This window comes from Ramlibacter humi (assembly GCF_004681975.1).
GTDB lineage: Bacteria > Pseudomonadota > Gammaproteobacteria > Burkholderiales > Burkholderiaceae_C > Ramlibacter > Ramlibacter humi.
On record NZ_SMLK01000002.1, the window covers coordinates 168,131 to 277,925 of the forward strand.

The 109,795-nt window shown below is 69.0% G+C and carries 105 protein-coding genes and 5 tRNA genes (1 of these 110 only partly in view); 62 read left to right on the forward strand and 48 right to left on the reverse strand.

Features of this window, described 5'->3' with window-relative positions; genetic code table 11:
- Positions 1-410: the 3' portion of a hydroxyphenylacetyl-CoA thioesterase PaaI gene (gene paaI / locus EZ216_RS08190; RefSeq protein WP_135249260.1), read on the forward strand. The gene continues 25 nt to the left of window position 1, outside the view; the window shows 410 of its 435 coding nt (coding positions 26-435); the start codon falls outside the window, past its left edge; the stop codon is at positions 408-410.
- Between the two features lies 1 nt (position 411).
- Positions 412-1,710, forward strand: coding sequence for a phenylacetate--CoA ligase PaaK (paaK, locus tag EZ216_RS08195; protein ID WP_135249261.1), 1,299 nt, complete (start codon positions 412-414; stop codon positions 1,708-1,710).
- A gap of 60 nt (positions 1,711-1,770) precedes the next feature.
- On the opposite strand, the gene EZ216_RS08200 is transcribed toward paaK, so the two are convergent.
- Genes EZ216_RS08200 through EZ216_RS08215 form a run of 4 tightly spaced genes read right to left on the reverse strand, consistent with a single transcriptional unit; the run spans position 1,771 to position 6,471 of the window.
- Positions 1,771-2,886, reverse strand: coding sequence for a DUF3108 domain-containing protein (locus EZ216_RS08200; RefSeq protein WP_135249262.1), 1,116 nt, complete (start codon positions 2,884-2,886; stop codon positions 1,771-1,773).
- Positions 2,865-4,628 (reverse strand): M61 family metallopeptidase, encoded by a 1,764-nt coding sequence (locus EZ216_RS08205; RefSeq protein ID WP_135249263.1) that lies wholly within the window; start codon positions 4,626-4,628, stop codon positions 2,865-2,867. Before EZ216_RS08205 ends, EZ216_RS08200 begins: the two co-directional genes overlap by 22 nt.
- Complete coding sequence (locus EZ216_RS08210) at positions 4,625-5,347, reverse strand: DsbC family protein (protein ID WP_135249264.1); 723 nt, start codon at positions 5,345-5,347, stop codon at positions 4,625-4,627. The genes EZ216_RS08205 and EZ216_RS08210 overlap by 4 nt, the downstream gene beginning before the upstream one ends.
- A 29-nt stretch (positions 5,348-5,376) precedes the next feature.
- The gene (locus EZ216_RS08215; RefSeq protein WP_135249265.1) at positions 5,377-6,471 is read right to left on the reverse strand and encodes an FAD-dependent monooxygenase; all 1,095 of its coding nucleotides are present in this window, start codon (positions 6,469-6,471) and stop codon (positions 5,377-5,379) included.
- A gap of 67 nt (positions 6,472-6,538) precedes the next feature.
- On the opposite strand from EZ216_RS08215, the gene EZ216_RS08220 reads away from it, so the two are divergent.
- A complete protein-coding gene (locus tag EZ216_RS08220) occupies positions 6,539-7,396 on the forward strand; it encodes an MOSC domain-containing protein (protein ID WP_135249266.1) in 858 nt (285 codons plus the stop codon).
- Here EZ216_RS08220 and EZ216_RS08225 read toward each other — a convergent pair.
- Positions 7,371-9,209, reverse strand: a complete 1,839-nt coding sequence (locus tag EZ216_RS08225; protein WP_135249267.1) for a sensor domain-containing diguanylate cyclase — start codon at positions 9,207-9,209, stop codon at positions 7,371-7,373. The genes EZ216_RS08220 and EZ216_RS08225 overlap by 26 nt on opposite strands.
- Before the next feature lie 31 nt (positions 9,210-9,240).
- Here EZ216_RS08225 and ychF point away from each other — a divergent pair, with 31 nt between their 5' ends.
- On the forward strand, positions 9,241-10,335 hold the full coding sequence (ychF, locus tag EZ216_RS08230) for a redox-regulated ATPase YchF (RefSeq protein WP_135249268.1): 1,095 nt from the start codon (positions 9,241-9,243) through the stop codon (positions 10,333-10,335).
- 21 nt (positions 10,336-10,356) lie between these two features.
- Here ychF and EZ216_RS08235 read toward each other — a convergent pair whose 3' ends face one another.
- Positions 10,357-10,848 carry a YqaA family protein gene (locus tag EZ216_RS08235; RefSeq protein ID WP_135249269.1) on the reverse strand — a complete coding sequence of 164 codons (492 nt, stop codon included), beginning with the start codon at positions 10,846-10,848 and terminating at the stop codon, positions 10,357-10,359.
- A gap of 132 nt (positions 10,849-10,980) precedes the next feature.
- Between EZ216_RS08235 and dusB the strand changes: the two genes are divergently transcribed.
- From dusB to purH, 3 genes are all read left to right on the forward strand, one after another.
- Entirely contained in the window at positions 10,981-12,024 is a 1,044-nt protein-coding gene (dusB, locus tag EZ216_RS08240; RefSeq protein ID WP_135249270.1) for a tRNA dihydrouridine synthase DusB, read from the forward strand.
- Positions 12,021-12,260, forward strand: coding sequence for a Fis family transcriptional regulator (locus tag EZ216_RS08245; protein ID WP_135249271.1), 240 nt, complete (start codon positions 12,021-12,023; stop codon positions 12,258-12,260). The genes dusB and EZ216_RS08245 overlap by 4 nt, the downstream gene beginning before the upstream one ends.
- 68 nt (positions 12,261-12,328) lie before the next feature.
- Positions 12,329-13,921, forward strand: coding sequence for a bifunctional phosphoribosylaminoimidazolecarboxamide formyltransferase/IMP cyclohydrolase (purH, locus tag EZ216_RS08250; protein ID WP_135249272.1), 1,593 nt, complete (start codon positions 12,329-12,331; stop codon positions 13,919-13,921).
- A 117-nt stretch (positions 13,922-14,038) separates the two neighbouring features.
- On the opposite strand, the gene hemL is transcribed toward purH, so the two are convergent.
- Entirely contained in the window at positions 14,039-15,334 is a 1,296-nt protein-coding gene (gene hemL / locus EZ216_RS08255) for a glutamate-1-semialdehyde 2,1-aminomutase (RefSeq protein ID WP_135249273.1), read from the reverse strand.
- Between the two features lies 1 nt (position 15,335).
- Positions 15,336-16,271 (reverse strand): bifunctional hydroxymethylpyrimidine kinase/phosphomethylpyrimidine kinase, encoded by a 936-nt coding sequence (thiD, locus tag EZ216_RS08260; RefSeq protein ID WP_135249274.1) that lies wholly within the window; start codon positions 16,269-16,271, stop codon positions 15,336-15,338.
- Between the two features lie 113 nt (positions 16,272-16,384).
- On the opposite strand from thiD, the gene EZ216_RS08265 reads away from it, so the two are divergent.
- From EZ216_RS08265 to EZ216_RS08290, 6 genes are all read left to right on the forward strand, one after another.
- Positions 16,385-16,537 (forward strand): rubredoxin, encoded by a 153-nt coding sequence (locus tag EZ216_RS08265; RefSeq protein WP_135249777.1) that lies wholly within the window; start codon positions 16,385-16,387, stop codon positions 16,535-16,537.
- A 72-nt stretch (positions 16,538-16,609) separates the two neighbouring features.
- Positions 16,610-17,008, forward strand: coding sequence for a response regulator (locus tag EZ216_RS08270; RefSeq protein ID WP_135249275.1), 399 nt, complete (start codon positions 16,610-16,612; stop codon positions 17,006-17,008).
- A 24-nt stretch (positions 17,009-17,032) separates the two neighbouring features.
- The gene (locus EZ216_RS08275; RefSeq protein WP_135249276.1) at positions 17,033-17,398 is read left to right on the forward strand and encodes a response regulator transcription factor; all 366 of its coding nucleotides are present in this window, start codon (positions 17,033-17,035) and stop codon (positions 17,396-17,398) included.
- A 25-nt stretch (positions 17,399-17,423) separates the two neighbouring features.
- Positions 17,424-17,954, forward strand: a complete 531-nt coding sequence (locus EZ216_RS08280) for a chemotaxis protein CheW (RefSeq protein ID WP_135249277.1) — start codon at positions 17,424-17,426, stop codon at positions 17,952-17,954.
- Between the two features lie 22 nt (positions 17,955-17,976).
- On the forward strand, positions 17,977-20,259 hold the full coding sequence (locus EZ216_RS08285; protein ID WP_135249278.1) for a methyl-accepting chemotaxis protein: 2,283 nt from the start codon (positions 17,977-17,979) through the stop codon (positions 20,257-20,259).
- Between the two features lie 46 nt (positions 20,260-20,305).
- Entirely contained in the window at positions 20,306-26,314 is a 6,009-nt protein-coding gene (locus EZ216_RS08290) for a hybrid sensor histidine kinase/response regulator (RefSeq protein WP_135249279.1), read from the forward strand.
- A gap of 16 nt (positions 26,315-26,330) precedes the next feature.
- Here the strand turns inward: EZ216_RS08290 and EZ216_RS08295 are convergent, their stop codons facing one another.
- Positions 26,331-27,830: a cryptochrome/photolyase family protein gene (locus EZ216_RS08295; RefSeq protein WP_135249280.1), complete on the reverse strand. Its 1,500-nt coding sequence runs from the start codon at positions 27,828-27,830 to the stop codon at positions 26,331-26,333.
- A 21-nt stretch (positions 27,831-27,851) separates the two neighbouring features.
- Here EZ216_RS08295 and EZ216_RS08300 point away from each other — a divergent pair, with 21 nt between their 5' ends.
- The 6 genes from EZ216_RS08300 to EZ216_RS08325 are packed head-to-tail and all read left to right on the forward strand — an operon-like array spanning position 27,852 to position 32,431.
- Positions 27,852-28,454: a YqgE/AlgH family protein gene (locus EZ216_RS08300; RefSeq protein ID WP_135249281.1), complete on the forward strand. Its 603-nt coding sequence runs from the start codon at positions 27,852-27,854 to the stop codon at positions 28,452-28,454.
- Positions 28,451-28,867, forward strand: coding sequence for a Holliday junction resolvase RuvX (ruvX, locus tag EZ216_RS08305; protein ID WP_135249282.1), 417 nt, complete (start codon positions 28,451-28,453; stop codon positions 28,865-28,867). The genes EZ216_RS08300 and ruvX overlap by 4 nt, the downstream gene beginning before the upstream one ends.
- Complete coding sequence (gene pyrR, locus EZ216_RS08310; RefSeq protein WP_135249283.1) at positions 28,864-29,358, forward strand: bifunctional pyr operon transcriptional regulator/uracil phosphoribosyltransferase PyrR; 495 nt, start codon at positions 28,864-28,866, stop codon at positions 29,356-29,358. Before ruvX ends, pyrR begins: the two co-directional genes overlap by 4 nt.
- A gap of 4 nt (positions 29,359-29,362) precedes the next feature.
- The gene (locus EZ216_RS08315) at positions 29,363-30,361 is read left to right on the forward strand and encodes an aspartate carbamoyltransferase catalytic subunit (RefSeq protein ID WP_135249284.1); all 999 of its coding nucleotides are present in this window, start codon (positions 29,363-29,365) and stop codon (positions 30,359-30,361) included.
- Positions 30,358-31,662 (forward strand): dihydroorotase, encoded by a 1,305-nt coding sequence (locus EZ216_RS08320; protein ID WP_135249285.1) that lies wholly within the window; start codon positions 30,358-30,360, stop codon positions 31,660-31,662. Before EZ216_RS08315 ends, EZ216_RS08320 begins: the two co-directional genes overlap by 4 nt.
- A 1-nt stretch (position 31,663) precedes the next feature.
- Positions 31,664-32,431 (forward strand): lysophospholipid acyltransferase family protein, encoded by a 768-nt coding sequence (locus EZ216_RS08325; RefSeq protein ID WP_135249286.1) that lies wholly within the window; start codon positions 31,664-31,666, stop codon positions 32,429-32,431.
- A gap of 39 nt (positions 32,432-32,470) precedes the next feature.
- Here EZ216_RS08325 and EZ216_RS08330 read toward each other — a convergent pair whose 3' ends face one another.
- Positions 32,471-32,701 (reverse strand): hypothetical protein, encoded by a 231-nt coding sequence (locus EZ216_RS08330; RefSeq protein WP_135249287.1) that lies wholly within the window; start codon positions 32,699-32,701, stop codon positions 32,471-32,473.
- A gap of 258 nt (positions 32,702-32,959) precedes the next feature.
- Here EZ216_RS08330 and EZ216_RS08335 point away from each other — a divergent pair.
- Positions 32,960-33,034: transfer RNA gene (locus EZ216_RS08335), tRNA-Arg, on the forward strand.
- Positions 33,035-33,130: 96 nt separating this feature from the next.
- Here the strand turns inward: EZ216_RS08335 and EZ216_RS08340 are convergent.
- On the reverse strand, positions 33,131-36,679 hold the full coding sequence (locus EZ216_RS08340) for an Eco57I restriction-modification methylase domain-containing protein (protein ID WP_205959643.1): 3,549 nt from the start codon (positions 36,677-36,679) through the stop codon (positions 33,131-33,133).
- A gap of 317 nt (positions 36,680-36,996) precedes the next feature.
- Here EZ216_RS08340 and EZ216_RS21300 point away from each other — a divergent pair.
- From EZ216_RS21300 to EZ216_RS08350, 3 genes are all read left to right on the forward strand, one after another.
- Positions 36,997-37,109: transfer RNA gene (locus EZ216_RS21300), tRNA-Arg, on the forward strand.
- 125 nt (positions 37,110-37,234) lie between these two features.
- The gene (locus EZ216_RS08345) at positions 37,235-38,554 is read left to right on the forward strand and encodes a lipopolysaccharide biosynthesis protein (RefSeq protein WP_135249288.1); all 1,320 of its coding nucleotides are present in this window, start codon (positions 37,235-37,237) and stop codon (positions 38,552-38,554) included.
- On the forward strand, positions 38,551-39,378 hold the full coding sequence (locus EZ216_RS08350; RefSeq protein ID WP_135249289.1) for a glycosyltransferase: 828 nt from the start codon (positions 38,551-38,553) through the stop codon (positions 39,376-39,378). Before EZ216_RS08345 ends, EZ216_RS08350 begins: the two co-directional genes overlap by 4 nt.
- 22 nt (positions 39,379-39,400) lie before the next feature.
- On the opposite strand, the gene EZ216_RS08355 is transcribed toward EZ216_RS08350, so the two are convergent.
- Genes EZ216_RS08355 through EZ216_RS08365 form a run of 3 tightly spaced genes read right to left on the reverse strand, consistent with a single transcriptional unit; the run spans position 39,401 to position 42,072 of the window.
- Positions 39,401-40,591, reverse strand: a complete 1,191-nt coding sequence (locus EZ216_RS08355) for a vWA domain-containing protein (protein WP_135249290.1) — start codon at positions 40,589-40,591, stop codon at positions 39,401-39,403.
- A 25-nt stretch (positions 40,592-40,616) separates the two neighbouring features.
- Complete coding sequence (locus tag EZ216_RS08360; RefSeq protein ID WP_135249291.1) at positions 40,617-41,210, reverse strand: GNAT family N-acetyltransferase; 594 nt, start codon at positions 41,208-41,210, stop codon at positions 40,617-40,619.
- 7 nt (positions 41,211-41,217) lie between these two features.
- Positions 41,218-42,072 (reverse strand): AAA family ATPase, encoded by an 855-nt coding sequence (locus EZ216_RS08365; RefSeq protein ID WP_135249292.1) that lies wholly within the window; start codon positions 42,070-42,072, stop codon positions 41,218-41,220.
- Between the two features lie 93 nt (positions 42,073-42,165).
- On the opposite strand from EZ216_RS08365, the gene EZ216_RS08370 reads away from it, so the two are divergent.
- Positions 42,166-42,921 (forward strand): c-type cytochrome, encoded by a 756-nt coding sequence (locus EZ216_RS08370; RefSeq protein ID WP_135249293.1) that lies wholly within the window; start codon positions 42,166-42,168, stop codon positions 42,919-42,921.
- A 48-nt stretch (positions 42,922-42,969) separates the two neighbouring features.
- Here the strand turns inward: EZ216_RS08370 and EZ216_RS08375 are convergent, their stop codons facing one another.
- The gene (locus EZ216_RS08375; RefSeq protein WP_135249294.1) at positions 42,970-43,404 is read right to left on the reverse strand and encodes a DUF1841 family protein; all 435 of its coding nucleotides are present in this window, start codon (positions 43,402-43,404) and stop codon (positions 42,970-42,972) included.
- 101 nt (positions 43,405-43,505) lie between these two features.
- On the opposite strand from EZ216_RS08375, the gene EZ216_RS08380 reads away from it, so the two are divergent.
- From EZ216_RS08380 to pcaF, 3 genes are read left to right on the forward strand one after another with little or no spacing between them, the layout of a single operon-like run.
- Entirely contained in the window at positions 43,506-44,207 is a 702-nt protein-coding gene (locus EZ216_RS08380) for a 3-oxoacid CoA-transferase subunit A (RefSeq protein WP_135249295.1), read from the forward strand.
- 2 nt (positions 44,208-44,209) lie between these two features.
- Complete coding sequence (locus EZ216_RS08385; RefSeq protein ID WP_135249296.1) at positions 44,210-44,854, forward strand: 3-oxoacid CoA-transferase subunit B; 645 nt, start codon at positions 44,210-44,212, stop codon at positions 44,852-44,854.
- Between the two features lie 17 nt (positions 44,855-44,871).
- Entirely contained in the window at positions 44,872-46,077 is a 1,206-nt protein-coding gene (gene pcaF / locus EZ216_RS08390) for a 3-oxoadipyl-CoA thiolase (RefSeq protein ID WP_135249297.1), read from the forward strand.
- A 39-nt stretch (positions 46,078-46,116) separates the two neighbouring features.
- Here the strand turns inward: pcaF and EZ216_RS08395 are convergent, their stop codons facing one another.
- Positions 46,117-46,545, reverse strand: a complete 429-nt coding sequence (locus EZ216_RS08395; RefSeq protein WP_135249298.1) for a DUF7673 family protein — start codon at positions 46,543-46,545, stop codon at positions 46,117-46,119.
- Between the two features lie 142 nt (positions 46,546-46,687).
- On the opposite strand from EZ216_RS08395, the gene EZ216_RS08400 reads away from it, so the two are divergent.
- Together EZ216_RS08400 and EZ216_RS08405 are read left to right on the forward strand one after the other, a co-directional pair.
- A complete protein-coding gene (locus EZ216_RS08400) occupies positions 46,688-47,959 on the forward strand; it encodes a serine hydrolase domain-containing protein (protein WP_135249299.1) in 1,272 nt (423 codons plus the stop codon).
- Positions 47,960-47,999: 40 nt separating this feature from the next.
- Positions 48,000-48,758 (forward strand): sulfite exporter TauE/SafE family protein, encoded by a 759-nt coding sequence (locus EZ216_RS08405; protein ID WP_135249300.1) that lies wholly within the window; start codon positions 48,000-48,002, stop codon positions 48,756-48,758.
- Positions 48,759-48,764: 6 nt separating this feature from the next.
- Here the strand turns inward: EZ216_RS08405 and kefC are convergent, their stop codons facing one another.
- Both kefC and kefF read right to left on the reverse strand, forming a co-directional pair.
- Positions 48,765-50,618: a glutathione-regulated potassium-efflux system protein KefC gene (gene kefC / locus EZ216_RS08410; protein ID WP_135249301.1), complete on the reverse strand. Its 1,854-nt coding sequence runs from the start codon at positions 50,616-50,618 to the stop codon at positions 48,765-48,767.
- Positions 50,615-51,253, reverse strand: coding sequence for a glutathione-regulated potassium-efflux system oxidoreductase KefF (gene kefF / locus EZ216_RS08415; RefSeq protein WP_135249302.1), 639 nt, complete (start codon positions 51,251-51,253; stop codon positions 50,615-50,617). The genes kefC and kefF overlap by 4 nt, the downstream gene beginning before the upstream one ends.
- Before the next feature lie 59 nt (positions 51,254-51,312).
- On the opposite strand from kefF, the gene EZ216_RS08420 reads away from it, so the two are divergent.
- Both EZ216_RS08420 and EZ216_RS08425 read left to right on the forward strand, forming a co-directional pair.
- Positions 51,313-51,930 (forward strand): nucleotide-binding protein, encoded by a 618-nt coding sequence (locus EZ216_RS08420; protein WP_135249303.1) that lies wholly within the window; start codon positions 51,313-51,315, stop codon positions 51,928-51,930.
- Between the two features lie 29 nt (positions 51,931-51,959).
- On the forward strand, positions 51,960-52,415 hold the full coding sequence (locus EZ216_RS08425; protein WP_135249304.1) for a MaoC family dehydratase: 456 nt from the start codon (positions 51,960-51,962) through the stop codon (positions 52,413-52,415).
- A 160-nt stretch (positions 52,416-52,575) separates the two neighbouring features.
- Here the strand turns inward: EZ216_RS08425 and trmL are convergent, their stop codons facing one another.
- Both trmL and EZ216_RS08435 read right to left on the reverse strand, forming a co-directional pair.
- Positions 52,576-53,037: a tRNA (uridine(34)/cytosine(34)/5-carboxymethylaminomethyluridine(34)-2'-O)-methyltransferase TrmL gene (trmL, locus tag EZ216_RS08430; RefSeq protein WP_135249305.1), complete on the reverse strand. Its 462-nt coding sequence runs from the start codon at positions 53,035-53,037 to the stop codon at positions 52,576-52,578.
- A gap of 5 nt (positions 53,038-53,042) precedes the next feature.
- On the reverse strand, positions 53,043-53,744 hold the full coding sequence (locus tag EZ216_RS08435) for a ComF family protein (protein ID WP_135249306.1): 702 nt from the start codon (positions 53,742-53,744) through the stop codon (positions 53,043-53,045).
- 19 nt (positions 53,745-53,763) lie between these two features.
- On the opposite strand from EZ216_RS08435, the gene EZ216_RS08440 reads away from it, so the two are divergent.
- The 8 genes from EZ216_RS08440 to EZ216_RS08470 all read left to right on the forward strand — a co-directional run bounded on the left by EZ216_RS08440 (position 53,764) and on the right by EZ216_RS08470 (position 59,942).
- Positions 53,764-54,660: a methyltransferase domain-containing protein gene (locus tag EZ216_RS08440; protein WP_135249307.1), complete on the forward strand. Its 897-nt coding sequence runs from the start codon at positions 53,764-53,766 to the stop codon at positions 54,658-54,660.
- 67 nt (positions 54,661-54,727) lie between these two features.
- Positions 54,728-55,204, forward strand: a complete 477-nt coding sequence (locus tag EZ216_RS08445; protein ID WP_135249308.1) for a DUF2244 domain-containing protein — start codon at positions 54,728-54,730, stop codon at positions 55,202-55,204.
- A 40-nt stretch (positions 55,205-55,244) separates the two neighbouring features.
- A complete protein-coding gene (coxB, locus tag EZ216_RS08450; protein WP_135249309.1) occupies positions 55,245-56,408 on the forward strand; it encodes a cytochrome c oxidase subunit II in 1,164 nt (387 codons plus the stop codon).
- A 22-nt stretch (positions 56,409-56,430) separates the two neighbouring features.
- Positions 56,431-58,116 carry a cytochrome c oxidase subunit I gene (gene ctaD, locus EZ216_RS08455; RefSeq protein WP_135249310.1) on the forward strand — a complete coding sequence of 562 codons (1,686 nt, stop codon included), beginning with the start codon at positions 56,431-56,433 and terminating at the stop codon, positions 58,114-58,116.
- 21 nt (positions 58,117-58,137) lie between these two features.
- Positions 58,138-58,251, forward strand: coding sequence for a cytochrome oxidase small assembly protein (locus EZ216_RS21765; protein ID WP_239024316.1), 114 nt, complete (start codon positions 58,138-58,140; stop codon positions 58,249-58,251).
- A 4-nt stretch (positions 58,252-58,255) separates the two neighbouring features.
- Positions 58,256-58,846, forward strand: a complete 591-nt coding sequence (locus tag EZ216_RS08460) for a cytochrome c oxidase assembly protein (protein ID WP_135249311.1) — start codon at positions 58,256-58,258, stop codon at positions 58,844-58,846.
- Positions 58,843-59,019 carry a DUF2970 domain-containing protein gene (locus tag EZ216_RS08465; protein ID WP_135249312.1) on the forward strand — a complete coding sequence of 59 codons (177 nt, stop codon included), beginning with the start codon at positions 58,843-58,845 and terminating at the stop codon, positions 59,017-59,019. Before EZ216_RS08460 ends, EZ216_RS08465 begins: the two co-directional genes overlap by 4 nt.
- A gap of 41 nt (positions 59,020-59,060) precedes the next feature.
- Complete coding sequence (locus EZ216_RS08470; RefSeq protein ID WP_135249313.1) at positions 59,061-59,942, forward strand: cytochrome c oxidase subunit 3; 882 nt, start codon at positions 59,061-59,063, stop codon at positions 59,940-59,942.
- A gap of 67 nt (positions 59,943-60,009) precedes the next feature.
- Here the strand turns inward: EZ216_RS08470 and EZ216_RS08475 are convergent, their stop codons facing one another.
- Positions 60,010-60,231, reverse strand: coding sequence for a twin transmembrane helix small protein (locus tag EZ216_RS08475; RefSeq protein ID WP_135249314.1), 222 nt, complete (start codon positions 60,229-60,231; stop codon positions 60,010-60,012).
- 24 nt (positions 60,232-60,255) lie between these two features.
- On the opposite strand from EZ216_RS08475, the gene EZ216_RS08480 reads away from it, so the two are divergent.
- From EZ216_RS08480 to EZ216_RS08505, 6 genes are read left to right on the forward strand one after another with little or no spacing between them, the layout of a single operon-like run.
- Positions 60,256-60,978, forward strand: coding sequence for an SURF1 family protein (locus EZ216_RS08480; protein WP_135249315.1), 723 nt, complete (start codon positions 60,256-60,258; stop codon positions 60,976-60,978).
- A complete protein-coding gene (locus EZ216_RS08485; RefSeq protein ID WP_135249316.1) occupies positions 60,932-61,651 on the forward strand; it encodes a redox-active disulfide-containing membrane protein in 720 nt (239 codons plus the stop codon). The genes EZ216_RS08480 and EZ216_RS08485 overlap by 47 nt, the downstream gene beginning before the upstream one ends.
- A gap of 32 nt (positions 61,652-61,683) precedes the next feature.
- Entirely contained in the window at positions 61,684-62,793 is a 1,110-nt protein-coding gene (locus tag EZ216_RS08490; RefSeq protein ID WP_135249779.1) for a COX15/CtaA family protein, read from the forward strand.
- Positions 62,790-63,662 (forward strand): heme o synthase, encoded by an 873-nt coding sequence (gene cyoE / locus EZ216_RS08495; RefSeq protein WP_135249317.1) that lies wholly within the window; start codon positions 62,790-62,792, stop codon positions 63,660-63,662. Before EZ216_RS08490 ends, cyoE begins: the two co-directional genes overlap by 4 nt.
- Before the next feature lie 4 nt (positions 63,663-63,666).
- Positions 63,667-64,257: an SCO family protein gene (locus EZ216_RS08500; protein WP_439126721.1), complete on the forward strand. Its 591-nt coding sequence runs from the start codon at positions 63,667-63,669 to the stop codon at positions 64,255-64,257.
- A 7-nt stretch (positions 64,258-64,264) separates the two neighbouring features.
- Positions 64,265-65,086, forward strand: coding sequence for a DNA alkylation repair protein (locus tag EZ216_RS08505; protein WP_135249319.1), 822 nt, complete (start codon positions 64,265-64,267; stop codon positions 65,084-65,086).
- A gap of 12 nt (positions 65,087-65,098) precedes the next feature.
- Here the strand turns inward: EZ216_RS08505 and EZ216_RS08510 are convergent, their stop codons facing one another.
- The 4 genes from EZ216_RS08510 to EZ216_RS08525 all read right to left on the reverse strand — a co-directional run bounded on the left by EZ216_RS08510 (position 65,099) and on the right by EZ216_RS08525 (position 69,540).
- Positions 65,099-66,109, reverse strand: a complete 1,011-nt coding sequence (locus tag EZ216_RS08510; RefSeq protein ID WP_135249320.1) for a Bug family tripartite tricarboxylate transporter substrate binding protein — start codon at positions 66,107-66,109, stop codon at positions 65,099-65,101.
- 40 nt (positions 66,110-66,149) lie between these two features.
- Positions 66,150-67,862 carry a sensor domain-containing diguanylate cyclase gene (locus EZ216_RS08515; RefSeq protein WP_135249321.1) on the reverse strand — a complete coding sequence of 571 codons (1,713 nt, stop codon included), beginning with the start codon at positions 67,860-67,862 and terminating at the stop codon, positions 66,150-66,152.
- A 101-nt stretch (positions 67,863-67,963) separates the two neighbouring features.
- Complete coding sequence (gene rpoH, locus EZ216_RS08520) at positions 67,964-68,899, reverse strand: RNA polymerase sigma factor RpoH (protein WP_239024317.1); 936 nt, start codon at positions 68,897-68,899, stop codon at positions 67,964-67,966.
- Positions 68,900-69,078: 179 nt separating this feature from the next.
- Entirely contained in the window at positions 69,079-69,540 is a 462-nt protein-coding gene (locus tag EZ216_RS08525) for an Mpo1 family 2-hydroxy fatty acid dioxygenase (protein ID WP_135249322.1), read from the reverse strand.
- A 34-nt stretch (positions 69,541-69,574) separates the two neighbouring features.
- On the opposite strand from EZ216_RS08525, the gene cutA reads away from it, so the two are divergent.
- Both cutA and EZ216_RS08535 read left to right on the forward strand, forming a co-directional pair.
- Positions 69,575-69,889: a divalent-cation tolerance protein CutA gene (gene cutA / locus EZ216_RS08530; protein ID WP_135249323.1), complete on the forward strand. Its 315-nt coding sequence runs from the start codon at positions 69,575-69,577 to the stop codon at positions 69,887-69,889.
- A 122-nt stretch (positions 69,890-70,011) separates the two neighbouring features.
- Positions 70,012-71,340, forward strand: coding sequence for a glycosyl hydrolase family 18 protein (locus tag EZ216_RS08535; protein WP_167772856.1), 1,329 nt, complete (start codon positions 70,012-70,014; stop codon positions 71,338-71,340).
- Between the two features lie 6 nt (positions 71,341-71,346).
- On the opposite strand, the gene selD is transcribed toward EZ216_RS08535, so the two are convergent.
- On the reverse strand, positions 71,347-72,420 hold the full coding sequence (gene selD / locus EZ216_RS08540) for a selenide, water dikinase SelD (protein ID WP_135249325.1): 1,074 nt from the start codon (positions 72,418-72,420) through the stop codon (positions 71,347-71,349).
- A complete protein-coding gene (gene senB, locus EZ216_RS08545) occupies positions 72,417-73,403 on the reverse strand; it encodes a selenoneine biosynthesis selenosugar synthase SenB (RefSeq protein WP_167772857.1) in 987 nt (328 codons plus the stop codon). Before senB ends, selD begins: the two co-directional genes overlap by 4 nt.
- On the opposite strand from senB, the gene senA reads away from it, so the two are divergent.
- Positions 73,391-74,563 (forward strand): selenoneine synthase SenA, encoded by a 1,173-nt coding sequence (gene senA / locus EZ216_RS08550; protein ID WP_167772858.1) that lies wholly within the window; start codon positions 73,391-73,393, stop codon positions 74,561-74,563. The two genes, senB and senA, sit on opposite strands and share 13 nt — an antisense overlap.
- Here senA and ftsY read toward each other — a convergent pair.
- Positions 74,560-75,690, reverse strand: coding sequence for a signal recognition particle-docking protein FtsY (gene ftsY, locus EZ216_RS08555; protein ID WP_135249328.1), 1,131 nt, complete (start codon positions 75,688-75,690; stop codon positions 74,560-74,562). The two genes, senA and ftsY, sit on opposite strands and share 4 nt — an antisense overlap.
- A 30-nt stretch (positions 75,691-75,720) precedes the next feature.
- On the opposite strand from ftsY, the gene EZ216_RS08560 reads away from it, so the two are divergent.
- From EZ216_RS08560 to coaD, 4 genes are all read left to right on the forward strand, one after another.
- Complete coding sequence (locus EZ216_RS08560) at positions 75,721-77,157, forward strand: M16 family metallopeptidase (protein WP_135249329.1); 1,437 nt, start codon at positions 75,721-75,723, stop codon at positions 77,155-77,157.
- 10 nt (positions 77,158-77,167) lie between these two features.
- Positions 77,168-78,499 (forward strand): M16 family metallopeptidase, encoded by a 1,332-nt coding sequence (locus tag EZ216_RS08565; protein ID WP_135249330.1) that lies wholly within the window; start codon positions 77,168-77,170, stop codon positions 78,497-78,499.
- 212 nt (positions 78,500-78,711) lie between these two features.
- Positions 78,712-79,299, forward strand: a complete 588-nt coding sequence (rsmD, locus tag EZ216_RS08570; RefSeq protein ID WP_135249331.1) for a 16S rRNA (guanine(966)-N(2))-methyltransferase RsmD — start codon at positions 78,712-78,714, stop codon at positions 79,297-79,299.
- 25 nt (positions 79,300-79,324) lie between these two features.
- Entirely contained in the window at positions 79,325-79,828 is a 504-nt protein-coding gene (gene coaD / locus EZ216_RS08575) for a pantetheine-phosphate adenylyltransferase (RefSeq protein ID WP_135249332.1), read from the forward strand.
- On the opposite strand, the gene EZ216_RS08580 is transcribed toward coaD, so the two are convergent.
- Genes EZ216_RS08580 through EZ216_RS08610 form a run of 8 tightly spaced genes read right to left on the reverse strand, consistent with a single transcriptional unit; the run spans position 79,825 to position 88,436 of the window.
- The gene (locus tag EZ216_RS08580) at positions 79,825-80,520 is read right to left on the reverse strand and encodes an alpha/beta fold hydrolase (RefSeq protein WP_439126722.1); all 696 of its coding nucleotides are present in this window, start codon (positions 80,518-80,520) and stop codon (positions 79,825-79,827) included. The genes coaD and EZ216_RS08580 overlap by 4 nt on opposite strands.
- Positions 80,517-81,854: a tetratricopeptide repeat protein gene (locus tag EZ216_RS21305; RefSeq protein ID WP_167772859.1), complete on the reverse strand. Its 1,338-nt coding sequence runs from the start codon at positions 81,852-81,854 to the stop codon at positions 80,517-80,519. Before EZ216_RS21305 ends, EZ216_RS08580 begins: the two co-directional genes overlap by 4 nt.
- Positions 81,844-83,283: an amidase gene (locus tag EZ216_RS08585; RefSeq protein ID WP_135249333.1), complete on the reverse strand. Its 1,440-nt coding sequence runs from the start codon at positions 83,281-83,283 to the stop codon at positions 81,844-81,846. Before EZ216_RS08585 ends, EZ216_RS21305 begins: the two co-directional genes overlap by 11 nt.
- Before the next feature lie 11 nt (positions 83,284-83,294).
- Positions 83,295-84,785: an ABC transporter substrate-binding protein gene (locus tag EZ216_RS08590; RefSeq protein WP_135249334.1), complete on the reverse strand. Its 1,491-nt coding sequence runs from the start codon at positions 84,783-84,785 to the stop codon at positions 83,295-83,297.
- 22 nt (positions 84,786-84,807) lie between these two features.
- Positions 84,808-85,617, reverse strand: a complete 810-nt coding sequence (locus tag EZ216_RS08595) for an ABC transporter ATP-binding protein (RefSeq protein WP_135249335.1) — start codon at positions 85,615-85,617, stop codon at positions 84,808-84,810.
- Positions 85,614-86,603, reverse strand: a complete 990-nt coding sequence (locus EZ216_RS08600; protein WP_135249336.1) for an ABC transporter ATP-binding protein — start codon at positions 86,601-86,603, stop codon at positions 85,614-85,616. The genes EZ216_RS08595 and EZ216_RS08600 overlap by 4 nt, the downstream gene beginning before the upstream one ends.
- A gap of 4 nt (positions 86,604-86,607) precedes the next feature.
- Positions 86,608-87,483 (reverse strand): ABC transporter permease, encoded by an 876-nt coding sequence (locus tag EZ216_RS08605; RefSeq protein ID WP_135249337.1) that lies wholly within the window; start codon positions 87,481-87,483, stop codon positions 86,608-86,610.
- The gene (locus tag EZ216_RS08610) at positions 87,480-88,436 is read right to left on the reverse strand and encodes an ABC transporter permease (RefSeq protein ID WP_135249338.1); all 957 of its coding nucleotides are present in this window, start codon (positions 88,434-88,436) and stop codon (positions 87,480-87,482) included. Before EZ216_RS08610 ends, EZ216_RS08605 begins: the two co-directional genes overlap by 4 nt.
- A gap of 58 nt (positions 88,437-88,494) precedes the next feature.
- Between EZ216_RS08610 and EZ216_RS08615 the strand changes: the two genes are divergently transcribed.
- On the forward strand, positions 88,495-88,758 hold the full coding sequence (locus EZ216_RS08615; RefSeq protein ID WP_135249339.1) for a YfhL family 4Fe-4S dicluster ferredoxin: 264 nt from the start codon (positions 88,495-88,497) through the stop codon (positions 88,756-88,758).
- Here the strand turns inward: EZ216_RS08615 and EZ216_RS08620 are convergent.
- The 8 genes from EZ216_RS08620 to EZ216_RS08655 form a co-directional block, all read right to left on the reverse strand.
- The gene (locus EZ216_RS08620) at positions 88,745-89,215 is read right to left on the reverse strand and encodes a hypothetical protein (protein WP_135249340.1); all 471 of its coding nucleotides are present in this window, start codon (positions 89,213-89,215) and stop codon (positions 88,745-88,747) included. The genes EZ216_RS08615 and EZ216_RS08620 overlap by 14 nt on opposite strands.
- A 56-nt stretch (positions 89,216-89,271) precedes the next feature.
- On the reverse strand, positions 89,272-89,883 hold the full coding sequence (gene pth, locus EZ216_RS08625) for an aminoacyl-tRNA hydrolase (protein ID WP_135249341.1): 612 nt from the start codon (positions 89,881-89,883) through the stop codon (positions 89,272-89,274).
- 83 nt (positions 89,884-89,966) lie between these two features.
- A complete protein-coding gene (locus EZ216_RS08630) occupies positions 89,967-90,656 on the reverse strand; it encodes a 50S ribosomal protein L25/general stress protein Ctc (RefSeq protein ID WP_135249342.1) in 690 nt (229 codons plus the stop codon).
- Between the two features lie 101 nt (positions 90,657-90,757).
- Positions 90,758-91,735, reverse strand: a complete 978-nt coding sequence (locus EZ216_RS08635; RefSeq protein ID WP_135249343.1) for a ribose-phosphate pyrophosphokinase — start codon at positions 91,733-91,735, stop codon at positions 90,758-90,760.
- 72 nt (positions 91,736-91,807) lie between these two features.
- Positions 91,808-91,884: transfer RNA gene (locus tag EZ216_RS08640), tRNA-Gln, on the reverse strand.
- 27 nt (positions 91,885-91,911) lie between these two features.
- Entirely contained in the window at positions 91,912-92,787 is an 876-nt protein-coding gene (ispE, locus tag EZ216_RS08645; RefSeq protein ID WP_135249344.1) for a 4-(cytidine 5'-diphospho)-2-C-methyl-D-erythritol kinase, read from the reverse strand.
- Positions 92,787-93,299: a lipoprotein insertase outer membrane protein LolB gene (locus EZ216_RS08650; RefSeq protein WP_135249345.1), complete on the reverse strand. Its 513-nt coding sequence runs from the start codon at positions 93,297-93,299 to the stop codon at positions 92,787-92,789. Before EZ216_RS08650 ends, ispE begins: the two co-directional genes overlap by 1 nt.
- The gene (locus EZ216_RS08655; RefSeq protein WP_135249346.1) at positions 93,296-95,038 is read right to left on the reverse strand and encodes a tetratricopeptide repeat protein; all 1,743 of its coding nucleotides are present in this window, start codon (positions 95,036-95,038) and stop codon (positions 93,296-93,298) included. Before EZ216_RS08655 ends, EZ216_RS08650 begins: the two co-directional genes overlap by 4 nt.
- Before the next feature lie 39 nt (positions 95,039-95,077).
- On the opposite strand from EZ216_RS08655, the gene mutM reads away from it, so the two are divergent.
- From mutM to mutY, 3 genes are read left to right on the forward strand one after another with little or no spacing between them, the layout of a single operon-like run.
- Positions 95,078-95,893 (forward strand): bifunctional DNA-formamidopyrimidine glycosylase/DNA-(apurinic or apyrimidinic site) lyase, encoded by an 816-nt coding sequence (gene mutM / locus EZ216_RS08660; RefSeq protein WP_135249347.1) that lies wholly within the window; start codon positions 95,078-95,080, stop codon positions 95,891-95,893.
- Positions 95,894-95,948: 55 nt separating this feature from the next.
- Positions 95,949-97,916: a dynamin family protein gene (locus tag EZ216_RS08665; RefSeq protein WP_239024318.1), complete on the forward strand. Its 1,968-nt coding sequence runs from the start codon at positions 95,949-95,951 to the stop codon at positions 97,914-97,916.
- The gene (gene mutY / locus EZ216_RS08670) at positions 97,913-98,953 is read left to right on the forward strand and encodes an A/G-specific adenine glycosylase (RefSeq protein WP_135249349.1); all 1,041 of its coding nucleotides are present in this window, start codon (positions 97,913-97,915) and stop codon (positions 98,951-98,953) included. The genes EZ216_RS08665 and mutY overlap by 4 nt, the downstream gene beginning before the upstream one ends.
- Here mutY and rapZ read toward each other — a convergent pair.
- Genes rapZ through EZ216_RS08685 form a run of 3 tightly spaced genes read right to left on the reverse strand, consistent with a single transcriptional unit; the run spans position 98,950 to position 102,376 of the window.
- Complete coding sequence (rapZ, locus tag EZ216_RS08675; RefSeq protein WP_135249350.1) at positions 98,950-99,837, reverse strand: RNase adapter RapZ; 888 nt, start codon at positions 99,835-99,837, stop codon at positions 98,950-98,952. The two genes, mutY and rapZ, sit on opposite strands and share 4 nt — an antisense overlap.
- Positions 99,834-101,486, reverse strand: coding sequence for a DNA repair protein RecN (recN, locus tag EZ216_RS08680; protein WP_135249351.1), 1,653 nt, complete (start codon positions 101,484-101,486; stop codon positions 99,834-99,836). The genes rapZ and recN overlap by 4 nt, the downstream gene beginning before the upstream one ends.
- Positions 101,483-102,376, reverse strand: a complete 894-nt coding sequence (locus EZ216_RS08685) for an NAD kinase (protein ID WP_135249352.1) — start codon at positions 102,374-102,376, stop codon at positions 101,483-101,485. Before EZ216_RS08685 ends, recN begins: the two co-directional genes overlap by 4 nt.
- Before the next feature lie 44 nt (positions 102,377-102,420).
- On the opposite strand from EZ216_RS08685, the gene hrcA reads away from it, so the two are divergent.
- The 6 genes from hrcA (at position 102,421) to EZ216_RS08715 (ending at position 108,942) form a co-directional block, all read left to right on the forward strand.
- Positions 102,421-103,428: a heat-inducible transcriptional repressor HrcA gene (gene hrcA / locus EZ216_RS08690; protein WP_135249353.1), complete on the forward strand. Its 1,008-nt coding sequence runs from the start codon at positions 102,421-102,423 to the stop codon at positions 103,426-103,428.
- 27 nt (positions 103,429-103,455) lie between these two features.
- Positions 103,456-103,532 (forward strand) — tRNA-Ile (locus tag EZ216_RS08695).
- A 232-nt stretch (positions 103,533-103,764) separates the two neighbouring features.
- Positions 103,765-104,118 (forward strand): hypothetical protein, encoded by a 354-nt coding sequence (locus tag EZ216_RS08700; RefSeq protein WP_135249354.1) that lies wholly within the window; start codon positions 103,765-103,767, stop codon positions 104,116-104,118.
- 33 nt (positions 104,119-104,151) lie between these two features.
- Positions 104,152-104,228 (forward strand) — tRNA-Arg (locus EZ216_RS08705).
- 342 nt (positions 104,229-104,570) lie between these two features.
- Positions 104,571-106,445 (forward strand): putative bifunctional diguanylate cyclase/phosphodiesterase, encoded by a 1,875-nt coding sequence (locus tag EZ216_RS08710; RefSeq protein WP_135249355.1) that lies wholly within the window; start codon positions 104,571-104,573, stop codon positions 106,443-106,445.
- A 67-nt stretch (positions 106,446-106,512) separates the two neighbouring features.
- Positions 106,513-108,942, forward strand: coding sequence for a bifunctional diguanylate cyclase/phosphodiesterase (locus tag EZ216_RS08715; protein ID WP_135249356.1), 2,430 nt, complete (start codon positions 106,513-106,515; stop codon positions 108,940-108,942).
- Positions 108,943-108,962: 20 nt separating this feature from the next.
- Here EZ216_RS08715 and EZ216_RS08720 read toward each other — a convergent pair whose 3' ends face one another.
- Positions 108,963-109,697, reverse strand: coding sequence for a hypothetical protein (locus EZ216_RS08720; RefSeq protein WP_135249357.1), 735 nt, complete (start codon positions 109,695-109,697; stop codon positions 108,963-108,965).
- Positions 109,698-109,795 lie beyond the last annotated feature (98 nt).

Below are 109,795 nucleotides of genomic sequence, written 5' to 3' on the forward strand. Positions count from 1 at the left end.
GCGTGGGCGAGGTGATGTTCGCGGGCGACCGCGCTTCGCGCGACACCATGGGCATGGAACTCGTCAGCTGCGGCCCCGGCCGCGCGGTGATGCGCATGGCGGTGGACGAGCGCCACCTGAACGGCCACCGCATCTGCCACGGCGGTTTCATCTTCACGCTGGCCGACTCTACGTTCGCTTTCGCCTGCAACAGCCACAACCGCAACGCGGTGGCCGCGGGCTGCAGCATCGAATTCCTCAAGCCGGGCCAGCTGGGCGACGTGCTCACCTGCGAAGGCATGGAGCAGGTGCTGCAGGGACGCCACGGCGTGTACGACATGAAGGTGACCAACCAGCGCGGCGAGGTGGTCGCGGTGTTCCGCGGCAAGAGCGCCGTGATCCAGGGCGCCGTGTTTCCCGAGGAGACCTGAGATGAACAGCTTTCCGCTCGAACCGATCGAGAAGGCCAGCGTCGGCGAACTGCGCGCGCTGCAGCTGAAGCGCCTGCAGGCCACGCTGGACCACGCGTACCGCAACTCGCCGGTGTACCGGCGCAAGTTCGACGAAGCCGGCGTGCACCCGTCCGACTGCCGCAGCCTGGCCGACCTGGCGAAGTTCCCGTTCACCGGCAAGCACGACCTGCGCGACAACTACCCGTTCGGCATGTTCGCGGTACCGCGCGAGAAGTGCGTGCGCATCCACGCGTCCAGCGGCACTACCGGCAAGCCGACGGTGGTGGGCTACACCCAGAACGACATCAACACCTGGGCGCACGTGATGGCGCGCAGCATTCGCGCCAGCGGCGCGCGGCCGGGCGACATGGTGCACGTGAGCTACGGCTACGGCCTGTTCACCGGCGGGCTGGGCGCGCACTACGGCGCCGAGAGGCTGGGGCTCACGGTGGTGCCTTTCGGCGGCGGCCAGACCGAGCGGCAGGTGCAGCTGATCACCGACTTCCGCCCCGACATCATCATGGTGACGCCCAGCTACATGCTGGCCATCGCCGACGAGTTCGAGCGGCAGGGCATCGATCCGCGCGAATCCAGCCTGCGCATCGGCATCTTCGGCGCCGAACCCTGGACCAACGACATGCGCCGTGCCATCGAGCAGCGCATGGGCATCGACGCGGTGGACATCTACGGCCTGTCGGAAGTGATGGGCCCGGGCGTCGCCAACGAGTGCGTGGAAACCAAGGACGGCCCCACCATTTGGGAAGACCACTTCTATCCCGAGATCATCGACCCCGAGACGGGCGAACCGGTGGCGGACGGCGAACTGGGCGAGCTGGTGTTCACCAGCCTCACCAAGGAGGCGCTGCCCATCATCCGCTACCGCACGCGCGACCTCACGCGCCTTTTGCCCGGCACGGCGCGCACCATGCGCCGCATGGAAAAGATCACCGGCCGCAGCGACGACATGATGATCGTGCGCGGCGTGAACGTGTTCCCGACCCAGATCGAGGAGCTGATCTGCAAGCGGCCGGAACTCGCGCCGCACTACCTGTGCATCCTCACCCGCGAAGGCCCGCTGGACTGCCTGACGGTCGCCGTGGAAGCGCGCCAAGGCCTGCCGCATGACAGCGCGGAAGCGCGTGCCGCCGCCGACATGCTGGCGCACGAGATCAAGACCTACATCGGCTCCAGCGCGGTGATCGAACTGCGCGCGGAAGGCGGCGTGGAGCGCAGCGTCGGCAAGGCCAAGCGCGTGCTGGACAAGCGCAGGCTGACGTGAGCAGGCCGGCGCTCGCCGGTCCTTCGCGTCATCCCCGCGCAGGCGGGGATCCAGTCATTCTCAACGCTGGTCGATCGCCTCGACCAGCAGGTCGATCGCCGCTTCTTCCCCCATGCGCACCAGGATGCGCACGGGCAGGTACTGCAGCGCGGGGGCGAACCACATCTCGGCGGTGATGTTGCCGCGCGGGTTGGCGATGGGGCGCGGCCGCAGGTGGAGGGCTTCGATGTCGCCCAGGTCGGTGCGCAGCACCTCGCTGTCGACCACGTCGTAGGTCCACAGGTCGATCGCGCCCGGCCGGGCCATCCACAGGCTCACCGCGCGGCCCACCTCCAGCTTCTCGCGGCCGCTGGCGAAGCGGTGGCTCAGTTCGACGAACTGGCTGGCCGTGTCCTGCACGCCGGCGGGTCGCTGCACCACGGTGCCGTTGGCGAGCACGACTTCGCTCTCGCCCATGCGAAGGCCGCGCGGCTTGCCGTTGCGAAGCTCCTCGTACACCTGGGGCATGAGCGTGGCGCCGACCTCGCCCTGGCTGGTCATGACCAGCGTGGCCATGAAGGTGACGTTCACTTCGACGCGCACCTGGTAACGCGCTTCCTCGCGCTGCCACAGCACGCGTGCGTCGCCGTACAGCTGGCCGCTGCGGAACCGGCCGCCCAGCTTGTAGCGCAGCCGGGTGTCGCTGGGCCAGCTGTCGACGACGGCCGTCGTGGTGCTGGCCGTGGTGGTGCTCGCGGCCACGCTGGGGGAAGGCGTGATGGCGGGCTCGGACGCAGGCGCGGCTGGTGAGGATGCGGCGGCGACGGGCGGTTCCGCCGGCGGCGAAGGTTCGGCGGCCGCGACGGGTGGCGGTTCGGGCGGTGATTCGGGCGCCGGTGGCTCCGGCGCGGCGACCGTGCGCGTGGTGTGTTTCGGCACGCTGGAGACGGCGTGCAGGCGCCCCGTGGGTGGCGCGGGCTGTGCGGCTGGAGCCGCGGAAGATTCTGGCGGTGGCGGCGGCGCGGTGGGCTGCAGCAGCCGCGTGTACATCGGCGCCACCATGGGCTTGAGCAGGCTCAGGTCGGTCTGCCAGCGCGAAAAGAAGTGCAGCGCCACGACGTGCGCCACCAGCACCGCCGCCACCAGCACCAGCAGCCGCCGGCGCGATGACGAGGTCAAGATTGCGGCGACAGCCATGGCTGGGCCAGGGCCGGCTCGCGCAGCACCAGGCGCCAAGTGGTGGCCGCCGCGGGCAACTGCAGTTCCAGGCGCAGCAGGCGCCGGTCGCGCGCGACCAGTGCGATCACCCGGCGGTGGCTGCCGGCGTAGAGCGTCAGGTCATCCAGCTTGGCCAGGCGCCAGCCGGTGCCGCCGACTTCCACGCCCAGCCACTCGTCGCCCGCGGCCATGCCGGCCTGTTCGGCCGCGCCGCCGCGCAGCACGGTCTTGAGCTTCACCGTGCCGCCGTTCTCTTCGCTGCGCACGCCCAGCCGCTGCTGCAGCTGCGCGGGTTCGTCCAGCGCGAAGATGCCCTGCTTCTGCAGCAGGTCGGCCAGCGGCAGTTCCTTGGTGCCGTGCACCCAGGCGGCGATCTCGCGCGCGAAGCTGCGGCCGCCCAGTTCCTTCAGCACGGCGACGAAGTCGGCTTCGGTCATCGGGCCGCCCTTGCAGCGCTGCCACAGCGTGCGCATCACTTCGTCCAGCGTCGTGCGGCCCTCGGCGCGCAGCGTGAGGTCGAAGCACAGCGCCACCAGCGAGCCCTTGGTGTAGTAGCTGACGGTGGCGTTGGGCGTGTTCTCGTCCTGCCGGTAGTACTTCACCCAGGCGTCGAAGCTGGCCTGCGCCACCGACTGCACTTCGCGGCCCGGCGTCTGCAGCACCTGGTTGATGGTCTTGTTCAGCAGGCGCACGTACGTCGCCTCGTCGATCAGCCCGCCGCGGCGCAGCAGCAGGTCGTCGTAGTAGCTGGTGAAGCCTTCGAAGAACCACAGCAGCTGCGTGTAGTTCTCGCCCGCGTAGTCGTAGCGCGCGAACTCGGCCGGCCGCAGCTGCTTGACGTTCCAGGTGTGGAAGTACTCGTGGCTGACCAGCCCCAGCAGCGTGATGTAGCCGTCGGTCATGCGCGCGTCGCCCACGCGGGGCAGGTCGCGGCGCGAGGCGATCAGCGCGGTGGAATTGCGGTGCTCCAGGCCGCCGTAGCCGTCGTCCACCACGTTCAGCATGAAGACGTAGTGCCTGTGCGGCGGCTTCTTGCGGTCGTGCCAGAAGCGGATCTCGGCGTCGCAGATCTTCTGCACGTCGGCGGCGAAGCGCTCGCTGTCGAACGACTCCGGCGCGCCGGCCACCACCAGGCGGTGAGGCACGCCCGCGGCCTTGAATTCGGTGCTCCAGAAGGCGCCCATCTCCACCGGGCAGTCGACCAGCTCGTCGTAGTTGTCCGCCAGGTAGGTGCCGAAGCCGCGCTTGCCGGTCTTCAGCGGCGTGAGGCCGGTGGCCGCTTCCCAGCCCGGGCGCGGCGACAGCAGTTCCAGCGCGTGCGGGTGCGGCTCCTGGCCGTGCACCCGCAGGCACAGGCTGGTGCCGTTGAAGAAACCACGTTCGCCGTCGAGCCACGCGGTGCGCACGGAGTTGTCGAACGCGTACACCTCGTACGTCAGCACCACCGGGCTGCTGGGCACGCAGTCGACCTGCCAGCTGCACTTGTCGACCTGGTGCACGGGCACCGCGCGGCCGTCCTGGCGCGCGGCCAGCTTCTGCAGGTTCTTGGAGAACTCGCGCACCAGGTAGCTGCCCGGGATCCACACGGGCAGCGACACGCGCTGGCCGGCGGACGGCTGCTCGATGGTGAGCGTGACGTGGAACAGGTGGGCGTGGAGGTCGGCCGCCTCGACGCGGTAATGCGCGCGCCAGGCGGGCCCCGAATGGGCGCGCGGGCTCACTGGGCCGCCGCGAGCCGCTGTTCGACCTGCGCGGCCGGAATGGCGCCGGGCGCGCGCGAACCGTCGGTGAACACCAGCGTCGGCGTGCCGGTGATCTGGTGCTTGCGGCCCAGCTCGCGGTTGCGCTCCAGCGCCGTGGTGTCGCAGCCGGGCGCGGGCGCCGGGGGGATGGCCTGTCCGCGCACCATCCAGTCCTGCCAGGCCTTGGCCTTGTCCTTGGCGCACCAGATGTTGCGCGACTTCGCCATCGAATCCGGTCCCAGCACGGGGTAGAGGAACAGGTGGATGGTGACGTTGTCGACCTTCTGCAGGTCGGCCTCGAACTGCTTGCAGTAGCCGCAGTTGGGGTCCTCGAACACCACCAGCTTGCGCTTGCCGTTGCCGCGCACGATGGTGAACGCGTCCTTGAACGGCAGCTCGTCGAACGTCACCGCGGTCAGCTTGTTCATGCGCTCTTCGGTGAGGTTGCGCTTGCCCTTGACGTCGATCAGCTCGCCGTCGATGACGAACCCGCCCTCGGCGTCGGTGTAGAAGATCTTGGTGCCGATGCGCACCTCGTACAGGCCGTTCATCGGCGTCTTGCTCACCTCGTCGATCTTGTCCAGGCGCGGCATGCGCTCGGCCAGGTTCTTGCGGATCGCGGCTTCCTGCGCCGCCGCGGGCGTTGCGAAGGAAGCGGCCAGCAGGAGCGCGGCCAGGGCGGAGAGAAGAGCTTTCATGTCGATCCAGTACTGCCAGGTTGAAGGCATCACAGCCGGCCCGCGGCCTGCCGCACCACCCATTGCTTGATCGGGCCGCTGGCGTCGAAGCCGCGCATGCCCGCGTTGCGGAACATCGCCCAGGCCGGGTGCGCCTGGGCGAACAACTGCTGGAGGCCGTCGGTGGTGGCGCCCATCGCCAGCACGTCGCCCTTGCGGGCCCTTTCGTACCGGCGCAGCAGCCGCGCGTCCCCGGCGGTGCGCCAGTATTCCCGTTCGTGCAAGACCTGCGCCAGCGCCCGGGCATCGGCCAGGCCCAGGTTCAGGCCCTGGCCGGCCAGCGGGTGCACCGCGTGCGCCGCGTCGCCCGCCAGCGCCCAGCCGGGGCCGGACCAGCGGTCGGCGCGCGCCAGCTGCAGCGGCCAGGACGCACGGTCGCTGCGGAGCGTCAGCGCGCCCAAGGCGCCGCCGGTCAGCGTCTTCAGCTGCTGCTGGAACTCTGCGGCCGGCGCCTGGCGCAGGTACGCCGCCCGCGATTCTCCGGCCGACCAGACCAGCGCCACTTCCTGTGCGCCGGCTTCGCCGCCCAAAGGCAGCAGGGCGAGGATTTCGCCGCCCTGGAACCACTGCCGTGCCACGTGCCCATGCGGTTTCTCACAGCCCAGCCGCGCGGCCACCGCGTGCTGCCCGTACGGCTGCACGTCGTACACCACGCCGAACTCGTCGCGGGTGGCGCTCATGCGGCCTTCGCACACCACGGTGAGCGGCGCGCGCGCCGGCTCTTCCAGCGGCGTGACGAGCGCCTGGTAGCGCAGGGCTTCGTTAAGCCGGTCTTCGAGCGCGGGCACGTCCACGATCCAGGCCAGCGCGGCCTGCGCGCCGGCCTCGAAGTTCACCAGGCCGCCCTCGTCCCCGCGCACTTCCATTCCGCGCACGGGCGTGGCGTGCGCGGCGTCGGGCCACGCGCGCACGGATTCGAGCAACTGGCGGGACGCGGCGTTGAGCGCGTAGGCGCGCACGTCGCGCGCCGGCGGGGGAGGGCCCTGCACCAGGCCCACGCGCAGCCGCTCGCGCGCGAGCAGCAGAGCGAGCGTGCGGCCGACGATGCCCGCGCCGCGGATGCAGACGTCAAGGACAGGCGCCATGCGGCGATTGTAGGAGGCGGCACAATCGCGCGCCGACCTCATCGACCCGACCTCCACCCCAGACGCCATGTCCGACGCCCAGCTCTCCGCCCGCATCGCCCGCCTGTTCGTGTACCCGGTGAAGTCCTGCGCCGGCGTGGAGCTCACGGAGGCGGTGCTCACGGACACCGGCCTGGACCTGGACCGCGCCTGGATGGTGGTGGACGCCGAAGGCGCCTTCGTCACCCAGCGCGAGCTGCCCCGCATGGCGCTGGTGAAGGTGCAGCTCAAGCACCATGAGGTGGTGCTGCGGGCGCCCGGCATGCTGGCGCTGCACCTGGCCGTCGACGCGGTGGAAGCGCCCGCCCGCGTCCGCGTCTGGAAGGACGAGGTGCCCGCGTACGACATGGGCGACGTCGCCGCGCAGTGGTTCACCGACTTCCTCGGCCGCCGGCTGCGCCTGGTGCGCTTCGACCCCGACCACAGGCGCCTGTCCAATCTGCAGTGGACCGGCGGCATCGAGGCGCCCAACCAGTTCTCCGACGGCTACCCGGTGCTGGTGACGAGCGAAGCTTCGCTGGCCGGCCTGAATGAACGCCTGGTGCGCGCCGGACATGCCGCGGTGGGCATCGAACGCTTCCGCCCGAACATCGTGCTGGCCGGCGTCGAGGCCCACGACGAGGATCGCGTGGACACGCTGCGCATCGCGTCGGAAGTCCCGGTGGTGCTGAAGCTGGTGAAGCCGTGTGCGCGCTGCCCCATCCCCGACGTGGACCCGCAGACCGCCGAAACCGGCCACGCGGTGCGCGATGCGCTGCAGGGCTACCGGAAGGATCCGCGGCTGGACGGCGCCATCACCTTCGCGATGAACGCCATCGTGCTGGAAGGCGAGGACGCGGTGCTGCGCGCCGGCCTGGCCGTCACAGGGGAGTGGGCGTTCGGCTGAGCGCTGCGGGTACGGGAGCCGGCGCCGCGTCCAGTTCGCTGTCGGCTCCGGGGCCGCCGGCCGATTCCGATTCCAGCGGGGCGGGCATCGTTTCTTCGGGCTTGAGGAAACGGATGGGCCGGCGCGTGCGCGGCGACATCGACGCGAGCAGCGCGCCCAGTTCCAGCGGCAGCTCGTCGGCTTCGACGGCGCGGTCACGCAGCAGCACGGCGCCGATGTGGAATTGCAGCGTCACCTCGGGCTTCAGCCCCTGCAGCGGCATCAGGCCCGCCGCGATGAGGCGCGCGGCGCGGTCGGTGACGACGGCGCGCGAGCCTATGCCTTCCATGATCAGGCCGAAGCGCGACTCGCCCACGCGGGCGACGGTGTCGACGTCGCGCACCAGGCGGCGCAGCTTGATGACGCTGCGCAACAGGCTCTGCTCCGCCACCGTCGGGCCCAGGTGCTGCTTGATGCGGGCGTAGTTCACCAGGTCGATGAACGCGATGGCCGCGTCTTCGCGCTCGCGCTTGTGGCGCGACACGACCTGGCGCAGGCGGTCGTGGAAAAGGTGGGGGGCCAGCAGGCCGGTCAGCGCATCCTGGCTGGACAGCGCCTGCTCGCGGATCTGCGCGCCGTGCCGGTCGCGCGTGCGGATGGACAGCGCGATCAGCAGCATCGGGACTTCGACCACGATGGCCGCGACGATGCCGTAGAGCGTCAGCGTGGACACCGGCAGCCAGCCCAGCAGGCGCAGCATCGCCGCAGTGAGGCCGATGGCCAGCGGCACGTACGCCAGCAGCACCCAGCCGCCCACCACGTCCTGGCGGCGCCACGCGAGCCACGCGGACAGCACGTTGAGCGCCGTCACCAGCGTGAAGTAGACGGCCAGCGCGTCCAGCGCCTGTTGCCGCTCGACGAACAGGTACGCCGGCGCGAGCGCCAGCCCGGCCCAGCCTGCGACCAGCGAGACGCGCGACAGGCGCGGGTGGCGGGTGGGCACGCCCGTGAGGTGGCGCACGAAGAGGATGGCCGCGCCGGCGGCGAGGAAGGCGGTGACGCCGGGCGCCTGGTCGGCCCAGGCGTTGGCCTGCGGCCACAGGAAGTGCGCGGCGACGCCGGTGTACGCCATCACGGACAGCGTGCTGAGCGCGGCATACACCGCGTACCAGGTGTAGCCGCGGTCGCGGTAGGCCCAGCTTTGCGCCGCGCAGGTGGCGATCAGCAGCAGCAGCGCGCCGAACGCGCCGCCCAGGACCATGTATTCGAGCTGTTGCTGCTGGCCGTGCGCGGCGTCGGTGGCCAGGCGCATCGGCACGCTGGTAGCCAGGGCGCTGCGCACCTGCACGTACACGTCGCGCGCCTGGCCCCCGGGCAGTTCCAGGCGGAAGCTGGGGTAGCGGCCGGCTTCGGGCCAGCGCTCCACGGCGATGGTGTCGCCCGCGGTTTGGCGGCGCCAGCCGCCGTTGCCGTCGCTTTGCCAGACGTCGACGCGGTCCACCAGCGGGTTGGCGACCACCAGCAGCCACTGCTGGTGATCGCCTTCGGACCGCAGCAGGCGCAGGCGCAGCCACAGCGCGTTGCCGGGCTTGAGGCGGTGCACGACGTCGGCCTGGACGGGCGCCAGCTTGTCGGGCGAGCGGATCACGTCGTCCAGCGTCGCCGTGCCGGACTCGTCGAGCCAGCCCAGCGCCAGCGGATCGGCGGCGATGGTGGGCGCGCCGTCGGCCAGCACCACGGGCGCGGGGCGGGACGGCGATGCCGCCGCGGCGGCGAACGCGAACAGCAGCCCCAGCAGCCATGCGGCGGCGCGGACGGCCAGGGGCCATCGCATACACTTTCCCGCTTGTGTTTCTGGAACTGCCATGAGCTTGAAGTGCGGCATCGTGGGCCTGCCCAATGTGGGCAAGTCGACCCTGTTCAATGCCCTCACCAAGGCGGGAATCGCCGCCGAGAATTACCCTTTCTGCACGATCGAGCCGAACGTCGGCATCGTCGAACTGCCTGACGCGCGCCTCGCGCAGCTGGCGGCGATCGTCCAGCCGGAGCGCATCGTACCGGCCATTGTCGAGTTCGTCGACATCGCCGGCCTGGTCGCGGGCGCCAGCCAGGGCGAGGGCCTGGGCAACCAGTTCCTCGCGCACATCCGCGAGACCGACGCGGTGGTGAACGTCGTGCGCTGCTTCGAGGACGCCAACGTCATCCACGTGGCCGGCAAGGTGGACCCGATCGCCGACATCGAGGTGATCCAGACCGAGCTGTGCCTGGCCGACCTGGGCACGGTGGACAAGACGCTGGCGCGCTCGGTGAAGGCCGCGAAGTCCGGCAACGACAAGGAAGCCGCCAAGCTCGTCGCGCTGCTCACCAAGGTGCAGGCCACGCTGAACGAAGGCAAGCCGGTGCGCACGATGCAGCTGACCGACGAGGAGCGCGCGCTGGTGAAGCCGCTGTTCCTGATCACGGCCAAGCCCGCGATGTTCGTCGGCAACGTCGACGAGAACGGCTTCAAGGACAACCCGCTGCTCGATCGGCTGCAGGCCTACGCCGATGCGCAGGGCGCGCCCGTGGTCGCCATCTGCGCCAAGATGGAAGCCGAGATGGCCGACATGAGCGACGAGGACAAGCAGATGTTCCTGGCCGAGATCGGCCAGGAGGAGCCCGGCCTCAACCGCCTGATCCGCGCGGCGTTCCGCCTGCTGGGGCTGCAGACGTACTTCACCGCCGGCGAGAAGGAAGTGCGCGCGTGGACCGTGCGCATCGGCGCCACCGCGCCGCAGGCCGCGGGCGTGATCCACACCGACTTCGAGCGCGGTTTCATCCGCGCGCAGACCATCGGCTTCGACGACTACGTGCAGTTCAAGGGCGAACAGGGTGCGAAGGACGCGGGCAAGATGCGCAGCGAAGGCAAGGAATACGTCGTGAAGGATGGCGACGTCATGAACTTTCTTTTCAACGTCTAGCGACGTTGAGCGGGCCCGCGCTCAGCTCGTGATTCCCGGCAGGCCGCCCGGGAACAGCTTCATCAGCACCAGCGTCATCACGATGTAGCGGGCGAGCTTGCCCACCAGCATCCAGGCCGAGCAGGGCCACAGGGGCAGGCGCAGCCAGCCGGCCACCGCGCACAGCGGGTCGCCCACCACCGGCAGGAATGAGAAGAAGCAGGCCTTGGGGCCCAGCCGTTCCAGCCAGTCGATGGCTTTCACGTGCGTGCGCGAGTGCCGCCACTTGTCGACGGCTTGGTGCGCGCCATAACCCATCCACCAGTCCACCATGCCGCCCAGCGTGTTGCCGACCGTGGCCACCGCGATGGCGGGCCAGAACAGTTCGGGGTTGAGCTTGAGCAGGCCGAACAGCGCCGGCTCGGAACCCAGCGGCAGCAGCGTGGCGGAGATGAACGCGACGAGGAAGAGGGTGGTGAGCCCGTAGTGGGGGAGGGCCAGCAGGGCCATCAGGGACTCGAGCCACTCTTGCATGCGCGCGGATGTTAAGCCAGTCAAGTCAGGCGAACCTGTAGGCGCATACGCAGTCGCGCGGCTGGAACCGCGGCCGGCGAAGGAGCCTACAATCCGTGCCTCCTTTTTCAGCAGCTCCTCGCCTTCCTTCCCATGAACATCGGCCCGCACGTCCTGGCGAACAACCTGTTCGTCGCGCCGATGGCGGGCGTCACTGACCGGCCTTTCCGGCAACTGTGCCGGCAGCTGGGTGCCGGTTACGCGGTGAGCGAGATGGTCACCTCGCGCAAGGAGCTGTGGAACAGCCTGAAGACGTCGCGCCGCGCCAACCACGAGGGCGAACCCGGCCCGGTGGCGGTGCAGATCGCCGGCACCGACGCGGCCATGATGGCCGAGGCCGCCGCGTACAACGTGGACCGCGGCGCGCAGATCATCGACATCAACATGGGCTGCCCGGCCAAGAAGGTCTGCAACAAGTGGGCCGGCTCGGCGCTGATGCAGGACGAGCCGCTGGCCATCGCCATCGCGCAGGCGGTGGTCGCCGCCTGCGAGCCGCGCGGCGTGCCGGTCACGCTGAAGATGCGCACCGGCTGGGACGCGGAGCACCGCAATGCCGTGCGCCTGGCGCGTGCCTTCGAGTCGGTGGGTGTGCGCATGCTCACCGTGCACGGCCGCACGCGCGAGCAGGGCTACAAGGGCTTCGCCGAATACGGCACCGTGGCCGCCGTGAAGGCTGCCGTGGGCGTGCCGGTGGTGGCCAACGGCGACATCGATTCGCCGCAGAAGGCGCGCGAGGTGCTGACGCTCACCGGCTGCGACGCGGTGATGGTGGGCCGCGCCGCGCAGGGCCGGCCGTGGATCTTCCGCGAGATCGCGCACTACCTGGCCACCGGCACGCTGCTGGCCGCGCCGCTGGTGGAGGAAGTGCGCCGCCTGCTGCTGGCGCACCTGGAAGACCACTACGGCCTGTACGGCGAATACACCGGCGTGCGCAGCGCGCGCAAGCACATCGCGTGGTACGTGCGGGGCCTGCCGGGCGCCCGGGCGTTCCGCGAGGACATGAACAGGATCGAGGACTGCGCGCAGCAACTGCGCGCGGTGGCGGGGTATTTCGACGCGCTCTCGGCGCTGGGCGACCGGATGCCGGCGGCCCGGCCGGACGAAGACGAAGAAGAAACGGCGCAGGAAACGGCATGAGCAAGAAACAGATCGAGGAGTGCGTCCGCAACAGCCTGGAGGGCTACTTCCGGGACCTGCGCGGGACGGAGCCCGACGGCATGTACGAGATGCTGGTCAAGGTGGTGGAAAAGCCGCTGCTGGAGGTCGTGATGTCCAAGGCCGACCAGAACCAGTCCCGGGCCGCCGATTGGCTGGGCCTGAACCGCAACACGCTTCGCAAGAAGCTGGTGGAACACAAACTGCTGAAAGGCTGAGCGCTCAGCGTTGAGAGTTCGGCGAGGCCGGCCCGCTCAACGCTGAACGCTCAACTCCGAACCTTCCTATGAACGCACTGCTTTCCGTCTCGGACAAGACCGGGATCGTCGACTTCGCCCGCGGCCTGCACGGCCTGGGCATCCGGCTGCTGTCCACCGGCGGCACCGCCAAACTGCTGGCCGATGCCGGCCTGCCGGTCACCGAGGTGGCCGACGTCACCGGCTTTCCGGAGATGCTGGACGGCCGCGTGAAGACGCTGCACCCCAAGGTGCACGGCGGCCTGCTGGCGCGCCGCGACCTGCCGGGCCACATGGCGTCGCTCAAGGCCCACGGCATCGAGACCATCGACCTGCTGGTGGTCAACCTGTACCCGTTCGAGGCCACCGTCGCCAAGCCGGGCTGCACGCTCGACGAGGCGATCGAGAACATCGACATCGGCGGGCCCGCGATGGTGCGCAGCGCCGCCAAGAACTGGAAGGACGTGGGCGTGGTCACCGATGCCGCCCAGTACGAGGCGGTGCTGGGCGAGCTGCGCACGGAAGGCAAGCTGTCGGACAGGACGCGCTTCGCGCTGTCGGTGGCGGCGTTCAACCGCATCAGCAACTACGACGGCGCGATCAGCGACTACCTCTCCAGCCTGCAGTTCGAGGGCTCCGTGCCGGGGCAGGCGCCCACGCGCACGCCGTTCGGCGCGCAGGCCAACGGCCGCTTCGTCAAGCTGCAGGACCTGCGCTACGGCGAGAACCCGCACCAGCAGGCCGCGTTCTACCGCGACCTGCACCCGGCGCCCGGCTCGCTCGTCACCGCGAAGCAGCTGCAGGGCAAGGAGCTCTCGTACAACAACATCGCCGATGCCGACGCGGCCTGGGAATGCGTGAAGAGCTTCGACACGCCGGCCTGCGTGATCGTCAAGCACGCCAACCCGTGCGGCGTGGCGCTGGGCAAGGACCCGCTGGAGGCTTACTCGAAGGCGTTCAAGACCGATCCGACGTCGGCCTTCGGCGGCATCATCGCCTTCAACCGGCCGCTGGACGGCGCGGGCGCGCAGGCGGTGTCGAAGCAGTTCGTCGAAGTGCTGATGGCGCCGGGCTTCTCGCCCGAGGCGCTGGAAGTGTTCAAGGCCAAGGCCAACGTGCGCCTGCTGGAGATCGCGCTGCCGCCGGGCGGCAGGACCGACTGGGACAACGGCCGCAACATGATGGACGTCAAGCGCGTGGGCTCGGGCCTCTTGATGCAGACCGCCGACAACCGCGAGATGACGCTGGGCGAGCTGAAGGTCGTGACGGCGAAGGCGCCGGCGCAGTCCGAGCTGGCCGACCTGCTGTTCGCGTGGAAGGTGGCCAAGTACGTGAAGTCCAACGCCATCGTGTTCTGCAAGGACGGCATGACGCTGGGCGTCGGCGCGGGACAGATGAGCCGCGTGGATTCCGCGCGCATCGCGGGCATCAAGGCGGCCAATGCGGGCCTGTCGCTGCAGGGCAGCGTGGTGGCCAGCGACGCGTTCTTCCCGTTCCGCGACGGGCTGGACGTGGTGGTGGACGCCGGCGCCACCTGCGTGGTGCAGCCGGGCGGCAGCATGCGCGACGACGAGGTGATCTCGGCGGCCAACGAGCGCGGCATCGCGATGGTGCTGACGGGCGTGCGGCACTTCCGGCACTGACGTTCGGACCCGTCCTCGAAAAGGAATGCGTCATCCCCGCGAAGGCGGGGATCCGTGGCTTCCGGATTCGAGGCGCATCGACGCCATGGATTCCCGCCTCCGCGGGAATGACGGCTCTCAGGCCAATGTCTTGAAGATCTCCGCCGCCGCGGCGACGGTTTCCGCGATGTCCTGCTCGCTGTGCGCGGCACTGACGAATCCCGCCTCGTACAGCGCCGGCGCGATGTACACGCCGCGGTCCAGCAGGCCGTGGAACAGGGCATTGAACTTCGCGCCGTCGGTCTTCATCACCTCGCCGTAGTTGCGCGGCAGCTGCGGCAGCAGGAAGAAGCCGAACATGCCGCCTTCGCTGTCGGCGGTGAACGGCACGCCGGCTGCGTTGGCCGCGCCGGCCAGGCCGTCCATCAGCGAACGCGTGCGGGCCGCCAGCGATTCGTAGAAGCCGGGCTTCGCGATCTCCTTCAGCGTCGCCAGGCCGCAGGCGGTGGCCACCGGATTGCCCGACAGCGTGCCCGCCTGGTAGACCGGCCCCAGCGGCGCCAGCTGCTCCATCGTGGCGCGCGGCCCGCCGAAAGCGGCCAGCGGCATGCCGCCGCCGATGACCTTGCCCAGCACCGTGAGGTCGGGGCGGAAGCCCGGGATCAGCTTCGCATAGTGCGCCTGCGCACCATCGAAGCCGACGCGGAAGCCCGTCATCACCTCGTCGAACACCAGCATCGCGCCGTGCCGCGTGCACAGGTCGCGCGCCAGCTTCATGAAGGCGGTGCCGGCGCGCACGAAGTTCATGTTGCCGGCGATGGGTTCGATGACCAGCGCGGCGATGTCGTGCCCGTGCTGGGTGAACGCTTCTTCCAGCTGCGCGGCGTTGTTGTATTCGAGGACGATGGTGTCCTTCACCACGTCGGCGGGCACGCCGGCGCTGGTGGGATGGCCGAACGTCGCGAGGCCGGAGCCGGCCTTCACCAGCAGCGCGTCGGCGTGGCCGTGGTAGCAGCCTTCGAACTTCACCAGCTTGTTGCGGCCCGTGGCACCGCGCGCCAGGCGCAGCGCGCTCATCGCGGCCTCGGTGCCGGAGCTGACGAGACGCACCATCTCCAGGTTGGGCATCGCGGCGCAGATGGCTTCGGCCAGCTCGATCTCGCGCTCGGTCGGCGCGCCGAAGGAGAAGCCGTCGCGCGCCGCGCGCTGCACTGCTTCCAGCACGGCGGGGTGGCCGTGGCCCAGGATCATCGGGCCCCAGGAGCCGATGTAGTCGATGTGGCGGCGCCCCTCGGCGTCCCAGAAGTACGCGCCCTCGGCGCGCTGCACGAAGCGGGGTGTGCCGCCCACCGCGCGGAAGGCGCGCACGGGCGAATTGACGCCGCCGGGGATCACCCGGCGGGCACGGTCGAACAACTGCTGGTTACGGTCCATCTCAATGCTTGGTGTCGGGGGCGGGCATGTCCAGGACCTGCAGGGCCTGCGCCTCCTCCTGCGTGAGCTCGCCGGGGTCGTCGCCCTCGGGCTGGGCCCAGAACAGGCGGTCGGGCACCACGTTGCCCATGCCGGGCCGGAAGCCCGCGTCCAGGCAGCGATCCAGGTAGGAAAGGGCTTCGCTCGTCGCGGCGGCGAGGTCGCTGCCGCTGGCGATGAGCGCGGCCAGCGCGGCGGACAGCGTGTCGCCGGCGCCGGAGAAGACGGCTTCGAAGCGTTCGAACTTCTCGCTGCCCAGCACCGACTGCGGCGTGGCCAGCACGTTGTCCAGGAACTGGTCGGGCAACGGGATGCCGCTGACCAGCGTGTAGGGCACGCCCATGTCGGCGGCGGCCTTGGCGATATCGCGCGCGCCCGGGCTGCGGTCGCTGGACCAGTCGGGCAGCAGCCACCGCCACAACGTGCTGTGGTTGCCCACCAGCACCGTGGTTTGCGGCAGCATCAATTCACGGAAAGCATCGAGGTAGGCGTCGATCTGTGATTCGTCCCACCAAGAAAGGTTGGGCATGTACGACACGACCGGCACTTCCGCATAGTCGGAGCAGATCTCGGCAACGACGGCCACCGTCTCGGGGCTGCCGAGGAAGCCGCACTTGAACACCTGCGCGGGCGTGTCCTCGAGGATGGCGCGCGCCTGCTCGGCGACCGCTTCCTCGTCGAGCGCGAAATGGTCCTGGATTTCCGCGGTGTCGCGGGCGTAGGCGCCGGTGACCACGGGCAATGCGTGTGCGCCAACAGAAGCGACCGCGGTGATGTCGGCAGCCAGGCCACCGGCGCCGCTGGGATCGCTGGCGTTGAACACCATCACGCACGCGGGGCTGGTGTCATCGCCTTCCTCGGCGCCGGCCTCGGGGGTGGGGGTGTTGGGGTTTGTCATAAGCCTGAATCATCCAGGCATCGGCACCGTGACGTTTCTCCGCAGGTGCCCTCGATACAATCGTTGCATTCTATTCGAAGCCCCTTTAAGCTGTGACTGAAGCCAAAACCTGGATGTGCCTGATATGCGGGTGGATCTATGACGAAGCCGCCGGCGCTCCCGACCATGGCATTCCGCCCGGCACGCCCTGGGACCAGGTCCCCATGAACTGGACGTGCCCCGAATGCGGCGCCCGCAAGGAAGATTTCGAGATGGTGCAGATCTAAGGGGGCCGGGGCAGTGGATACATCCGCAGACGATGCAGTCCCGGGGCAGTTACGAAAGAGGAGCAGCGTCAAGTGAGCACGAATGCGTTCAAGGTGCTGGTCATCGACGACAGCAACACCATCCGCCGCAGCGCGGAGATCTTCCTGAAGCAGGGTGGACACGAGGTGATGCTGGCTGAAGATGGCTTCGACGCGCTGTCCAAGGTCAACGACTACCAGCCCAACCTGATCTTCTGCGACATCCTGATGCCGCGGCTGGACGGTTACCAGACCTGCGCCATCATCAAGCGCAACGCGAAGTTCGCGAACACCCCGGTGGTGATGCTGTCGTCCAAGGACGGCGTGTTCGACAAGGCACGGGGACGCATGGTCGGCTCGCAGGACTACCTCACCAAGCCGTTCACCAAGGACCAGCTGCTGCAGACGGTGCAGCAGTTCGGCGCGCTGGCCGCGCAACAGCCGGCGCAATAAAGAAAAAAGTACAGGAGTTTCGCAATGGCGATCCAGAAAGTGCTGGTCGTGGACGATTCCAAGACCGAGCTGATGTTCATGACGGACCTGCTGCAGAAGAACGGCTTCGCCGTGCGCACGGCCGAGAACGCCGACGACGCGTTCCGCCGGCTCGGGGAGGAAAAGCCCGACCTGATCCTGATGGACGTGGTCATGCCGGGCCAGAACGGCTTCCAGCTCACCCGCGCCATCACGCGCGACCCGAAGTTCTCCGACGTGCCGATCATCATGTGCACCAGCAAGAACCAGGAGACCGACCGCGTGTGGGGCATGCGCCAGGGCGCGCGCGACTACATCACCAAGCCGGTCGACGCCGGCGAGCTGATGGCCAAGATCAAGGCGCTGGGCTGACCGCCGGAAGGCGGCAGCAAGCAACATGGCCAACCGCGAAGCCCTGCGCGAGCTCCAGACCCGCCTGGCCAACCGGCTGCAGGCGGCGCGTACCGAAGGACAGCAGGCTTCCTGGCTGGCCGTGGAAGCGGCCGGCACCCGCTACCTGTTCCCGCTCTCGCAATCGGGCGAGATTTTTCCCTTCTCCAGCGCGATGCCGGTGCCCTACACCCAGAAGTGGTTCCTGGGCGTGGCCAACCTGCGCGGCGGCCTGTACGGCGTGGTGGACCTGGCCGGCTTCGTCGGCCTGCGCGCGCCCGTGGCCCGCACGGAAGCCGGCCGCGCGGAATCGCGGCTCGTCGCGCTGAACGGCGCGCTCGAAGTCAACTGCGCTCTCCTCATCGACCGCCTCGCGGGTCTGCGCAACCCCGAGGCCTTCGCCTCGGCCGAGCAGCCGCCCGAAGGCTCGCCCCCCTATTTCGGCACGGGCTACACCGATGCCCAGGGCCAGTTCTGGCAGGAGATCAACCTGCAGGCCCTTTCCCAGCAACCCCAGTTCCTGAGCATCAGCGCTTGATGCATTCCCGGAAGGCCATGCAATGTCCGTCGTCGACCAACTGAAGAATCTGTTCGCCAAGCGCAAGTCGTCCGACGCCGCGGGCGAGACCACCGGTGAGCTGAGCCTGGCCGCGCCGGACGCTTCGCTCGACCCGGGCACCGTGCAGGAGCCGATGCAGGCCCTGGCCAGCACCGACCAGGACAGCGTGGACGCGCCCGACTCGCTGGACGCCGCCGACCATGTGCCGGAAGCCGAGCAGGTTGCCATCCCGTTCCTCGGCAAGCGCAGCATCGTCGCGCACCAGCGCATCCTGTTCACGCTGCTGGCCGTCTCGCTGGTCATCCTCGGCGGCGTGGCCGTGTTCGCGGTGAGCCAGGCCGACAAGGTCGCCCAGCAGGTGCGCAACACCGGTGACTCGCTGACGCAGTCGCAGCGCCTCGCCAAGTCCGTGTCGCAGGCCCTGGTGGGCAGCCCGCAGGCCTTCCCCGAAGTGCGCGACAGCTCGGCCTCGCTGGCCCGCTCGGTGCGCGGCCTGAAGGCCGGCGACGATGCGCTGCGCCTGGACCCGGTGGCCACCGAGTTCCAGGAAGACATGGACAAGATCCTGCCGGTGATGGAACGCGCGGAGAAGAGCGCGGCCGTCGTGATCGGCCAGCAGAAGATCCTGACCCAGGTGGGCGCGGCCCTTCGCACCATCAACCGCCAGTCGTCCGACCTGCTGGAAATCGCCGAGACGGTTTCGTCGCTCAAGCTGCAGCAGAACGCCAGCGCCGCCGAGATTTCCGCCGCCGGCCAGCTGGTGATGCTGACGCAGCGCATCGGCAAGTCGGCCAACGAATTCATGACGCTGAACGAAGGCCTGTCGCCCGAAGCGGTGTTCCTGCTCGGCAAGGACCTGAACTCGTTCAAGGAAATCGCGCAGGGCCTGCTGGAAGGCAGCCCCGAACTGCGCCTGGCCGGCAGCAAGGACCCGCAGATCCGCGAGCGCCTGGAAGCGCTGCTGAAGGTCTATGAGGAAACCCGCACGCAGGCCGGCGCCATCCTGGGCAACCTGCAGGGCCTGGTGTCCGCGCGTGAAGCGCAGGCGTCCATCATCGCGGACTCCGAACCGCTGCGCCGCTCGCTGGAAGACCTGCAAAGCAAGCTGTCCCTGCAGACCGGCCTGGGCGTCGCGTCGTTCGTCGCGCTGGCGCTGGCCGCCATCTTCGCCATCGGCTGCTCCGTCGGCCTCGCGTACGTGCAGCTGCAGGACAGCCGCAAGCGCCAGGAAGTCGCCGAACAGCAGCGGCTGGAAGCCGAGCGCCAGGAGCAGGAAGCCAAGCGCGTCAACGACGCCAACCAGGCCGCCATTCTTCGCCTGATGAACGAACTGCAGACGGTGGCCGAAGGCGACCTGACGCAGGAAGCCACCGTGACCGAGGACATCACCGGCGCCATCGCCGACTCGGTGAACTACACGGTGGAAGAACTTCGCCAGCTGGTGGGCAACGTGCAGAACACGGCCACCAAGGTGGCGCAGACGACGGCGCAGGTGGAAAGCACGTCCACGGAGCTGCTCGCCGCGTCCACCGAGCAGCTGCGCGAGATCCGCGAAACCGGCCAGTCGGTGCTGGACATGGCGTCCCGAATCAACGCGGTGTCCGGGCAGGCGCAGGAATCGGCCCAGGTGGCCAAGCAGTCGCTGCAGGCCGCGGAATCGGGCCTCGCGGCCGTGCAGAACGCCATCGGCGGCATGAACTCCATCCGCGACCAGATCCAGGAAACGTCCAAGCGGATCAAGCGGCTGGGCGAGTCGTCGCAGGAGATCGGTGAAATCACGGAGCTGATCTCGGACATTACCGAACAGACGAACGTGCTGGCCCTGAACGCCGCCATCCAGGCCGCGTCGGCCGGTGAAGCGGGCCGGGGCTTCTCGGTGGTGGCGGAAGAAGTGCAGCGCCTCGCCGAACGCTCCGCGGACGCCACGCGCCAGATCTCGGCGCTGGTGAAGGCCATTCAGACCGACACGCAGGACGCTGTGGCCGCCATGGAACGCTCCACGCAGGGTGTGGTGGAAGGGGCCAAGCTGTCCGACAACGCCGGTACCGCGCTGACCGAGATCGACCAGGTGTCGCGCCGCCTCGCCGAGCTGATCGACCAGATCTCGACCACCGCCGCCAGGGAGGCCGAGTCCGCCAACGTGGTGGCCGGCAACATCCAGCACATCTTCGCCGTGACGGAACAGACCGGCGAGGGCACGCGTTCCACGGCGCAGCAGGTGCGCGAGCTCTCGCGCATGGCCGAGGAGCTTCGCCAGTCCGTGTCGCGATTCAAGATCGCCTGACGCGGCCGGAAAGCACCCGACCGCCCGCCAGAGCCTCAGTATTCCCATGCAAGCCACCGAAACCGATCTCGACCTGGCGACCAACGACCTCGGCCCGCTGGCCTGGGTGCTGGACGAGTTGCGCAAGTCGCTCGAGTCCGCCTCCGCGGCGCTGCGCCGCTTCGTGCGCGACGCCGGCCTGGCGCGCGGCCAGGACATGGCGTCGGTCGACGCCGGCCAGCTGCGCATCGCCCGCCAGCAGTTGCACCAGGCCGTCGGTGCGCTGGAGATGGTGGGCCTGGGCGCGCCGGCGCTGATCCTGCGCGCCATGGAATCGGCGGTGCAGAAATTCGTCGAGCGCCCCGAGCTGTGCAGCGACGCCGCCGCCGCGAAGGTGGAACGGGCGGGCTTCGCCCTCACCGAATACCTGGAAGGCGTGCTGCTGGGCAAGGCCGCTTCGCCGGTGGCGCTGTTCTCGCAATACAAGGACGTGCAGGAACTGGCGGGCAGCGACCGCATCCATCCCGCCGACCTGTGGCCGTACGACTGGCGCTGGATCGAACCGCAGACGCCGGCCGTCGGCCAGACGCTGGTGTACGACCCGGCGCTGCGCTCGCGCATGGACCAGGCGGTGCTGCGCATCGTCAAGACCGGCGACGCCGCCGCCGCGCGCGAACTGGCCGACTCCGCCCTGGGCCTGGCGGCCAGCCAGGAGGTGCGCCAGCCCAAGATCTTCTGGAAGGTTGCCGCCGGCTACTTCGAGGCGCTGGCCAAGGGCCTGCTGCCCGCCGACGTGTACGTCAAGCGCGCCGCCTCGCGCGTGCTGCTGCAGTACGCCACGCTCGCCAAGGGCGACATGGGCGTGTCCGACCGCCTGGCGCAGGACCTGCTGTTCTTCTGCTCGCAAGCCGTCCCGCCGCGCCCGCTGGACGCGCCCGCGCTGGCCAGCGTGCGTGCCGCGTATGCGTTGCAGCGCTTCACGCCGGTGGACTACGCCACCTCGCACTACGGCCGCTTCGACCCAGTTCTGCTGACGCAGGCGCGCAAGCGCATCACGGTGGCCAAGGAAAGCTGGTCGGCCGTCTCCGGCGGCGACGCCAACAAGTTCAAGGCCGTGGGCGAGCAGTTCCACGCCATCGGCGAATCCATCACCAAGCTGCACGCACCCAGCGCGCCGCTGGCGCAGGCGCTGGTCGCCACCGTCGACTACGTGGTGCGCGCCGGCCAGGCGCCGCGCCCGGAAGTGGCGATGGAAGTGGCCACCGCGGTGCTTTATCTCGAAGCCGCGTTCCAGGACCTGGATCCCACCGATTCGCAGCTGGCGCTGCGCACCGGCCGCCTGGCCGACCGCCTGGAGCAGGTGCGCCAGGGCGGGCAGGGCCAGCCGCTGGAACCCTGGATGGAGGAGCTGTACCGCCGCGTCAGCGACCGCCAGACCATGGGCAGCGTCGTCGGCGAACTTCGCGGCACGCTCAGCGAACTGGAGAAGCTGCTCGACGGCTTCTTCCGCAACCCCGACGACAAGGGTCCGCTGAAGGACGCGCCCACGCACCTGCTGCAGATGCGCGGCGTGCTGTCGGTGCTGGGCCTGGACCAGGCCACGCACGCGGTCGCGCGCATGCGCGATTCCGTCGAGCGCATCCTCATCGGCGACTACGACAAGGACCTCGAGCAGCGCCAGGCCGCCTTCGACAAGCTGGGCAACAACCTCGGCGCACTGGGCTTCCTCATCGACATGCTGAATTACCAGCCCGCGCTGGCGAAGAAGCTGTTCGTGTTCGACGAAGCGCAGGGCGAGCTGCGCCCCCTGATGGGCCGCGCGCAGGAAGCCGCACCCGACCTGCCGATGAAAGTGGAGCCGGAGCCCGCCGCTCCGGTTTCCGCGCCCGTGGCAGTTGCGCCGGTGGCTGCGCCGACCGCTGCCCCGGTTGCCGCCGCCCCTGCGCCCGCTGTTCTTTCGGTGTCCGCGCCGGTGGTGGTGGTGGAAGTCAACGAAGAAGACGGCGAGCTGCGCGAGATCTTCCTGGAGGAAGCGCGCGAGGTGGTCGGCAACGGCCGAGCCGCCATCGAGTCGCTCGCCTCCAATCCGGCCGACGTCGCCGAACTCACCACGCTGCGCCGCGCGTTCCACACGCTCAAGGGCAGCTCACGCATGGTGGGGCTGAACGAATTCGGCGAAGCCGGCTGGGCGCTGGAGCAGGTGCTCAACACCTGGCTGGCCGACCAGAAGCCCGCCAGCGACGACCTGCGCGCAGTTTCCGGCCAGGCGCTGGACGGCTTCGAGCGGTGGATCGAGGACATCGCCGCGCGCAACGACGGCGGCTGGAAGTCGGGCATGTTCCGCGGCCCGGCCGACGCGCTGCGCACCGAAGGCCGCGTCGTCGCATTCGCCTTCCCCGGCGGTGCTGCTGCAGCAGCCGCCGAACCCGCGCCCGTTGAAGCGGCGCCGGAATTCGAGGCCCCTGTTTTCGAGGCGCCCGCGCCGTCACTCGATGACCTGGTGCTGGATGCGCCTGTGCCGTCCGTCGCCGCACCCGCGCAGCCCCAGGCACCCGCGTTCGAAATTGCCTTCGATCCCGTGGCAGCCGAACCGGCTCTCACTGAACCGGTGATCGAAGTGATTTCGCTCGACATCGAACCGGTGACGCTGGAACTCCCGCAGGCGCCGGTGCAAGAGCCCGCCGCCGTCCCGCTGGCCGATTTCGAGATCGTCGTCGCGGCCGAGCCCGTCGTGGAACTGCCGTCGGCCGAAGTGGCCGAGGCGTCGTTCGGCACCACCCAGGTGATCCGCAGGGAAACGACCGCGGTGGAGGAGATTTCGCTCGACGAACTCCCGGCGGATTTCGCCGCCGGGCTGGGCGCGCCGACTTCGCCGGAAGCGTTGACGCAGGCGCCGCCGCAGATCGAGTCCATCGACTTCGGCAGTCTGGATGCGCTGTCTTCCTCAGCGCCGGCCGCGGACGCGCCGGAGCCCGAGGCTTCGACCGAGCTGCCCGACTTCACGCCTTCGGCGCAGGCCCAGCTGGAATCGCTGGCCCAGGCCGAGCCCGAGCTCCAACCCGAGCCGGACCTCGCTACCGCCATCGAGCCGGCCATCCAGGCCGACGAGCAGACCAAGGTCATCGGCGGGCTGCGCATCGGCATCCCTCTCTACAACGTCTATCTGAACGAGGCCGACGAGTGGTCGCGCCGCCTGGCGCAGGAACTCGGCGAGTGGGCGCTGGAGCTCACGCAGCCGGTGCCCGACTCGGCCGTCGGCCTGGCGCACGCGCTGGCCGGCAGTTCGGCGACGGTGGGCTTCAATGCGCTGTCGGACATCGCCCGCGCGCTGGAAAGCTCGCTGCAGCATGCGCAGACGCTGGCCTGGGGCACGCCCCAGCACGGCAAGGCTTTCGTCGAAGCCGCCGAGGAAATCCGCCGGCTGCTGCACCAGTTCGCCGCCGGCTTCCTGAAGGATCCGGAACTCAAGGTCACCGAGAACCTGGCTGCGCTGGAACTGCTGCAGTTGCCCAAGCGGCCCGACCTGCGCGACAGCGGCCCGTCGGACCTGGACGACATGGACTTCTCCGCGCCCGTCGCGCAGTCGTTCGCCCAGCCGGAGCCCGAGCCCATCCCCGAAGCCCGGCCCGCGGCGCAATCGGCCGCCACGCAGTTCGTGCCGTTCGAACCTGCCGCCGCCGCGCCCCAGCACGTCACCACCATCCGCGGCGAGCGCGAGCAGGACGACGACATCGACGTCGTGGACGCGATCGACCCCGACCTGTTCCCGATCTTCGAGGAAGAGGCCATCGAGCTGATGCCGCAGCTGGGCGGCGGCCTGCGCCAGTGGGCCGAGCAAGCCTCCGCCGCCGCGCGCGAGCAGGTGCTGCGCGTGCTGCACACGCTCAAGGGCAGTGCACGCCTGGCCGGCGCGCTGCGCCTGGGCGAAATGGCGCACCGCATGGAATCCGAGATCGAGGGCATCGGCCTCGACGCGGGTCCCGTGGTGCTGGAACCCGTGCTGCAACGCTTCGACCAGCTGCAGACACGGTTCGACATCCTTCGTGGCGTCGCCACCGAGGAATCGGTGGATGACATCGTCGCTCCGCAGGTCGACGAGGCGCCCGTACAGGCGCAGCCGGTCGCCGACACGGAAGGCGCGTCGCCTGCCACCGCTCCGCGTGCGCTCATCGTGCCGGCCGCCACGCACGTCGTCGCCCCGCGCGCGGCCGCGGGCCAGGCGGTGCGCGTGCGCTCGACGCTGCTGGACCGCCTGATGAACCAGGCCGGCGAGGTGATGATCACCCGCTCGCGCCTCGAGAACGAATTGCGCAACCTGCGCAGCTCGCTGAACGACCTGACCGGCAACCTCGACCGCCTGCGCACCCAGCTGCGCGACATCGAGCTGCAGGCCGAAACGCAGATGCAGTCGCGCCTGGCGCAGGCCAAGGAAGCGGCCGCCGGCTTCGACCCGCTGGAGTTCGACCGCTTCACCCGCGTGCAGGAACTCACCCGCATGATGGCCGAGTCGGTGAACGACGTGGCCACCGTGCAGCGCAACCTTCAGCGCACGGTGGAAGCCACCGAAGACGACCTCATCGCCCAGGCCCGCCAGACGCGCGAATTGCAGCGCGACCTGCTGCGCACGCGCATGGTGGAATTCGAAGGCATCTCCGACCGTCTGTACCGCGTGGTGCGGCTGGCTTCGAAGGAAAGCAGCAAGCAGGTGAAGCTGGACATCACCGGCGGCTCCATCGAAATGGACCGCGGCGTGCTGGACCGCATGACGCCCGCTTTCGAGCACCTGCTGCGCAACTGCGTGGCGCACGGCATCGAAAACCCCGCCACGCGCACCGCCGCCGGCAAGGAGCCCGCGGGCACCATCCTCATCGACGTGCGCCAGGAAGGCAACGACGTCTCGGTCGAATTCCGCGACGACGGCGCCGGCCTGAACCTGCCGCGCATCCGCGAGAAGGCGCTGCAGAACGGGCTGATCACGCCCGACCAGCAGCTCACCGACGCAGACGCCGCCAACCTGATCTTCACGCCCGGCTTCTCCACCGCGGCCGCCGTCACCGAACTGGCCGGCCGCGGCATCGGCATGGACGTGGTGCGTTCCGAGGTGAACGCGCTGGGCGGCCGCATCGAGACCAGCACGCAAGCGGGCCGCGGCACCAGCTTCCGTCTGGTGCTGCCGCTGACCACCGCGGTGACGCAGGTGGTGATGGTGCGCAGCGGCAACCTGTCCATCGGCGTGCCCGCCAACCTGATCGAGATCGTCCGCCGCGCCAGCACCAAGGAAGTCCAGCAGGCCTACAACAGCGGCAGCTGCGACGTCGGCGGCGAGCAAGTGCCTTTCCACTGGTCGGGTGCCCTGCTGCAGTCTTCGGCCCGCAGCAACGAACCGCAAGGCAAGACGCTGCCCGTGGTCATCTTCCGAAGCGCCGCGCAGCGCGTCGCGGTGCACGTGGACGAAGTGCTGGGCAACCAGGAAGTGGTGGTGAAGAACCTGGGCCCGCAGCTGGCCCGCCTGCCCGGCCTGGCCGGCATGACGGTGCTGGCCTCCGGCGCCGTGGTCCTGATCTACAACCCGGTGGCGCTGTCCGCCGTGTACGGCGAGCAGGCCCGCCTGCTCAGCGCCGACCGCGCGCAGCCGGAAGTGCTGGAGAAGTCAGCGGGCGCGCCCGTCGTGCCCGAGGTCGCGCCCGCCGCGCCGCAGATCCCGCTGGTGCTGGTGGTGGACGACTCCATCACCGTGCGCCGTGTCACGCAGCGCCTGCTCGCGCGCGAAGGTTACCGCGTCGCCCTGGCGGCCGACGGCCTGCACGCGCTGGAGAAGCTGGCCGAGGAGAGGCCCGCAGTCGTGCTGTCGGACATCGAGATGCCGCGCATGGACGGTTTCGACCTGGCGCGCAACATCCGCGCCGACGAGCGCTGGGCCAGCCTGCCCATCGTGATGATCACCTCGCGCATCGCCGAGAAGCACCGCGAACACGCGCGCGAACTGGGCGTCAACCACTACCTGGGCAAGCCGTACTCCGAAGAGGAACTGCTCAGCCTGGTGAAGCACTACTGCACGGCGGCCGTCGCGGCCTGACCACCGGCACGCGGGCTCAAGCGGCGGCTTTGTCCGCCGCTTTGCTTTTGACGACCGAATACCGCTGCAGCGTCGTGCGCCGCGCCTCGTCGTGGTCGACGATGGGCCGCGGATAGTCGCGGCCAAGCGCCAGGCCCGCGGCTTCCAATTCTTCGGGTCTGGCTTCCCACGGTGCGTGCATCGCAGCGGCCGGCAGCTTCGCCAGTTGCGGCAGGTAGCGGGCGATGAACTTGCCGTCAGCGTCGAACTTGCGGCTCTGGCTCACGGGATTGAAGATGCGGAAGTACGGCTGCGCGTCGCAGCCGGACGAGCTGGCCCACTGCCATCCGCCGTTGTTGGCCGACAGGTCGTAGTCGTTCAGGTGGGCCGCGAAGTAGCGCTCGCCCCAGCGCCAGTCCACACCCAGGTCCTTGCACAGGAAGCTGGCCGCCACCATGCGCAGCCGGTTGTGCATGTAGCCGGTCTGGTTGAGCTGGTGCATGGCCGCATCCACGATCGGGTAGCCGGTGCGGCCTTCGCACCAGGCGGCGAACAGCTGCCTGGCCCGCGCGCCTTTCTCCCAGGCGATGGCGTCGTACTCGCGGCGGAAGCTGCGGCCGTTGCCCGCTTCGTCGGCGACGTGCGGGAAGTTGGACAGGATCTGGAAGTAGAAGTCGCGCCAGATGAGCTCGCTGAGCCAGGTGGCCGCGCCTTCGGACTTGCTGGCGCGTACGTGCGCCAGCCGCGCCAGTTCGCGGATGGACACGGTGCCGAAGCGCAGGTGCACGCCCAGGTAGCTGGGGCCCTTCACACCCGGGAAATCGCGCGTGGCGTGGTAACGGTCCAGCCGGGTCAGGAAGTCGTCCAGCAGCGCGCGGCCGCCTTGGGCACCGGGCGGCACGGGCAGCTGCCACAGGTTCGTGGGCTCGAAGCCGATGTCCTCAAGCGTGGACACTTCCTTGCGCAGCGTTGCCGGCCTTTCCGCCAGCGCGGCCGCATGGCGTTCGACCGGATACGACTTCAGATAGAACGCGTCCACCTTCGCCAGCCACGCGCGCTTGTACGGCGTGAACACCGAATACGCCGTGCCCGCCTGGGTCAGCAGTTCCTCGCCTTCGAAGATGGCCTGGTCCTTGGACGTGTGCAGCGCGATGCCCGCGTGCGCCAGCGCGCCGCGCACCCGTGCGTCGCGCGCGGCGGCGCCGGGTTCGTAGTCGTGATTCGCGAACACCGACTGGACACCCAACTCGCGGGCCAGGCGGGGAATCTCCGCCTCCGCCGCCGCGTGCCGCACGATGAGCCCGGCGCCCGGCCGGCCCGCGAGTTGGCGCAATGCCTCGTCCAGCTGAACCAGCGATTCGCGGATGAATTCCACGCGCCTGTCCTGCTGAGGCAGCCCTTGCAGGATGGCCGTGTCGAAGACGAAGGCGCAGTGCACCTGCCGGCAATGGCGCAGGGCGTGGTAGAGGGCGGCGTGGTCGTTCGCGCGCAGGTCCCGGCGAAACCACACCAGCCCGGCGGGATACGGTTTTTCCATGCTGGGGGCTAAAATTCGATCATGCCCGCCGAGTCGTCCACCATCAACCTGACGCATCATTTCCTGATCGCGATGCCGGGGCTGGAGGACGCTTCGTTCCAGCGCAGCGTGGTGTACCTGTGCGAACACAGCGAGCGCGGCGCGCTGGGCCTGGTAATCAACAAGCCCAGCGACATCAAGCTGAAGAACCTGTTCGAAAAAGTCGATCTGCCGCTCGATCGCGCCGACCTGGCCGGCATCCCCGTGTTCCACGGCGGCCCCGTGCAGACAGAGCGCGGCTTCGTGCTCCACGAAGCGGTGCTGGGCGAGGACAAGGACAAGCCCGACGAGCCGGTGTACGCGTCCACCATGACCATCCCCGGCGGCCTGGAGATGACCACGTCCAAGGACGTGCTCGAGGCGCTGTCCACCGGCGCCGGCCCCCGCAAGGTGTTGGTGTCGCTCGGCTACTCCGCGTGGGGCGAAGGCCAGCTCGAATCCGAGCTCGCCGAGAACAGCTGGCTCACCGTGGCCGCCGACCCGCAGGTGATCTTCGACACGCCGGTGGAACAGCGCTACGACAAGGCGCTGTCGCTGCTGGGCCTGCAGTCCTGGATGCTCTCGCCGGAGGCGGGGCACGCATGAGCGTGCCGGCCCGGCCTGACGTCCCTTCCCACTTCACTACCTTTTTGGCCTTCGACTTCGGTGCGAAGCGCACCGGCGTCGCCGTGGGCAACCGCCTGCTGCGCACCGCGACGCCGCAGCCGACCATCGCGGCCGAAGGCCAGAAGCGGCTGGACGCGGCGGCGCAGCGCGTGAAGGAGTGGCAGCCCGACGCCCTGGTCATCGGCGTGCCCTTCCACCCCGACGGCGCGGCGCACGAAAATACCGCTCGCGCGCGCCGCTTCGGCCGCCAGCTGGCGGCGCGCACCCGGCTGCAGGTCTTCGAAGTCGACGAGCGTTACAGCACCACGCAGGCGCTGGCCGAAGGCGCGCGCGATGCCGACGCCGCGTCGGCCTGCATCATCCTGGAGCAGTTCCTGAGGAGCATTGAATGAGCGAATTGAGGCTGGACGCCGAGGCGCTGTACGGCGAACTGCTGCGCGGCGTGCAATCGCTGCTCGGCGGCGAAGGCCGCCTGGTGGGCATCACCTCCGGCGGCGCCTGGCTGGCGCAGCGCCTGCACAAGGACCTGAACCTGCCGGGCGAGGCGGGCGTCATTTCATCTTCGATGCACCGCGACGACTTCGCGCAGCGCGGCCTGTCCGCGTCCAGCGCGCAGACCGAACTGCCGTTCGACGTGGACGGCACGCACGTGGTGCTGCTGGACGACGTGCTGTACACCGGCCGCACCATCCGCGCGGTGCTGAACGAACTGTTCGACTACGGCCGGCCGGCGGGCGTGAGGCTCGCCGTGCTGGTGGACCGCGGCGGCCGCGAGCTGCCGGTGCAGGCCGATTTCGCGGCGGCGCGAGTGGCGCTGCCGGCCACCCAATCGCTGGAACTGGCGCGCGACGCCCAGGGCCGCTTCAGCTTCAAGGTGAACTGACCCCATGCTTTCCCGCCGCAACCCGCAGCTGAATAAGAACGGCGAGCTGATCCACCTGCTCTCCATCGAGGGCCTGCCGCGCGACATCGTCACCCACATCCTCGACACCGCCGCGCGCTTCGTCGGCGTGAGCGACCGCGAAGTGAAGAAGGTGCCGCTGCTGCGAGGCAAGAGCGTGTTCAACCTGTTCTTCGAGAACAGCACGCGCACCCGCACCACCTTCGAGATCGCGGCCACGCGGCTGTCGGCCGACGTGATCAACCTGGACATCGCGCGCTCGTCGGCCAGCAAGGGCGAGTCGCTGCTGGACACCATCGCCAACCTGTCGGCGATGGCGGCCGACCTGTTCGTGGTGCGGCACAGCGAGTCGGGCGCGCCCTACCTGATCGCGCAGCACGTCGCGCCGCACGTGCACGTGATCAACGCCGGCGACGGCCGGCACGCGCATCCCACGCAGGGGCTGCTGGACATGTACACCATCCGCCACTACAAGAAGGACTTCAGCAACCTCACGGTGGCGATCGTGGGCGACGTGCTGCACTCGCGCGTGGCGCGCTCGGACATCCACGGCCTCACCACATTGGGCTGCGCCGAAGTGCGCGTGGTCGGCCCCAAGACGCTGGTGCCGGCCGACATGGCGCAGATGGGCGTGCGCGTGTGCCACACGCTGGAAGAGGGCATCCGCGGCTGCGACGTGATCATCATGCTGCGCCTGCAGAACGAGCGCATGAGCGGCGCGCTGCTGCCGTCGTCGCAGGAGTTCTTCAAGAGCTTCGGCCTCACGCCGGAGAAGCTGCAGCTGGCCAAGCCCGACGCCATCGTCATGCACCCGGGGCCGATCAACCGCGGCGTGGAGATCGACTCCGCCGTGGTGGACGGCAGGCAGAGCGTGATCCTGCCGCAGGTCACCTTCGGCATCGCGGTGCGCATGGCGGTGATGAGCATCGTCACCGGCACCCTTCGGCAGGCCCAGGGCGATCGGGGAGGGGAAGAACAAGCATGAAGATCCTGATCAAGAACGGCCGCGTGATCGACCCGGCCAGCAACCGCGACGAGGTGGCCGACGTCGCGCTGGCCGCCGGCCGCGTGGTCGGCATCGGCGGCGTGCCGGCGGGCTTCACCGCCAGCCGCGTGCTCGACGCCTCGGGCTGCATCGTCGCGCCCGGCCTGGTGGACCTGGCCGCGCGCCTGCGCGAGCCCGGCCACGAACACGAAGGCATGCTGGAGTCGGAGATGGCCGCGGCGGTGGCCGGCGGCGTCACCAGCCTCGTGTGCCCGCCCGACACCGACCCGGTGCTGGACGAGCCCGGCCTCGTCGAGATGCTGAAGATGCGCGCCGAGAAACTGCACCAGGCGCGCGTGTTCCCGCTGGGCGCGCTCACGCGCGGGCTGGCGGGCGAAGTGCTCACCGAGATGGCGGAGCTCACCGAAGCGGGCTGCGTCGGTTTCAGCCAGGCCGAGGTGAGCCTGGCCAACACGCAGGTGCTGCTGCGCGCGCTGCAGTACGCGGCGACGTACGGCTACACCGTGTTCCTGCGCCCGCAGGAGACGTACCTGGGCAAGGGCGTGGCCGCCAGCGGTCCGCTCGCCACCCGCCTGGGCCTGTCCGGCGTGCCCGTCGCGGCCGAGACCATCGCGCTGCACACCATCATCGAGCTGGTGAAGTCCACCGGCGCGCGCGTGCACCTGTGCCGCCTGAGCAGCGCCGCGGGACTGGAACTCGTGCGCCGCGCGCGCGACCAGGACCTGCCGGTGACGTGCGACGTCAGCATCCATTCGCTGCACCTCACTGACGCCGACATCGGCTACTTCGACAGCCGCATGCGCCTGTCGCCGCCGCTGCGCCAGCAGCGCGACCGCGACGCGCTGCGCGAAGGCCTGGCCGACGGCAGCATCGACGCGCTGGTGTCCGACCACACCCCGGTGGACGAGGACGCCAAGACGCTGCCTTTCGCCGAGGCCGAGCCCGGCGCCACCGGCCTGGAGCTGCTGCTGTCGATGGCGCTCAAGTGGGGCCAGGAAAGCGGCGTGGGCCTCACGCGTGCGCTGGCCGTGCTGACCAGCGCGCCGGCCGGCGTGCTCGGCAACGCGCTGGGCACGCTGCAGGCCAGCTGCGGCCAGCTGGTGGACGGCGGCGTCGCCGACCTGTGCGTGTTCGACCCGCTGGCGCACTGGGTGGTGTCGCCGGGCGAGCTGCGCAGCCAGGGCAAGCACACGCCGTTTTCCGGCTACGAGGTGCCGGGCCGCGTGCGCTGGACCATCGCGGCCGGCCAGGTCGCGTACGAAGCATCGGCGCGCGCCTGAGATGGCGGGACTGCGGGCGGCATGGCGGCTGGCGCGGGCTCTCGCGCATGCCATCGCCGGCTACTGCACCATCCTGTTCGTCTTTCCGCGCCTGGACGAAGCGGGGCGGCAGCAGCGCGTGCAGCTGTGGGCCGGGCGCATGCTGCACGTGCTGGGCATCGGGCTGGAAGTGCGGGGCGTGCCGCCCACGCGCGGTCCGGTGCTGCTGGTGTCCAACCACATCTCGTGGCTGGATATCCTGGTGATGCACGCGGCGCGGCACTGCCGCTTCGTGTCGAAGGCGGACGTGAAGCGCTGGCCGCTGATCGGCCCCATGGCCACCGGCGCGGGCACGCTGTATATCGAGCGCGAGTCGCGCCGCGATGCGATGCGCGTGGTGCACCACATGGCCGAGCGCCTGCAGGCCGGCGACATCCTCGCGGCGTTCCCCGAAGGCACCACCAGCGAAGGCCGCGAGCTGCTGCCGTTCCACGCCAACCTCGTGCAGTCGGCCATCTCCGCGCAGGCGCCGGTGCAGCCGGTGGCGCTGACGTTCATCGACGCGCGCACGCGCGAGCTGAGCCTGCTGCCTTGCTACATCGGCGACGACACGCTGGTGGCGTCGCTGTGGCGCACCCTCACCGGGCGTCCCGTCGTGGCGGTGGTCGCGTACGGCGAACCGCAACAGGCGCAAGGGCGCGACCGGCGCGCGTGGGCCGCTGACCTGCGCCGGGCCGTCCAGGGCCTGCGCGAAGCGGTGCTGGCCGGCGACGGCGCGACGGCCCGCTGAAGGATGGGGGAAACCACCCGGCGGGACGCCGGGCGCGTGCTACTCGTCCGTCCACTCCGCGCGGGTCGCGCTCGGTTTGCGGAACACCACTTCGCCGGTGGGCACGTGCACCACGCGGATCTCCGAACCGCCGGGGCGTGTCGTGCTCTTGGCGGCCATGGCGACCGCCAGGGCGCGGTCGCTCACGAAGTACTGCTGGGCACCGCTGGCGGGCAGCCAGGGGCTGCGGATGGGATGGCTGCTTTCGATGCGGAAGTCGGCGGTTGCCATCAGGGACCTCACTCTCGTCTCGCTTTGTGTCTTTGTGCGCCGTCCTCGCGAGGGTGGATTTGCGTAGGGGCGGGGCTGGCCGCATCGAGAGGCCACCTGCGCCCGTCCACCGGGCGGCGCGTGAAGGCAAGGTTAGCGGTGGCATCCGTCGCGTCTGTAGGACGCCGCCTCATCGGGTGGAACTGCACAGTTCCCAGCGGCAGCTGACTGGGAGAGTTGACGGGGTCATCCGGCCCGGCCCCTACAATGGCGCGCCCCGCCGCCGTAGTTCAATGGATAGAACGAGCGCCTCCTAAGCGCTAGATACAGGTTCGATTCCTGTCGGGGGCGCCAGGCTTTCCCACTGGGAACGTGCCTTTTGGCCTAGGTGCAATTCCGCTTGCCTCAGCGGCGGCGACGCCGGCGCAGGCGAGTTGCCTGGCGTCGAGATCACACCGCTTTGTGCGTCGCGAGCCAATCGTGCAGGAGGCCGTCAGCCGCGGTCCGCACAGCGGCAACAGCCTTCTCTCGCTTGGCCGAATTGGCAATCCTGTGCGCAACCTTGGTTAGCTCGGCCACCTCCCTGTGCTTTGCGCTCTTCACGTCGAACTTCGGCAGGCGCATGTGCTTAAAGATGTCGCCCACCTGGATCGATACGTTGTGGGCCTCCACATACTGCGCGACCATAGTGGAATTGAGCAGACCGCACAGAAAGTGCGCCTCGCTCTCATCGTCGAAAGCGACGAAGAAGATCTTGTGGTCCGGTACGCATGGCCGCTTGCCAACCAAGGGGACTTCTCGGCTGCCCGCGACCGCGGCGCGGAAGGTGCTCGACATCTCAGCCCAGATCACCTTCCAAGGCTTGAAGGTGAACTCGCCGACGTTGTAGATGCTTTGGTAAGGCGCGCCCTGCGCGGCCATGCGCGACTTCCACGTCGAGCGCGACTCCAACAGCGGCTTGTAAGCCTTGAAGTAAGCCTTGGTCTTCGGCAGCCCTGCGAGCTCGCTGTCGGCCGCCTCGAAGTGCGCCCTCCGGATTCCGGAGTTCGGAACAAGCGTGTGCAAGCTGCCCTCGGGCGCGAAGTAGCACGCGTCGAAGTCCGAGGCGCCTTTGATCAAGGGGAAGAGCTGGTCAGGCTCGATCCAGAACTTGCGGGCGGCGCCGATGTCCTTCTTGCCCGAGTTCGGTTGGGTCTGGATCTGAATCAATCGATCGTCTTCGTTCACGTCGACGACCGGGACGAAGTAGACCCCGTTGAGATCGACCGTGATGCCCTTGCGCCCCTCGATCCATTCGCTGGGCACGGCGAGCTGCCGAATTTCTTCGAAGCGACCCTTGGGCAGGACCGCCCATGGCGAACCATCGTCCCCGACCGGATTCGCCTCCATCGGCGTGCGCTTTACCTTCGTGAGCACTTCGCTGAGCGTCAGAGCTGGCTTGATGTTTCGCTTTTCGCCGTCGGCCGGGCTCCACACTATGTAGGGAACCGGATAAGAGGGCTTGGAGCTCGCCTTCTGGAAAAGCGCTAGCGCCGTCTTGTTCGCGGCGTCCGCAAACGGCTTCAAGCCCTTGAGGTCCTCCACTTCAAGCGGAATGAGGTTCACCTTCGGCTTGACTCGAAAATTCCGGAAGCCTGACGAGGAAGGATTTTGGAAGAGCGTTTGAGTGACCAGGAAGGCGAGCTTCCCGCCTTGAGCAAGCCATTTGTCGCCCGTCGTGTAGGTGATCATGGCGGAGATGTCGAGCTCGTTGCCGCCGTGGTAGCCGGTCTTCGAGAAGATGTCGTACTGCTCGCAGGTGGGCTTTACCCTTTCCCGGTAAGCCTCCGGCAGCTTCGACCAGCGCACCCAAGGCGGATTGCCCACGATGGCGTCGAACGTGCCGGCTGTGGCCGACCAGAAGAAGTTGCGCACGATGCGAAACCAGATGCCATTCCAGTTCCTGCGATGGAGAGCCAGCACCTGATCGTAGGTCTCCTTGAGAGGCGCGCCCCACTCGGCGGCCTCCTTCGCGCTCAGCACGCTCTGCGAGATCAGCGCCTTGGCGACCCTCCCGTATTCGTGGTCTGATTCGACGTGCTCGCCCATCAGCGCGAACACCTGGTCGAGCCGCGCCCGGTCGAAGGCCAAGGTCGACGGCAGCTTGATCGTCAAGGCGGCGATCTGGCTTCCGATCTTGTATTCGACGACCTTGTCGGCTCCGTCCGGGTTCGGAGCTGGCGAGTAGATGGCGTCCGCGAGCAAGACTGGAAGTTCGATGGGCTTGCCAGGCGCCTCGGCGATCAGGTCGGCGATCTCCATCAGGAAATTCACTCTCGCCGTCTGCACCGCCAGCGGATTCAGATCGAAGCCCCAAACCTCTTCGCAAAGAAGCTTCAACGTCTGCCGCGCGGTCTTTCCGGCCTTTTTCGCCGCCGCCCTCTTCTTACGGAGGACCTCCACCAGAAAGGAGCCCGACCCGCATGTGGGATCGAGAAAGCGGGGTCCAAGCCAGTCGGCCGGCTTGATCTTCGAGACGGTGAGCTCGACGAGCCAGTCAGGCGTGTAGAACTCGCCTAGGCTCTTGCGCATGGTCTCGGGAACCAGGCCTTGGTAGAAGTCACGAAGGGCGTCTCGCTGCCGAGTGAGACGATCCGTTCGGTAGAGCGCGAGCTTGCCGATCAAGGCTTTGAGCGCGGGGACGAGCTGCTCCCCCCCTTTCTTGCTTCGAGCCGCGTCCAAGTGCCAGCTGAATATCGCCTCCTCGACGAAACCGTTGATGCCTGCTCCCGAGAACAGCTCGCCGCGTTCGATCTGGCTTTCGAGTTGCTCGATCAGATCCTCGGGAGAAAGAACCGCGCAGAACGACTCGGCGGGCGACTGCGTGGTCGTCAGCTCGTGGGCTGAGACGATCTCGGCCGCGAGCAGCTTGATGACCAGCGAGTTGTAGGTGTGGATGACAAATAGTCGCCCCGACATGGCGTGCAGCCTGTCGCCACGCCACTTGAACCGAAGTTGCTGGTCGATGCTCTGCACCTGCTCGCTTGAAAGGTCCGCGACTTGCCCATACAAGTCGCGCCACTCCTCGAACAGCATCTTGATCTTGGTCCGCTTCGTGCTCGCCAAGGCTCCCGCGAGGCAATCAGCCAGCGCCTGCATCACGGCGGAAGCGGCCGCCGACGCGTGACCGAAGTCCGCGAGAAGATTTTCGGCGATCACGGCCCGCCGGTAGTTGCTGCGGCAGGCCTCGATGACCATGCCGACGGACTCGGGCGAGAACGGAAGCAGATGGCCGTGCGTGATGGCGCCGTCATCCACCTGCGCGAAGCAGATGTGCTCGCCATCGATCGCGATGCCGATGTGCTCGTCCTCGGGAATGCCAGTCCGAGCCGCCGCCGTCTTGATGTAAGGCAGCAGCCGATTCTGCATCGCCTCTTTGAACTTAGCGCTCTTGTCGCTGCCTTTGAACAGGCCGCGCGCTTTGAATTCGATGATGACGTTGTTGTAGCTCAGATCCTGCTTCGCGCGCTCCGCGTCAATCTCGATGTCCAGAGCCGTCTCAAGGGCAGTGATCCACGTCAGGCGGACTTCTTCCTCGTTCGTCCACCTGGGCCTGCGCTTGTCGATCTTCTCGTAAGCCTGCTTCGCGATCTTCTCTTCAAACATCCAATGTCTTTCGCCATCACCGAGCTCATCTATTGTGCCGGTGAGAGCGGCGACATCACCTGCGTGAGAGGGGAACGCGTTGGATCGTGGCGCGCGCGCCGCGCCGACGGTGCCGAATCCACGCACGCTCGCTCCCATGCTTCTCGCCAAACTGCTGGATGACAATCGCTCTTGGTCGCTTGAGATCGGCGCGAGCCAGCGGATTGCGGATTCTGCGGGCGTCAGCTGCCGGAGCGATACCTGGCGCCACACTTCGACGGCGGCCTCTTCGAGCTCCGCAGCGAGGACTGTCCGCCAGCGTGCGCCCAGCCGAACTGCGCAGCGCGCGATCCACTGGGTCGGGGTGAGCTCCATGGGCGCGAATATACTGTAATTTCATACAGTTATTCTTAGTCGAGCGTGGACCAGCATCTGCGGCTAGTCGCGCCTTGGGGAAGCCGCCGAGCCGCGTGGCGGTCCCGCCGTGGCTGGCGACGCATGAGCGCTTCATCCAATCGGCTCTACGGGAATGGGCCTAGGGACGCACTACAAGAACTCAGAGCAGCGTCGCCAGGCGCTGCCGCCAGGACGTACTTCTACAACTGGCACCGTCCGCACCACGGCATCGACCTGATGCCGCCAGCGTCGCGTTTCTCAGTTCGTCGAAAGAACCTCTTGACTCTTCACCTCTAGCTCCAATTGGGATCTTGGTTATGCGCGCGACTAGTCGCTCGCTGAGGAACGCGCCTCCACACGAGCGCCTCCTAAGCGCTAGATACAGGTTCGATTCCTGTCGGGGGCGCCACCGGGCGCTCTCTCCCAGGCCGGTCGTGACACTTCGGCCATGCCGACCGTCGGCCGCTTTGCCTACAGTGGACCTTCCGGGAGGTCCATCATGGGAGACAGCACCCTCGCAGGAGGCCGCACGCCGTGCTGAGGCAGGCCCATTCGCTGGCCGCGCGCCTGCGCACGCTGCGGGCCGATCCCGATGCGAGGAACTCGGCCTGCATGGTGATGAGCTATGGATCGCTCACCGTCCTGCAGGGCACGCTGTTCTTCCTTCTGGCCCGTGCACTGGGCGCGCACGAGTTCGGCAAGGTGGCCGGCGTCGTCGCCATCACGTCCGCGCTGCTGCCGTGGTCCGGCCTCGGCCTCGGCGCGGTCGCGACGATGCGCATCGCGCGAAACCAGGTCAGGCCGCGGGAGGCACTGGGCAATGGCCTGGCGGTGACCGCGGTCAGTGCTTCGGCCGGCGTCGGCCTGGCCGTGCTCGTCGGCCACCTGTTCCTGGGGCCCGCGGCGATCCCGCTGCTGGTCCTCTTCGGCATCTCCGAGCTTCTGCTGGCGAAGTTCATCGACATCGCCGCGCAGGTGTTCATGGGCCTGGAGCAGCATGCGGTGTCGGCGCTGCTCCAGAACCTGTTGCTGGCCGCGCGACTGGCGTGCGCAATGCCGATGGTCCTCGGGTGGATCCACCCCACGGCGCTGGCCTGGGCCGAGCTGCACCTGCTGGCCGGCACCTGCGCCGCATCGGCGGTCCTGCTGATTTGCGTGCGCCGCCTGGGCTGGCCGGCGGTGCGGGCCATCTTCGCTTTCCAGGACGCGCGCAAGGGCTTCCACTTCAGCGTCGTCTGGTCCGCGCGAAGCGTGCACACGGACATCGACAAGGTGGTGATGTCCCGCCTGGCCTCCGAGTCGATGGCCGGCGCGTACACGGCCGCGTTCCGCCTTGTTCCGATCGCTTGCCTGCCGTTCCTGGCGGTCCTCAATTCGCTGACGGCACGCCTCTTCCGGCGCGGCGAGCAGCGGGGCGTCGCGGGAACGACGGAAGCGCTTCGCCGGCTGGCCATCGTCGGCGCCGCGGGCTGCCTGCTGCTGGCCCCGGTCATCCACTTCGCGGCGCCGCTGATCCCGTGGCTGCTGGGTCCCTCGTACCGGCTTTCCGCCGACATTCTGCAGGCCCTTTGCCTGCTGCCTTTCTTCATGGTGATGCAGTCGGCGGGCACCGATGCGCTGCTGAGCGCCAACGAGCAGAAGCGGGCCGCCCTGCTGCATGCGCTGACCGCGGCACTGGCGCTGGGCTTGAACCTCCTGCTGGTGCCGCAGTTCGGCTGGCGGGGGGCCGTGGTCGCCGCCTATGCGTCGCAGGGCTTCCTGCTCGCGGCGCTGGCTTTCAGCATCGGCTCCGCCTTGCGCACCCAGCGGCGGGTGGCGCATGGTGCACCTGCCGTGCGGGGAGCGAACGGATGAACCCGCTGCCCGACCTCCCGCTGGTGTCCATCGTCACGCCGTCGTGGAACACGGGGCCTTACATCGGGGACACCTTGCGCAGCGTGCAGGCGCAGGACTACCCGCGCGTGGAACACCTCGTGCTCGATTCCGGATCGACCGACGAAACCGACGCGGTCCTGGCGCGCTTTCCTTCCATCCACCTGGTGCGGCCGGCGCCGGCCGGCCTGGTGCCGAAGGTGAACCTGGGATTCGCCATGGCCCGCGGCGATGTCGTCGGCTGGCTCTGCTCGGATGACTACTACCTGCCGGGCGCGATCGGCAAGGCCGTGGACGTCTTGCGGAACAACCCGGACGTGGGGCTCGTCTACTGCAACGACCTCCTGGTGGACAGCCGTGGCGTGGAGATGCGGCGCGTGCGCAGCCGGCAGGTGACGCACTCGGAACTGGTGCTGGACCGCAACTGGGTGCCGCATGCCACCGTGTTCATGCGCCGCGAAGCGCTCGATCTCGCCGGGCCGCTGGATCCGCGCTACCCGATGGTGTGCGACTGGGACTTGTGGATCCGCATGAGCAAGCGCTTCCCCATCCTTTTCGTCGACGACTGGTGGGGCGCTTTCCGGGTGCGCGACGACCAGCGGTCGAACGTGCACAAGTACGAGAGCTGGAAGGAAGCCTGGAAGATGACCCGCGAGCACGGCGCCGGGTACTTCTCGCCGTACTTCCGCAACTACTGGCGCGCCAAACTCGTGCGGGCGGCCGTCATGGTCGGCCGGGGTGAATTCCAGGTGGCCGGCGCGAAGCTGCGCGACCTGGTGACGGGCTTGACGCGCACGTCGTACTGAGCGTTACGGACGGCGGCTGCCGTTACTTCGACAGCAGGCGCATCGCCTCTTCCAGCCCCTTGATGGTGAGCGGGTACATGCGCTGGTTCATCAACTGCTGCATGACCGAGATCGACTGGCGGTACTGCCACACGCCCTGCGGTTCCGGGTTGATCCACACGAACTTCGGGAAGGCGTTGGTCAGGCGCTGGATCCATTCGGCGCCAGCTTCCTCGTTGTTGTACTCCACACTGCCGCCGGGCTGCAGGATTTCGTAAGGGCTCATGGTGGCGTCGCCCACGAACACCAGCTTGTAGTCCTTGTTGTACTTGCGGATGATGTCCCACGTCGGGAACTTCTCGCTGAAGCGCCGGCGGTTGTTCTTCCACATGAAGTCGTAGACGCAGTTGTGGAAGTAGTAGAACTCCAGGTGCTTGAACTCGGCCTTGGCCGCCGAGAACATCTCCTCGACGCGGTGGATGTGTTCGTCCATCGTGCCGCCCACGTCCATCAGCAGCAGCACCTTCACGTTGTTGTGCCGCTCCGGCACCATCTTGATGTCCAGGTAGCCGGCGTTGGCGGCGGTGGACTTGATGGTGTCGTCCAGGTCCAGTTCCTCGGCCGAGCCTTCGCGCGCGAACTTGCGCAGCCGGCGCAGCGCCACCTTGATGTTGCGCGTGCCCAGCTCCTGCGTGTCGTCGTAATCCTTGTAGGCGCGCTGGTCCCAGACCTTCACCGCGCTCTTGTTGCGGCCCTTGTCCTGCCCGATGCGGATGCCCTGCGGGTTGAAGCCGTAGGCGCCGAACGGGCTGGTGCCGCCGGTGCCGATCATCTTGCTGCCGCCTTCGTGGCGCTCCTTCTGCTCCTCGAAGCGCTTCTTCAGCGTTTCCATGAGCTCGTCCCAGCCCATCTTCTCGATCTTCGCCTTCTCTTCGGGCGAAAGCTCCAGCTCGAGGTTCTTGCGCAGCCACTCCAGCGGGATGTCCTTGGTGAAGTCCGCCAGCATCTCCACGCCCTTGAAGTACGCCGCGAAGGCGCGGTCGAACTTGTCGTAGTGCTTCTCATCCTTCACCAGCGCGGCACGCGACAGGTAGTAGAAGTCGTCGATCGAGTACTGGCCGTCGCTCTCGGGGCCCACCACGCCGGCCTGCACCGCTTCCAGCAGCGACAGGTATTCCTTGACCGAGACCGGCAGCTTGGCGCTGCGCAGCGTATAGAAGAAGTCGATCAGCATGGGGGCAACCTCCGCCGCGCCCGGGTCAGCGCGGCTTGGCCAGTTGGTACTGCAGGTGCGCCTTGACCTCGGGCCATTCGCCCGCGGCGAGGCTGTACATCACCGTATCACGGATGGTGCCGTCGCGCCGCGGCGCATGCCCGCGGATCACGCCGTCCTTCTTCGCGCCCAGGCGCTCAATGGCGTTCTGGGAAGCGAAATTGAAGTTGTCCGTGCGCCAGCCCACGACACGGCAGCCCAGCGTGTCGAAGGCGTGGCCCATCATCAGCAGCTTGCAGGTGGTGTTCACGTGCGTGCGCTGCACGCTCTTGCGGTACCACGTGTAACCGATCTCGACGCGCTTCACCGCGGGCAGGATGTCGTGGTAGCTGGTGCTGCCCAGCACGCGGCCGGTGGCCGCTTCAGTGACGGCGAAGGCGAAGCGGTTGCCTTCCTCGCGCATGCGAAGGGCGTCCTCGATGTACTTGCGGGTGGCGCCGGGTTCGGGCACCGACGTGACCCGCAGGTTCCACAGTTCGCCGTCGGCCGCGGCGTCCGCCAGGCCGGCCTCGTGGTCCAGCGACAGGGGCACCAGCGCGATGCCGCGGTCGCCGAGGGTGGTGGGTTGCACGAAGGCCATGTCGCGATCAGCGGTTGTGACGCTGCATGAAGACCAGCTTCTCGAACAGCGTGACGTCCTGCTCGTTCTTCAGCAGCGCGCCCACCAGCGGCGGCACGGCCACCTTCTCGTCCTGGCTTTGCAGCGCTTCCAGCGGGATGTCCTCGGCCACCAGCAGCTTCAGCCAGTCCAGCAGTTCCGACGTGCTGGGCTTCTTCTTCAGGCCCGGCAAGTTGCGCACGTCGTAGAAGGTCTTCATCGCGGCCGAGAGCAGTTCCTTCTTCAGGCCGGGGAAGTGCACGTCCACGATCTTCTTCATCGTGTCGGCGTCGGGGAACTTGATGTAGTGGAAGAAGCAGCGGCGCAGGAACGCGTCGGGCAGCTCCTTCTCGTTGTTGGACGTGATGAACACCAGCGGGCGGTGCCTGGCCTTCACCAGCTCGCGCGTCTCGTAGACGTAGAACTCCATCCGGTCCAGCTCGCGAAGCAGGTCGTTGGGGAATTCGATGTCGGCCTTGTCGATCTCGTCGATCAGCAGCGCCACCGGCTGGTCGGCCGTGAAGGCCTGCCACAGCACGCCCTTGACGATGTAGTTGTGGATGTCCTTGACCTTCTCGCCACCTTCGACGTCCCGTAGCTGCGAGTCGCGCAGGCGGCTGACGGCGTCGTACTCGTACAGGCCCTGCTGCGCCTTGGTGGTGGACTTGATGTGCCACTGCAGCAGCGGCATGCCCAGGGCCTGCGCCACTTCCTCGGCCAGCATGGTCTTGCCGGTGCCGGGTTCGCCCTTGACCAGCAGCGGGCGCTTCAGCGCGATGGCGGCGTTGACCGCCAGCATCAGGTCCTGCGTGGCGACGTAGTTCTCGGAGCCTTGGAATTTCATCGGGAGAAGGGCAGGGGCCGCGCCGCTGAGGTGGCACCCCTATAATCGTTGGTTGATTCGGAAACGGGGACGCTCGTCCATTGTGCGCGCAAAATGAATAAGTTGTTGACCACGCTCCTGGCCCTGCTTGTCGCTTCTGCGACCGGTTTCGCGCACGCCCAGTCGGCGCCCGCGTCTGCTTCCGCCGCCAGCTCGGCGCCCGCCACCGCGGCGGCTGCCGCCAACCAGCAGGGTGGCAAGGCCGCGGCTTCCACGCCCGCCTCGCTGCAGGCCAAGATCGCCATGTGCCTGGGCTGCCACAACATCATCGGCTACCAGGCCAGCTTCCCCGAAGTGCACAAGGTGCCCAAGATCGCCGGCCAGAGCGCGGGCTACATCGAGGCGGCGCTCAATGCCTACAAGGGCGGCGACCGCAAGCACCCGACGATGCGCAGCATCGCCGATGCCCTGAGCGACCAGGACATCAAGGACATCGCGGCCTACTACTCCAAGCTGGGCCAGGAAGGCGGTTCCGCGGCGCCGGCCAAGCCGAACAACGAACCCAGCCCGCAAGTCGCCAAGCTGCTGAAGGACGCCGCCTGCGTGTCGTGCCACGGCGCCAACTTCTCCACCCCGGTGGCGCCCAACTACCCGAAGGTCGCGGGCCAGTACAAGGACTACCTGTTCGTCGCGCTGAAGGCGTACAAGACCGAGAACAACGCCGCCGTCGGCCGCAACAACGCCATCATGGGCGGCATCGCCAAGCAGTTCAGCAACGACCAGCTGAAGGCGCTGGCCGACTACATCGGCGGCCTGGAAGGCGACCTGAAGACGGTGCCGGAGAGCCGCTTCCACGGCAAGGAACACTGAGCCGCCCGGCTCCATGAAAAAGGCCCGCTGACGCGGGCCTTTTTGTTTTCAGTCTCGGGTGGCGCGCCGCTGCACGCAGTCCACGTACGACGGCCCGTCCGGCGGCCGCCCGGCGCGCTGGCTTTCCCACAGCATCTGCCCCAGGCACTCCATCGCCTCGTGGTGCGCGTCGTGCAGCGAGCCGCGGCGCGCTGCGAGCAACTCCACGGCCTGGCGGATGCCGCGCGGCTGGTCGATGGAGCACTGCTCGCTGATCGACAGGTGCATGGACAGGTGAAGGAATGGGTTCGTGCGCCCGTCCGCGCCGTCGTAGACGCGCGCCACGGCGGCTTCCGCATCGGCCATGTGGGGGTCGTACTCCGGATGCTCCAGCAGCCATTGGCTGGCCAGCGTCTCCAGCGCGTCCAGCGGCTGCGCGGCGCGCGCCTTGGCGTGCACGCCGCAGAAGAAGCGCCGGACGTCTTCCTGAGAGGGATTGAACATGCGCCGAGGCTATCACCGCCGCTGCCCTCGGGTACGCGCGCCACGCCGCGCGGCCCGGCTTCGGCGGTGGTCAAATGGCGGCCCGGCAAGGACACCAGGACATGATCGACAAGCTGGCCCCCACGGTCGCGCAGGCGCTGCAAGGCGTGCGCGACGGCTCCACGGTGCTGATCGGCGGCTTCGGCACGGCGGGCATCCCCAACGCGCTGATCGAAGGATTGATCGAGCAGGGCGCGCGCGACCTCACCGTGGTGAACAACAACGCCGGCAACGGCGACGGCGGCCTCGCCGCGCTGCTGAAGACGGGCCGCGTGCGCAAGATCATCTGCAGCTTCCCGCGCCAGGCCGACAGCTGGGTGTTCGACGAGCTGTACCGCACCGGGAAGATCGAACTGGAACTGGTGCCCCAAGGCAACCTCGCCGAACGCATCCGCGCCGCGGGCGCCGGCATCGGCGGCTTCTTCACGCCCACCGGCCACGGCACCGAACTGGCCAAGGGCAAGGAAGTGCGCGAGATCGACGGCCGCATGCAGGTGTTCGAAACGCCGATCCACGGCGACCTGGCGCTGGTGCAGGCCGAGAAGGGTGACCGCTGGGGCAACCTCACCTACCGCATGGCCGCGCGCAACTTCGGCCCCGTGATGGCGACGGCGGCGAAGACCACCGTGGCCGCGGTGCACGAGATCGTCGAACTCGGCGAGCTGGACCCCGAGGCCATCGTCACGCCGGGCATCTTCGTGACGCACGTGGTGAAGGTGCCGCGCGTCGCGACCCAAGCCGGTGGATTCAGGCAGGCGGCATGACCATGGCCTGCGAAAAACGCACCAAGGACCAGCTTGCCGCCCGCGTGGCGCGAGACATCCACGACGGCGCCTACGTCAACCTGGGCATCGGCATGCCCACGCTGGTGGCCAACCACCTGCCGGCCGGCATCGAGATCGTGCTGCACAGCGAGAACGGCATCCTGGGCATGGGCCCGGCGCCGGCCGCGGGGCAGGAAGACTACGACCTCATCAACGCCGGCAAGCAGCCGGTGACGCTCAGGCAAGGCGGCGCGTTCTTCCACCACGCCGACAGCTTCGGGATGATGCGCGGCGGCCACCTGGACATCTGCGTGCTCGGCGCTTTCCAGGTCTCGGCTACCGGCGACCTGGCGAACTGGAGCACGGGCGAACCCGGTGCCATCCCCGCCGTCGGCGGCGCGATGGACCTGGCCACCGGCGCGCGCCAGACCTGGGTGATGATGGACCTGCTGACCAAGCAGGGCCAGAGCAAGGTCGTCGAGCGCTGCACCTACCCGCTGACCGGCATCGCGTGCGTCAAGCGCGTGTACACCGACCTCGCCACTTTCGAGTGCACGCCGCAAGGCCTGAAACTCATCGATGCCGTCGACGGGTTGTCCCGCGCGGAACTGGAAAATCTCACCGGCCTGCCGATCATGGCGGCCTGACCCCGGAGCATGACTTCATGAGCAAGCAAGCCTTCATCTGCGACGCCCTGCGTACGCCTTTCGGCCGCTACGGCGGCGCGCTGTCTTCCGTGCGCACCGACGACCTGGGCGCCATCCCGATCAAGGCGCTGATGGCGCGCAACCCCAAGGCCGATTGGGCGGCCGTGGACGACGTGCTGTACGGCTGCGCCAACCAGGCCGGCGAAGACAACCGCAACGTGGCGCGCATGGCCGCGCTGCTGGCCGGCCTGCCGATCCAGGTGCCCGGCGCCACCATCAACCGCCTGTGCGGCTCGGGCCTGGACGCCGTGGGCAGCGCCGCGCGCGCCATCAAGGCGGGAGAGGCCAGCCTGCTGATCGCCGGCGGCGTCGAGAGCATGAGCCGCGCGCCCTTCGTCATGCCCAAGGCCGAGAGCGCCTTCTCGCGCAGCAACGCGGTGTACGACACCACCATCGGCTGGCGTTTCGTCAACAAGCTGATGAGGGAGCAGTACGGCGTCGACGCCATGCCCGAGACGGCGGAGAACGTGGCCAACGACTACAGGATCGAGCGCGAAGCGCAGGACCGCATGGCGCTGGCCTCGCAATTGAAGGCCGTGGCCGCGCAGAAGGCCGGCTTCTTCGCGAACGAGATCACGCCCGTGACCATCCCGCAGAAGAAGGGCGAGGCCATCGTCGTCGACAAGGACGAGCATCCGCGCGAAACGTCGATCGAGGCGCTCGCCAAGCTCAAGGGCGTGGTGAAGCCGGACGGCTCCGTCACCGCGGGCAACGCCAGCGGCGTGAACGACGGCGCCTGTGCATTGATCCTGGCCGACGAAGGAGCGGCCGCGCGCCATGGCCTCACGCCGCGCGCGCGCGTGGTGGCGATGGCGACAGCCGGCGTCGCGCCGCGCATCATGGGCATGGGGCCCGCGCCGGCCACGCGCAAGGTGCTGCAGCTGGCGGGCCTGAAGATCGAGCAGATGGACGTCATCGAGCTGAACGAAGCCTTCGCCGCCCAAGGCATCGCGGTGCTTCGCGACCTGGGCTTGAAGGACGACGACGCGCGCGTGAACCCGAACGGCGGCGCCATCGCGCTGGGCCATCCGCTCGGCGCATCGGGTGCGCGCCTGGCGACCACCGCGGTCAACCAGCTGCACCGCAGCGGCGGCCGCTATGCGCTGTGCACCATGTGCATCGGCGTGGGCCAGGGCATCGCCGTCGTGCTCGAGCGCGTCTGACGCTGGACGCCTTCGAGGGCCGGCGCCCCGGCTGGCGGCTCACTCGCACTTCTCCAGCACCTTCACCACGCGGCGCGCGCCGCCGGCCACGTGCTCGGCCAGGTCGAGCCGCGCATAGCGCAGGCCGTCCAGCACCGCGATGACGTCGTCGCCGATGGTGGCGGGCATGCCGCGCAGCATGGACAGGCGGACCGGCTTGTCGTCCCAGACGGCGGTGATGAACTCCGCCACCCAGCGCGCCTGGCGCGAGCGGCCTTCCTCCACCAGCCGCAGCAGGCGGTCGAACGCCGCCAGGCCCTGCTCGGTCGCCTCGTGGGACCGCAGCTCTTCCACCATCAGCCGCGCGCGTTCCAGCAGCGTGCCTTCGTGGTCGACGTGCGCGCGGTCGCCTCGCCCGATCACCAGCTGCACCGCGTTGATGCGTTCCAGGTTGCGCTGGTGGCGCTTTTCGCGTTCGGTCACGTTCATGGCGGTTCTCCTGGAAGCGATCCATTGCGGCCCTTCCTTTGTAGGCGAACGCGACCGTGGGCCCAATGCTTCGTTTCCCGATTGACGGCCCCGCCGGCGCGGACGTAGCCTCGATGCTTCGCCGCCGAAAAAGAACAGCCCCATGCAGACACCTTCCGGCACGCTCGAATTCGACGGCCAGGCCTACCTGGATGGCCGCGCCTCCGACCCCGCGGTCCTCGGCTGGATGGAAGGCACGCCGCCGCCGCCCGGCAAGCGCGTGCAGTTCGGCGTGCAGCCGACACTGGGGTTCCCGCAGATCCGCTGGTCGCTGTGCCACATGCGCGAACTGGTGCCCACGGTGAACGTGTGGCGCGGTGACGGCGGCGCCCGTGAGTTTCCGAAGGCGCTGCGCACTTCCGACGTGGAGGCGCTGCGGTTCCAGGACATGGACGGGCGTGCGCGCGGCTGGGAGGAGTCGCTGCACGACACCTACACCGACGGCATCGTGGTGCTGCACCGCGGGCGCATCGTGTATGAGCGTTACCTGGGCATCCTGCAGCCGCACCTGCCGCACAGCTGCTTCTCCATCACCAAGTCGTACGCGTGCACGCTCGCCGCGGCGCTGGTGCACGAAGGCGTGCTCGACGAGACGCGAACCATCCCGCACTGGCTGCCGGAGATGCGCGGCACCGCGTACGGGAACGCCACGCTGCGCCAGGTGATGGACATGCAGATCGGCGTGAAGTATTCCGAGGCCTATGCCGACAAGAGCGCCGACATCTGGGCCTACTCGCGCGCCGGGAGCCTGTTGCCGCGGCCGGCCGGCTACAGCGGCCCGGGCAACTTCTACGAGTACCTGGTCACGCTGCAGCCCGAAGGCGCGCACGGCGAAGCCTTTGCCTACAAGACCGTCAACACCGAGGTGCTGTGCTGGGTGATGAAGCGCGCCACGGGTGTGCCGTTCGCGCGCATGCTGTCGGAAAGGCTGTGGTCGCCGCTGGGCTGCGAGCAGGACGCGTACATCACCGTCGATTCCATCGGCGTGCCCATGGGCGGCGGTGGCCTCAGCGCCAGCCTGCGCGACCTGGCACGGTTCGGCGAGTTGATGCGCCGCGGCGGCGAGTGGCACGGCCGGCAGCTGCTGCCACAAGCCGTGGTGGACGATGTGCAGCGTGGCAGCGATCCGGCGAAATTCGCCAAGGCGGGGTACTCGCTGCTGGCCGGTTACTCGTACCGTAGCATGTGGTGGGTGTCGCACAACGAGCTGGATGCGTTCGAAGGCCGCGGCATCCACGGCCAGCGGCTGTACGTCGCGCCCGGGGCCGAGATGGTGGTGGCGCGCTTCGGCTCGCATCCCGTCGCGTCCAGCGCCGCCAACGACCCGATCACGTTGCCGCAGCTGCTGGCGCTCGGGCGCATGCTGAAGGGATGACGCGGTGCTGGCGGAGCGCTGAGGCGACAATACCGCCGCCTTGTCGTTCCCGCTCATCACCGATCCCGGCTTCTACGCCGTCGCCATTCCCGCTGTCCTGCTGCTGGGCATCAGCAAGAGCGGCTTCGGCGCGGGCTTCGGCTCGCTGGCCGTGCCGCTGATGGCGCTGGCCGTCAGCGTGCCGCAGGCCGCGGCCATCCTGATGCCCGTGCTGTTCGTGATGGACGTGCTGGGACTGCATGCATGGCGTGGGCACTTCGACTGGAAGCTGATCCGCTTCCTGATCCCATTCGGGTTGCTCGGCACCGTGGTCGGCACCTTGCTGTTCAAGGCGCTGGATTCGCACCTGGTGGCCGGCATCGTTGGCATCTTCACGCTGGTGTTCCTGGCGCAGCGCGTGCTGTTCCCGCCGCGGCCCGACAGCCCCGAGCCGCCCAGGTGGCTGGGCGCGCTGCTCACCACCATATCGGGTTTCACCAGCTTCATCTCGCACGCGGGCGGGCCGCCGGTCAACGCCTACGTGATCCCGCTGCGGCTGGCGCCGACGGTGTTCACCGCCACGATGGCCGTGTTCTTCTTCGTGGTGAACCTGAGCAAATGGATCCCGTACGCCTGGCTGGGGCTGCTGGACATCCGCAACATGGCCACCTCGGTGGCGCTGCTGCCTTTCGCGCCCGTCGGCGTGCTGGTGGGCGTGAGGCTGGCCAAGCGCATCCAGCCGGCGCTGTTCTACCGGCTGGTGTACCTGGGCATGCTGCTGACCGGCGTGAAGCTGGTCTGGGACGGCTTCATCGCCTGAGCGCGATCAGGTGTCGCGCTCGGCGCCTTCCCAGCCGGGCGTGCGGTCCTGGCCCGCGCGGCGGCGCGCGGCCGCTTCCTCGCGTTCGCGCGCCATCTGTTCTTCCAGCTGCTGGCGGCCCTGCTTCACCACCGCGATCAGCTTGCTGCGGTCGCGGTAGTACGGGTGCATGCGCTCGAACAGTTCGATGTTGTGGCGGCGGAAGCGCATGGCCACGCCGCGCGCCTCGGAAGGCGTCTGGCCCAGCAGCTCCAGCACGCTGCGAGCGCTGCGCAGGCTGGCTTCGAACAGCTCGCGCTCCACGTTAGTGACGCCGCGGTCGCGCAGCTGGTTCCAGTGCGTGACGTCGCGCGCCCGCACCACCAATTGCAGGTGCGCGAAGTGCTCGCGCGCCAGGTCGACGATGCGCAGCGACTGCTCGGTGTCGTCCACCGCCACCACCAGCACCTTGGCCGTGCCGGCGCCGGCGATGCGCAGCAGGTCCAGCCGGGTGGCGTCGCCGTAGAAGACCTTGTAGCCGAACGAGCGCGCGGCCTCGATCATGTCGGCGTCGTGGTCCAGCACCGTGGCCGGCACGCCCTGCGCGTTGAGCAGGCGGCCCATGATCTGGCCGTAGCGGCCGAAGCCCGCGATGATGACCGGCGCGTGCTGCTGCTCGCTGATCACCTCCGGCTCGTTGGCGCGCGACCTGGTGAAGCGCGAGAGCACGAAGCGGTCCACCGCCACCAGCAGCAGCGGCGACAGCAGCATCGACACCGCCACCGCGCCGACCAGCAGCGAGGCGATGGCGGGCGAGAACACGTTGTTGCCCGCGGCCGCCTGGAACACGACGAAGGCGAACTCGCCGCCTTGCGCCAGCAGCAGCGTGAACACCGGGCGGTCCTGCCGCTCCAGCCCCATGCCCCTGGCCAGGAACCAGATCACCACCGACTTGAGCAGCAGGAAGCCGATGACGATGGCGGCCATCAGCAGCGGCTGCTTCATCAGCACGCCGAAGTCGATGCTCATGCCCACCGCGATGAAGAACAGGCCGAGCAGCAGGCCCTTGAACGGCTCGATGTCGGTTTCCAGCTCGCGCCGGTACTCGCTTTCCGCCAGCAGCACGCCGGCGAGGAAGGCGCCCAGCGCCATCGACAGGCCCACCAGCTGCATCAGCGCGGCGATGGCCACCACCAGCAGCAGCGAAGCCGCGGTGAAGATCTCCGGCGTGCGGCTGCGCGCGATCCAGCGCAGCGTGGGCCGCAGCAGCAGGCGGCCGCCCAGCACGATGGCGGCGATCACGCCGACGATCTTCGCGCCCTGCAGCCAGGCGCCGTCGCCCGCGTTGGCGTCCGTGGTGCCGCCCAGCAGCGGCAGCAGCGCGAGGATGGGGATGGCCGCGACGTCCTGGAACAGCAGGATGGCGAAGCCGGCCTGGCCGCTGGTGGTGGGCAGCAGGTTGCGCTCGCCCATCACCTGCAGCGCGATGGCGGTGGACGAGAGCGCCAGGCCCAGCGCGGCGACGAGGCTGATGCGCCAGCCCACGCCGGCCAGCACGCCCGCGACGAACAGCACGGCGGTGCACCCGGCGACCTGCGCGCCGCCCCAGCCGAAGATCGGCCGGCGCAGGCTCCACAGCCGCTTGGGCTCCAGCTCCAGGCCGACCAGGAACAGCATCAGCACCACGCCGAACTCGGCGAAGTGCAGCGTCTCCTCCGCGTCGCGCACCAGCCCCAGGCCCCAGGGCCCGATGACGATGCCGGCGGCGAGGTAGCCGATGATCGAGCCGAGCCCCAGCGCGCGCGACAGCGGCACCACGATCACGGCCGCGGCCAGGTAGGTCAGGCTGCCGGTCAGCCAGGCGGGTACCTGCTCCGTCACGCTTGCTCCTTCACGGTCTGCGGGCGGTCCGTCAGCGGCACTTCGCAGGCGGGGCAGCTTTCCAGTTGTTCCATCTCGGGCCAGTCGGGGTAGGTGTTCAGGCGCGCGGCGAAGACTTCGGTGTGCGCGGCGATCTGCTCGCGCTTCGCGCGGTGCGCGCCGTGCATCAGCAGCGGCGGCAGGAAGCGCATGCCGCACAGCGCGGCGGTCTGCTCGTAGGGCGGCAGGAAGGCGTCGAAGAAATAGCGGTTGTAGCCACGCGGGTGGTACGAGTCTTCCGGACCGCCGGTGGAAGCCACCAGCCACAGGTCCTTGCCCGAGAGAGCGGTGCCTTTGTGCCCGTAGGCCCAGCCGTGCGTCAGCACCTCGTCCAGCCACAGCTTCATCAGCGGCGGCATGGAGTACCACTGGATGGGGTGCAGCAGCACGATGAGCTGCGCGGCCGCCGCGTGGGCCTGCTCGGCGGCCACGTCGATGTCGTAGTCGGGGTACTCGCCGTAGAGATCGCGCACCCGGACGCCGGGCGTGCCGCGCGCCGCTTCGACGAGGCGGCGGTTCACCCGGGACTCGCGCCAGTTGGGATGGGCGGCCAGCACATAGATGCTGGATTCGCCGCCGGGGACATGCTCAACCATGCCCGGTAACATAGCGCAAATGGGCCGTAGCGCGGCCCGCTTCCACCTGGAGGTGCTTCATGCCGGTCGTGGTCGTTGCCAATCCGAAAGGCGGCGTCGGGAAATCCACCCTCGCCACCAACGTCGCAGGCTACTACGCCAGCCGCGGGCATGCGGTGATGCTGGGCGATGCCGACCGGCAGCAGTCCAGCCGGCTGTGGCTGAACCTGCGTCCCGCCGGCGCGCCGGCCATCCAGGGCTGGGAGATCGGCGAAGGGCAGGTGGCCAAGCCGCCGAAAGGCGTGACGCACGTGGTGCTGGACACGCCGGCGGGGCTGCACGGCAAGGCGCTGCGCGAACTGCTCAAACCCGCCGACAAGGTGATCGTGCCGCTGGCGCCCAGCGTGTTCGACATCTTCGCCACGCGCGCTTTCCTGGACGAGCTGGCCGAGTACCGCAAGGCAGCCAACCTGAAGGTGGGCATCGTCGGCATGCGGGTGGACAGCCGCACGCTGGCGGCCGACCAGCTGCAGGCCTTCGTCAAGGGCCTCGGCCTGCCGGTGCTCGGCGAGCTGCGGCCGACCCAGAACTACGTGCACCTGGCCGCGCGCGGCCTCACGGTGTTCGACGTGGCGCCCGGCCGGGTGGAACGCGACCTGGCGCAATGGGCGCCGATTTGTCGCTGGCTGGACAGCTGAGCCACACCGCGCGCCACTACAGTGGCGGCATGAAAACCTTCGAGCGCCTGGCCGACCTGGCCGCCCTCACCGGCCAGGAAGTGGCCGTTGGGGACTGGATCACCATCACCCAGGAGCAGGTGAACCTGTTCGCGCAGGCGACCGGCGACCACCAGTGGATCCACGTCGACGTGGAGAAGGCCAAGGCCGGGCCGTTCGGCGCGCCCATCGCGCACGGCTTCCTCACGCTGTCGCTGCTGCCGAGGATCTTCGAGAGCGCCATCGAGGTGCGCGAAGCGAGGATGGGCGTGAACTACGGGCTGAACAAGGTGCGCTTCACCGCGCCCGTGCCGGTGGGCGGCCGCGTGCGCGGCCGCATGACGCTGCTGGCCTGCGAGCCCATCGAGCCCAACGGCATGCAGATGACCTGGAAGGTGGTGGTCGAGCTGGAAGGCTCGGACAAGCCGGCCTGCGTGGCCGAGTCGGTGGGCCGGCGCTACGCCTGACAAAAAAAGCCCGCGCATCGCGCGGGCTGAAAAAGGAGTGTTCGACAGGCCGGCCCCGTTGGGGGCCGGATGGCGCCGAACCTTCTAGATGGCCCACCGCGCGGGGGCTTTCAAGCTGGTCCGCCCGCAACCGCCCATTGCAGTGGTGACCGCGTGCGGCTCAGGCGAAGCCGTTCTGCCGCCAGGCCTCGAACACCGTCACCGCCACGGCGTTCGACAGGTTGAGGCTTCGCTGGCCTTCGCGCATCGGCAGGCGCAGGCGCTGTTCCGCGGGAAAGGTCTCGCGCAACTCCGGCGCCAGGCCGCGCGTCTCGGCGCCGAACACCAGCCAGTCGCCGGCGCGGAAGGCGACGTCGTGCACCCGGCGGCTTCCGTGCGTGGTCAGCGCGAACAGGCGATCCGGTGCGGGCCGCGCGTCGGCCAGGAAGGTGGCCCAGTCGCGGTGCCGCCGCACTTCGGCGTACTCGTGGTAGTCCAGCCCGGCGCGTCGCAGCAGCTTGTCGTCCATGGAGAAGCCGAGAGGCTCCACCAGGTGCAGCGTGCAGCCGGTGTTGGCGGCCAGGCGGATGACGTTGCCGGTGTTCGGCGGGATCTCGGGTTCGACCAGGACGATGTGGAACATGGGTGTCATTGTTCCTCGGTGCGGGCGAACACCGCGGCTTCGACGCGCGCCGCACCGGCCTGGCGCAGCGCGGCGGCCAGCGCGAACAGCGAGGCGCCGCTGGTCATGACGTCGTCGACCAGCAGCAGGTGGGCGCCGCGCGCGCGAGCCGCCTGCAGCGGTTCGGCCGCGAAGGCTCCGCGCAGGTTGGCCAGGCGATCGGCGCGTTCCAGCTGCGCCTGCGCGGGCGTGTCGCGCAAGCGGGTGGCGAGCTGCGCTTGCACTTTCGCGGGGGACAGCCGCCGCGCGATCTCGTGCGCCTGGTTGAAGCCGCGCTGTGCCAGGCGTTCGCGCGACAGCGGCATGGGCACGAGGGCGTCGGCGCGCGAGACGGCTTGCGCCACACCGGGCGCGTCGAGCATCCGGTCCGCGAAGGTGTGGGCCCAGCCCGCCTCGCCGCCGAACTTGAAGCGGCCGACGAGCGCGGCCCACGGGTAGCCGTAGCTCACGGCCGCGAAGCAGGCATCCAGCGGCGGCGGTTCCAGCGTGCAGCGGCCGCATGTCGCCGTGCCGGCGGGTAGCGCGAGCGCACAGCGTGCGCAGCGGTGCATGGGCGCGGCGAAGCGCGCGAGGCACGCTTCGCACACCGGCCGCGCGGGCCAGGCGCGGCACACCTCGCACTGGGCGGGCGTGGCGGCCGAGGCGCGGCGCAGGAGTTCGGCGAGCATCGGCCCAATATACTTTCCTGTGCCTCCCGAGCATCCCCCCACGTTGGACCCCGCCGCGGCCGCTCGCTGGCCGCGCCGCGCCCCGCCGCGCTCCCCCTGGCTGCACGACGAAGTGGCGCGCCGCATGGCCGAGCGCCTGGAATGGATCCGGCTGCAGCCGCAAGCGTGGGCGCACTGGTCGCCGCTGCGCGGTGGCCTGGCGGCGCAGGAACTGCTGGAGAAGCGCTACCCCTCCGCGCGCTGCCTGCTGGTCGAGCCCGACCCGGCGCGCGCGGCCGAAACGCGCCAGCTGCTCGGCCGCGCGTGGTGGCAGCGCTGGTCGGGCCCCGCGCGCGAGGTGGTCGCCATGGTGCCCGACGGCGCGGTGCAGATGCTCTGGGCCAACATGGCGCTGCACTTCGCCGCCGGCCCGCAGCAGCTGATGGCGCAGTGGCACCGCGCGCTGGCCACCGACGGCTTCCTGATGTTCTCCTGCTTCGGGCCCGACACCGCGCGCGAGCTGCGCGCGCTGTATGCCGCGCTGGGCTGGGGGCCCAGCGGCCCGGAATTCACCGACATGCACGACTGGGGCGACATGCTGGTGGCCGGTGGCTTCGCCGAGCCGGTGATGGACATGGAGCGCATCACGCTCACCTGGGACTCGCCCGCGAAGCTGCTGGCGGAGCTGCGCGAGCTGGGCGCCAACCTGCACCCGGGGCGCTTCCCGGCGCTGCGCGGCCGCCGCTGGCGCGACCGGCTGCACGAGGAACTGGCGTCGCGGCTGCGCGGCCCGGACGGCCGGCTGGCGATCACTTTCGAGATCGTTTACGGCCATGCCATCCGTCCGGCGCCGCGCGTGCGCATGCAGGCCAGCACGTCGATCCCGGTGGACGACCTGCGCGGGCTGCTGCGAGGCGGCCCGCGCCCTCCGCGGTAGTCGATTTCCCGGGGGAGGCGTGTTGCGAGCCGCTACAATGCCCGGTTGATTTGAGACCGTACCGTCGATGCCGGTTTTTCGCTTCGCGACCATCCAGGGCCAGGCCATCGTCTGGTTCCTCCAGCGCAACTGCTCGGTGACGCCGGCCCAGCTGGGCTGGTTCTACGCCTCGCTGTGCGTGGTGTCGCTGTCGATCGCCGCGTTCTTCTGGCTCCACGGTGCGACCCTGATCCTGCCTTTCGCCTGGCTGGAGCTCGGCGCGGTCGGGCTGGCCTTCCTGGCGTACGCGCGCCACGCGGCCGACGGCGAGCGCATCTCGCTGCAGGGCCGCCGGCTGGTGGTCGAGCTCGAGAGCGCGGGCCAGCTGCAGCGCACGGAGTTCGACCCCGACTGGGTGCGCGTGGAGCCGCGGGCCGGCGACCGCTCGCTCATCGAGGTGTCGGGGCGGGGCCGCACGGTGCGGGTGGGCCGCTTCCTGCGGCCCGAGCTGCGGCCGCTGCTGGCGCAGGAAATCAGGAGCGCGCTGCGCGAGCGGCAGGTTTGACGAGTACGGGTTTGGATTGAGTAGATCGGAACGGAAAACGATGAAGAGCCTTTCGAACAAGCTGGCGGGCCTGTTGGCAGTTTCGGGCGCGCTGGCGGCGGGCAGTGCCCACGCCGTGAACGACCTGCCCGGCGGGCCGGGCGTGCGGCAGCTGAACCTGCATCCCGCCGCCACGCGCATCGCCACCGAGCAGGCCTGGCTGCACTGGTTCATGCTGATCACCTGCACGGTGATCTTCATCCTGGTCTTCGCGGTGATGTTCTATTCCATCTGGAAGCACCGCAAGTCGGTCGGCCACAAGCCGGCCAACTTCCACGAGTCGGTGACGGTGGAAGTGATCTGGACGCTGATCCCCTTCATCATCGTGATCCTGATGGCGCTGCCGGCCACCAAGGTGCTGGTCGCCTCCAAGGACACCAGCAACGCCGACCTGACCATCAAGGCCACCGGCTACCAGTGGAAGTGGGGCTACGACTACCTGAACGGCGAAGGCTCCGGCCTGTCGTTCCTGTCCACGCTGGACGCCACGCACCGCGAGATCTCCAACGAAGGCGCTAAGGGCGACGTGCCCGACAACTACCTGCTGAAGGTGGACAACCCGCTGGTGGTGCCGGTCAACAAGAAGATCCGCATCGTCACCACGGCCAACGACGTCATCCACGCCTGGGGCATCCCGGCTTTCGGCGTGAAGCAGGACGCCATCCCCGGCTTCGTGCGCGACACCTGGTTCCGCAGCGAGAAGACCGGCGACTTCTACGGCCAGTGCTACGAGCTTTGCGGCAAGGAGCACGCCTACATGCCCATCCACGTGAAGGTGGTGAGCGCGCAGGAATACACCGCCTGGGTGGCCGACCAGCAGAAGAAGATGGCGGCCAAGCAGGACGACCCGAACAAGGTCTGGACGCTGCCCGACATCCAGGCCCGCGGCGAGAAGGTCTACGCGGCCAACTGCGCCGCCTGCCACCAGCCCAACGGCAAGGGCGCCGGCCCGATCAAGCCGCTGGACGGCTCGCCCGTGGTGCTGGACGCCGACAAGGCCAAGCAGATCCAGGTGGTGCTCAACGGCCGCAACGCCATGCCGTCCTGGAAGCAACTGAGCGACACCGACATCGCCGCCGTCATCAGCTTCACCAAGAACAACTGGTCCAACAAGACCGGCCAGCTGGTCCAGCCTTCCGAAGTGCTGGCGCAGCGCGGCAAGTAAAGACAAGCACCGAGGTACCTCCATGAGCGCAGTTCTCGACCCCCACGGCCACGCGGGCGATCACGCCCACGACGACCACCACGGCGCGCCCACCGGCTGGCGGCGCTGGGTCTACGCGACCAACCACAAGGACATCGGCACGCTGTACCTGCTGTTCTCGTTCACCATGCTGATGGTGGGCGGGGTGCTGGCGCTGGGCATCCGCGCCGAGCTGATGTACCCGGGCCTGCAGCTGGTGAACCCCGAGCTGTTCAACCAGTTCACCACCATGCACGGCCTGATCATGGTGTTCGGCGCCATCATGCCGGCGTTCGTGGGCTTCGCGAACTGGATGATCCCGCTGCAGATCGGCGCCAGCGACATGGCGTTCGCGCGCATGAACAACTTCAGCTTCTGGCTGATGATCCCGGCCGCGCTGATGCTGGTGGGCTCGTTCTTCATGCCCGGCGGCGCGCCCGCCGCCGGCTGGACGCTGTACGCGCCCCTGACGCTGCAGATGGGCCCGTCGATGGATGCCGGCATCTTCGCGATGCACATCCTGGGCGCCAGCTCGATCATGGGCTCGATCAACATCATCGTGACCATCCTCAACATGCGCGCCCCCGGCATGACGCTGATGAAGATGCCGATGTTCGCGTGGACCTGGCTGATCACGGCCTACCTGCTGATCGCGGTGATGCCCGTGCTGGCCGGCGCCATCACGATGACGCTGACCGACCGCCACTTCGGCACCACGTTCTTCAACCCCGCGGGCGGCGGCGACCCGGTGATGTACCAGCACATCTTCTGGTTCTTCGGCCACCCCGAGGTCTACATCATGATCCTGCCGGCCTTCGGCATCGTCAGCCAGGTCGTGCCCGCCTTCGCGCGCAAGCGCCTGTTCGGCTACGCCTCCATGGTGTACGCGACGAGCTCGATCGCCATCCTGTCGTTCATCGTGTGGGCGCACCACATGTTCACCACCGGCATGCCGGTGACCGGCCAGCTGTTCTTCATGTACGCGACCATGCTGATCGCGGTGCCCACGGCCGTGAAGATCTTCAATTGGATCGCGACCATGTGGCAGGGCTCGATGACGTTCGAGACCCCCATGCTGTTCGCGGTGGGCTTCATCTTCGTGTTCACGATGGGCGGCTTCACCGGCCTGATCCTGGCCATGGCGCCGATCGACCTGCTGCTGCAGGACACCTACTACGTCGTGGCGCACTTCCACTACGTGCTGGTGGCCGGCTCGCTGTACGCGCTGTTCGCCGGCTTCTACTACTGGTCGCCCAAGTGGACCGGCGTCATGTACAACGAGACGCGCGGCAAGATCCACTTCTGGTCGTCGCTGATCTCCTTCAACGTCACCTTCTTCCCGATGCACTTCCTCGGGCTGGCCGGCATGCCCCGCCGCTACGCCGACTACCCGATGCAGTTCGCCGACTTCAACTGGATCGCCTCCGTCGGCGCCTTCTGGTTCGGCCTGTCGCAGGTGTACTTCTTCTTCTTCGTGGTGCTGCCCGTCATGCGCGGCAAGGGCGAGCCCGCGGGCCAGCGCCCCTGGAACGACGCGGACGGCAAGGGCGCCGAAGGCCTGGAATGGGAAGTGCCGTCGCCGGCCCCGTTCCACACCTTCGAGACGCCGCCCAAGCTGGACGCCAGCGCCACCCGCGTGCTGGACGCGCTGCCGTCCCACGTGAACCCGAACTCCGGCGCCGCCCACTGACGGCTGCGGGAACCCAGGCCCATGCCGACCGAAGAGCAGAAGAAAGCCAACCGCCGCCTGGCCTGGATCCTGGCATCGGTGGTGCTCGTGTTCTTTCTCGGCTTCATCGCCAAGATGGCGCTGCTGAGGGGCTGAGGACATGGGGCTGCGCGCGGAGAACGCCCGCATGGTGCGCAAGCTGGTGGTCGTGGCCGCCGGCATGTTCGCCTTCGGCTATGCGCTGATCCCGCTGTACAAGCACATCTGCGAGATCACCGGCATCAACATCCTGGCGCTGGGCGAGAAGCAGGTGCCGGGCGGCTCCAACGCCGCGGCCAATTCGCAGGTGGACCGCACCCGCACCATCACCGTGGAATTCGACGCCAACGCGCGCGGTCCGTGGCAGTTCAAGCCGGCGGTTTCGCAGCTGAAGGTGCATCCGGGCGAGCTGGCCACCGTGATGTACGAGTTCCAGAACGTGCAGGACCACCGGATGTCCGCGCAGGCCATCCCCAGCTATGCGCCGCGGCAAGCCGCCGCGCACTTCAACAAGCTGGAATGCTTCTGCTTCAACCAGTACACGCTGGAGCCCGGCGAGAAGAAGCAGTGGCCGGTCGCCTTCGTCATCGACCCCAAGCTGTCGAAGGACGTGACCACCATCACGCTGTCCTACACGTTCTTCGAAGTGGGCGGCAAGACGCCCGCCCCGCCGCAGGCCGCGGCAGGCCGGGAAGGCGGGGAGCGTGGATGAAATTCGTGCGTACCGTGCGCGCGGTGGCCTGGTCGTTCCTGGGCATCCGCAAGCGCAGCGGCCTGGAAGAGGACATGCAGCGGCTCAACCCGCTGCACGTCGTGGCCGTGGCGCTGGTGCTGGTGGCGCTGTTCGTGGGCGGGCTGATCGCGCTCGTCCACTGGGTCGTGTAGGCATCTAGAGAAATCACCGAGAGAGTCGAGGAAGCAAAACCATGAGCGCAACCAGCGGCAGCCAGCCCTACTACTTCGTGCCGCATCCCTCGCGGCACCCGGCCTTCGCGGCCTTCGGCCTGTTCTTCGTCATCTTCGGCGCCGCCCAGTGGATCAATGGCCACGATTGGGGCAAGTGGTCGGTGCTGTTCGGCCTGCTGTGGCTGTTCGGCGTGCTGTTCCAGTGGTTCCGCGACGCCATCGGCGAGAGCGAAGGCGGCCAGTACAGCCACAAGATCGACCTCTCGTTCCGCTGGAGCATGAGCTGGTTCATCTTCTCGGAGGTGATGTTCTTCGGCGCGTTCTTCACGGCCCTGTGGTGGATGCGCGCGCACTCGGTGCCCGCCCTGGGCAGCCTGGACAACGCGCTGCTGTGGCCCGACTTCAAGGCCGTGTGGCCCACCGTCGCGCCGGGCGCCACCGCTTCGCCCGCCGGCATCATCGAGCCGTTCCAGACGATGACGCCGTTCTGGCTGCCGACCATCAACACCGCGCTGCTGCTGTCGTCCGGCGTCACGCTGACCATCGCCCACCACCTGCTGCGCGACAACGCGCCGCGCGGCAAGGTCGTCGCCTGGATGTGGGTCACGGTGCTGCTGGGCCTGACCTTCGTGTTCGTGCAGGGCTACGAGTACTTCCACGCCTACCACGAGCTGAACCTGAAGCTCACCTCCGGCGCCTACGGCTCCACCTTCTTCATGCTGACCGGCTTCCACGGCTTCCACGTGATCGTCGGCATGCTGATGCTGCTGTTCATCACCATCCGCCTGATGAAGGGCCACTTCACCGCCGAGCGCCACTTCGGCTTCGAAGGCGCCGCCTGGTACTGGCACTTCGTGGACGTGGTGTGGCTGGGCCTGTACACGCTGGTCTACTGGCTTTGAGCCGCGCGCGCACCGCGAAACGACAAGGGCCGCATCCGCGGCCCTTTGTTCTTGGCGGTGTCGCGGCTCAGGCGCCGGCCGGGATGCCCGTGGGATGGATCCAGCCCAGCTTCCACGCCACCAGGATGCAGATGAACAGCAGGATGGAAAAGCCGACGCGGAAAGCGAGGGCGCGCGCCATGTTGCTGGTCTTGGGCTTGCCGCCTTGCCCGTCGCGCATCATGAACCACAGCGCCGAGCCCAGGCTGCCCAGGATGGCGATGAAAGCCAGCAGCACGAGGTATTTCATGCCGCCGATTATCGGCGCGGCGCCATGAAGGGCCGCCGCTTCTGGCTGCTGACCCTGGCCGCCGTGCTGGGCATGGCGGCGACATTCGCGCTCGGCCTTTGGCAGCTCGGCCGCGCCCACCAGAAGGAAGCGCTGACCGCGGCGGTCGAGGCGCGCAAGCACGACGCGCCGCTGTCGCAGGCCGAGTTCCTGGACGCCAACCGCGTTTCGATGCTCTACCGGCCCGTGGTGCTGCGCGGCCAGTGGGACGCGGCGCACACCGTGTTCCTGGACAACCGCCAGATGGACGGCAGGGTGGGCTTCTACGTGGTCACGCCGCTGAAGCTGGCGGGCAGCGGCCGCGCGGTGCTGGTGCAGCGCGGCTGGGCGCCGCGCAACTTCCAGCATCGCGACCAGCTGCCGCCGGTGGAGACACCCGCCGGCGAAGTGGAGGTGGCGGGCCGCATCGCCCCGCCGCCCGCCAAGCTATACCAGTTCGGTTCGGCCGGCACCGGCCCCATCCGGCAAAATCTCGACTTGGCGCCGTTCGCCGCCGAGACCCGTCTCCCGCTCCTGGCCGACGTCAGCGTGCAGCAGGCCGGCGCCGCCGCCGGGGGCCTGTGGCGCGACTGGCCCGAGTCGTCGGGCGCCCGCGGTCCCGAGACGAACTACGGCTACGCCTTCCAGTGGTGGGCCCTGTGCGCGCTCATCGCCATCCTCTATGCCTGGTTCCAGTTCATCCAACCCCGCCGCCGCCGACAAGCCTGAGCGCTTCGAACAGCCGCTGGACCTCACCGTCCACGCGCTGCCGGGCCCGCGCGAGGTCGAACAGGCCGAGCGCACTTCGCGCGGCCGCTTCAAGATGCTGATGGTCGCGCTGATCTGCGCCGCGCCCGTCGCCGCCTCGTACTTCACCTACTACGTCGTGCGGCCGGAAGGCCGCCGCAACTTCGGCGAACTGATCGAACCGCAGCGCGCCATGCCGGCCATCGAGGCGACGACCCTCGACGGCGCCAAAGTGCCGCTGGCCAGCGTGAAGGACCAGTGGCTGCTGGTCAGCGTGGCCGGGGGCGCATGCGACGCGCAATGCGAGCAGCATCTTTACCTGCAGCGGCAGCTGCGCGAGGCGCTGGGCCGCGACAAGGACCGCGTGGATTGGGTCTGGCTCATTGACGATGCCGTGCCCGTGCGCGACGCGCTGCGTCCCGCGCTGGCGCATGCCACGGTGCTGCGCCTGCCGAAGGAGCAGCTGGCGCAGTGGCTGCAGCCCGCGGCGGGTGCCGCGCTGGAGGACCACCTGTACGTGGTCGATCCCATGGGCCACTGGATGATGCGATTCCCGGTGAAGCTGGATCGCGAAGGCGCGGCGAAAGCCAAGCGCGACCTGGAAAGGCTGATGCGCGCATCGGCCGGCTGGGACCAGGCGGGGCGGGGCAAGTGAACGGCGTCGATCTTTCTCCCGCACTGCACGTCATGCTGATGGGCGCGGTGCTGGCGCTCGGCCCCGTCGGCTGGCTGTGGCTGCGCCACCGCGGCACCACGCCGGCGCGGCGCCTCGCATTGCTCACGGGGCTGACGCTGTTCCTCACGTTCGACCTGATCGTCTTCGGCGCCTTCACGCGCCTGACCGATTCGGGCCTGGGCTGCCCCGACTGGCCGGGCTGCTACGCCAACGCCTCGCCGGCCGGCGCGCATGCCGAGATCAGCGCGGCGCAGGCGCAGATGCCCACCGGGCCGGTGACGCACACCAAGGCCTGGATCGAGATGGTCCACCGCTACCTCGCCACCGGCGTCGGTGCGCTCATCCTGCTGCTGGCCGTGGGCACCTGGGTGCTGCGCAAGCGCGCGGCGCTGCCGGTGCATCCGTGGTGGCCGACGGCCACGCTGGCTTGGGTGTGCCTGCAGGGCGCATTCGGCGCGCTAACGGTGACGATGAAGCTGTTCCCGGCGATCGTCACGATGCACCTGCTGGGCGGCATCGTGCTGCTGGCTTTGCTGGTGCGGCAGGAGTTCGCGTACCGGCACGGCGAGGGCTCGTCGCGCATCACGGCCTTGCCGGCGCCCGCGCGCGCGCTGCTGCTCGCCACGCTGGCCGCGGTGTGGCTGCAAGTCGCGTTGGGCGGCTGGGTCAGCACGAACTACGCGGTCCTCGCGTGCACGCAGTTCCCGACGTGCCAAGGCTCCTTGTGGCCGCCGATGGATTTCGCCCAGGGCTTCGAGCTGTGGCGTCCCCTGGGTCTCACCTCCTCGGGTGAGCACGTGAGTTTCGCGGCGCTCACCGCCATCCACTATGCGCACCGCCTGATGGCGTACGTGGCGCTCGCCCTGCTCGTCACAACGGCGTGGCGCCTGCGGCAGCGCCTGCCCGGCATCGCGCGCCTGCTGGCCGCGCTGGCCGCCTGGCAGCTCGCCAGTGGCTTGTCGAACGTGGTGCTCGGATGGCCGCTGGTCGCCGCCCTGGCCCACACCGGCGGGGCCGCCGCCACCATCGCGGTGCTGACCTGGGGCGTGTGCGCCAGCCGCAGCACGCGCACCGCGGCACGGCATGCCGCGGACCTGCATGCCCAAGGAGCGCGCCCATGAGCCGCTTCCAGCAGTTCTATGCACTGACCAAGCCGCGCGTGGTGCAGCTGATCGTGTTTTGCGCGGTCATCGGCATGGTGCTGGCCGTGCCGGGCGTTCCCACCGGCGACGACCTGCGCATCGCCGCCTTCGCCGCCTTCGGCATCTGGCTGGTGGCGGGCGCGGCCGCGGCGTTCAATTGCCTGATCGAAAAGGGCATCGACGCCAAGATGCGCCGCACCGCATGGCGGCCCACGGCCAAGGGCGAGCTCTCGGACGTGCAGACGCTGGTGTTCTCCATCGTGCTGTGCACCGCCGGCTCCGTGCTGCTGTACGTCACCGTGAACCCGCTGACCATGTGGCTGACCTTCGCCACTTTCGTCGGTTACGCGGTGATCTACACCGTGGTGCTCAAGCCGCGCACGCCGCAGAACATCGTCATCGGCGGCGCTTCGGGCGCGATGCCACCGGTGCTGGGCTGGGCTGCGATGCGCGGCGACGTGGGGCCCGAGGCGCTGGTGCTGTTCCTCATCATCTTCCTGTGGACGCCGCCGCACTTCTGGGCGCTGGCGCTGTACCGCGTGGAGGACTACCGCAAGTCCGGCCTGCCCATGCTGCCGGTCACGCACGGCAGCGAGTTCACGCGGCTGCAGATCCTGCTGTACACGCTGGTGCTGTTCGCCGCCTGCCTGCTGCCTTTCGCCATCGGCATGAGTTCGTGGCTGTACCTGGCCGCGGCGCTGGTGCTCAGCGCCGGCTTCACCTGGTACGGCTTCCGCCTTTGGCGCGACTACTCCGATGCGCTCGCGCGCAAGACTTTCCGGTTCTCGCTGGTCCACCTGAGCGTGCTGTTCGCGGCGCTGCTGGTGGACCATTACCTGCTTTTCTGAGGGGATGCCCATGCAACGCCGCCTCGTGCTCGCCACCTTCGCCGCCGCCGCGCTTGCCGCCTGCGGCGAGAACAAGCCGCAGTTCAACGCCATCGATCTCACCGGCGCCGACTACGCCAAGGACTTCTCGCTGCCCGACACCGACGGCAAGGTGCGCAGCCTGTCCGACTTCCGCGGCAAGGTCCCGGTGGTCTTCTTCGGCTACACGCAGTGCCCCGACGTGTGCCCCACCACGCTGGCCGAGATCGCGCAGGCCAAGCAGATCCTGGGCGCCGACGGCGCGAAGGTGCAGGGCATCTTCATCACGGTGGACCCGGAGCGCGACACGCCGCAGGTGCTGAAGGCCTACATGGCCAACTTCGGCCCCGACTTCATCGCGCTGCGCGGCACGCCCGAGCAGATCGCCACGCTCGCGAAGGACTTCAAGGTCTACTACAAGAAGGTCGAAGGCAAGAGGCCCGGCACCTACACCATGGACCATTCGGCGGCCAGCTTCGTGTACGACACGCAAGGGCGCCTGCGCCTGTACACGCGCTACGGCAGCGGCCCGCAGGCGCTGGCTGGCGACCTGAAGCAGCTGCTCGCGCAAGCCTGAGGGCGGCGTGGTCCAGCACCTGCTTGCAAGGCGTGGGGCGGCCCGCATCGCGCTGATCCCGCCCGAGGTGCTGGAGGCGCTCAACGCGGGGCTGGTGCCCACCGTCAACCTCAACGAGTTCCTCGCGCTGGACCTGCCGCGGCTGGCGTCCAGCGTCGCCGGCCACATCGGGCTGGATGCGCGGTCGGAGCGGCTCGTGGACACGCTGGCGATGCTGGCCGCGTTCAAGCCCCTGAAGCGCCACCACCACATCGCGCTGGCGCTGTACGACCTGGCCGGCGCGCATCCGCGTCCGGACGACGTCGCCGACGCCATCGCGCGCCATCCCAGCGACATCGCGCGTTCCTGGGCCGCGCAGTGGGTCGGCTACTCGGGGCTGGCGCTCCCGCAGAAGCTGGCATCGGTGCGGCGGTTCGCGGCCGACCCGCATTTCGGCGTGCGCGAGATGGCGTGGCTGGCAGTGCGCGACGAGGTGGTGCGCGAACCATCCACGGCGATCACGCTCCTTGACGATTGGGTGCGTGATAGCGATGCCAACATCCGCCGCTTCGCCAGCGAACTCACGCGGCCGCACGGCGTGTGGTGTGCTCCGGTGCCCGCGCTGAAGGCCGAACCCTGGCTCGCGCTTGCATTGCTGGACCCGCTGAAGTCGGACGCGAGTCTCTACGTGCGCAATTCTGTCGCCAACTGGCTGAACGACGCCAGCCGCACGCAGCCGGAATGGGTGCATGAAGTCTGCCGGCGCTGGACGCGCGAGTCGCGCACGCCGGAGACGGCGTACATCGCGCGCCGCGCGCAGCGCACGCTGATGAAGAAAGCGCCGGACTGACCGGCGCTTTTCTTATTCGGCCTTGATGCCGCGGGACTGGATCACTCCGCCCAGCAGCGCGGTGTCGGCCTTGATGCGGTTGGCCAGGCCCTCCGAAGACGTGCCGGCCACCTGCCAGCCTTGCTGGAACAGCTTGGCCCGCACGTCGGGCGTGCGCGAGATTTCGCTGATCAGCGACGACAGCTTGTCCACCAGCGGCTTGGGCATGGACGCGGGCGCGGCCGCGGCGGTCCAGATCTCCAGCTGGAAGCCGCGGGTGACGCCGCTCTCGTCCAGGCTGGGGTATTCGGGCACCAGCGAACTGCGGCTGGCCGACGTGACGCCGATGGCCTTGAGCTTGCCCGCGCGGATCTGCACCGCGGCCAGGCCGGGCGGCAGCAGCGACAGCTGGATCTGGCCGGCGATCATGGCGTTGATCACCTGCGGGTTGCCGGGGTACGGCACGTGCACCGGGTTGATGTTGGCGCGCGCCTTCAGCAGCTCCATGCCGATGTGGCCGACCGTGCCCACGCCCGGCGAGCCGTAGCTCCACTTGTCGCCGGCGTTGCGTGCCGCGGCGAAGAATTCCTGCGCGTTGTGCCCCGGCGCATTGGCAGGCGCGGTCAGCAGCAGCGGCGCGGTGCCGATCAGGCTGATGGGCGCCAGGTCCTTCACCGGGTCGTATGGCGTCGCCGGGTTCAGCAGCTTGGCGATCGTCATGTTGCCGTTGATCATCACGCCGATCGTGTGCAGGTCGGTCGCCTTCACCACCGCGTCGGCGGCGATGTTGCCGCTGGCGCCAGGACGGTTGTCGACGATCACGGGCTGTCCCAAAGCCTTGGACAGCGGCTCCGCGATGGTGCGCGCCACCAGGTCGGGCGTGGACCCGCCCGGGAAGCCGACGAGGATGCGCAGCGGTTTGCTGGGCCAGTTGGCCGGCATCGCGTCGGCGCTGTTGCGCGGAGTCTTCTGCGCGAGCGCGGCGCTGGAGGCGGCGGACAGCGCCAGGGTCAGCGCGGCCCGCCGGTGGAGGGAATACGTCATGGCCAACATGCTACCGTGATCGCGGCGCACCGCCCGCCAGTCAGGTGTTCAGCGCTCGGATCTGCTTGCGTGAGTCGGGCGGGAAGGCCGACAGCGTTTCCGCCACCCATTGCAGGATGGACTCGGCGTCCGGCGGACCGGCCGGCAGCATGGCGATGACGACCTGCAGCTTCAGCGTCAACCCATTGGGCAGCGCCTGCGCCTGCCGCAGTCCGCTGGCCACGAGTTGCTGCGCTCGGCTGGTGGCGACGTCCGGCGTGGTGGGGCCTTCCAGCACCAAGGCGAAGTCGCGTTCGCCCACCCGTGCGGCCATGTCCATGTCGCTGGCGGCGCGGCGCAGGTGCGATGCGGCGACCACCAGCGCGCGGTCCAGCGTCTCGCGGCCGTACTCGGCGGTGATGACGTCGTGGTTGGCGAGCCTCACACCCAGCAGGGCGCAGGCGTGCTTCTGGCTGCGCGCGCGAGCCAGGACGTCTTCCAGCCGCGGCATCAGCGTGCGCAGGTCGGCCAGGCCGGTGAGGGCGTCCGATTTCGGCAGGGCCGAGGCGCGCGCCTGCGCCTCGCGCCGCCGCGACCCGCGCAAGGTCATGGCGTAGAAGAGGATGGGCATCTCCACCGCTGCCCCGATTGCCAGGCCGTAGCGCGTGAAGATGGAATTGGGGATCAGGCCGAAGCCGCGCGCCAGCGGGAACAGCGCCATCACCATCACCGGCACGAAACCCAGCGCGATCAGCCGGATGTCGGGCTGGTCGCCGCGCTGCCACACCAGCCCGATCAGCGCCGACACGACCACCAGCGCCGCCGAGGTGAGCATCAGCCGGGCGACGAAGATCGGCCGGCTGGGCGTCCAGGTGTCGAACAGCACCGCCACCAGCAACGCGAGGATCAGCGCCCAGACGACGAGGTTCAGCACGCGCGAGAAGCGGGCGGGCTCGGTCACGACCTGGACGAACCACAACGCCGCCACGGCCGACAGCCCCGGCAGCAGGAAGGTGGAACTGGCGTTCCAGTCCAGCCAGCGGTCCCACAGGTGCTGGGCGCCGATGCCGAGGTAGGCGACCTGCCCGAGCGTGAAGATGATCAGGTAAACCGCGTAGGCGAGGAAGTTGCGGTCGCGGTACAAGGCCGCGTTGGCCAGCGCCACCACGGCCAGCAGCGCCGCGATGCCGAAGTACGCGCCCATCAGGAGCTGCTCGCGCTCGCGCGCGGCCAGCAGCTCGGCCTGGCTGTACAGCGTGAGCTCGGCGCCGAAATCCACCCGGTCATGCTCGACGCGCACGTAGTACGTCATGGGCGCGCCGGTGTTCGCGAGCTCGAAGGTCGGCAAGCGGCCCGGCACCGGCCAGCGCGATACCGGCACGCTGTCGCCGGCTTCGAGTGCAACCCAGCGGCCGTCGGCGGCGCGGCGGAACAGCTGCACCCGATCGATGCCGGAGGAGCTGAGCGTCACGTACCACGGTTTGCTGTCGCGCATGTCGACGTCGAAGCGCAGCCAGAGCGCCTTGCCGTCCAGGCGGTGCTGCTTGCCCGGCGGCCGGGTGGCCCAAGGCAGCGACGCGGCTTCCGCGACGATCTCTTCCACCTTGTATTCGCGGCCCGGCTCTTCCCAGAACTGCACGAGGCCATCCAGCGGAAGCACGCCGTGCTCGCTGGGCAGGACCACGACGGGGAGACGGGGCTGGGCCGAAGCCAGGCCGCAGGCCAGGACGGCCAGCGCGGCAAGCCAGCGGATGACGATGAGACAGCCTCTCACGGCCGGGATTGTCTCCGGTTTCCCGGCAATGGCCCTCCAGGCTCGGCGTGCCCCGAAAAAAAGCCCGGCAGCTGCCGGGCTTTTTTTCGGGGCACGCCCGTTCAGGCGAACGCGGCCAGCGACTTGCGCATCTTCTTCATGGCCGCCGACTCGATCTGGCGGATGCGCTCGGCCGACACGCCGTATTCGGCGGCCAGCTCGTGCAGCGTCATGCCGCCGGAGCCGTCGTCGTTGACCTTCAGCCAGCGCTCTTCCACGATGCGGCGGCTGCGGGCGTCCAGGCCTTCCAGCGCGGCGGCGATGCCGTCGGTGGCCATCACGTCGCGCTGCTGCGATTCCAGCACCGCCGTGGGTTCCTGCGTGGCGTCGGCCAGGTAGGCGATGGGGCCGAAAGCCTCTTCGCCGTCGTCGGCCGGGCCGGGGTCCAGCACCACGTCGCCGCCGGACATGCGCGTTTCCATCTCGATGACTTCTTCGCGCTTGACGTTCAGCTCGCGCGCCATGACCTCGATCTGCGCGTCGGTCAGCGTGTCGCGGTGCGTGGCCGCGCCTTCGTCGTCCTTGAAGCCCTGCTTCATCGAGCGCAGGTTGAAGAACAGCTTGCGCTGGGCCTTGGTCGTGGCGACCTTGACCATGCGCCAGTTCTTCAGGATGTACTCGTGGATCTCGGCCTTGATCCAGTGCAGCGCGTAGCTGACCAGGCGCACGCCCTGGTCAGGGTCGAAGCGCTTGACCGCCTTCATCAGGCCGATGTTGCCTTCCTGGATCAGGTCGCCGTGGGGCAGGCCGTAGCCCAGGTATTTGCGCGACACCGACACCACCAGCCGCAGGTGCGACAGCACCAGCTTCCCGGCCGCTTCCAGGTCGTTGTCGTCCTTGAGCTTGCGCGCGAATTCGCGCTCCTCGTCCGCGGTGAGCATCGGCAGGCGGTTCACCGCCGAGATGTACGCGTCCAGGTTGCCCAGCGAAGGAACCACGGCCCACGGGCTGGCCACGGCCAGCGCGCGGCCAGGGGCTGCCATAGAGGCTGCTGTCATACCGGGTGCTCCTTTCATGTCCGATTTCTGCATATTAGCACTCGGTTAGAGAGAGTGCTAAAGCGGGAGTTCCCCGCCGAGCCAGGCCGGCAAAGGAACAGAATGGACCCCAATCGGCTGGAGGCGTTCCCGGCAGACCTAGCGGTTATCGCTATGGCGGCGATAGTGTGCGCCAACAACTACCAGCGGATGCCCAGCTTGCGGAAGGCCAGGCTCAGCACGAACATGGGGCCGACCAGCAGGTACTGCAAGTCCTCAAAGAACGAAGGCTTCTTGCCCTCCAGCTTGTGGCCGACGAACTGGGCGATCCAGGCCAGCACGAAGATCACGGCCGAAATCACCAGCACCTGGTCGCCCATGGCGCGCACCAGCAGCAGGCCGATGGCCGAAACCACCGCCATGGCGACCAGGAACACCACCGACAGCCGGGCGTAATAGACGAGGCTGCCGATGACCAGCGCATACGCCACCCACGGGTGGATGGCCCACAGCAGGCCCAGCAGGCTGAGCATGATCAGCGGGATGGCCACGCAGTGGATGGCTTCGTTGGTAGGCTGGCGGTGGCTTTCGCCGTAGTGCGCGAGCAGCGTGTCGACCCGGCGCGGGGCGGCGCCGGCTTCCGGTTCGGTGGCGGTTTGCATGGGAGTCTCCTGATACGTTCTGGACAATCGCAGGATGGACATTCTGAGCCTGACGACGACGGTTGGGAACCTTGAAGACGCCAACCGGCTGGCCCGCGCACTGCTCGCCGAGCGGCTGGCGGCCTGCGTGCAGGTGGAACAGGGCCTGCTGTCGCACTACCGGTGGGAAGGCCGCAGCTGCGAAGACCCGGAGGTGCGGCTCACCGTCAAGACGCTGCCCCGGTTGCGGGCCGCGCTGGAAGCGTTCCTCGCCGGGCACCACCCCTACGACGTGCCGCAACTTCTGTGGCATGTGGACGAAGCCAGCCCCGCGTATGCGGACTGGGTGCGCGGCGAAGTCCGGCCCTAGCGGCCCGCCGCCGCAGCGTGTGCTTACAAGGTTGATGAGAACGGGCCATGCCTCGCGCATGCGCCCTCGGGAGACTGCGGCCTCCCTCTTACGGCGCGTGGCGCGCCCCAGTACTCATCAGCATGAAACGCAGGCATCTCTTGCAGGGCACCGGCGCGTCGGCCCTGTCCGTTCTCGTCTCGGCATGCGGCGGCGGTGGCGCCGGTGGCGGATCGCCGCAGGCGCCGGCCGCCACGCCCGATCACGTCGCGGGCCCGGCGCCGGGCCCAAGTCCGGGACCAGGTCCCGGCCCGCGGCTTCCCTGGGTCACGGCGTACTACGCCGGCTACTTCTGGCAGGTTGGCGAACTGCAGCAGCCGCAGTACGTCGACATGACCGCGATGACGCACTACGTGTTCGCCCGCTGCGCGCCGGGCGGCGGCTCGCTGGGCGGCGCCGGCGGTGACCTGGTGTACGGCGCGGGCACCGCTGCCGAGGCCGACAACCCGTTCGGTCCCGGCTTCATCGCACTGGGCGATCCGGGCAACCGCAGCGTCGAGACCTTCCTGCTGGACCGCGCCCGCGCGGCCGGCACCAAGGCGCTGCTGATGGTCGGCGGCATGGGCGACGGCGCCGGCTGGGAGCTGTCCACCAACGCGGCCAACCGCGCCCGGTTCGTAGGCAACCTGCTGGACTACCTCGATGCGCATGGCTACGACGGCGTCGACATCGACTGGGAAGACAACCTCGACACCACCGCATGCCGCGACCAGCTGCGCCTGCTGCTGCAAGACCTTCGCGCCGCCAGTCCGCTGCGCGCGCGCTGGGCTTCGTCGCCGCTGATCATCACGTTCCCGGGCTACGCGCTGAACATGAACACCGATGCCGTGGAGCCCTGGAAGGTGGAGATCGCGTCCCTGGTGGACCAGTACAACCTGATGAGCTACGGCATGGCGTACGACGCGCCCGGCTGGGCCACCACGTTCTTCTGCGCCATCGGGGGCGAGACGGTGAACACGCCGATGGACCTGGAGACCAGCATCGCCGCCTACGTCGCCGCCGGCGTGCCGGCGGACAAGCTGGGCATCGGCATCGGTTTCTACGGCATCGCCTACCCGCCGCCATTGGATGGCCCACGCCAGCTCATTCCTCCGGGCGTCTTCGTCGAGAGCAACGACCTGGACTGGTGCTACCGCAACATGGTCGCCCGCGGCTACCTTTCCGCGGGCACCGAGGTGTGGGACAGCCAGGCGCAGATGCACTACCGCAGCTACCCCGGCGGTTTCACACCCGCTGGCGGGGGCTACACCGCGGGCATGACCAGCTACGAAGACCCGGCCAGCATCGCCGCCAAGGGCGCATGGGTGCGCTCGCGCGGCCTGGGCGGCGCCATCGTCTGGCTGGTGAACTACGGCACCACCGACGGCGTGGACAACCCGCTGATGGACGCCGTGAAGGCGGCGTTCCGCTGACGGCGCTTACGCGCGCACTTCCAGCACGGGCGCGCCAGCGCGCTCGCCCACTTCGCCGACCACCGCCGCGTGCGCGAAGCCTTCCTGCCGGAACACACGCAGCACTTCGGGCACCGCATCGGGCGTGCAAGACACCAGCAGGCCACCGCTGGTCTGCGGGTCCGACAGCAGCGCGCGCGAGGTGTCCGAAAAGCCCGCGGGCAGCTTCACCTGCTGGCCGTACCCGGCCCAGTTGCGGCCCGATGCGCCGGTGACGAAGCCTTTCGCGGCCAGCGCCTCGACACCCGGCAGCAGCGGCACCGAACCCCAGTCCACGCGGATGTCTGCGCCCGCGCCGCGGGCCAATTCCAGCGCGTGGCCCGCCAGCCCGAAGCCCGTGATGTCGGTCAGCGCGTGCACGCCTTTCACGCCCGCCAGCAGCGGGCCAGGCGTGTTCAGGCGCGTGGTGGTCTCGATCATCTGCGCATAGCCTTCGGCAGACAGCGCTTCCTTCTTCAGCGCCGCCGACAGGATGCCAACGCCCAGCGGCTTGCCCAGCACCAGCTGGTCACCGGGTTGCGCGTCGGCGTTGCGCTTCACGCGGTCCGGATGCACCAACCCCAGCGCGACCAGTCCGTAGATCGGCTCGACCGAATCGATGGTGTGTCCGCCCGCCACGGGGATGCCCGCCGCGCGGCACACAGATTCGCCGCCTTCCAGGATGCGGCCGATGGTGGCCGTGGACAGCACGTTGATCGGCATGCCGACCAGCGCCAGCGCCAGGATGGGCCGCCCGCCCATCGCGTACACGTCGGAGATGGCGTTGGTCGCGGCGATGCGCCCGAAGTCGAACGGATCGTCGACGATGGGCATGAAGAAGTCGGTGGTCGCTATGAGCGCCTGCTCGTCGTTCAGGCGGTAGACCGCGGCGTCGTCGGCGGTTTCGATGCCCACCATCAGCTCGGGCGGCAGCGGCATGCGCGCGGTGTTGCGCAGGATCTCGGACAGCACGCCGGGCGCGATCTTGCAGCCGCAGCCGCCGCCGTGCGAAAGGGAAGTCAGGCGCGGTTCGGCCGCGGCGGGAGAAAGGGGAGCGTTCATGGCGGGGTCAGCAAGTCGTGCACCAGGTTCAGCAACGCACGGCGTTCGGCCTCAGGATCGAACAGCGGCGCTCGGGCGTCGCATTGTGCGCGCAGGCGGGCCAGCAGGCCGCTCGCGGGGGCTTGCTTCTGCTCCGTCCGGCAGCGGATGAGCAAGGCCGCCAGCGCGTGCGGGTCGCCCGCGGGGAAATAGCCGCCGTAGCCGGCTCCCAGCATGCCCACGTTGCCGTCGATGCGCGAGGCGAGCACCGGCGTGCCGCTGCGCACCGCTTCCATCACCACGTGCGCGCCGCCTTCGGCCACGCTGGCGTGCACCAGCACGTGGGCGCGCTGGATGAGATCGCGCGCCCGCGCGTGCGGCAGCGGGCCGAGCCAGCGGTAACGGGGGCACGCTGCCATCACGCCGCGGGCTTGCTGCTCCCATTCACCGGCGGCTTCGCCCACATGCAGCAGCTCGATGTCTTCGCGGTCCGCGAGCAGACCCGCGGCCGCGAACAGCGTCGCCGGGTCTTTCACCGGGCGCAGGTGCCCGACCGCCACGGCGCGCAGCTGGCGCGGGCTTTTGGCCAGCGCACGCCGGGCGGTCGTCGACTGGTAGACCACGGCAGCCTTCGCGCGCAGCGCCGGTGGCAGGGCGGCGAACGCCTGGTCCTGCAGCGTCACCAATCGCGTCGCGAGCGACAGCGAATGCGCGGTCTCGGGCCGGTCCGCGAATTCGCCGTACAGGTCGGTGCCGGTCAGCACCACGGCCAGCCTTTGCGATCCCCGCGCTGCGCTCCAGGCCTGGATGGAGGGCGCCGAGCGGAAAGCGTGCAGCGCCAGCATCGCGTGATCGCGTGGCGCGTGTTCGTCCGGCCATCGCGTGACGATGCGGACGGCGTGTTCACGGCGCAGCAGTTGCGCCCAGCGGCGCGCCGTCTGCCAGTTGCCGTTGTTGGCGTCCGCGAGCGACGGGCTGACAATGACGACGGATGAACGCGGCACCCAAGGTTTATAGCGCGGCCGAGCGCCTTCGCAGCGGCGGGCGCGACGACGTGCGTGCGGCCCTGCAGGCCGTTCGCGAACGCACGCACGCGCTCTCCGGTGCTTACGCGCAGGCCCTCGGGCCGTCGATGGACGTGCGCTACGACCCGGGCCTGAATCCGCCGCGCTGGGAACTGGGCCACATTGCGTGGTTCCAGGAGTGGTGGGTCGCGCGCAACCCGCAGCGCGCGCTGGGTGATCGCGCGGATCCCGACGCATCGCGTCCGCCGCCGACCTTGGCCATGGCCGACGAGTGGTTCGACTCCAGCCGCATTGCCCACACCACGCGGTGGCAGTTGCCGTTGCCGGATCGAGCCGCGGTACACGACTGGCTGTCGTCCACGCTCGAAACCACGCTGGCGTTGCTTGGCCAACTGCCCGCGGATGCCGGCGCGGACGACCTGTACTTCTTCCGCCTGGCCTGCCTGCACGAGGCGATGCACGCCGAGGCGGCCTGCTACATGGCGCGCACCATCGGCTTCGAGCTGCCGGGCATGCTGGAAGAGCGTCCCATCACCGTCGGCGGCGAGCTGCACGTTCCCGCCACGCGCTGGCAGCTCGGCTCACCACCTGACGGCGGCTTCGCTTTCGACAACGAGCTGCCCGCGCACGAAGTGGACTTGCCGGCGTTCGGGATCGACGCCGCGCCGGTGACCTGGGACCGCTGGCAGGCATTCGTGGCGGACGGCGGCTACGCGAACCCGCGCTGGTGGACCGGCGACGGCTGGTCCTGGGCGCAGCGCGTGCGCGGCACCTCGCCATCGTTCCCATCCGGCCGCCATGCCGCCACCCATCTCAGCTGGCACGAAGCGCAGGCCTGGTGCGATTGGGCGGGACGGCGGCTGCCGACCGAAGCCGAATGGGAATGCGCCGCCATGACGCAGCCCGGCTTCGACTGGGGGCACACCTGGGAATGGACCGCGTCGGCTTTCGAGCCTTTCACCGGCTTCCGCGTGCACCCTTACCGCGACTACTCGCAGCCCTGGTTCCGCACGCGGCAGGTGCTGCGGGGCGCGTGCGCGGCCACGTCACCGGAGCTTGCGCACCCGCGCTACCGCAACTTCTTCGAGCCGCGTCGCGCCGATGTCTTCGCCGGCTTGCGCAGCTGCGCAAGCCGCTAACCCAGCAGCGCCTGCGCGAACTCGCGCGCGCTGAACGTTTCCAGGTCTTCGAGCTTCTCGCCGACGCCGATGAAGTAGACCGGCACGGGCTTCTCCTGCGCGATGGCAGCCAGCACGCCGCCCTTGGCGGTGCCGTCGAGCTTGGTGACGACGAGGCCGGTGAGGCCCAGCGCCGCATCGAACGCCTTGACCTGCGCCAGCGCGTTCTGCCCCGTGTTGCCGTCGATCACCAGCAGCACCTCGTGCGGCGCGTCGGCCTGCGCCTTCTGCACCACGCGCTTGATCTTGCGCAGCTCTTCCATCAGGTGCAGCTGCGTGGGCAGGCGGCCGGCGGTGTCGACGATGACCACGTCCTTGCCGCGCGCGCGGCCGGCGTTCACCGCGTCGAAGCTCACCGCCGCCGGGTCGCCGCCTTCCTGGCTGACGATCTCCACCGTGTTGCGGTCGGCCCAGATCGCCAGCTGCTCGCGCGCGGCGGCACGGAAGGTGTCGGCCGCGGCGAGCAGCACGGAAGCTCCTTCGTCGGCGAGATGTTTGGTGAGCTTGCCGATGGACGTGGTCTTGCCCGCGCCATTGACGCCCGCGACCATGATCACCGTGGGCTGCCGCTCGCCGATGACGAGCGCCTTCTCCAGTGGCTTGAGCATCTGCGCCAGCGACTCGTTCAGGATGTTCTTCACCTGCACCGGCCGCGTGGCGCCGCTGGAAGCGACCTTGCGCTTGACCTCTTCCAGCAGGTGCTCCGTCGCCTTCACGCCGGTGTCGGCCAGCAGCAGGGCCGATTCCAGCTCTTCATAAAGCTGGTCGTCGATCTGGCCGCCGGTGAAGACTTCCGACAGGCTGGAGCCGGTCTTGCGCAGGCCCTTGCTCAGCCGTTCCATCCAGCCCTGCCGTTCGGGCGCGACCGGCGGGGCGACGGGGATGTCCATCGCGCGCACCAGCGCACTGCCGATGAGCCCGCCGCCGGCAGGGGCGGGCGACGGGGAGGGCGAGGGTGACGGGGACGAGGACGGGGACGGCGCGGGCGCCGCTTCCGGTGCGGGGGCGAGGGCGGGCGGGGTCTCGGGGAGTGCTGCGGGCGCCGGTGCCGGCGTGGCCGCCGGCTTTTTGCGGAAGAAACTGAACATTCGGGCCGTTTCTAGAATCCACTCGATTCTATGAAACACCCCCTGCGACGCGCGGCAGCCGCCGGCTGTGCCGTGCTGTGTCTGGCGGGAGCCGCGTTGGCGCAAGCGCCGGCGAGCTCCGCTCCCTCCACCTCAACTGCCCGGGCCGACGCGCGCCCGGTGGTCACGACGCTGTCCAACGGCATGACGGTCATCGTCAAGCCCGATCGCCGGGCTCCCACCGCGGTCCACATGCTGTGGGTGCGCGTCGGCGCGATGGACGAGGTCGACGGCACCACCGGCGTGGCGCACGCGCTGGAGCACTTGATGTTCAAGGGCACACCGACGCTGGCCCCCGGCGAGTTCTCGAAGCGCGTGGCCGCCATGGGCGGGCGCGAGAACGCGTTCACCGGCCGCGATTACACCGGCTACCACCAGCAGATTCCTTCCAACCGCCTGGAGGAAGTGATGAAGCTGGAAGCCGACGTGTTCGCGCACAACCGCTGGGCCGACGACGAGTTCAGGCACGAGCTGGAGGTGGTGAAGGAAGAGCGCCGGCTGCGCACCGAAGACTCGCCGAGGGCGCGGCTGTACGAGGTGATCAGCGGCACCACGTTCCTCGCCTCGCCGTACCGCCGCCCGATCTCCGGCTGGCCCAGCGACCTGGATTCCATGACGCCGCAGGACGCGCGCGATTTCTACCGCCGCTGGTACACGCCCAGCAACGCCGCCGTCGTCGTGGCGGGCGACGTCGATCCGAAGGAAGTGGTGCGGCTCGCGCAGAAGTACTACGGCGCCATTCCGTCGCGTGCGCTGCCCGATCGCAAGCCGCGCGGCGAGCCACCGCAGGTGGGCATCCGCCGCGTGGAGCTGAAGGCGCCGGCCGAGCAGTCGTACGTCGCGCTGTCGTTCAAGGTGCCGCAACTGCGCACGTTCGATGCCGACCCGCAGGGTGACGACGCGCTGGCGCTCACGGTGCTGGCGGCGGTGCTCGACGGCTACAGCGGTGCGCGCCTGGACCGCGCGCTGACGCAAGGCCCGGACCGAGTGGCCGACAGCGCCGGCGCGGGCAACGGCCTGTGGGGCCGCGGGCCGCAGCTGTTCACGCTGGACGGTGTGCCTGCTCCAGGGAAGACGCCGGAGCAGGTGGAAGCCGCACTGCGTGCCGAGGTCGCGCGGGTGGCGCGCGACGGCGTGACCGAAGCGGAACTGCAGCGCGTGAAGACGCGCTGGATCGCGGCCGAGGTCTACAAGCTGGACTCGGTGTTTAGCCAGGCGCGCGAGCTGGGCTCGTACTGGGCGCAGGGGCTGCCGCTGGATGCGGGCGAGCGCCTGATCGAGCGGCTCAAGGGCGTGACCGCGCAGCAGGTGCAGTCCGTCGCCACCCGCTACTTCGGCGACGACCAGCTCACGGTGGGCATCCTGCGGCCGCTGCCGCGCGATCCCAATGCGCGCCCCGCCGCGCCCTCCGTCAACCTGCGCCACTGAAGGACCGACCATGAAGAAGAACCTGGCCTTCGCGGCCGTCCTCTGGCTGGCCGGCACGCTGCCGGCCCTCGCCGCATTGCCCATCCAGCACTGGCAGCAAGCCAGCGGCGTGCAGGTGTACCTGGTGGAAAGTCATTCGATCCCGATGGTGGACGTGGAGATCGACGTCGACGGCGGCGACCGCCGCGACCCGCCCAACCAGGCGGGGCTGGCGGGCATCGCGGCCTCGATGACCGGCAAGGGCCTGCTCGCGTCGGGCAGCGAACCGGCGATGGACGAAAACCAGCTGAGCGAGGCGTGGGCCGACCTGGGCGCGGGGTTCGGCGGCGATGCGGGCAGCGACCGCATGAATTTCTCGCTGCGGTCGCTGACCGACAAGGTGCTGCTCGACCGCGCGCTGCTGCTCGCCTCGCGCCAGCTGGGCGAACCGTCCTTCCCGGAAGACGTGTGGCAGCGCGACCGCCAGCGCATCGGCGCGTCCATCCGCGAAGCCGATACGCGGCCGGGCGTGGTGGCGAACAAGGCCTTCGAGACGCGCGTGTATGGCGGCCACCCGTACGGCGCGCAGACCACGGAGGCGTCGCTGGCGGCGATCTCGGTGGACGACATGCGCCGCTTCTACCGCGCCCACATGCTGCCGTGCCGCGCCAAGGTCAGCATCGTCGGCGATGTCGACCGCGCGCAGGCCGACGCCATCGTGGCGAAGATGTTCTCCCGCCTGCCGCAGGACCCCAAGGCGTGCACGCCGTTGCCGCCGGTGCCGGAGGTGCCGCCGCTCACGGCCGCATCGCAGCAGGTGATCCCGTTCCAGTCCGCGCAGGCGCACGTGCTGATCGGCCAGCCGGGCTACAAGCGCAGCGACCCGGACTACTTCCCGCTGCTGGTGGGCAACTACATCCTGGGCGGCGGCGGGCTGGTGTCGCGGCTGTCGACGGAGGTGCGGGAGAAGCGCGGCCTGTCGTACGGCGCGGGCAGCTACTTCTCGCCCGGCCTGCATGCCGGCGCCTTCGCCGTCACGCTCCAGACCCGGCCCGACCAGGCGGCCGAAGCAGTGAAGGTGGCGCGCGAGGTGGTCGCGAAATTCGTGGCCGACGGCCCGTCCGCCGATGAGCTGAAGGCGGCCAAGGAATTCCTGATAGGCGGCTTCCCGCTGCGGCTGGACAGCAACCGCAAGCTGCTGGACAACGTGGCCAACATCGCCTGGAACGACCTGCCGCTGGACTACCTGGACACCTGGACCGCCCAGGTGTCGAAAGTGACGGCCGCCCAGGTGCGGGAAGCGATGGCGCGCAAGCTGCAGCCGGACCGCATGGTCACGGTGATCGTGGGCGGCACGCCCTGATCCAGTGCACTGTCAAACCTGACGGGGGTTGGAGACAGCCGGTAACCACTTTTGCTCAAAATCCGCGCTGACTCGCTGTCACAACGAGGCAATCCCAGCTCCCGCGCAGACCCAGGGGCTGCGGCAGGTAGGAAATCAGGAGAGGATCAAACGCGGCACCCCAAGGGTGCCGCGTTTTTTTTGGGCCCGCGCCGCTCGCGTAAGCTCGCGCGATGCCCCGTCCCCCCGCCGCGCCCGGCCGCCGCCCGAACGAGGTGCGCATCATCGGTGGCGCCTGGAAGCGCACCCGCCTGCCCGTGGCCGACAAGCCCGGCCTGCGCCCCACGCCCGACCGCGTTCGGGAAACCTTGTTCAACTGGCTGGGCCAGGATCTCAACGGCTGGCGCTGCGTGGACGCGTTCGCCGGCACCGGCGCGCTGGGCCTGGAGGCCGCGTCGCGCGGCGCTGCCCAGGTGGTGCTGGTGGAGCAGGATCCGGAGCTGGTGTCGGCCTTGCGTGCCCTGAAAGCGAAGCTCTCCGCCGAGACCGTCGAGGTGCGCCGCGCCAACGGCCTGAGCGTGCTGCTCGAGTTCGGCGGCGCCGGCCTGGACCTGGTGTTCCTGGACCCGCCCTTCGACGCCGACCTCTTCGGCAAGGCGGTGGCGGCCGCAGTGCCCGCGCTGCGGGAAGGCGGCCTGCTCTACCTGGAATCGCCCACCGAATGGAAGGACGCGCAGGCGCAAGCCGCGGGACTGTCCGTCGTGCGCCACCTGAAGGCCGGTGCGGTGCATGCGCACTTGCTGAGGCCGCCTAGCCCATAATGCGCCGACACCGCAGACCCCGTCCATGGCCAGTCACCTCCCCGTCACCGCCGTCTACCCCGGCACCTTCGATCCCATGACCCTAGGGCACGAGGACGTGGTGCGGCGCGCCAATCAGTTGTTCGAGAAGGTGATCGTCGCCGTCGCAGCCGGCCACCACAAGAAGGCGATGTTCACGCTGCCCGAGCGCATCGACATGGCGCGCGAGGTGGTCAAGCAGTACCCGAACGTGGAAGTGGAGAGCTTCTCCGGCCTGCTGCGCGACTTCGTCGTCGCGCGCGGCGGCAAGGCGATGGTGCGGGGCCTGCGCGCGGTCACCGACTTCGACTACGAGTTCCAGCTGGCCGGCATGAACCGCAGCCTGATGCCCGAAGTCGAGACGGTGTTCCTCACGCCCAGCGACAAGTACCAGTTCATCAGCAGCACCTTCGTGCGCGAGATCGCGGTGCTGGGCGGCGAGGTGGACAAGTTCGTCTCGCCCACCGTGCAGAAGCGCCTGCAGGAAAAAGTGAAGAGCCTCGGCGGCTAGGCTTTTTCGACGCGCGCCAGCCAGCGTTCCAGTTCGCGGTTCACCGCCGCCGGCTGCTCCATCGTCAGCATGTGGCCGCAGCGCGGCAGCATCACCAGTTCCGCGCCGGGGACCAGCGAAGCGATCTCGCGCGACAGCTCCGGCGGCGTCAGCTGGTCGCCTTCTCCGCACATCACCAGCGTGGGGCAGCGCACCTGCCCCAGGTGCTTGCGCGCGTCGGGCCGCGCGATGACGGCGCGGTTCTGGCGGACCAGCTGGCTGGCGCCGGCGCGCAGCACGAAGTCCAGGTAGCGAATCGCCAGCGCGGGATCGGGGTCCGCATCGAACGCGAGTGCGACGTTCGGTTCGATCACTTCGCGCGCGCGGCCCTGCGCGAACAGCTCGATCGCCTTTTCGCGCACCGCGCGCATCTCTTCGTTCTCCGGCCGCGCGCTGGTGCCGAGCAGTGCAAGGCCGCGCACGCGGTCCGGCGCCTGCCGCGCCGCTTCCATCGCCACCATGCCGCCCATGGAGGCGCCGCACAGTGCGAGCGGACCGGTGAATCGCGCGAGCATCGCGGCCGCCATCTCCGGGATCGATGCGTGGCGCGTGTGCGTGTCCGAGACGACGGGCCGATGCTTCGCCAACCCGGTGAGCTGGTCGCGCCACATCTCGGTGTCGCCGGCCAGGCCCGGCAGCAGAACCACGGTCACAGGAATTTTTCCTTCACTTGCGAAAGGCCCAAAGCCGTGTAGAGCTGCGCGGCCTGCTTGCGCAGGCGGCGCGACTCGGGCAGGTGGCGCAGCTGCGGCTGCAGCAGGTTCTGCGCGCCACCCAGGTGGCCGCTGCGGATGAGCGCGTCCAGGTGGATCTGCGAGAACAGGTCGCGCTGCGCGTGGCTGCCGCCGATCTCCAGCATGTGGGGCAGGGCCTGGCCCAGCTCGCGCACGGCCGTCGCATGGTCGCCTCGTGCCCAGGCGAGCAAGCCGTGGCCCGCGGGCACGCAGACTTCGCGCCACGCGCCTTGCTCGCTTTGCGGCGCTTGCGCCGCATGCCGCTCGATATTGGCCATCAGCAAGTCCGCTTCGGGACGGCCGGCACGCGCCAGGCCGACCAGGTACTGCAGGTCGAGGAACGGCAGCACCTGGTCCGACGTGCGCGTGGCCAGGTACGTGGCGACGTCCTGCCAGCGGTTGCCGACGTCGATGCCCGCGAGTTCCATGCGCGCCAGCAGCGACACCGCGTTGATCTGGTCCTGCGAGTACTCCTTCGCGACGCCCCAGACCTGACGGTCGTGAATGGCGAGCACCTCCGCCGCGTCGTCCAGCTCCAGCGCGAACAGCGCCTGGTGCCACCAGTTGTGCGTGACCATGAACGAGTTCAGGCCGGTCCAGGTTGTGCTGACGTCTTGCAGGAACTCGTGCCCTTCGCGCACGCGGCCCTGCGTGAGCATCACGTGCGCCAGCGCGTGATGCGCCCACGGCTCCTTGCGTCGCATGGAGATGGCGTGCCGCGCGGCCGCTTCCGCTTCTTCCAGCGCATGGCACTGCTCCCAGCCGAAAGCGAGCATGCCGTGCAGGTACGGCACGTCGCCGGCGGCCGGCAGCGCCAAGAGCGCCGTGCGCAGCATGCCGGCGCAGTCGCCGCGATTGAACAAGTGGTATTGCCCCAGCTTGAGGGAGGCCAGGTCGCGTGGATGTTCGCGCGCCTGCTCTTCGTGGAGCGCGATGGCGCGCGGGATGTCGCCTTCGACCCAGGCGCCCACCGCCTCGATGAAGCGCTGCTCACGCGAAGTGGTCCTGGAGGCGCCCGCCCTGGCGCGTTCAAGAAAAGGCCGCGCGCTGGCGGGCGCTTCCCGCGACTCGGCGAACATGTGCACCGCCGCGATGCAGGCCTGCACGATGGGCGATGGATCTCCGGACGCCTGCAGCACGTTGGCCGCCCGCGCTTCGCTGGCGATGAAGCCTTCGACGAAATCGTTCAGCGCGGGCAGCGACGCGGCGCCGCCTTCCAGCGTGACCGCGTTGCCGAGCGCGTCAGTCCACATGCTCCAGCGCCTCGGAAGGCGGCTGCGGCCACGGGCGGGGTGGCTCGCGCAGCAGCTCGAAGGCGCGCGACACCTGCAGCACGCCCAGGTCGTCGAAGCGCTGGCCCGCGATCTGCAAGCCGATGGGCCAGCCTTCCTTGGTGTAGCCGCACTGGATGGACGCGGCGGGCTGTTCGGACATGTTGTACGGCACGGTGAAGCCGATGTGCTCCAGCGGCCGCAGCGGGTCGTTGGTGGGCGAAGGCAGCTCGGCCGGGAAAGCCGGCACGGGTGACACCGGCGAGAGGACGTAGTCGAAAGCCCGGCACGCGTTGACCGTGGTCACGCGCGTGTTGTGGAATTGGCTGAACGCGCGGAACACGGCTTCGCCGCTCATGCCGGCCGCGCTGTCGGCCCACTCGCGGATGTAGGGCAGCACCTTGGTCTTGCGCTCGGGCGGCAGCGCCTTCAGGTCGATGTGCGAGCGCATGCGCCAGAAGTGATCCATGCCGTCCAGCATGCCTTGCGTCATGAAAGGCGGCATCGTCGTGACGTGCGCGCCGGCGCGCTCGAACACGCGCGCGGCGGCTTCGATGGCCGCGCGCACTTCGGGCAGCACGGCCAGGCCGCAGCCGGCTTCCAGCAGCAGGCCGATGCGCAAGCCCTTCAGCTTCCCGACGCCCGCATCGAAGCGATCCCATGCGATGTCCTGCGCCGGCAGGTTCATGCTGTCGCGCGAGTCGGGCCGCGACAGCACCTGCATGAACAAAGCCGAGTCGCCGACCGTGCGCGTCATGGGGCCCGCGGCGCGGCCCATGTAGGGCGGGTCGATGGGGATGCGGCCCAGGCTGGGCTTGAGCGTGAAGATGCCGCACCAGCCGGCGGGCAGGCGCAGCGAGCCGCCGATGTCGGTGCCCACGTGCAGCGGGCCGTAGCCGGCTGCTGCCGCCGCGCCCGCGCCCGCACTGGAGCCGCCGGGCGTGCGCGTGAGATCCCAGGGGTTGCGCGCCAGCGCGTGAAAGCTGGACGCACCCGAGGACAGCATGCCGTAGTCGGGCATGGTGGTCTTGGCAAACACCACGCCGCCGCTTTCGCGCACGCGCGCGGCGGGCGGCGCATCGGCAGCGGCGGGGATGAGTTCCACCGCCGCCGTGCCAAGCGGCGTGGGATCGCCTTCGGTGGCGATGTTGTCCTTCAGCGTGAGCGGCACGCCGTCGATGGGACCGAGCGGCTCACCGCGCAGCCAGCGCTGCTCGCTGGCGCGTGCCTGTTCCAGCGCGCGCTCGGGGCGAAGCAGGTACAGCGCCTGCAGGTGCTTTTCCCAACGCTCGACGTGGCCGAGCACCGCCTGCGTGACTTCCACCGGCGAGAAGTCGCGCCGGCGGTAACCCTCGATCAGCTGGACGGCGGACAGTTCATGCAGCGCATGGCCCGGGGACTGCTTCGTCATGCGCGTGCGTCTCAGGCCCAGGACATCGCGGACAGGTCGTTCACGAAGATCGGCATGTCTTTCCACAGGCCCTTCACGCCCTTCTTGGCGACCGTGACCCACTGCGGCGTGAACAGGAATTCGTGCACGCAGTCGTCGGCCAGCAGGCGCTGGATGTCGCCCAGCAGCTTCAGGCGGTCCTTGGGGTTCGCGGTGGACTTGTACTTGCTGTACAGCTCGTTGAACTTCGGGTTGTTGTAGCCCCAGTAGTAGTCGGGCTTGGCGAAGTTGCCCAGGTCGAACGGCTCGACGTGCGAAATGATCGTGAGGTCGTAGTTCTTGTTGCCGTAGGTGCCCGACAGCCACTGCGCCCACTCGACGTTCTCGAGCTTGGTCTTGATGCCCACCTTGGACAGCATGGAAGCGATGATCTCGCCGCCCTGGCGCGCGTAGGCGGGCGGCGGCAGCGTCATCGTGAGCTCCAGGTTGGTGACGCCGGCTTCCTTCAGCAGCTGGCGCGCCTTGTCGGGGTTGTAGGGGTTCACGCCGGTGGTATCGACGTAGCCCGGCGCGCTGGGCACGTAGTGGCTGCCGATAGGCACGCCCAGCCCGTCCACCGCGCCCTGGATGACAGCCTTGCGGTCCACCGCTGCCGCGATGGCGCGGCGCACGCGGACATCGTCCAGCGGCTTCTTCTTGTTGTTGATGGCCAGGATGGTCTTGGCGCGCGAGCCCGAAATGATGACCTGCAGATTGGGGTTGGCCTGCAGCGGCGGCACCTGGCGGCCCGTGATGCCGCGGGGCGCGGCATCGATGTCACCCGACAGCAGCGCGGCCACCTGCGCCGACGGGTCGGCGATGAAGCGGAAGGTGGCGCGGCGCAGCTTGATGGCCGCCGCGTTGCGGAAGCCGTCCCATTTCGTCAGCGTGACCGAAGAACCCTTGACCCAGTTCTCCAGCTTGTAGGGCCCGGTGCCGACCGGCTTGGTGGCGTTGTCGTTGACGCTCTTGGGCTCCACGATCACGGCCGTGGCCTGGCCGAGCAGGAAGGGGAAGTCGGGATCGATCTCCTTGGTGAGGATCACCACGGTGTTCTCGTCGACCGCCTGCGTGGTGATGGCGGCGAACGTGCGCTTGTCCTTGTTGGTGCTCTTCTCGCCGCCCGCGCGGTCGAACGAGAACTTCACCGCCTGCGCGTTGAACGGCTCGCCGTTCTGGAACTTCACGCCCTTGCGCAACTTGAAGGTGTAGGTGGTGAGGTCGGGCGAGACTTCCCAGCTTTCGGCCAGCAGCGGCGTGACGCTGCCGTCGGAGTTGATCTTGGTCAGCGTTTCGAAGATGTTGTACTGCGTGATCTCCGCGATGGCCGATGCGGCGCCCGCGGTGGGATCCAGGCCCGGCGGCTCCAGGGTCATGGCGATGACGATCTGGTCCTTGCGACTTTGCGCAAGCGCCAGCTCGGGCACGGCGAGCGGCAGGCCGGCGAGCGCGGCGGAAGTCAGGACGGTCCGTCTTTTCAGCATGGGTGTGGCTCCGGGTGAAAGTTCAGCAGGAAGGATACGACGATTCCGCGCGCGGCACCGCTTCCAGCAGCGCGCGGGTGTAGGGGTGCTCGGCGGCATGGAACAGCCGCTCGGGCGGACCCTGTTCGACGATGCGGCCTTGCCAGAGCACGGCGACGTCGTCGCACAGGTGGTTGACCACTGCCAGGTCGTGGCTGATCAGCATGTAGGTGACGCCGAACTGCTGTTGCAGGTCCTGCATCAGGTTGAGCACTTGCGCCTGCACGGAGACGTCCAACGCGCTCACCGGTTCGTCGGCGACGATCAGCTTCGGCCGCGTGATCAGCGCGCGCGCGATGGCGATGCGCTGGCGCTGGCCGCCGGAGAATTCGTGCGGGTACTTGCCCAGGTCGTTGGTGCGCAGTCCAACCGAGGCGAGCGCCTCGGATGCTCGCTCGCGGCGTTCGGCGGCCGTGGCGCCGCCCTGGGCGGAGAGCGGCTCGGTGACGATGCGCTCCACCGTCTGGCGCGGGTCCAGCGAGCCGTACGGGTCCTGGAACACCATCTGGAAATCGCGCCGCGCTTGGCGCAGCTCGCTGGCTGGCAGCCGGTGCAGGTCGCGGCCTTCCAACTGCACGGCGCCGGAGGTCGGCGTGTCCAGCGCCATCACCAGCCGCGCGAGCGTGGACTTGCCGGATCCCGATTCGCCGACGATGCCCAGGCTGCGGCCGGCGTGGATGTCGAAGCTCACGCCGTTGAGCGCCTGCACCACAGGCGGCGGGCCGCGGAGCTTCTCGCGGGGCATCGTGTAATGCCGCACCAGGTCGCGCACCTGCAGCAGCGGGGCGTTCATGCGGCCACCTTTTTTTCTGCGGCGACGGTGTCCAGGCGGATGCAGCGCGCGTGGTGGCCGGGACTGATCTCGTGCGGTGGCGGCATGGTGACGTGGCACTCGGGGACGGTGAGTCGGCAGCGGCCCGCGAACGGGCAACCTGGCGGCAAGTCCACCAGTTCCGGCACCGTGCCCGCGATGGTGGCCAGGCGCCCGCCGCGCGGGCCGACCAGGCGCGGCCGGGCCGCGAACAGGCCCAGCGTGTAAGGGTGCATGGGGTTGGCGAACACAGGCGCGGTGGGGCCGTCTTCCACCACTTCGCCGCCGTACATCACCATCATCTTCGACACGTTCTGCGCGACCACGCCCAGGTCGTGCGAGATCAGGATCAGCGCCATGCCGCGCTCGGCCACCAGGCCGCGCACCAGTTCCAGGATCTGGCGCTGGATGGTGACGTCGAGCGCGGTGGTGGGTTCGTCGGCGATCAACAGGTCGGGGCCGCACGCGAGCGCCATCGCGATGGTGATGCGCTGGCGCTGGCCGCCGGAGAACTGGTGCGGGTAGGCGTCCACGCGCCGCGCTGCGTCGGGGATGCCCACGCGGTCGAGCAGCGCGATGGCTTCCTTGCGCGCGGCGGAAGCCGACATGCCGCGGTGCAGGCGCAGCGGCTCGGCCACCTGGTGCCCGATGGTGTGCACCGGGTTCAGCGCCGTCATCGGCTCCTGGAAGATCATGCCGATGCGATCGCCGCGCAGCTCGCACAGCTGGCGTTCGGGCAGGCCGACGAGCTCGCGGCCTTCGAGCTGGATGCTGCCGGTGACTTTCGCGTTCTCGGGCAGCAGGCCCATCAGCGACATCGCGGTGATCGACTTGCCGCAGCCGGATTCGCCGACCAGGCCCAGCGTCTCGCCGCGTTCCAGCGTGAAGCTGACGTCGCGCACCGCGCGCGCCGGCCCGCGCTGGGTCTGCAGCACGACGTTGAGGTTCCGGACTTCCAGCAGCGGCATGGCTTCAGCGTTTGCGCGCGAGACGCGGGTCGAACAGGTCGCGCAGCCCGTCGCCCAGCAGGTTGAGGCCCATCACCGCCAGCGCGATGGCCACGCCGGGGTACACGGCGAGCATCGGCGCCTGGAACATCAGCGTCTGCGCCTCGCTGAGCATGCGGCCCCACGAAGGCTGCGGCGGCTGCGTGCCCAGGCCCAGGTAGGAGAGGGCGGCTTCGGCCAGGATGGCGATGGCGAAGCGGATGGTGGCCTGCACGATCAGCACCGACAGGATGTTGGGCAGCACGTGTTCCACCGTGATGCTGAACGCGCCCTTGCCGCACGCGCGCGCGGCCAGCACGAATTCGCGCGACCACACGGCATTGGCCGACGCGCGGGTGATGCGCGCGAAGGTGGGGATGTTGTAGATGCCGATCGCGACGATGGCGTTGACCATGCCCGGGCCGAACACGGCGGTGAGCATGATGGCCGACAGGATAGCCGGGAAGGCGAAGCCGAAGTCGGCGACGCGCATGATGATCTCCTCGGTCCAGCCGCGCCGCGCGGAAGCGAGCAGGCCGAAGGCCGTGCCGACCAACAGGCCGATGCCGACGGCCACCACGCCCACGACGATGGAAGCGCGCGCCCCCACCAGCAGCAGCGACACGATGTCGCGGCCGTACGGGTCGGTGCCCAGCCAATGGGTGGCGCTGGGCGCTTGCAGCCGCTGCGGGATGTCGACGTCGTACGGCGAGTGCGGTGTCCACACCAGCGACAGCGCCGCGGCCGCCGCGAGCAGCAGGCTCAGCACCGCGCCGAGCACGAAGCTGTGATTGCGCAGCGCGCGCCGCCAGAAGCCCGGGGCGGCGGGTGGCGCGGCGGCTGGCACCGGAACCGCGCTCATATGTCGCTGGCCTTCACTCGCGGGTCGATGGCGGCGTACAGCACGTCGACGACGAAGTTGACGATCACGACCATGGCCGCGAGCAGCATCACGCAGTTGCGCACCACGATCAGGTCGCGGTTCTGGATCGACTGGAAGATCAGCCGGCCCATGCCGGGCAGGTAGAACACGCTTTCCACCACGATGGTGCCGGCCAGCAGCTCGGAGAACTGCAGGCCCATCACGGTGATGACCGGGATCATCGCGTTGCGCAGCACGTGGCCCCAGAGCGTGCCGCGGCCGCTGACGCCCTTGGCGCGCGCGGTGCGCACGAAGTCTTCGCGCAAGACTCCCAGCACCGCCGATCGCGTGATGCGCGCCAGGATGGCCGACTGCACCACGGCCAGCGAGAGCGCCGGCAGCAGCAGCGAGCGGATGCCGCCCCAGATGCCGTCTTCGTCGTCCCAGCCCGGGAAGCCGCCGGCGGAGAACCACTTGAGCTGCACCGAGAACAGCAGGATCAGCAGGATGGCGAACCAGAAGTTCGGGATGGCGATGCCGACCTGCGACAGGCCCATCACGCCGACGTCGCCCAGCTTGTTGTGCCGCGAGGCGGCGTAGATGCCGGCGGCCAGCGCGATGGCCGTGGTCATCGCCATGGCCAGCACCGACAGCGGCACCGTGAGGCTCAGCCGTTCAAGGATCAGCTCCGAAACCGGCGTGCTGTACGCATAGCTGTTGCCCATGTCGCCGGTGAGCAGGCCGCCGACCCAGTGGAAGTAGCGCTCCACGGGTGGACGGTCGATGCCCAGCTTGGCGGCCAGCGCCGTCACGGCTTCGGGCGAGGCGTCGGGCCCCATCAGGATCTGCGCCGCGTTGCCGGGCAGGATCTCCAGCACCAGGAACACCACCACCGAAGTGCCCGCCAGTGTCGCGAGCAGGGTGATCAGGCGCTTGAACAGGAAGACGCTCATGAAGGCGGAGATAATGCCAGAACAGCTTCAGGCATCGCTTTCACGGGACGGACTTCGCATGGCCTTGATGATCACCGACGAGTGCATCAACTGCGACGTGTGCGAGCCGGAGTGCCCCAACCAGGCCATCTTCCTCGGCCCGGAGATCTACCAGATCGACCCCGCGAAGTGCACCGAATGCGTCGGCCACTTCGACGAGCCGCAGTGCGTGCAGGTGTGCCCGGTGGCGTGCATCCCGGTGAACCCGGCGCACGTCGAGGACCGCGAGACGCTGTGGCAGAAGTACCGGCGCCTGACCGGTACGCCGCCTACTGGCGCTTGACGGCGCCTGCCGGCATCGCCGCCGGCGGTTGCTTCTCCGCGCCTTCGTCCTTCGCTTTCGATTTGCCCTTCTTGCCCTTGCCTTCGCCCTTGGGCTTTTTGGGCGCGGGCGAACTCGCGGTGAAGACGTCGAGCTTGCGCGTCGCCGCTTTCTCGGGTGACTTGTGCGGCTCGAAGTCCGGGCCGGGCTTGGCCGGCGCGACGTAGACCTGCGCGGGCCGCGCCTCCTGCTTCAGCCTTTCCTTCTCCATCGCATCGGCGAGCTTTGCGTCGCGCTGGGCGGTGCCGGCGGCAGCGCGGTGTTGGGCCGCGTCGGCCGCTGGTGGTGCGGCCGGCAGTTCGCGCCCGCCGGCGCAAGGCTGCGAGCCGTAGCTGTCGCCGCAGCGGTAGATGGTCTGGGCCTGCGCGCAGGCCGCGGATGCGGCGGCGCACGCGAGCAGCGCGTGGATGGCTTTCATTGGCGTTCTCCTCCCTGGTGTGAACCCGAACGCCCGCCGGCTTTTTTGTCTTGTCGTCAGCCGGCTTCGGGCGGGCGCGGCGGCTTGGGCCGCGGCGGCTTGCTGGTGTGGACCAGCTGCGTGGCCTTGGTCATGTCGCCGGCCATGAGCGCCGGCGCCGCTTTCAGCGTGCGGTCGATGCAGGCGTGCATGGCTTCGCGTTGGTCCGGCGCGGGCTTGCGCAGCACCCAGTCGGCGACTTCGGACTTCACGCCCGGGTGGCCGATGCCGATGCGCAGCCGCCAGTAGTCGCCGGTGCCCAGCTGCGCGTGGATGTCGCGCAAGCCGTTGTGGCCCGCGTGGCCGCCGCCCAGCTTGAGCTTGGCTTCGCCGGGCACGACGTCGAGTTCGTCGTGCACCACCAGGATTTCCTGTGGCGCGATCTTGAAGAAGCGGGCCAGCGCGGCGACCGACTTGCCCGAGAGGTTCATGTACGTCTGCGGCTCCAGCAGCCACACGGCCTGGCCGTTGACGTTGCCGCGCGCGGCGAGGCCGTGGTAGGCCCTGTCCATCGACAGGTTCAGTTTCAGCTCGCGAGCGAGCGCGTCCACCCACCAGAAGCCCGCGTTGTGGCGGGTGGCTTCGTACTCGGGGCCGGGATTGCCCAGGCCGACGAACAGCTTGATCATCGCGCGATGGTAAGGGTTGGTTCCGGGGACTCGCCAAGACAAAGGCCCGCCGAAGCGGGCCTTTGTCATTCAGCCGGAGGGGCTTACTTCTTGGCGGGGGCCTTGGCCGGAGCGGCCTTGGCATCGCCGGCCTTCGCGTCCTTGGCGGGCGCGGCCTTCGCATCCGCGGCCGGCGCGGCGGCAGCCGCTTCGGTCGCGGCCGGCTCGTCGCCACCGCCCGTCAGCACCACGGACACCAGCACCGGGTCCTTCTTGCCGTGGGTCACGGCGGTCACGCCCTTGGGCAGCTTGACTTCGGACAGGTGCAGCGACTGGCCCTTCTTCAGGCCGGACAGGTCCACCTCGATGAACTCGGGCAGGTCGCCCGGGAAGCAGGAGATGTCCAGCTCGGACAGCACGTGGTTGACCACGCAGTGGTCGAACTTCACGGCCTGCGATTCCTCGGCCTTCACGTAGTGGAACGGCACCTTCATGTGCAGCTTGGTCTTGGCGTCCACGCGCTGGAAGTCCACGTGCTGGACCTGCGGGCGGAACGGATGGTAGACCACGTCGCGCAGCAGGACCTTGCCGGTCTTGCCGCCCAGTTCCATCTCGAGGATGGTGGAGTGGAAGGCTTCCTTCTTCAGGGCGTGCCACAGGGCGTTGTGGTCCAGTTCGATCAGCTGGGGCTTGCCTTCACCGCCGTAGACGATGCCGGGCGTCTTGCCCGTGTTGCGCAGGCGGCGGCTCGCACCCGTACCTTGCTTGGTGCGCTCGAAAGCGACGAATTTCATGACGATCTCCGATAGGCAGCCATCGCGACCAATGTGCTGCCGTTTCACAAATGCCCCCGGTGAGGGAGGCGGCTAATTGCACGGCTAGCGCCGCGCGGATCTCAGAACAGGTTCTCCTGCTCCGAAAAAAGGCTCATCACCGACTCGCCCTTGGCGATGCGCTGGATCGTCTCGGCGATCAGCGGGGCGACGGTGAGCTGGCGGATCTTGCCGCAGCCACGCGCGGCGTCCGACAGCGGGATGGTGTTGGTCACCACCACTTCGTCCAGGGCCGAGCCCTTGGAAATGCGTTCGATGGCCGGGCCCGAGAAGATGGGGTGCGTGCAGTACGCGTACACCTTCTTCGCGCCGCGCTCCTTCAGCACCTCGGCCGCCTTCACCAGCGTGCCGGCGGTGTCGATCATGTCGTCCATGATCACGCAGTTGCGGCCTTCGATCTCGCCGATGACGTGCATCACTTCCGAGACGTTGGCGCGCGGGCGGCGCTTGTCGATGATGGCCAGGTCGGTGCCCAGCTGCTTGGCCAGCGCGCGGGCGCGCACCACGCCGCCCACATCGGGCGACACGACGATCAGGTTCTCGTAGTTCTTCGAACGCACATCGTGCAGCAGCACCGGCGACGCGTAGATGTTGTCCACCGGGATGTCGAAGAAGCCCTGGATCTGGTCGGCGTGCAGGTCCATGGTCAGCACGCGCGAGACACCCACGGTCTGCAGCAGGTTGGCCACCACCTTGGCCGAGATCGGCACGCGCGAGCTGCGCGGGCGGCGGTCCTGGCGGGCGTAGCCGAAGTACGGGATCACGGCGCTGATGCGTTCGGCCGAGGCGCGCTTGAGCGCGTCGACCATGATCAGCAGTTCCATCAGGTTCTCGTTGGTCGGGGCGCAGGTGGACTGCACCACGAACACGTCACGTGCCCGCACGTTGGTGTTGATCTCGACGGTGACTTCGCCGTCGGAGAAGCGGCCCACGCTGGCCGCGCCGAGCGAGATGCCGAGGTGCCCGGCCATCTCGGCCGCCAGGCCGGGATTGGCGTTGCCGGTGAACACCATGAAGTCGGGATGCGGGAGAGCCTGCATGTGCGGACCAGTCACTGGGCGGGAAAGCCGTCTTGCGTCGTCTTCAGAAAAATGCCTGGCCCGTAAAGGGTTTGGCAGGGGAGGAAGGACTCGAACCCTCGCATGCCGGAATCAAAATCCGGTGCCTTAACCAACTTGGCGACTCCCCTACACGGGTCTGGCGCTGCAAACCAGCGTCAAACCGATGAATCGTCACCGGAAGCCCACCCCACCAGCGGGTGCGCTTCCAGATTGCCGCATTCCCGGACTTTCCAGTCCTGCCAGCCCGAAGGAGGCAACCCTGGCGATCGGCCCGGCGGCAGCGGTGCGAACACCGCACTGCCCGAGCCGGTCATCCGGCCGGCCAAACCCCATGGCTTCACCAGAGAGTCCAGCCATTCCAGCGCCTGGCCCACCTGGGGGCACAGCCGCTGGGCCACCGGTTGCAGATCGTTTCGACCGAACTGCAGCGGGTTTGCAGCAAAGCCCGAGATTATAGCAGGGTCGGTGTCCCTACTGAGGTCGGGCGCGCGGAACACGTCGGCGGTGTCCAGTCCGAGTGGAGGTTTCACGACCAGGAAACGCGACGGCGGCACCGCCACCGGCGTAATGCGCTCGCCAACGCCTTCCACCCACGCGTTGCGGCCGCGCAGGAAAAACGGCACGTCGGCGCCGAGCGCCAGGCCGATGCGCTCCAGTGCGGCCAGCGGCAGATGGGTGGCCCAGAGCCGGTTCAGCGCCAGCAGGCAACTGGCGGCATCTGAAGAGCCGCCGCCCATGCCGGCCTGCGCGGGCAGGCGCTTGTCGAGCACGACGTGCGCGCCATGCGCGGTGCCGGTGGCTTGCTGCAACGCGCGCGCGGCACGCAGCACCAGGTCATCGGCCGGGACGGGCTCGCCGATGTCCTCGCGGCTGAGCGCGCCACCTGTGCGCAGTTCGAAATGCAGCGTGTCGTGCCAGTCCAGCAGCATGAACACCGACTGCAGCAGGTGGTAGCCGTCGGCGCGCCGTCCGGTGACGTGCAGGAAAAGGTTGAGCTTGGCCGGCGCCGGGACGTCGTACAGGGAGCGCATCACTGGCCGTCGAGGACGACGCGCAGGTCCGCCGGCGGGGGCGGGTCGCGGCGCTGGGCGCGCAGGCGGCCTTCGGCCAGTGCGGACAGGTCCGCCTCCCAGCCGGACACCGGCGTGTTCACGCCGGCCAGCCAGTCGAACAGGGCGGCGACAGGCACCGGCGCGCCAGTGGCCTTCTCGACCATGGCGTCAAGCGAGGAAAACGACTGGTCGGGCTGGCCCGGCACCTGCAGCACGGCCTGGCCCGGTTGCCAGCGCAGCTGCGCCGCCGTGCCGCCGATGGGCGTGAACAGCACCAGCAGGCCCGCTTCAGGCTTGCCACGCAGTTCGAAGGCGGCCGAGAACGACTGCTGCGGCTGGTTCGGCACGCTCAGCGCGAGCCGGCCGCTGCGGACGATGCCTCCGGTGATGATCTCGGCCGGCCGCGGCAGCTGCGCGCATGCCGCCAGCAGCGCGGCCGCCAGCAGGATCGAGCCGCGGCGCGCGGCCGCGCCGATCACGCGCGGCGTCATGGCTTGACGCGCAGCCGCTTGAGCGTTTCCTGCAGCGTCTCGTTCTCGGCGTTGAGCAGCAGGCCTTCCTTCCAGACGGACTGCGCCTTGTCGCGCTGGCCCGAGGTCCACAGCACCTCGCCCAGGTGCGCGGCGATCTCGGCGTCGGGGCGCGATTTGTAGGCCGTCTCCAGGATGCGCAGCGCTTCCGTGGTGTTGCCCATGCGGAACTCGACCCAACCGAGGCTGTCGCTGATGAAGGGGTCGCCCGGCGCGTATTCCAGCGCCTTCTGGATCAGTTGCCTGGCTTCGGGCAGGCGCATGTTGCGCTCGGCGAACGAGTAGCCCAGCGCGTTGTACGCGTGGTGGTAGTCGGGCTTGGCCGCGATGACTTGCCGCAGCAGCCTCTCCATGTCGGGCAGGTCGTTGAGCTTCTCGGCCAGCATGGCCTGGTCGTAGACCAGGTCGACGTCACGCGGGTCTTTCGCCGAAGCCTGGGCCAGCAGGTCGTACGCGGCGCGGTACTGCTTCTGTTCGCGCAGCAGGCTGGCTTCGGCCGTGACCTTGGCGCGGGCTTCGGCGGGTGTGCGTTCGGGCAGCGCGCGAATGAGCTTGCGTGCTTCGTTCAGCTTGCCCTGGCTGGCCAGGATGGACGCGCGGCGGACCTGCGCGCCCAGCAGGTCCTGCGTGTTGTCGATGCGGTCCAGCCAGCGGGTAGCGGCCGCGTAATCGCGGCGCTTCTCGGCGATCTGCGCCAAGGCCAGGTAAGCCTGGGAGAGTCCGCGGCTGCGCTCTTCGCCCGCGCGTTGCGCCTGGGCCAGCTCGACGTAGCGCTTCAGCGACTGCTCCGCTTGCGGCAGCTGGTTGTCCTGGGCCTGGATGGTGCCCAGCGCCAGCCACGCCTCGGCCAGGTCGGGCTTCTCGGTCGCGACCAGCTGCAGCTGCTGTCCCGCTTCGGTGTAGCGTTGCGCGTCGATCAGCGCGCGGGCATAGCCCATGCGGATTTCGGGCATGCCTTTGCCGTCGAGGTACTTGCGCACGATGGGCTCGGCCTGCGGCACCTTGGGGTCCATCAGCTCCAGCGCCAGGATGACCGGCAGCTCGGACTGGGGGTTGGCGGCCTGGCCGCGCCGAGCGGCTTCGACGGCGCCGTCCATGTCGCCGGCAGCCATGCGCATGCGGCCCACCGTGGTCCATGCGGCGGCCGCGGTGGCGGGCTGTTGCAAAGGCTCCGCCAGCGCCTGTTCGACGACGGCGGCCGCCTGCTTCTTGTCCGAGGCGCGCGCATACAGGCGCGGGATGGCGGCGATGGCGGCCTCGCGCTCGCGCGGATTGGCCAGCGCCAGCTCGGTCTTCAGCGGCTCGGCGGTTTCCCCGGTGCGGTTGAGTGCCAGCAGGATCTGCAGCACGTAGCGGTTGGGGTCGCGCGAGTCGGGGAACGCCTGCTTCCATGCGCGCGCGGCCTGCAATGCGGCTTCACCGGCGCGGTTCTGGAACGCGATCTCAACGGCGCGCTGGTACAGCGCGGGATCGTTGGTCTTGCGGGCGGCATCGAGGATGAGCGAGAAGCCGGACGAAGACTCTTCGCCGCGGGCGTTGAGTTCGCCCAGGAGCAGCTGGTAGAAAAGTTCGGCGTCGAGGGCGCTTTGCGGGGGCGGTGGGCCGCCTTCCGCGGGGGCGGCCGCGTCTTGAGCGTGCACCGCCTGTGCCAGCGCCAGCAGCAGGACCGCGCCCGAGGCGAGGCGAAGGCTGGGATTCATCCAAACCATCATAATCCAGCCCCTTTTCGCTTTCGTGCCATGCCCGAATTACCCGAAGTGGAGGTCACCCGCCGCAGCTTTGCGGACCGCATCGCGGGCGGCACGATCGAAGGCGTGCGGATGGGCAAGCCCTTGCGTTGGGCGCTGGGCATCGAGCCGCAGACGCTGGTGGGCCGCACCGTGCGCACGGTGCGGCGCCGTGGCAAGTACCTGCTGCTGGACCTGGACGACGGCCTGCTGCTGGTGCACCTGGGCATGTCGGGCAGCCTGAGCTTCGGCGATGCGCATCCGCCGCCCGGCACGCACGACCACTTCGACCTCGTCACTTCGCGCGGCGTGCTGCGGCTGAACGATCCGCGCCGCTTCGGCGCCGTCGTCTACACGTCGCGGGAGAGTTCGCCTGAAGCGGTGAAACTGCTGGGCGGCTTGGGTGTCGAGCCGCTCGGGGAGGCCTTCGACATCGCCGCGTTCCATGCAGCGCTGAAGAAGCGGCGCGCGCCGATCAAGCAGGTGCTGCTGGCCGGCGACGTGGTGGTGGGCGTGGGCAACATCTATGCGTCGGAGGCGCTCTTCCTCGCGGGCATCCGCCCGACGACCAGCGCGTCGCGCATCAGCGTGCCCCGGGCGGCAAAGCTGCATGCCGCCATCCGCGACGTGCTGGCGCGCGCGGTGGAAAAGGGCGGCAGCACGCTGAGGGACTTCTCCAACGCGAACGGCGAGTCCGGCTATTTCCAGCTGGAAGCGATGGTTTACGGGCGCGCCGGCGAGCCTTGCCGTGTTTGCGGCACCACAGTCAAGGCCATCCGGCAGGGCCAAAGAGCGACTTTTTACTGCCCTGCGTGCCAGAAGGGGTGACAGCCCAGGGCGGGCTCCGATGAGTCGGGTGCTATATTCAAGCGCGGGGACTTCAGTGGGCACTTCCTTCAACGAGCAATTCGACCAGCACGGCGCCTGGCGGCGTGAATTCGCCCTGCGCCTCAAGCTGTTGTCCGAGTGGTTGAAGGACCACGAACTGCTGGACGCCGCCGTCCAGGAGCGCCTGCGCCGCCTCGAAAACCAGATGCGTTCCGACAAGGTCATGGTGGCCTTCGTCGCCGAGTTCTCGCGCGGCAAGTCGGAGCTGATCAACGCCGTCTTCTTCGCCGGCTACAAGCGCCGCATCATGCCGGCCAGCGCCGGGCGCACCACGATGTGCCCCACGGAACTTGGCTACGACGCCGAAGTGCCGCCTTGCCTGCGCCTGCTGCCCATCGAAACGCGCCTGCAGCCGCAGCCGCTGATGGAATGGCGCCTGGCGCCCGAGAAGTGGACCCGGCTGGACCTGGACGTCAACGACCCCGCCCAACTGGCGCAGGCTTTCGAGAAAGTCTCCGAGGTCCGCCACGTCACCAGGGAAGAAGCCAAGGCGCTGGGCTTCTGGCACGAAGACTCGCCGGAGGACAACCCGATGGTGGGCTCCGACGGCAAGGTGGAAGTGCCCAAGTGGCGCCACGCGCTGATCAACATCGCCCACCCGCTGCTCAAGCAGGGGCTGGTGATCCTGGACACCCCGGGCCTGAACGCCATCGGCGCCGAGCCCGAATTGACCGTCAACCTGATCCCGCAGGCGCACGCCGTGGTGTTCATCCTGGCAGCTGATACGGGCGTGACCAGGTCCGACCTGGCGATCTGGAAGGAACACCTGATCTCCGAAGGCGACGATGCGGCTTCGCACCTCGTCGTGCTGAACAAGATCGACACCATGTGGGACTCGCTGTCGACGCCCACGCAGGTGCAGGCGCAGATCGACCGCCAGCGCGCGACGACCGCCGAGATCCTGGGCCTGGAACGCGAACAGGTGATCCCCGTGTCCGCGCAGAAGGGCCTGGTCGCCAAGGTCAACGACGACGCCGAACTGCTGGTGGCCAGCCAGCTGCCGGTGCTGGAGAGGGCGCTCAGCCAGGGCATCATGGGCCGGCGCCAGAAGATCCTGCGCACGTCCGTGGCCAGCACCATCGGCGAGCTGCGCACCGAAGCCAGCCGTTCGCTGAACATCCGCCGCCGCGACCTGGCCGAGCAGATGCTCGAGCTCAAGGGGCTGCGCGGCAAGAACACGTCGGTCATCCGCCACATGCGTTCGCGCATCGAGCAGGAACAGCGCGACTTCGACGTCAGCGGCGCCAAGATCCACGCGGTTCGCTCGGTGCACCTGAAGCTGCTGCGCGAAGTGTTCAACCTGCTGGGCACGGCCACGATGAAGGACGAGATGGCCCAGCTGACGCAGTCGCTGCGCGCGCCCGGCATCAAGCTGGGCGTCAAGCGCGCCTACGCGCTGACGTTCGACCGCCTGCGTGAAGGCCTGCGCAAGGCGCAGGCCACCAGCGGCGAGATCCAGTCCATGCTGACCGGCACGTTCCGCCAGCTGAACGCCGAATACGGTTTCTCGCTGCAGCCGCCCAAGGAACCGGATCTGGCGCGCTACGAACGCGACCTCGACCTGGTCGAGCGCAGCCACCAGCAATACCTGGGCGTGAGCAACGCCCTGCGCCTGGCGCAGCCCGAATTCGCCGACCGCCTGGTGCGCGCGCTGGCCACCCGCCTGCGCGCCGTGTACGAATCGGCGCTGGCCGAAGTGGAGCTGTGGAACAAGGCCGCGGCTGCGCAACTGGATGCGCAGCTGCGCGAGCGCCGCCGCAACTTCACCCGCCGCCTGGAAGCCATCGAACGCATCCAGCAGGCCGCCGCCGGCCTGGACGACCGCATCGGCGAAATCGACACGCAGGAGCATGCGGTCGACGAACTCGATGCCAAGCTGGCCGAACTGACCGACCACCTGATCGCCACGCCCGCGGGCGAAGTCGCACCCGACTCCCGGCCCGCGCAGCTGCAGCGCGCATGACCTCCGCCGTCCCCGACATCGCCGGCCGCGTGGTGCGCTGGCAGGCCAGCCATGGGCGCAGCACGCTGCCGTGGCAGAACACGCGCGACCCGTACCGCGTGTGGCTGTCGGAAATCATGCTGCAGCAGACGCAGGTGAAGACGGTGCTCGCGTACTACGACCGCTTCCTGCAGCGCTTCCCCGACGTGCAGGCGCTGGCTGCGGCATCGCTGGACGACGTGCTGGGACACTGGAGCGGCCTGGGCTACTACAGCCGCGCCCGCAACCTGCATCGCTGCGCGCAGGCCGTCGTCCAGCAACACGGCGGCCAGTTCCCCCGCAGCGCGGCGCAGTTGCAGGAATTGCCCGGCATCGGCCGTTCCACCGCCGCCGCCATCGCGTCGTTCTGCTGGGACGAGCGCTCGGCCATCCTCGACGGCAACGTCAAGCGCGTGCTCACGCGCGCGCTGGCTTTCGGCGGCGACCTGGCGCAGTTGGCGGCAGAGCGGGCGCTGTGGGACAAGGCGACGCAGCTGCTGCCGGAAGCCGCCGCCGACATGCCGCGCTACACGCAAGGCCTGATGGACCTGGGCGCGACGGTGTGCCTTTCGCGCCAGCCCAGCTGCCTGCTGTGTCCGCTGGAGCCGGTCTGCGAAGCGCGCAAGCGGCAGGAGGTGGACCGCTACCCGGTGAAGACGCGCAAGCTCAAACGCACCGCGCAGTCGCTGTGGCTGCTGCGTGCGCGGTCGGCGGAAGGCGAGGTCTTCCTCGAAAAGCGGCCCACGCCCGGCGTGTGGGCCGGCCTGTACTGCCTGCCGGTGTTCGACTCGCGCGAATCGCTGGAGCAGGCCATGCCCGCGCGCCTGCGCGAGCGCCTGGACGACGAGCCGGCTTTCGTGCACGTGCTCACGCACAAGGACCTGCACCTGCATCCGGTGGCGTTGACGGTGGAAGCCGCGGCGCTGAAAAAGCTGCAGGGCACGTGGTTCGGCCGCGCCGAGTGGCCCGCGCTGGGCCTGCCCACGCCCGTGCGCAGGCTGCTTTCGGAAGCGGGTTAGCCGCCGGCGCGCGACAGCTCGCGGTGGCGCTTGAGGGTGGTCCAGCGCTGGCCGAATGCCGCGGCCAGTTTTTCCACCAGGTACACCGAACGGTGCTGCCCGCCGGTGCAGCCGATGGCCACCGTCACGTAGCTGCGGTGGTCCAGGGCCAGCGGTTCCAGCCAGCGCTGCAGGAAGCCTTCGATGGAGCGGAACATCTCGTCCACGCCGGGCTGCGCCTGCAGGAAGTCGACCACGGGCTGGTCCAGGCCGGTGAGGTCGCGCAAGCCCGGCTCGTAGTGCGGGTTGGGCAGCATGCGCACGTCGAACATGTAGTCGGCATCGACCGGGATGCCGCGCTTGAACGCGAACGACTCGAACACCAGCGTCAGCTGGCTGGCCGGCGCGGACAGCAGCGCCTTCACCTGGGCCTGCAATTCCGCGGCGCGGATGCTGCTGCTGTCGATGACCAGCGCCTGATCCCGCAGGTCAGCCAGCAGCTCGCGTTCCAGCTCGATGGCGTCGACCAGCGCGCGCTTGCGCAGCAATGGGTCGGTGTGGCCTTCCGTGTCCTGGCTGGACAGCGGATGGCGCCGGCGCGTTTCCGAGAAGCGCCGCACCAGCGTGTCCGTCGTGGAGTCCAGGAACAGTGGCCGGATCTGCACGCCGCGCGAGCGCATCTCGCGCAACTGCTGCGGCACCAGCGGCAGCGCGGTGGCGCTGCGCACGTCCATGGCGATGGCGACGCGGCTGGCGTCGTTCGCCTGCTCCAGCGAAACGAAAGCGCCCAGCAGTTGCGGCGGCAGGTTGTCCACGCAGTAATAGCCCGCGTCTTCCAGCGCGCGCAGCGCCACCGACTTGCCGGAACCCGACATGCCGGTGATGAGGACCAGGTCGAGGCTCATGCCGCCGCGCTTCCCAGCATTTCCTTGGCATGCGCCAGCGTCGTGCCGGACAGTTTTTCGCCGCCCAGCATGCGGGCGATCTCCGCCACCCGCTGTTCGCCATGCACCGGCGCCACGCTGCTGGTGGTGCCGGCCTTGCCGCTTTGCTTGGCGACGACCAGGTGGTGGTCGGCGCACGCGGCCACTTGCGGCAGGTGCGTGACGGCCATCACCTGGCGGTCACGGCCCAGCTGCTTCATCAGGCGTCCGACGGTTTCGGCCACCGCGCCGCCCACGCCCGAATCGACCTCGTCGAAGATGAGCGTCTGCGCCGTGCCCAGCCGGCTGGTGGTGACCGCGATGGCCAGCGCGATGCGCGACAGCTCGCCGCCGGACGCCACTTTGCCCACCGGCCGCGGCGTGGCGCCGGGATGGCCCGCGACGAGAAACGACACCTCGTCCAGCCCCGACGCGGAAGGCTCTCGCAACGGCTGCAGTTCCACTTCGAAGCGACCGCCTTGCATGCCCAGCCCTTGCATGGCTTGCGTGATGGCCTTGGCGAGCTGCGGCGCGGCCTTGGCGCGCGCCTTAGCCAACGCTTGCGCGGCGGACTGGTAGGCCTTGGCCTTGGTGCGCTCGTCGGCTTCCAGTGCCGCCAAATCCGCGGCGGCATCCAGGCGGGAGAGTTCTTCCTTCCACCCGGCCAGCAGCGCTGGCAGTTCGGCGGGCTGGCGCTTGTAGCGGCGCGACAGCGACAGCCAGGAGCCCATGCGCTCGTCCAGCGAGGCCAGCCTTTCCGGGTCCAGGTCGGTCTTGCGCAGGTAGGTGTTCAGCGAGTGCGCGGCATCTTCGACTTGCGCGAGCGCGGAGCCCAGCACCTCGGCCAGCGAATGGAATTCGGGCTCCAGCGACTCTTGGGTCTGCAGCAGGTCCTGCGCCTGCGACAGCCGCGCCGCCGCGCCGCCTTCCTCGCCTTCCAGTGCCTGCAGCGCGCTTTGCGCTGCATCGAGCAGCGCCTGCGCGTGCGACAGGCGCGTGTGCTGGGTGTTCAGCTCGTCCCACTCGTCGTTGCCGGGCGCGAGCTTGTCGACCTCGCCGATCTGCCACGCCAGCCGCTCGCGCTCACGCTGAAGCGTGTCCTGCGATTCGCGCGCCTGGGCCAGCGCCTTCTGCGCCGCACGCCATTGCTGCCAGACGTTGGCGAGCGAGTCGCCGTCCACGCCGGCGTACGCGTCGAGCAAACCACGCACCGCTTCGGCCCGCGTGAGGCTTTGCCAGGCGTGCTGCCCGTGGATATCCACCAGGTGGTCGGCGGCTTCGCGCAGTTGCGTGGCGGTGGCGGGGCTGCCGTTGATCCACGCGCGGCTCTTGCCCTGGCTGTCGACGCTGCGGCGCAGCAGCAAGGTGTCGCCGCCTTCGAAGCCGGCTTCTTCCAGCCAGGGCAGCAAGCCCGCGGGCAGGTCGAATTCGGCACTGATCTCGGCACGGGCCGCGCCTTCGCGCACCACGCCGGCATCCGCCCGCGAGCCCAGCGCCAGTTGCAGCGCATCGACCAGGATGGACTTGCCGGCGCCCGTTTCGCCCGTCAGCACGCTGAAGCCCGAGGCCAGGTCGAGTTCGAGTTCGCGCACGATGACGAAATCGCGCAGCGCGATGCGGCGCAGGCTCACGAGACGCCCCCTTCGTTCCAGTGCAGCTTGCGGCGCAGCGTGTCGTAGTAGGTCCAGCCGCGCGGGTGCAGGAAGCGCACCTGGTGCTGCGAGCGCTTGACCAGGATGCGGTCGCCGTGCAGCAGCGAAGCCAGCGACTGCATGTCGAAATTGGCGCTGGCGTCGCGGCCGGCGACCAGCTCGATGGCGATCTCCACCGAGTCCGGGATGACGATGGGCCGGTTGGAAAGCGTGTGCGGCGCGATGGGCACCAGCGCCCACACCGGATTGCCGGGATGCAGCAGCGGCCCGCCCGACGACAGCGCGTAAGCCGTGGACCCGGTGGGCGTGGCCACGATCAGGCCGTCGGCGCGCTGGCTGGCGACGAAATGCCCATCCACTTCCACCCGCAGTTCCACCATGCCGGAGGTGGCGCCGCGGTTGACCACCACGTCGTTCATGGCCTGGGCCTTGAACACGCACTGGCCGTCGCGCATCACCTGTGCCAGCATCAGGCTGCGGCGGTCTTCCTCGTACTCGCCGCGCAGCATGGGGCCCAGCACCGAGCGGAAGTCTTCCAGCCGGATGTCGGTGATGAAGCCCAGGCGGCCCTGGTTGATGCCGATGAGGGGCACGCCGTGGCGCGCCAGCTGCCGGCCGATGCCCAGCATGGTGCCGTCGCCGCCGACCACCAGGCCCAGGTCGCAGTGGGCGCCGATGCCGGGCACGTCCAGCACGTTGTAGCCCACGATGCCCGAGGTGCTGGCCGTGTCGTGCTCGATGGCCACCTCGCAGCCTTCGGACGACAGGTACTGGGCGATGTCTTCCAGCGCCGCGCGGCTGCCCGCGGCCGCCGCGCCGCCGGCGTGGTACTTGCCGATCAGGGCGACCTGGCGGAAGACTGTTTTCATCGTTGCAAATTACATCATTAAAATTCGGGCGAGGCCCCAGCACCATGCTCGATGACCGTGCCAAGTTGTTGTTGAAAGCGCTGGTCGAGCGCTACATCGCCGAGGGGCAGCCCGTGGGCTCGCGCACCCTCTCGCGCGCGTCCGGCCTCGAGCTTTCGCCGGCCACTATCCGCAACGTGATGTCCGACCTGGAGGAGCTGGGCCTGATCGCCAGCCCGCACACCTCGGCCGGACGCATCCCCACGGCGCGCGGCTACCGGCTCTTCGTCGACACCATGCTCACCGCGCAGCGCGAGCAGATGGCCACGCCCAGCCTGCCGCCCGACCAGCCGCAGCGCGTCATCGCCAACGCCGCGCAGCTGCTGTCCAACCTGTCGCACTTCGTGGGCGTGGTGATGGCGCCGAAGCGCTCGTCGGTGTTCCGCCACATCGAGTTCCTGCGGCTGTCGGACCGGCGCTACCTGGTCATCATGGTGTCGCCCGACGGCGACGTGCAGAACCGCGTGGTCTTCACCGATACCGACTACACGCAGCAGCAGCTGGTGGAGGGAGCCAACTTCCTCAACGCGAACTACGCCGGGCTGGCGATCGAACAGGTGCGCGAACGGCTGAAGACCGAAGTCGAGCAGCTGCGCGGCGAGATCGGCAAGCTGATGAAGACGGCCGTGGACGCCAGCAGCGAGGCCATGGCGCAGGCGCAGGACGAGGTCATCATCTCCGGCGAGCGCAATCTGCTGGCGGTGACCGATTTCTCCAGCGACATGACGCACCTGCGCAAGGCCTTCGAGCTGTTCGAGCAGAAGACGCAGCTGATGCGCCTGCTGGACGTGTCCAGCCAGGCGGCGGGCGTGCGCATCTTCATCGGCGGCGAAAGCCAGGTGGTGCCGTTCGAGGAGCTGTCGATCGTCAGCGCGCCCTACGAGGTGGACGGCCAGGTGGTCGGCACGCTGGGCGTCATCGGCCCCACCCGCATGCCGTACGACCGCATGATCCAGATCGTGGACATCACGTCCAGGCTGGTGAGCAACGCGCTCAGCCATCACAAGGGCTAGGCGCGCGCTCCCTACAATCCGCCGCACGGGCCGTTAGCTCAGTTGGTCAGAGCAGGGGACTCATAATCCCTTGGTCGCTGGTTCAAGTCCAGCACGGCCTACCAACTGCGGAATTCTTCTCGCTTCCGCGCATTCCCCCGCCGAAAGACGCCGCCGCCGGACCGCCCGTCCGCGGGTGAACGGCAAGAAACAACTTGAAACATAGAGTCTCTCCACGCGTTGAAGGTGCGCGTGGGGAGCACGGGCATGGGTTGGTGGGCGAAGTTGCGGGGCCAGGAGCCCCAGCGGCCGGTCAAGCGGAAAGACAGGGCATCGAGCCGGCGTGAAATGGCCGTCATGGCCACGCAGCCCTCGCCCGATCCGCGGCAGGACCTGCTTCGCGCCGCCCTTTTGCAGATGCTGGATCGCCACCAGGTGCCGCCGGGCTGGATCGGCGCCGATGCGATGGCCGTGGTGGGCCGCGCGGGCAGCGGGCTTCACATCCGCCTCGTCGTCCTTCACTGGGAGCCCGTGCTGATGCCGTGCCTGCCCGCGCTGCAGGACGACCTGGAGCAGCGGCTGCTGGCGATGGAGCCCGATGCAGTGGCCTGGCTGCGGGGTTTTTCGTGGCAGTTCCAGTGGCCGCCCGGCCTGCGCCGCCCTCCGGTGCCGCAGCCGGCGCCTTGGGTTGCCGCCGCATCCGGCAAGTAAGGTCCGCGAACCTGCTATACTCGCGGGCTTCGTGCGGCTGTAGCTCAGTTGGATAGAGTACTTGGCTACGAACCAAGGGGTCGTGGGTTCGAATCCTGCCAGCCGCGCCAACTTTCTAGTTGTCATTCAATGGCTTAGACGTTCACGCGTCTAGGCCATTTTTCTTTCGCCGGGGACTTTTCGGGGACTGGCCTTCCACCCAGCGGGCTGGCCTGGTGCTCCAGGCGCAGTTCTCTTCGCTGGCCGAAGCGAACGACTGGCTGCTCGAATAGCGGGCCCACCCCATCGGCCCCGTCCTACAAGCTGAGCGGCGGGCCGCCGACAGGCTAGCTGAGCCGCTGCTCCCTACAGTGGGCGGGCCGGAAATCTTTCCTTACGCGTTTATCGCGCCCCGCCGGGGCGACGGTGGCATGCAAAGACCTCCGGCACACCAGTCTCGGCCGATGGACCTGATGCCTTTCCTGCCGACCAAGGCGATGCAGCGCCTGCCATGGATGGCGGCACCTGCGCGCCGGGGAAGCCCCTTGCCGCCCGAGCGGCTGGCCATGCTGCATGCGCAGCCGCTGCTGCCCGCCGACGAGGCAGACCGTCTCGCGGACCTGCGCGAGTTCGGCGTGTTCGATGGCGAGGCCGATGAAGACTGCGACAGTCTGGTGCACCTGGCCTCCGTGGTGTGCGGCACGCCGATGGCGGCGCTGACCTTTGTCGATGCGCACCGCCAGCGGTTCAAGTCGCGCACCGGCATCCCGGTGGACGACGTGCCGCGCGACGCGGGCTTCTGTTCGCGCACCATCCTCACGGCCGAGCCGCTGCTCGAGGTGCCCGACACCGCTGCGGTGCCGTGGTTCGATCCCCAACCCTTCGGCGCCGACGGGCCCTTCGTCCGCTCTTACGCAGGCGTGCCGCTGCGCACCCGCGACGGCAGCGCCATCGGCGCGCTGTGCGTCATGCACGACGTGCCGCACCGGCTGAGCAACACGCAGCGGCAGGCGTTGGAGCGCCTGGCGCGGGCGGCCAGCACACAGCTGACGCTGCGGAGGCAACTGCGCGTCGCCACCCAGACCGACCGCCTGACCGGCCTGCCCAACTGGCTGCACTTCGAGGCGCAGTTCGACGCCACCCGCCCCGCGCAAGGCGTGGCCTGCTTCGTGCGGCTGAAGGCGCTCAACCAGATCAGCTCCGCGCACGGCTTCCGCGTGGCCGACGCGATGGTCCAGCAGACCGCGCAGCGCCTGCGCGCCATCGCCAGCGGCGGCGCGTTCATCGGCCGCATCAAGCGCGGGTTGTTCGTGCTGTTCTTTCCCGGCATGACGCCGGACCGCTTCACGCGCCTGCATGCGCCCATGGTTTCGGCGCAGCTGCAGGCGCCGTACGAAGTCGGCGAACTCGCGCTGGCCTGCCCGGTGCACCTGGGTTTCGCGGCCTACCCGAACGACGGCGCCACGCTCGACGAGGTCGTCAACGCCGCCAACGCGGCGCTGCAGCTGGCCATCGAGCGGGACGAACCGGTCGCCTTCTTCGACAAGGCGATCGACACGCTCACCGGCACGCACTACCGGCTGGAGCCGCAGCTGCGCACCGCGCTGGCCTGCGACCAGTTCGTCAACCACTACCAGCCCAAGGTGGACGTGGCCACCGGGCGCATCACCGGCGTGGAAGCGCTGATCCGCTGGGTGAACCCTCAGCGCGGCGTGATCCCGCCTTCGGACTTCGTGCCGGCGCTGGAATCCACCGGGCTGATCCGCGAAGTGGGCCGGCGCACCCTGGAACGCGCGGTGGCCGACTGGAAGCGCTGGCATGCCGCCGGACTCCATGCGCCGCGCATCGCGGTGAACGTGGCCGCGGCGCAGCTGCGCGACCCGCGCTTCCTGCCGCACCTGCGCGAGTTGCTGGGCGAGGACTGCGCTGGCCGCGCGGCACTGGCCATCGAGGTCACCGAAACCATCCTCATCAGCAACTTGGCGCAGGCGACGCAAGTGCTGAGCGAAGTGCGGGCGCTGGGCCTGCCCGTCGCCATCGACGACTTCGGCACCGGTTATTCCTCGCTTGCGTACATCGTCAACCTGCCGGTGGACGAGGTGAAGATCGACCAGTCGTTCGTGCGCAAGATCGCCACGGACGCGGCGTACCGCGGCATCGTCGGCACCTGCGTCAGCCTGGCACGCAACCTCAACCTCCGCGTGGTGGCCGAAGGCGTGGAGACGCCGGCGCAGGTGCAGGAGTTGCAGGCGCTCAAGTGCGACCAGGCGCAAGGCTTTCTCTACAGCCCGCCATTACCGGCCGATGAGATGGCCCAGCTGCTGGCGCGCGGCGAAGCGCTGGGCTGAGGTGGGTAGGAATGGGCCTACCGCTGCGGATCGGTTCGCGGCTTAACATGCCCGGGCCCTGCGACCCATGACTGCACCGAGCGAAGAAAGCGTCGTCCGCCTGCTGGAGCGCGCCGCCTCCATCGGCGTGTGGCGGCTGGAGCCCGCCGCCGGCCGGCTGAGCTGGTCTGATCAGCTGGCCCTGCTGCACGGCCAGGCGCCCGGCTACGCGCCGCCCGCCGACGATCCCCTGCGCCACTACGCGGTGGACAGCCGCGAGAAGCTCGAACCCCTGCTGCGTGCCTGCCTGGAAGAAGGCCGCGAATTCGACGAGGAATCCCAGGTCATCCTGCCCGGCGGCAACCGCCGCTGGGTGCGCTCCATCGGCCAGCCATTGCGCGACGGAGCAGGGCAGATCGCCGGTGCCTATGGCGCCGTCCAGGAGATCGCGCCGCGCGGCCTGCAACCGGGCACGCTGCTGCGTATGGGCGCGGCGCTGGAAAGCGGCGAAGCTTTCGCCACCGTCGACCGCAACGGCCAGTACACCTTCCTGAACGAGCCGGCCGAGCGGCTGCTGGCCGCGCCCGCCGTGCAGCTGATCGGCCGCCGGTTCTGGAACTCGTTCCAGAAGACGGTGCGGCTGCGGCTGGAGGAGCAGTTCCGCTCCGCCTGCTCGCGCGGGGTGAACCTCGAATTCGAGGAGCTGGACGCGCGCCTGTCGCACTGGTTCGAGGTGCGCGGCTTCCCGTTCGGCGGCGGCATGGCGGTGCACCTGCGCGACGTCACCAGCCGGCGCCGCGCGCAGGAGCAACTGCGTTTGCTGGAAGGCAGCATCGCGCGCCTGAACGACATCGTGATCATCACCGAGGCCGGGCCGTTCAGCGAGCCGGGCCCGCGCATCGTGTTCGTCAACGAAGCGTTCGAGCGGCGCACCGGCTACTCGCGCGACGAGGTGCTGGGGCGCACGCCGCGCTTGCTGCAGGGACCGAACACGCAGCGCCGCGCACTGGACCATATCCGCGCCGCGCTGGAGGAATGGCGGCCCGCGCGCGTGGACCTGATCAACTACAAGAAGAACGGCGAGCCGTTCTGGGTGGACCTGGACGTCTCGCCGGTGTGGGACAAGCAGCGCAAGCTGACCCACTGGGTCGCCGTGGGCCGCGACGTCACCGAGCGCAAGCTGGCCGAGGAAAAGATCCAGCACCTGGCGTTCTACGACACGCTGACCAAGCTGCCCAACCGCCAGCTGCTGATGGACCGCCTGCACGCCGCGCTGACCGACCCCGGGCGGCCGCGCGAAGGCGCGCTGATGTTCATCGACCTGGACAACTTCAAGGTCCTGAACGACACGCTGGGCCACCAGAAGGGCGACCTGCTGCTGCAACTGGTGGCCGAGCGGCTGCGCTCGTGCGTGGCGAAGGGCGACACGGTCGCGCGATTGGGCGGCGACGAGTTCGTGATCCTGCTGGAGAACCGCGGCGACAAGCCGCTGGACCCGGCGCGCGGCGCTCGCGCGGTGGCTGAACGCATCCTCACCGCGCTGGGCGAGCCGTACGTGCTGCCCGGCTACCTGCACCACAGCACCTGCAGCATCGGCGTGACGCTGTTCACCCGCAGCGACCGCACCGTGAGCGAGCTGCTCAAGCAAGCCGACCTGGCCATGTACCAGGCCAAGAGCGCGGGCCGCAACACCGTGTGCTTCTTCGACCCGGAGATGCAGGCGGTGGTGAGCGCCAACGCCGCGCTGGCTTCGGACCTGCGCCAGGCCTGGCGCGAAAACCAGTTCCAGGTCGACTACCAGCCGCAGGTGGGTGCGGACGGCCGCATGATCGGCGTCGAGGCACTGCTGCGTTGGCAGCACCCCACGCGCGGCACGGTGCCGCCCGACCAGTTCATCCCGGCCGCGGAAGAGACTTCGCTCATCATCCCCATCGGCCGCTGGGTGCTGGACGCCGCCTGCGCGCAGCTGGCCGAATGGTCGCGCCGTCCGGACCGCAAGCACCTGACCATCGCCGTGAACGTCAGCGTGCGCCAGTTCCGGCATCCCGAGTTCGTGGACGAGGTGATGCAGGTGGTCCAGGAATGGGGCGTGCCGCCCGGCAAGCTCAAGCTGGAGCTGACCGAAAGCCTGCTGGCCGACGGCATCGACGTCACCATCGCCAAGATGGGCAGCCTGAAGGACATGGGCGTCGCGCTGTCGCTGGACGACTTCGGCATCGGCTACTCGTCGCTGTCGTACCTGAAGCGCCTGCCGCTGGACCAGCTGAAGATCGACCGCGAGTTCGTCAAGGACATCCTCGTCGACGCCAACGACGCGGCCATCGCGCGCACGGTCATCGGCCTGGCGCACAGCCTGAACCTGGACGTCATCGCCGAAGGCGTGGAGACGGAAGAGCAGCGGGCCTTCCTGGAGCGGCAGGGCTGCGGTTCGTACCAGGGTTATCTCTTCTGCGTGCCGCTGGCCATCGACCAGCTCGAAGCTTTCATGGACCGGTTGCAGGAAGAGGCGCCGGCCTGAGTGCCGGCGAAGCAGCGCGCTTACAGCGGCGCGATCTGCAGCGGCCCGGTGGCCACCATGCGCGGGATGCGCATCACGATCCGATCCTGCGTGCGGAACAGCTCGATGCCTTCGGCCAGCGCGAGTGCCTGCACGTCGTTCCAGTCCAGCGCGCGGTAGTTGGGTTCGGAGGCGATCACGTCGGGCGCGGAGCCGTCCTCTTCCCGGCGCGGCGTGCAGCGGATGGTGAGTACGGCGAAGCCGGAAGAGATTTCGGAGGTGGCCACCAGGTCCGAAGGCTTGCCGGCGGCGTCGGCCAGGCTCAGCAGTGAAGCCGCGACCAGATGGCGAAGGGCCACGCGCGACACCTCGAATTCCGTTTCCGGCACCTCGTTGGCGAGCGTGCAGCCACGGAAGTTGAAGCTGCTGCGAAGCAGCTTCACGCACTCGTCCACGCCGTCGCGCAACCGCACGCCCTCATCTTCCGAGGGCGAGATCCAGGAGGCGACGGTCAGGCAGGTGGTCACCGCTTCGCGCGCGAGCCGGTTCATCCGCGACAGGCCGGCTTCGAACTCGGCGGGCGAAGGCGAGCCTTTTTCCAGGCGGGCATTGAGCACCTCGGCCATCATCGCCACGGCCTGCAGATGCACGACCAAGTCATGCTTGAGCGCCGGCCCGATGCGCCGCAGCACGCCGTAGCGCGCGGCTTCGGCGTTGGTGCGGGGACGGCGGCCGGACGCTTGCGCGGCCGAGGTGGCGGAAGTGTGGGTAGTCACGCTCATCGATGCGCCCACCCGCGCCCCTGGCGCGAAATGCGTACTGCTTGGCTCATGCTGGCCTCGATTGTTCCAGCGGAGCCATCATCCCCCGTCAG

Excerpts from the sequence above, each read along its gene's own strand:
- paaK (WP_135249261.1), top strand. The coding sequence starts at position 412 with ATGAACAGCTTTCCGCTCGAACCGATCGAGAAGGCCAGCGTCGGCGAA.
- EZ216_RS08200 (WP_135249262.1), bottom strand. The coding sequence starts at position 2,886 with ATGGCTGTCGCCGCAATCTTGACCTCGTCATCGCGCCGGCGGCTGCTG.
- EZ216_RS08210 (WP_135249264.1), bottom strand. The coding sequence starts at position 5,347 with ATGAAAGCTCTTCTCTCCGCCCTGGCCGCGCTCCTGCTGGCCGCTTCC.
- EZ216_RS08215 (WP_135249265.1), bottom strand. The coding sequence starts at position 6,471 with ATGGCGCCTGTCCTTGACGTCTGCATCCGCGGCGCGGGCATCGTCGGC.
- EZ216_RS08220 (WP_135249266.1), top strand. The coding sequence starts at position 6,539 with ATGTCCGACGCCCAGCTCTCCGCCCGCATCGCCCGCCTGTTCGTGTAC.
- EZ216_RS08225 (WP_135249267.1), bottom strand. The coding sequence starts at position 9,209 with ATGCGATGGCCCCTGGCCGTCCGCGCCGCCGCATGGCTGCTGGGGCTG.
- ychF (WP_135249268.1), top strand. The coding sequence starts at position 9,241 with ATGAGCTTGAAGTGCGGCATCGTGGGCCTGCCCAATGTGGGCAAGTCG.
- EZ216_RS08235 (WP_135249269.1), bottom strand. The coding sequence starts at position 10,848 with ATGCAAGAGTGGCTCGAGTCCCTGATGGCCCTGCTGGCCCTCCCCCAC.
- dusB (WP_135249270.1), top strand. The coding sequence starts at position 10,981 with ATGAACATCGGCCCGCACGTCCTGGCGAACAACCTGTTCGTCGCGCCG.
- EZ216_RS08245 (WP_135249271.1), top strand. The coding sequence starts at position 12,021 with ATGAGCAAGAAACAGATCGAGGAGTGCGTCCGCAACAGCCTGGAGGGC.
- purH (WP_135249272.1), top strand. The coding sequence starts at position 12,329 with ATGAACGCACTGCTTTCCGTCTCGGACAAGACCGGGATCGTCGACTTC.
- hemL (WP_135249273.1), bottom strand. The coding sequence starts at position 15,334 with ATGGACCGTAACCAGCAGTTGTTCGACCGTGCCCGCCGGGTGATCCCC.
- thiD (WP_135249274.1), bottom strand. The coding sequence starts at position 16,271 with ATGACAAACCCCAACACCCCCACCCCCGAGGCCGGCGCCGAGGAAGGC.
- EZ216_RS08265 (WP_135249777.1), top strand. The coding sequence starts at position 16,385 with ATGTGCCTGATATGCGGGTGGATCTATGACGAAGCCGCCGGCGCTCCC.
- EZ216_RS08275 (WP_135249276.1), top strand. The coding sequence starts at position 17,033 with ATGGCGATCCAGAAAGTGCTGGTCGTGGACGATTCCAAGACCGAGCTG.
- EZ216_RS08280 (WP_135249277.1), top strand. The coding sequence starts at position 17,424 with ATGGCCAACCGCGAAGCCCTGCGCGAGCTCCAGACCCGCCTGGCCAAC.
- EZ216_RS08285 (WP_135249278.1), top strand. The coding sequence starts at position 17,977 with ATGTCCGTCGTCGACCAACTGAAGAATCTGTTCGCCAAGCGCAAGTCG.
- EZ216_RS08290 (WP_135249279.1), top strand. The coding sequence starts at position 20,306 with ATGCAAGCCACCGAAACCGATCTCGACCTGGCGACCAACGACCTCGGC.
- EZ216_RS08295 (WP_135249280.1), bottom strand. The coding sequence starts at position 27,830 with ATGGAAAAACCGTATCCCGCCGGGCTGGTGTGGTTTCGCCGGGACCTG.
- EZ216_RS08300 (WP_135249281.1), top strand. The coding sequence starts at position 27,852 with ATGCCCGCCGAGTCGTCCACCATCAACCTGACGCATCATTTCCTGATC.
- ruvX (WP_135249282.1), top strand. The coding sequence starts at position 28,451 with ATGAGCGTGCCGGCCCGGCCTGACGTCCCTTCCCACTTCACTACCTTT.
- pyrR (WP_135249283.1), top strand. The coding sequence starts at position 28,864 with ATGAGCGAATTGAGGCTGGACGCCGAGGCGCTGTACGGCGAACTGCTG.
- EZ216_RS08315 (WP_135249284.1), top strand. The coding sequence starts at position 29,363 with ATGCTTTCCCGCCGCAACCCGCAGCTGAATAAGAACGGCGAGCTGATC.
- EZ216_RS08320 (WP_135249285.1), top strand. The coding sequence starts at position 30,358 with ATGAAGATCCTGATCAAGAACGGCCGCGTGATCGACCCGGCCAGCAAC.
- EZ216_RS08325 (WP_135249286.1), top strand. The coding sequence starts at position 31,664 with ATGGCGGGACTGCGGGCGGCATGGCGGCTGGCGCGGGCTCTCGCGCAT.
- EZ216_RS08330 (WP_135249287.1), bottom strand. The coding sequence starts at position 32,701 with ATGGCAACCGCCGACTTCCGCATCGAAAGCAGCCATCCCATCCGCAGC.
- EZ216_RS08340 (WP_205959643.1), bottom strand. The coding sequence starts at position 36,679 with ATGGAGCTCACCCCGACCCAGTGGATCGCGCGCTGCGCAGTTCGGCTG.
- EZ216_RS08350 (WP_135249289.1), top strand. The coding sequence starts at position 38,551 with ATGAACCCGCTGCCCGACCTCCCGCTGGTGTCCATCGTCACGCCGTCG.
- EZ216_RS08355 (WP_135249290.1), bottom strand. The coding sequence starts at position 40,591 with ATGCTGATCGACTTCTTCTATACGCTGCGCAGCGCCAAGCTGCCGGTC.
- EZ216_RS08360 (WP_135249291.1), bottom strand. The coding sequence starts at position 41,210 with ATGGCCTTCGTGCAACCCACCACCCTCGGCGACCGCGGCATCGCGCTG.
- EZ216_RS08365 (WP_135249292.1), bottom strand. The coding sequence starts at position 42,072 with ATGAAATTCCAAGGCTCCGAGAACTACGTCGCCACGCAGGACCTGATG.
- EZ216_RS08370 (WP_135249293.1), top strand. The coding sequence starts at position 42,166 with ATGAATAAGTTGTTGACCACGCTCCTGGCCCTGCTTGTCGCTTCTGCG.
- EZ216_RS08375 (WP_135249294.1), bottom strand. The coding sequence starts at position 43,404 with ATGTTCAATCCCTCTCAGGAAGACGTCCGGCGCTTCTTCTGCGGCGTG.
- EZ216_RS08380 (WP_135249295.1), top strand. The coding sequence starts at position 43,506 with ATGATCGACAAGCTGGCCCCCACGGTCGCGCAGGCGCTGCAAGGCGTG.
- EZ216_RS08385 (WP_135249296.1), top strand. The coding sequence starts at position 44,210 with ATGGCCTGCGAAAAACGCACCAAGGACCAGCTTGCCGCCCGCGTGGCG.
- pcaF (WP_135249297.1), top strand. The coding sequence starts at position 44,872 with ATGAGCAAGCAAGCCTTCATCTGCGACGCCCTGCGTACGCCTTTCGGC.
- EZ216_RS08395 (WP_135249298.1), bottom strand. The coding sequence starts at position 46,545 with ATGAACGTGACCGAACGCGAAAAGCGCCACCAGCGCAACCTGGAACGC.
- EZ216_RS08400 (WP_135249299.1), top strand. The coding sequence starts at position 46,688 with ATGCAGACACCTTCCGGCACGCTCGAATTCGACGGCCAGGCCTACCTG.
- kefF (WP_135249302.1), bottom strand. The coding sequence starts at position 51,253 with ATGGTTGAGCATGTCCCCGGCGGCGAATCCAGCATCTATGTGCTGGCC.
- EZ216_RS08420 (WP_135249303.1), top strand. The coding sequence starts at position 51,313 with ATGCCGGTCGTGGTCGTTGCCAATCCGAAAGGCGGCGTCGGGAAATCC.
- EZ216_RS08425 (WP_135249304.1), top strand. The coding sequence starts at position 51,960 with ATGAAAACCTTCGAGCGCCTGGCCGACCTGGCCGCCCTCACCGGCCAG.
- trmL (WP_135249305.1), bottom strand. The coding sequence starts at position 53,037 with ATGTTCCACATCGTCCTGGTCGAACCCGAGATCCCGCCGAACACCGGC.
- EZ216_RS08435 (WP_135249306.1), bottom strand. The coding sequence starts at position 53,744 with ATGCTCGCCGAACTCCTGCGCCGCGCCTCGGCCGCCACGCCCGCCCAG.
- EZ216_RS08445 (WP_135249308.1), top strand. The coding sequence starts at position 54,728 with ATGCCGGTTTTTCGCTTCGCGACCATCCAGGGCCAGGCCATCGTCTGG.
- coxB (WP_135249309.1), top strand. The coding sequence starts at position 55,245 with ATGAAGAGCCTTTCGAACAAGCTGGCGGGCCTGTTGGCAGTTTCGGGC.
- ctaD (WP_135249310.1), top strand. The coding sequence starts at position 56,431 with ATGAGCGCAGTTCTCGACCCCCACGGCCACGCGGGCGATCACGCCCAC.
- EZ216_RS21765 (WP_239024316.1), top strand. The coding sequence starts at position 58,138 with ATGCCGACCGAAGAGCAGAAGAAAGCCAACCGCCGCCTGGCCTGGATC.
- EZ216_RS08460 (WP_135249311.1), top strand. The coding sequence starts at position 58,256 with ATGGGGCTGCGCGCGGAGAACGCCCGCATGGTGCGCAAGCTGGTGGTC.
- EZ216_RS08465 (WP_135249312.1), top strand. The coding sequence starts at position 58,843 with ATGAAATTCGTGCGTACCGTGCGCGCGGTGGCCTGGTCGTTCCTGGGC.
- EZ216_RS08470 (WP_135249313.1), top strand. The coding sequence starts at position 59,061 with ATGAGCGCAACCAGCGGCAGCCAGCCCTACTACTTCGTGCCGCATCCC.
- EZ216_RS08475 (WP_135249314.1), bottom strand. The coding sequence starts at position 60,231 with ATGAAATACCTCGTGCTGCTGGCTTTCATCGCCATCCTGGGCAGCCTG.
- EZ216_RS08480 (WP_135249315.1), top strand. The coding sequence starts at position 60,256 with ATGAAGGGCCGCCGCTTCTGGCTGCTGACCCTGGCCGCCGTGCTGGGC.
- EZ216_RS08485 (WP_135249316.1), top strand. The coding sequence starts at position 60,932 with ATGCCTGGTTCCAGTTCATCCAACCCCGCCGCCGCCGACAAGCCTGAG.
- EZ216_RS08490 (WP_135249779.1), top strand. The coding sequence starts at position 61,684 with ATGCTGATGGGCGCGGTGCTGGCGCTCGGCCCCGTCGGCTGGCTGTGG.
- cyoE (WP_135249317.1), top strand. The coding sequence starts at position 62,790 with ATGAGCCGCTTCCAGCAGTTCTATGCACTGACCAAGCCGCGCGTGGTG.
- EZ216_RS08500 (WP_439126721.1), top strand. The coding sequence starts at position 63,667 with ATGCCCATGCAACGCCGCCTCGTGCTCGCCACCTTCGCCGCCGCCGCG.
- EZ216_RS08510 (WP_135249320.1), bottom strand. The coding sequence starts at position 66,109 with ATGACGTATTCCCTCCACCGGCGGGCCGCGCTGACCCTGGCGCTGTCC.
- rpoH (WP_239024317.1), bottom strand. The coding sequence starts at position 68,899 with ATGACAGCAGCCTCTATGGCAGCCCCTGGCCGCGCGCTGGCCGTGGCC.
- EZ216_RS08525 (WP_135249322.1), bottom strand. The coding sequence starts at position 69,540 with ATGCAAACCGCCACCGAACCGGAAGCCGGCGCCGCCCCGCGCCGGGTC.
- cutA (WP_135249323.1), top strand. The coding sequence starts at position 69,575 with ATGGACATTCTGAGCCTGACGACGACGGTTGGGAACCTTGAAGACGCC.
- EZ216_RS08535 (WP_167772856.1), top strand. The coding sequence starts at position 70,012 with ATGAAACGCAGGCATCTCTTGCAGGGCACCGGCGCGTCGGCCCTGTCC.
- selD (WP_135249325.1), bottom strand. The coding sequence starts at position 72,420 with ATGAACGCTCCCCTTTCTCCCGCCGCGGCCGAACCGCGCCTGACTTCC.
- senA (WP_167772858.1), top strand. The coding sequence starts at position 73,391 with ATGAACGCGGCACCCAAGGTTTATAGCGCGGCCGAGCGCCTTCGCAGC.
- ftsY (WP_135249328.1), bottom strand. The coding sequence starts at position 75,690 with ATGTTCAGTTTCTTCCGCAAAAAGCCGGCGGCCACGCCGGCACCGGCG.
- EZ216_RS08560 (WP_135249329.1), top strand. The coding sequence starts at position 75,721 with ATGAAACACCCCCTGCGACGCGCGGCAGCCGCCGGCTGTGCCGTGCTG.
- EZ216_RS08565 (WP_135249330.1), top strand. The coding sequence starts at position 77,168 with ATGAAGAAGAACCTGGCCTTCGCGGCCGTCCTCTGGCTGGCCGGCACG.
- rsmD (WP_135249331.1), top strand. The coding sequence starts at position 78,712 with ATGCCCCGTCCCCCCGCCGCGCCCGGCCGCCGCCCGAACGAGGTGCGC.
- coaD (WP_135249332.1), top strand. The coding sequence starts at position 79,325 with ATGGCCAGTCACCTCCCCGTCACCGCCGTCTACCCCGGCACCTTCGAT.
- EZ216_RS21305 (WP_167772859.1), bottom strand. The coding sequence starts at position 81,854 with ATGTGGACTGACGCGCTCGGCAACGCGGTCACGCTGGAAGGCGGCGCC.
- EZ216_RS08585 (WP_135249333.1), bottom strand. The coding sequence starts at position 83,283 with ATGACGAAGCAGTCCCCGGGCCATGCGCTGCATGAACTGTCCGCCGTC.
- EZ216_RS08590 (WP_135249334.1), bottom strand. The coding sequence starts at position 84,785 with ATGCTGAAAAGACGGACCGTCCTGACTTCCGCCGCGCTCGCCGGCCTG.
- EZ216_RS08595 (WP_135249335.1), bottom strand. The coding sequence starts at position 85,617 with ATGAACGCCCCGCTGCTGCAGGTGCGCGACCTGGTGCGGCATTACACG.
- EZ216_RS08600 (WP_135249336.1), bottom strand. The coding sequence starts at position 86,603 with ATGCCGCTGCTGGAAGTCCGGAACCTCAACGTCGTGCTGCAGACCCAG.
- EZ216_RS08605 (WP_135249337.1), bottom strand. The coding sequence starts at position 87,483 with ATGAGCGCGGTTCCGGTGCCAGCCGCCGCGCCACCCGCCGCCCCGGGC.
- EZ216_RS08610 (WP_135249338.1), bottom strand. The coding sequence starts at position 88,436 with ATGAGCGTCTTCCTGTTCAAGCGCCTGATCACCCTGCTCGCGACACTG.
- EZ216_RS08615 (WP_135249339.1), top strand. The coding sequence starts at position 88,495 with ATGGCCTTGATGATCACCGACGAGTGCATCAACTGCGACGTGTGCGAG.
- EZ216_RS08620 (WP_135249340.1), bottom strand. The coding sequence starts at position 89,215 with ATGAAAGCCATCCACGCGCTGCTCGCGTGCGCCGCCGCATCCGCGGCC.
- pth (WP_135249341.1), bottom strand. The coding sequence starts at position 89,883 with ATGATCAAGCTGTTCGTCGGCCTGGGCAATCCCGGCCCCGAGTACGAA.
- EZ216_RS08630 (WP_135249342.1), bottom strand. The coding sequence starts at position 90,656 with ATGAAATTCGTCGCTTTCGAGCGCACCAAGCAAGGTACGGGTGCGAGC.
- EZ216_RS08635 (WP_135249343.1), bottom strand. The coding sequence starts at position 91,735 with ATGCAGGCTCTCCCGCATCCCGACTTCATGGTGTTCACCGGCAACGCC.
- ispE (WP_135249344.1), bottom strand. The coding sequence starts at position 92,787 with ATGCGCTCCCTGTACGACGTCCCGGCGCCGGCCAAGCTCAACCTTTTC.
- EZ216_RS08650 (WP_135249345.1), bottom strand. The coding sequence starts at position 93,299 with ATGACGCCGCGCGTGATCGGCGCGGCCGCGCGCCGCGGCTCGATCCTG.
- EZ216_RS08655 (WP_135249346.1), bottom strand. The coding sequence starts at position 95,038 with ATGAATCCCAGCCTTCGCCTCGCCTCGGGCGCGGTCCTGCTGCTGGCG.
- mutM (WP_135249347.1), top strand. The coding sequence starts at position 95,078 with ATGCCCGAATTACCCGAAGTGGAGGTCACCCGCCGCAGCTTTGCGGAC.
- mutY (WP_135249349.1), top strand. The coding sequence starts at position 97,913 with ATGACCTCCGCCGTCCCCGACATCGCCGGCCGCGTGGTGCGCTGGCAG.
- rapZ (WP_135249350.1), bottom strand. The coding sequence starts at position 99,837 with ATGAGCCTCGACCTGGTCCTCATCACCGGCATGTCGGGTTCCGGCAAG.
- EZ216_RS08685 (WP_135249352.1), bottom strand. The coding sequence starts at position 102,376 with ATGAAAACAGTCTTCCGCCAGGTCGCCCTGATCGGCAAGTACCACGCC.
- hrcA (WP_135249353.1), top strand. The coding sequence starts at position 102,421 with ATGCTCGATGACCGTGCCAAGTTGTTGTTGAAAGCGCTGGTCGAGCGC.
- EZ216_RS08700 (WP_135249354.1), top strand. The coding sequence starts at position 103,765 with ATGGCCACGCAGCCCTCGCCCGATCCGCGGCAGGACCTGCTTCGCGCC.
- EZ216_RS08710 (WP_135249355.1), top strand. The coding sequence starts at position 104,571 with ATGCCTTTCCTGCCGACCAAGGCGATGCAGCGCCTGCCATGGATGGCG.
- EZ216_RS08715 (WP_135249356.1), top strand. The coding sequence starts at position 106,513 with ATGACTGCACCGAGCGAAGAAAGCGTCGTCCGCCTGCTGGAGCGCGCC.